Origin of the sequence: Citrobacter sp. U14242 (genome assembly GCF_046555775.1) — a bacterium.
In the GTDB taxonomy this organism is placed as follows: domain Bacteria; phylum Pseudomonadota; class Gammaproteobacteria; order Enterobacterales; family Enterobacteriaceae; genus Citrobacter.
This window is the reverse complement of record NZ_JBKGLW010000014.1, coordinates 1-115,343: the sequence shown is the minus strand read 5'-3', so window position 1 is coordinate 115,343 and position 115,343 is coordinate 1. Positions and strand designations below refer to the sequence as shown.

General features: G+C 52.2%; 103 protein-coding genes and 1 pseudogene (1 of these 104 running past the window's edge). 55 read left to right on the top strand and 49 right to left on the bottom strand.

Annotated elements, in window-relative coordinates:
- The 3 genes from argH to argC all read right to left on the bottom strand — a co-directional run.
- A protein-coding gene (argH, locus tag ACLJXE_RS21090; RefSeq protein ID WP_410751934.1) for an argininosuccinate lyase crosses the window boundary here: on the bottom strand, positions 1 to 984 show its 5' portion. 390 nt of this gene lie to the left of the window's left edge; the window shows 984 of its 1,374 coding nt (coding positions 1–984); it begins with the start codon at positions 982 to 984; its stop codon lies beyond the left edge, outside the window.
- A gap of 116 nt (positions 985 to 1,100) precedes the next feature.
- Positions 1,101 to 1,877, bottom strand: coding sequence for an acetylglutamate kinase (gene argB, locus ACLJXE_RS21085; protein ID WP_286631076.1), 777 nt, complete (start codon positions 1,875 to 1,877; stop codon positions 1,101 to 1,103).
- A gap of 7 nt (positions 1,878 to 1,884) precedes the next feature.
- Positions 1,885 to 2,889, bottom strand: a complete 1,005-nt coding sequence (gene argC, locus ACLJXE_RS21080; protein ID WP_410751933.1) for an N-acetyl-gamma-glutamyl-phosphate reductase — start codon at positions 2,887 to 2,889, stop codon at positions 1,885 to 1,887.
- Positions 2,890 to 3,044: 155 nt separating this feature from the next.
- Here argC and argE point away from each other — a divergent pair, with 155 nt between their 5' ends.
- The 4 genes from argE to ACLJXE_RS21060 all read left to right on the top strand — a co-directional run bounded on the left by argE (position 3,045) and on the right by ACLJXE_RS21060 (position 9,981).
- The gene (argE, locus tag ACLJXE_RS21075; RefSeq protein WP_410751932.1) at positions 3,045 to 4,196 is read left to right on the top strand and encodes an acetylornithine deacetylase; all 1,152 of its coding nucleotides are present in this window, start codon (positions 3,045 to 3,047) and stop codon (positions 4,194 to 4,196) included.
- Between the two features lie 244 nt (positions 4,197 to 4,440).
- Positions 4,441 to 7,092, top strand: coding sequence for a phosphoenolpyruvate carboxylase (ppc, locus tag ACLJXE_RS21070; RefSeq protein WP_286631073.1), 2,652 nt, complete (start codon positions 4,441 to 4,443; stop codon positions 7,090 to 7,092).
- A gap of 209 nt (positions 7,093 to 7,301) precedes the next feature.
- Complete coding sequence (locus ACLJXE_RS21065; RefSeq protein ID WP_410751931.1) at positions 7,302 to 9,035, top strand: phosphoethanolamine transferase CptA; 1,734 nt, start codon at positions 7,302 to 7,304, stop codon at positions 9,033 to 9,035.
- Between the two features lie 85 nt (positions 9,036 to 9,120).
- Positions 9,121 to 9,981: a helix-turn-helix transcriptional regulator gene (locus ACLJXE_RS21060; protein ID WP_410751930.1), complete on the top strand. Its 861-nt coding sequence runs from the start codon at positions 9,121 to 9,123 to the stop codon at positions 9,979 to 9,981.
- Here the strand turns inward: ACLJXE_RS21060 and ACLJXE_RS21055 are convergent.
- From ACLJXE_RS21055 to ACLJXE_RS21035, 5 genes are read right to left on the bottom strand one after another with little or no spacing between them, the layout of a single operon-like run.
- Positions 9,968 to 10,324: a PTS fructose-like transporter subunit IIB gene (locus ACLJXE_RS21055; RefSeq protein WP_286631070.1), complete on the bottom strand. Its 357-nt coding sequence runs from the start codon at positions 10,322 to 10,324 to the stop codon at positions 9,968 to 9,970. The genes ACLJXE_RS21060 and ACLJXE_RS21055 overlap by 14 nt on opposite strands.
- A gap of 1 nt (position 10,325) precedes the next feature.
- Positions 10,326 to 11,204, bottom strand: coding sequence for a [formate-C-acetyltransferase]-activating enzyme (locus ACLJXE_RS21050; protein ID WP_410751929.1), 879 nt, complete (start codon positions 11,202 to 11,204; stop codon positions 10,326 to 10,328).
- On the bottom strand, positions 11,170 to 13,467 hold the full coding sequence (locus ACLJXE_RS21045; RefSeq protein WP_410751928.1) for a formate C-acetyltransferase: 2,298 nt from the start codon (positions 13,465 to 13,467) through the stop codon (positions 11,170 to 11,172). The genes ACLJXE_RS21050 and ACLJXE_RS21045 overlap by 35 nt, the downstream gene beginning before the upstream one ends.
- Before the next feature lie 25 nt (positions 13,468 to 13,492).
- Positions 13,493 to 13,813 (bottom strand): PTS fructose-like transporter subunit IIB, encoded by a 321-nt coding sequence (locus ACLJXE_RS21040; RefSeq protein ID WP_410751927.1) that lies wholly within the window; start codon positions 13,811 to 13,813, stop codon positions 13,493 to 13,495.
- A gap of 14 nt (positions 13,814 to 13,827) precedes the next feature.
- Positions 13,828 to 14,907, bottom strand: coding sequence for a PTS fructose transporter subunit EIIC (locus ACLJXE_RS21035; protein ID WP_410751926.1), 1,080 nt, complete (start codon positions 14,905 to 14,907; stop codon positions 13,828 to 13,830).
- Between the two features lie 306 nt (positions 14,908 to 15,213).
- On the opposite strand from ACLJXE_RS21035, the gene ptsP reads away from it, so the two are divergent.
- The 3 genes from ptsP to ACLJXE_RS21020 are packed head-to-tail and all read left to right on the top strand — an operon-like array spanning position 15,214 to position 19,505.
- Positions 15,214 to 17,715, top strand: a complete 2,502-nt coding sequence (gene ptsP, locus ACLJXE_RS21030) for a phosphoenolpyruvate--protein phosphotransferase (protein WP_410751925.1) — start codon at positions 15,214 to 15,216, stop codon at positions 17,713 to 17,715.
- A 12-nt stretch (positions 17,716 to 17,727) separates the two neighbouring features.
- Entirely contained in the window at positions 17,728 to 18,390 is a 663-nt protein-coding gene (fsa, locus tag ACLJXE_RS21025; protein WP_410751924.1) for a fructose-6-phosphate aldolase, read from the top strand.
- Between the two features lie 11 nt (positions 18,391 to 18,401).
- The gene (locus tag ACLJXE_RS21020) at positions 18,402 to 19,505 is read left to right on the top strand and encodes a glycerol dehydrogenase (protein WP_410751923.1); all 1,104 of its coding nucleotides are present in this window, start codon (positions 18,402 to 18,404) and stop codon (positions 19,503 to 19,505) included.
- A gap of 85 nt (positions 19,506 to 19,590) precedes the next feature.
- Here ACLJXE_RS21020 and katG read toward each other — a convergent pair whose 3' ends face one another.
- From katG to ACLJXE_RS21005, 3 genes are all read right to left on the bottom strand, one after another.
- Positions 19,591 to 21,771: a catalase/peroxidase HPI gene (gene katG, locus ACLJXE_RS21015; protein ID WP_286631062.1), complete on the bottom strand. Its 2,181-nt coding sequence runs from the start codon at positions 21,769 to 21,771 to the stop codon at positions 19,591 to 19,593.
- A 169-nt stretch (positions 21,772 to 21,940) separates the two neighbouring features.
- Entirely contained in the window at positions 21,941 to 22,828 is an 888-nt protein-coding gene (gene metF, locus ACLJXE_RS21010) for a methylenetetrahydrofolate reductase (RefSeq protein WP_286631061.1), read from the bottom strand.
- Positions 22,829 to 22,985: 157 nt separating this feature from the next.
- On the bottom strand, positions 22,986 to 23,894 hold the full coding sequence (locus ACLJXE_RS21005; protein ID WP_410751922.1) for a LysR family transcriptional regulator: 909 nt from the start codon (positions 23,892 to 23,894) through the stop codon (positions 22,986 to 22,988).
- 89 nt (positions 23,895 to 23,983) lie between these two features.
- On the opposite strand from ACLJXE_RS21005, the gene ACLJXE_RS21000 reads away from it, so the two are divergent.
- A complete protein-coding gene (locus ACLJXE_RS21000; RefSeq protein WP_410751944.1) occupies positions 23,984 to 24,361 on the top strand; it encodes a carboxymuconolactone decarboxylase family protein in 378 nt (125 codons plus the stop codon).
- 38 nt (positions 24,362 to 24,399) lie between these two features.
- Here the strand turns inward: ACLJXE_RS21000 and ACLJXE_RS20995 are convergent, their stop codons facing one another.
- Entirely contained in the window at positions 24,400 to 25,956 is a 1,557-nt protein-coding gene (locus ACLJXE_RS20995) for a bifunctional metallophosphatase/5'-nucleotidase (protein WP_410751921.1), read from the bottom strand.
- Positions 25,957 to 26,089: 133 nt separating this feature from the next.
- On the opposite strand from ACLJXE_RS20995, the gene ACLJXE_RS20990 reads away from it, so the two are divergent.
- Positions 26,090 to 27,262, top strand: a complete 1,173-nt coding sequence (locus ACLJXE_RS20990; RefSeq protein ID WP_410751920.1) for a cytoplasmic protein — start codon at positions 26,090 to 26,092, stop codon at positions 27,260 to 27,262.
- Between the two features lie 25 nt (positions 27,263 to 27,287).
- Here the strand turns inward: ACLJXE_RS20990 and metL are convergent, their stop codons facing one another.
- Both metL and metB read right to left on the bottom strand, forming a co-directional pair.
- Positions 27,288 to 29,720 (bottom strand): bifunctional aspartate kinase/homoserine dehydrogenase II, encoded by a 2,433-nt coding sequence (metL, locus tag ACLJXE_RS20985; protein WP_410751919.1) that lies wholly within the window; start codon positions 29,718 to 29,720, stop codon positions 27,288 to 27,290.
- A gap of 2 nt (positions 29,721 to 29,722) precedes the next feature.
- Positions 29,723 to 30,883, bottom strand: a complete 1,161-nt coding sequence (gene metB / locus ACLJXE_RS20980) for a cystathionine gamma-synthase (RefSeq protein WP_410751918.1) — start codon at positions 30,881 to 30,883, stop codon at positions 29,723 to 29,725.
- A 265-nt stretch (positions 30,884 to 31,148) separates the two neighbouring features.
- Here metB and metJ point away from each other — a divergent pair, with 265 nt between their 5' ends.
- Positions 31,149 to 31,466, top strand: a complete 318-nt coding sequence (gene metJ / locus ACLJXE_RS20975; protein ID WP_048213988.1) for a met regulon transcriptional regulator MetJ — start codon at positions 31,149 to 31,151, stop codon at positions 31,464 to 31,466.
- 52 nt (positions 31,467 to 31,518) lie between these two features.
- Here the strand turns inward: metJ and rpmE are convergent, their stop codons facing one another.
- Positions 31,519 to 31,731, bottom strand: a complete 213-nt coding sequence (rpmE, locus tag ACLJXE_RS20970) for a 50S ribosomal protein L31 (RefSeq protein WP_038636025.1) — start codon at positions 31,729 to 31,731, stop codon at positions 31,519 to 31,521.
- A gap of 257 nt (positions 31,732 to 31,988) precedes the next feature.
- Between rpmE and priA the strand changes: the two genes are divergently transcribed.
- From priA to rraA, 7 genes are all read left to right on the top strand, one after another.
- Entirely contained in the window at positions 31,989 to 34,187 is a 2,199-nt protein-coding gene (priA, locus tag ACLJXE_RS20965) for a primosomal protein N' (RefSeq protein ID WP_410751917.1), read from the top strand.
- Positions 34,188 to 34,343: 156 nt separating this feature from the next.
- The gene (gene cytR, locus ACLJXE_RS20960; protein ID WP_410751916.1) at positions 34,344 to 35,369 is read left to right on the top strand and encodes a DNA-binding transcriptional regulator CytR; all 1,026 of its coding nucleotides are present in this window, start codon (positions 34,344 to 34,346) and stop codon (positions 35,367 to 35,369) included.
- A 93-nt stretch (positions 35,370 to 35,462) separates the two neighbouring features.
- A complete protein-coding gene (gene ftsN, locus ACLJXE_RS20955) occupies positions 35,463 to 36,440 on the top strand; it encodes a cell division protein FtsN (protein ID WP_410751915.1) in 978 nt (325 codons plus the stop codon).
- 92 nt (positions 36,441 to 36,532) lie between these two features.
- A complete protein-coding gene (gene hslV / locus ACLJXE_RS20950) occupies positions 36,533 to 37,063 on the top strand; it encodes an ATP-dependent protease subunit HslV (RefSeq protein WP_003028805.1) in 531 nt (176 codons plus the stop codon).
- 9 nt (positions 37,064 to 37,072) lie between these two features.
- Positions 37,073 to 38,404, top strand: coding sequence for an HslU--HslV peptidase ATPase subunit (hslU, locus tag ACLJXE_RS20945; RefSeq protein WP_003028803.1), 1,332 nt, complete (start codon positions 37,073 to 37,075; stop codon positions 38,402 to 38,404).
- A 67-nt stretch (positions 38,405 to 38,471) separates the two neighbouring features.
- Positions 38,472 to 39,401, top strand: coding sequence for a 1,4-dihydroxy-2-naphthoate polyprenyltransferase (menA, locus tag ACLJXE_RS20940; RefSeq protein ID WP_271442755.1), 930 nt, complete (start codon positions 38,472 to 38,474; stop codon positions 39,399 to 39,401).
- A gap of 92 nt (positions 39,402 to 39,493) precedes the next feature.
- Entirely contained in the window at positions 39,494 to 39,979 is a 486-nt protein-coding gene (gene rraA, locus ACLJXE_RS20935) for a ribonuclease E activity regulator RraA (RefSeq protein WP_003028798.1), read from the top strand.
- A gap of 217 nt (positions 39,980 to 40,196) precedes the next feature.
- Here the strand turns inward: rraA and zapB are convergent, their stop codons facing one another.
- Positions 40,197 to 40,442 carry a septal ring assembly protein ZapB gene (gene zapB / locus ACLJXE_RS20930; RefSeq protein WP_115259761.1) on the bottom strand — a complete coding sequence of 82 codons (246 nt, stop codon included), beginning with the start codon at positions 40,440 to 40,442 and terminating at the stop codon, positions 40,197 to 40,199.
- 426 nt (positions 40,443 to 40,868) lie between these two features.
- On the opposite strand from zapB, the gene ACLJXE_RS20925 reads away from it, so the two are divergent.
- The 4 genes from ACLJXE_RS20925 to fpr all read left to right on the top strand — a co-directional run bounded on the left by ACLJXE_RS20925 (position 40,869) and on the right by fpr (position 45,233).
- Positions 40,869 to 41,714 (top strand): MIP/aquaporin family protein, encoded by an 846-nt coding sequence (locus ACLJXE_RS20925; protein WP_032490558.1) that lies wholly within the window; start codon positions 40,869 to 40,871, stop codon positions 41,712 to 41,714.
- A gap of 24 nt (positions 41,715 to 41,738) precedes the next feature.
- Positions 41,739 to 43,247 (top strand): glycerol kinase GlpK, encoded by a 1,509-nt coding sequence (gene glpK, locus ACLJXE_RS20920; protein WP_271441490.1) that lies wholly within the window; start codon positions 41,739 to 41,741, stop codon positions 43,245 to 43,247.
- Between the two features lie 133 nt (positions 43,248 to 43,380).
- Complete coding sequence (glpX, locus tag ACLJXE_RS20915; protein ID WP_137381459.1) at positions 43,381 to 44,391, top strand: class II fructose-bisphosphatase; 1,011 nt, start codon at positions 43,381 to 43,383, stop codon at positions 44,389 to 44,391.
- Positions 44,392 to 44,486: 95 nt separating this feature from the next.
- Entirely contained in the window at positions 44,487 to 45,233 is a 747-nt protein-coding gene (fpr, locus tag ACLJXE_RS20910; protein WP_410751914.1) for a ferredoxin--NADP(+) reductase, read from the top strand.
- A 39-nt stretch (positions 45,234 to 45,272) separates the two neighbouring features.
- Here the strand turns inward: fpr and ACLJXE_RS20905 are convergent, their stop codons facing one another.
- Complete coding sequence (locus ACLJXE_RS20905) at positions 45,273 to 45,704, bottom strand: DUF805 domain-containing protein (protein WP_286631052.1); 432 nt, start codon at positions 45,702 to 45,704, stop codon at positions 45,273 to 45,275.
- 100 nt (positions 45,705 to 45,804) lie between these two features.
- On the opposite strand from ACLJXE_RS20905, the gene ACLJXE_RS20900 reads away from it, so the two are divergent.
- Both ACLJXE_RS20900 and tpiA read left to right on the top strand, forming a co-directional pair.
- Complete coding sequence (locus tag ACLJXE_RS20900) at positions 45,805 to 46,404, top strand: YiiQ family protein (RefSeq protein WP_410751913.1); 600 nt, start codon at positions 45,805 to 45,807, stop codon at positions 46,402 to 46,404.
- A 108-nt stretch (positions 46,405 to 46,512) separates the two neighbouring features.
- Positions 46,513 to 47,280 carry a triose-phosphate isomerase gene (tpiA, locus tag ACLJXE_RS20895; RefSeq protein WP_410751912.1) on the top strand — a complete coding sequence of 256 codons (768 nt, stop codon included), beginning with the start codon at positions 46,513 to 46,515 and terminating at the stop codon, positions 47,278 to 47,280.
- A 41-nt stretch (positions 47,281 to 47,321) separates the two neighbouring features.
- On the opposite strand, the gene ACLJXE_RS20890 is transcribed toward tpiA, so the two are convergent.
- From ACLJXE_RS20890 to cpxP, 7 genes are all read right to left on the bottom strand, one after another.
- Positions 47,322 to 48,782 carry a DASS family sodium-coupled anion symporter gene (locus ACLJXE_RS20890; RefSeq protein ID WP_410751911.1) on the bottom strand — a complete coding sequence of 487 codons (1,461 nt, stop codon included), beginning with the start codon at positions 48,780 to 48,782 and terminating at the stop codon, positions 47,322 to 47,324.
- A gap of 113 nt (positions 48,783 to 48,895) precedes the next feature.
- The gene (locus ACLJXE_RS20885) at positions 48,896 to 50,200 is read right to left on the bottom strand and encodes an SLC13 family permease (protein ID WP_410751910.1); all 1,305 of its coding nucleotides are present in this window, start codon (positions 50,198 to 50,200) and stop codon (positions 48,896 to 48,898) included.
- 73 nt (positions 50,201 to 50,273) lie between these two features.
- The gene (locus ACLJXE_RS20880) at positions 50,274 to 51,023 is read right to left on the bottom strand and encodes a CDP-diacylglycerol diphosphatase (RefSeq protein ID WP_410751909.1); all 750 of its coding nucleotides are present in this window, start codon (positions 51,021 to 51,023) and stop codon (positions 50,274 to 50,276) included.
- A gap of 104 nt (positions 51,024 to 51,127) precedes the next feature.
- Positions 51,128 to 52,117 carry a sulfate/thiosulfate ABC transporter substrate-binding protein Sbp gene (gene sbp / locus ACLJXE_RS20875; protein ID WP_410751908.1) on the bottom strand — a complete coding sequence of 330 codons (990 nt, stop codon included), beginning with the start codon at positions 52,115 to 52,117 and terminating at the stop codon, positions 51,128 to 51,130.
- 205 nt (positions 52,118 to 52,322) lie between these two features.
- Entirely contained in the window at positions 52,323 to 53,285 is a 963-nt protein-coding gene (pfkA, locus tag ACLJXE_RS20870; protein ID WP_003028778.1) for a 6-phosphofructokinase, read from the bottom strand.
- A 183-nt stretch (positions 53,286 to 53,468) separates the two neighbouring features.
- Positions 53,469 to 54,371 (bottom strand): CDF family cation-efflux transporter FieF, encoded by a 903-nt coding sequence (gene fieF / locus ACLJXE_RS20865; RefSeq protein ID WP_286631047.1) that lies wholly within the window; start codon positions 54,369 to 54,371, stop codon positions 53,469 to 53,471.
- A 147-nt stretch (positions 54,372 to 54,518) separates the two neighbouring features.
- Complete coding sequence (cpxP, locus tag ACLJXE_RS20860) at positions 54,519 to 55,019, bottom strand: cell-envelope stress modulator CpxP (RefSeq protein ID WP_137381452.1); 501 nt, start codon at positions 55,017 to 55,019, stop codon at positions 54,519 to 54,521.
- 150 nt (positions 55,020 to 55,169) lie between these two features.
- On the opposite strand from cpxP, the gene cpxR reads away from it, so the two are divergent.
- Positions 55,170 to 55,868: an envelope stress response regulator transcription factor CpxR gene (gene cpxR / locus ACLJXE_RS20855; RefSeq protein WP_048214010.1), complete on the top strand. Its 699-nt coding sequence runs from the start codon at positions 55,170 to 55,172 to the stop codon at positions 55,866 to 55,868.
- The gene (gene cpxA / locus ACLJXE_RS20850) at positions 55,865 to 57,238 is read left to right on the top strand and encodes an envelope stress sensor histidine kinase CpxA (RefSeq protein ID WP_286631046.1); all 1,374 of its coding nucleotides are present in this window, start codon (positions 55,865 to 55,867) and stop codon (positions 57,236 to 57,238) included. The genes cpxR and cpxA overlap by 4 nt, the downstream gene beginning before the upstream one ends.
- Positions 57,239 to 57,296: 58 nt before the next feature.
- Here the strand turns inward: cpxA and yiiM are convergent, their stop codons facing one another.
- Positions 57,297 to 57,971 (bottom strand): 6-hydroxyaminopurine reductase, encoded by a 675-nt coding sequence (yiiM, locus tag ACLJXE_RS20845; protein ID WP_410751907.1) that lies wholly within the window; start codon positions 57,969 to 57,971, stop codon positions 57,297 to 57,299.
- A 160-nt stretch (positions 57,972 to 58,131) separates the two neighbouring features.
- Between yiiM and ACLJXE_RS20840 the strand changes: the two genes are divergently transcribed.
- The gene (locus tag ACLJXE_RS20840) at positions 58,132 to 59,022 is read left to right on the top strand and encodes a dihydrodipicolinate synthase family protein (protein WP_410751906.1); all 891 of its coding nucleotides are present in this window, start codon (positions 58,132 to 58,134) and stop codon (positions 59,020 to 59,022) included.
- 83 nt (positions 59,023 to 59,105) lie between these two features.
- Here the strand turns inward: ACLJXE_RS20840 and kdgT are convergent, their stop codons facing one another.
- Positions 59,106 to 60,089 carry a 2-keto-3-deoxygluconate transporter gene (gene kdgT, locus ACLJXE_RS20835; RefSeq protein ID WP_003028743.1) on the bottom strand — a complete coding sequence of 328 codons (984 nt, stop codon included), beginning with the start codon at positions 60,087 to 60,089 and terminating at the stop codon, positions 59,106 to 59,108.
- Between the two features lie 236 nt (positions 60,090 to 60,325).
- Complete coding sequence (sodA, locus tag ACLJXE_RS20830; RefSeq protein ID WP_005121766.1) at positions 60,326 to 60,946, bottom strand: superoxide dismutase [Mn]; 621 nt, start codon at positions 60,944 to 60,946, stop codon at positions 60,326 to 60,328.
- 451 nt (positions 60,947 to 61,397) lie between these two features.
- Between sodA and ACLJXE_RS20825 the strand changes: the two genes are divergently transcribed.
- The 5 genes from ACLJXE_RS20825 to ACLJXE_RS20805 all read left to right on the top strand — a co-directional run bounded on the left by ACLJXE_RS20825 (position 61,398) and on the right by ACLJXE_RS20805 (position 67,888).
- Complete coding sequence (locus ACLJXE_RS20825; RefSeq protein WP_410751905.1) at positions 61,398 to 62,303, top strand: aminoimidazole riboside kinase; 906 nt, start codon at positions 61,398 to 61,400, stop codon at positions 62,301 to 62,303.
- A gap of 175 nt (positions 62,304 to 62,478) precedes the next feature.
- Positions 62,479 to 63,996, top strand: a complete 1,518-nt coding sequence (locus ACLJXE_RS20820; RefSeq protein ID WP_410751904.1) for a carbohydrate porin — start codon at positions 62,479 to 62,481, stop codon at positions 63,994 to 63,996.
- A 67-nt stretch (positions 63,997 to 64,063) separates the two neighbouring features.
- Positions 64,064 to 65,434, top strand: coding sequence for a sucrose-specific PTS transporter subunit IIBC (locus tag ACLJXE_RS20815; protein WP_410751903.1), 1,371 nt, complete (start codon positions 64,064 to 64,066; stop codon positions 65,432 to 65,434).
- Positions 65,434 to 66,843: a sucrose-6-phosphate hydrolase gene (locus ACLJXE_RS20810; protein WP_410751902.1), complete on the top strand. Its 1,410-nt coding sequence runs from the start codon at positions 65,434 to 65,436 to the stop codon at positions 66,841 to 66,843. The genes ACLJXE_RS20815 and ACLJXE_RS20810 overlap by 1 nt, the downstream gene beginning before the upstream one ends.
- Positions 66,844 to 66,871: 28 nt before the next feature.
- A complete protein-coding gene (locus ACLJXE_RS20805; RefSeq protein WP_410751901.1) occupies positions 66,872 to 67,888 on the top strand; it encodes a LacI family DNA-binding transcriptional regulator in 1,017 nt (338 codons plus the stop codon).
- A 277-nt stretch (positions 67,889 to 68,165) separates the two neighbouring features.
- On the opposite strand, the gene ACLJXE_RS20800 is transcribed toward ACLJXE_RS20805, so the two are convergent.
- Entirely contained in the window at positions 68,166 to 68,714 is a 549-nt protein-coding gene (locus tag ACLJXE_RS20800; RefSeq protein WP_410751900.1) for a helix-turn-helix domain-containing protein, read from the bottom strand.
- A gap of 101 nt (positions 68,715 to 68,815) precedes the next feature.
- Here ACLJXE_RS20800 and ACLJXE_RS20795 point away from each other — a divergent pair, with 101 nt between their 5' ends.
- Entirely contained in the window at positions 68,816 to 69,475 is a 660-nt protein-coding gene (locus ACLJXE_RS20795) for an AzlC family ABC transporter permease (RefSeq protein WP_286631039.1), read from the top strand.
- Complete coding sequence (locus tag ACLJXE_RS20790) at positions 69,475 to 69,798, top strand: AzlD domain-containing protein (protein WP_286631038.1); 324 nt, start codon at positions 69,475 to 69,477, stop codon at positions 69,796 to 69,798. The genes ACLJXE_RS20795 and ACLJXE_RS20790 overlap by 1 nt, the downstream gene beginning before the upstream one ends.
- 42 nt (positions 69,799 to 69,840) lie before the next feature.
- Here ACLJXE_RS20790 and ACLJXE_RS20785 read toward each other — a convergent pair whose 3' ends face one another.
- Together ACLJXE_RS20785 and fdhD are read right to left on the bottom strand one after the other, a co-directional pair.
- Positions 69,841 to 70,053, bottom strand: coding sequence for a DUF1471 domain-containing protein (locus tag ACLJXE_RS20785; RefSeq protein ID WP_003825262.1), 213 nt, complete (start codon positions 70,051 to 70,053; stop codon positions 69,841 to 69,843).
- 128 nt (positions 70,054 to 70,181) lie between these two features.
- Positions 70,182 to 71,018, bottom strand: coding sequence for a formate dehydrogenase accessory sulfurtransferase FdhD (gene fdhD, locus ACLJXE_RS20780; protein ID WP_410751899.1), 837 nt, complete (start codon positions 71,016 to 71,018; stop codon positions 70,182 to 70,184).
- 194 nt (positions 71,019 to 71,212) lie between these two features.
- Here fdhD and fdnG point away from each other — a divergent pair, with 194 nt between their 5' ends.
- Genes fdnG through fdhE form a run of 4 tightly spaced genes read left to right on the top strand, consistent with a single transcriptional unit; the run spans position 71,213 to position 76,736 of the window.
- A complete protein-coding gene (gene fdnG / locus ACLJXE_RS20775; RefSeq protein WP_286631036.1) occupies positions 71,213 to 74,263 on the top strand; it encodes a formate dehydrogenase-N subunit alpha in 3,051 nt (1,016 codons plus the stop codon).
- Between the two features lie 12 nt (positions 74,264 to 74,275).
- Positions 74,276 to 75,178: a formate dehydrogenase O subunit beta gene (fdoH, locus tag ACLJXE_RS20770; protein WP_202037268.1), complete on the top strand. Its 903-nt coding sequence runs from the start codon at positions 74,276 to 74,278 to the stop codon at positions 75,176 to 75,178.
- The gene (fdoI, locus tag ACLJXE_RS20765; protein WP_410751898.1) at positions 75,175 to 75,810 is read left to right on the top strand and encodes a formate dehydrogenase cytochrome b556 subunit; all 636 of its coding nucleotides are present in this window, start codon (positions 75,175 to 75,177) and stop codon (positions 75,808 to 75,810) included. Before fdoH ends, fdoI begins: the two co-directional genes overlap by 4 nt.
- Positions 75,807 to 76,736 (top strand): formate dehydrogenase accessory protein FdhE, encoded by a 930-nt coding sequence (gene fdhE / locus ACLJXE_RS20760; RefSeq protein ID WP_003028685.1) that lies wholly within the window; start codon positions 75,807 to 75,809, stop codon positions 76,734 to 76,736. The genes fdoI and fdhE overlap by 4 nt, the downstream gene beginning before the upstream one ends.
- Before the next feature lie 36 nt (positions 76,737 to 76,772).
- Here the strand turns inward: fdhE and ACLJXE_RS20755 are convergent, their stop codons facing one another.
- Together ACLJXE_RS20755 and ACLJXE_RS20750 are read right to left on the bottom strand one after the other, a co-directional pair.
- Entirely contained in the window at positions 76,773 to 77,147 is a 375-nt protein-coding gene (locus ACLJXE_RS20755) for a type II toxin-antitoxin system VapC family toxin (protein ID WP_410751897.1), read from the bottom strand.
- Positions 77,147 to 77,389, bottom strand: a complete 243-nt coding sequence (locus ACLJXE_RS20750) for a CopG family transcriptional regulator (protein ID WP_286631089.1) — start codon at positions 77,387 to 77,389, stop codon at positions 77,147 to 77,149. Before ACLJXE_RS20750 ends, ACLJXE_RS20755 begins: the two co-directional genes overlap by 1 nt.
- Before the next feature lie 205 nt (positions 77,390 to 77,594).
- Between ACLJXE_RS20750 and ACLJXE_RS20745 the strand changes: the two genes are divergently transcribed.
- The gene (locus tag ACLJXE_RS20745) at positions 77,595 to 78,509 is read left to right on the top strand and encodes an alpha/beta hydrolase (protein ID WP_410751896.1); all 915 of its coding nucleotides are present in this window, start codon (positions 77,595 to 77,597) and stop codon (positions 78,507 to 78,509) included.
- 38 nt (positions 78,510 to 78,547) lie between these two features.
- On the opposite strand, the gene fabY is transcribed toward ACLJXE_RS20745, so the two are convergent.
- From fabY to ACLJXE_RS20715, 6 genes are all read right to left on the bottom strand, one after another.
- Positions 78,548 to 79,489 carry a fatty acid biosynthesis protein FabY gene (fabY, locus tag ACLJXE_RS20740; protein ID WP_170974333.1) on the bottom strand — a complete coding sequence of 314 codons (942 nt, stop codon included), beginning with the start codon at positions 79,487 to 79,489 and terminating at the stop codon, positions 78,548 to 78,550.
- Positions 79,490 to 79,533: 44 nt separating this feature from the next.
- Positions 79,534 to 79,971, bottom strand: coding sequence for a D-aminoacyl-tRNA deacylase (gene dtd, locus ACLJXE_RS20735; protein WP_003028671.1), 438 nt, complete (start codon positions 79,969 to 79,971; stop codon positions 79,534 to 79,536).
- Positions 79,968 to 80,840 carry a virulence factor BrkB family protein gene (locus tag ACLJXE_RS20730; RefSeq protein ID WP_137381427.1) on the bottom strand — a complete coding sequence of 291 codons (873 nt, stop codon included), beginning with the start codon at positions 80,838 to 80,840 and terminating at the stop codon, positions 79,968 to 79,970. Before ACLJXE_RS20730 ends, dtd begins: the two co-directional genes overlap by 4 nt.
- Positions 80,834 to 81,433 (bottom strand): glucose-1-phosphatase, encoded by a 600-nt coding sequence (yihX, locus tag ACLJXE_RS20725; protein WP_410751895.1) that lies wholly within the window; start codon positions 81,431 to 81,433, stop codon positions 80,834 to 80,836. The genes ACLJXE_RS20730 and yihX overlap by 7 nt, the downstream gene beginning before the upstream one ends.
- Before the next feature lie 105 nt (positions 81,434 to 81,538).
- Positions 81,539 to 82,342: a DeoR/GlpR family DNA-binding transcription regulator gene (locus ACLJXE_RS20720; protein WP_410751894.1), complete on the bottom strand. Its 804-nt coding sequence runs from the start codon at positions 82,340 to 82,342 to the stop codon at positions 81,539 to 81,541.
- 33 nt (positions 82,343 to 82,375) lie between these two features.
- The gene (locus tag ACLJXE_RS20715; RefSeq protein ID WP_410751893.1) at positions 82,376 to 83,272 is read right to left on the bottom strand and encodes a sugar kinase; all 897 of its coding nucleotides are present in this window, start codon (positions 83,270 to 83,272) and stop codon (positions 82,376 to 82,378) included.
- A 167-nt stretch (positions 83,273 to 83,439) separates the two neighbouring features.
- On the opposite strand from ACLJXE_RS20715, the gene yihU reads away from it, so the two are divergent.
- The 9 genes from yihU (at position 83,440) to ompL (ending at position 94,321) form a co-directional block, all read left to right on the top strand.
- Positions 83,440 to 84,336: a sulfolactaldehyde 3-reductase gene (gene yihU / locus ACLJXE_RS20710; protein WP_410751892.1), complete on the top strand. Its 897-nt coding sequence runs from the start codon at positions 83,440 to 83,442 to the stop codon at positions 84,334 to 84,336.
- Positions 84,337 to 84,359: 23 nt separating this feature from the next.
- On the top strand, positions 84,360 to 85,238 hold the full coding sequence (gene yihT / locus ACLJXE_RS20705; protein ID WP_410751891.1) for a sulfofructosephosphate aldolase: 879 nt from the start codon (positions 84,360 to 84,362) through the stop codon (positions 85,236 to 85,238).
- Positions 85,239 to 85,253: 15 nt separating this feature from the next.
- The gene (gene yihS, locus ACLJXE_RS20700; protein ID WP_410751890.1) at positions 85,254 to 86,495 is read left to right on the top strand and encodes a sulfoquinovose isomerase; all 1,242 of its coding nucleotides are present in this window, start codon (positions 85,254 to 85,256) and stop codon (positions 86,493 to 86,495) included.
- Positions 86,496 to 86,562: 67 nt separating this feature from the next.
- Complete coding sequence (locus ACLJXE_RS20695; protein WP_410751889.1) at positions 86,563 to 87,465, top strand: aldose-1-epimerase; 903 nt, start codon at positions 86,563 to 86,565, stop codon at positions 87,463 to 87,465.
- A 60-nt stretch (positions 87,466 to 87,525) separates the two neighbouring features.
- Positions 87,526 to 88,401: a sulfite exporter TauE/SafE family protein gene (locus tag ACLJXE_RS20690; protein WP_410751888.1), complete on the top strand. Its 876-nt coding sequence runs from the start codon at positions 87,526 to 87,528 to the stop codon at positions 88,399 to 88,401.
- Positions 88,402 to 88,485: 84 nt separating this feature from the next.
- Positions 88,486 to 90,522 carry an alpha-glucosidase gene (locus tag ACLJXE_RS20685; protein WP_410751887.1) on the top strand — a complete coding sequence of 679 codons (2,037 nt, stop codon included), beginning with the start codon at positions 88,486 to 88,488 and terminating at the stop codon, positions 90,520 to 90,522.
- 45 nt (positions 90,523 to 90,567) lie between these two features.
- Complete coding sequence (locus tag ACLJXE_RS20680; RefSeq protein ID WP_410751886.1) at positions 90,568 to 91,953, top strand: MFS transporter; 1,386 nt, start codon at positions 90,568 to 90,570, stop codon at positions 91,951 to 91,953.
- 45 nt (positions 91,954 to 91,998) lie between these two features.
- A complete protein-coding gene (locus ACLJXE_RS20675) occupies positions 91,999 to 93,417 on the top strand; it encodes an MFS transporter (RefSeq protein ID WP_410751885.1) in 1,419 nt (472 codons plus the stop codon).
- Between the two features lie 211 nt (positions 93,418 to 93,628).
- The gene (ompL, locus tag ACLJXE_RS20670; RefSeq protein ID WP_410751884.1) at positions 93,629 to 94,321 is read left to right on the top strand and encodes a porin OmpL; all 693 of its coding nucleotides are present in this window, start codon (positions 93,629 to 93,631) and stop codon (positions 94,319 to 94,321) included.
- Positions 94,322 to 94,390: 69 nt separating this feature from the next.
- Here the strand turns inward: ompL and ACLJXE_RS20665 are convergent, their stop codons facing one another.
- The 4 genes from ACLJXE_RS20665 to typA all read right to left on the bottom strand — a co-directional run bounded on the left by ACLJXE_RS20665 (position 94,391) and on the right by typA (position 99,511).
- Complete coding sequence (locus ACLJXE_RS20665) at positions 94,391 to 95,656, bottom strand: MFS transporter (protein WP_410751883.1); 1,266 nt, start codon at positions 95,654 to 95,656, stop codon at positions 94,391 to 94,393.
- 103 nt (positions 95,657 to 95,759) lie between these two features.
- Positions 95,760 to 96,740 (bottom strand): sugar phosphate isomerase/epimerase family protein, encoded by a 981-nt coding sequence (locus ACLJXE_RS20660; protein WP_286631022.1) that lies wholly within the window; start codon positions 96,738 to 96,740, stop codon positions 95,760 to 95,762.
- 8 nt (positions 96,741 to 96,748) lie between these two features.
- Positions 96,749 to 97,459, bottom strand: a complete 711-nt coding sequence (locus ACLJXE_RS20655) for a GntR family transcriptional regulator (RefSeq protein WP_286631021.1) — start codon at positions 97,457 to 97,459, stop codon at positions 96,749 to 96,751.
- Positions 97,460 to 97,687: 228 nt separating this feature from the next.
- Positions 97,688 to 99,511, bottom strand: a complete 1,824-nt coding sequence (gene typA / locus ACLJXE_RS20650; protein WP_003028641.1) for a ribosome-dependent GTPase TypA — start codon at positions 99,509 to 99,511, stop codon at positions 97,688 to 97,690.
- Between the two features lie 379 nt (positions 99,512 to 99,890).
- Here typA and glnA point away from each other — a divergent pair, with 379 nt between their 5' ends.
- From glnA to ACLJXE_RS20630, 4 genes are all read left to right on the top strand, one after another.
- Positions 99,891 to 101,300, top strand: coding sequence for a glutamate--ammonia ligase (gene glnA / locus ACLJXE_RS20645; protein ID WP_137381412.1), 1,410 nt, complete (start codon positions 99,891 to 99,893; stop codon positions 101,298 to 101,300).
- Between the two features lie 282 nt (positions 101,301 to 101,582).
- Positions 101,583 to 102,632, top strand: coding sequence for a nitrogen regulation protein NR(II) (gene glnL / locus ACLJXE_RS20640; RefSeq protein WP_410751882.1), 1,050 nt, complete (start codon positions 101,583 to 101,585; stop codon positions 102,630 to 102,632).
- Positions 102,633 to 102,643: 11 nt separating this feature from the next.
- On the top strand, positions 102,644 to 104,053 hold the full coding sequence (glnG, locus tag ACLJXE_RS20635; protein ID WP_410751881.1) for a nitrogen regulation protein NR(I): 1,410 nt from the start codon (positions 102,644 to 102,646) through the stop codon (positions 104,051 to 104,053).
- A 112-nt stretch (positions 104,054 to 104,165) separates the two neighbouring features.
- Positions 104,166 to 104,276 (top strand): YshB family small membrane protein, encoded by a 111-nt coding sequence (locus ACLJXE_RS20630; protein ID WP_086523820.1) that lies wholly within the window; start codon positions 104,166 to 104,168, stop codon positions 104,274 to 104,276.
- Positions 104,277 to 104,365: 89 nt separating this feature from the next.
- Here the strand turns inward: ACLJXE_RS20630 and hemN are convergent, their stop codons facing one another.
- The 3 genes and pseudogenes from hemN to ACLJXE_RS20615 form a co-directional block, all read right to left on the bottom strand.
- Positions 104,366 to 105,739, bottom strand: coding sequence for an oxygen-independent coproporphyrinogen III oxidase (hemN, locus tag ACLJXE_RS20625; RefSeq protein ID WP_410751880.1), 1,374 nt, complete (start codon positions 105,737 to 105,739; stop codon positions 104,366 to 104,368).
- 188 nt (positions 105,740 to 105,927) lie between these two features.
- Positions 105,928 to 106,437 (bottom strand): Der GTPase-activating protein YihI, encoded by a 510-nt coding sequence (gene yihI / locus ACLJXE_RS20620; protein WP_271441489.1) that lies wholly within the window; start codon positions 106,435 to 106,437, stop codon positions 105,928 to 105,930.
- 113 nt (positions 106,438 to 106,550) lie between these two features.
- Positions 106,551 to 106,775: pseudogene (locus ACLJXE_RS20615) on the bottom strand (hypothetical protein).
- 227 nt (positions 106,776 to 107,002) lie between these two features.
- Here ACLJXE_RS20615 and yihA point away from each other — a divergent pair.
- A complete protein-coding gene (gene yihA / locus ACLJXE_RS20610) occupies positions 107,003 to 107,635 on the top strand; it encodes a ribosome biogenesis GTP-binding protein YihA/YsxC (RefSeq protein ID WP_103771976.1) in 633 nt (210 codons plus the stop codon).
- Between the two features lie 333 nt (positions 107,636 to 107,968).
- Here the strand turns inward: yihA and polA are convergent, their stop codons facing one another.
- Positions 107,969 to 110,755, bottom strand: coding sequence for a DNA polymerase I (gene polA, locus ACLJXE_RS20605; protein WP_410751879.1), 2,787 nt, complete (start codon positions 110,753 to 110,755; stop codon positions 107,969 to 107,971).
- Positions 110,756 to 111,119: 364 nt separating this feature from the next.
- On the opposite strand from polA, the gene ACLJXE_RS20600 reads away from it, so the two are divergent.
- Positions 111,120 to 112,055, top strand: a complete 936-nt coding sequence (locus ACLJXE_RS20600; RefSeq protein WP_271449543.1) for an acyltransferase — start codon at positions 111,120 to 111,122, stop codon at positions 112,053 to 112,055.
- A 13-nt stretch (positions 112,056 to 112,068) separates the two neighbouring features.
- On the opposite strand, the gene dsbA is transcribed toward ACLJXE_RS20600, so the two are convergent.
- The 3 genes from dsbA to ACLJXE_RS20585 all read right to left on the bottom strand — a co-directional run bounded on the left by dsbA (position 112,069) and on the right by ACLJXE_RS20585 (position 114,041).
- Positions 112,069 to 112,692: a thiol:disulfide interchange protein DsbA gene (gene dsbA / locus ACLJXE_RS20595; protein ID WP_410751878.1), complete on the bottom strand. Its 624-nt coding sequence runs from the start codon at positions 112,690 to 112,692 to the stop codon at positions 112,069 to 112,071.
- Between the two features lie 16 nt (positions 112,693 to 112,708).
- The gene (locus ACLJXE_RS20590) at positions 112,709 to 113,695 is read right to left on the bottom strand and encodes a serine/threonine protein kinase (RefSeq protein ID WP_410751877.1); all 987 of its coding nucleotides are present in this window, start codon (positions 113,693 to 113,695) and stop codon (positions 112,709 to 112,711) included.
- 76 nt (positions 113,696 to 113,771) lie between these two features.
- Positions 113,772 to 114,041 (bottom strand): YihD family protein, encoded by a 270-nt coding sequence (locus ACLJXE_RS20585; RefSeq protein WP_003028616.1) that lies wholly within the window; start codon positions 114,039 to 114,041, stop codon positions 113,772 to 113,774.
- Positions 114,042 to 114,110: 69 nt separating this feature from the next.
- On the opposite strand from ACLJXE_RS20585, the gene mobA reads away from it, so the two are divergent.
- Positions 114,111 to 114,695 (top strand): molybdenum cofactor guanylyltransferase MobA, encoded by a 585-nt coding sequence (gene mobA, locus ACLJXE_RS20580; RefSeq protein WP_410751876.1) that lies wholly within the window; start codon positions 114,111 to 114,113, stop codon positions 114,693 to 114,695.
- A complete protein-coding gene (mobB, locus tag ACLJXE_RS20575; protein ID WP_410751875.1) occupies positions 114,692 to 115,195 on the top strand; it encodes a molybdopterin-guanine dinucleotide biosynthesis protein MobB in 504 nt (167 codons plus the stop codon). Before mobA ends, mobB begins: the two co-directional genes overlap by 4 nt.
- Positions 115,196 to 115,343 lie beyond the last annotated feature (148 nt).

The window sequence follows — 115,343 nt, the reverse complement described above, 5'->3', positions numbered from 1 at the left end:
TATCCCTTCTTTGTCTTCCTGCATATCTTTGTTATACGCCAGCGGCAGACCTTTCAGCGTCATCATCATGCCAGTCAGCGCACCTTGTACGCGGCCACATTTGCCACGGATCAACTCTAATGCATCCGGGTTTTTCTTCTGTGGCATCAGAGATGAACCTGAAGTCACACGATCGGATAACTCAACAAAGCCTGCTTCGCCGGTGTTAAAGAAAATCAGATCTTCAGCAAAGCGCGACAGGTGCACCATGCCTATAGAGGCATCAGAGAGTAACTCCAGTACATGGTCACGATCAGAAACACTGTCCAGACTGTTGCGGGTTGCCGAGGCAAAGCCCAGCCAGCCAGCCAGTTGCTCACGATCGATTTCATACGCCGTACCGGCCAGCGCACCGCAGCCTAACGGGCTAACATCCAGACGCTTAAGCGCATCCTGCAGGCGGCTCTCATCACGCGCCAGCATTTCGACATAAGCCAGACACCAATGAGCAAACGTCACCGGCTGTGCACGCTGCAAGTGTGTGTAACCCGGCATGACGGCGTCCTGGTTATTTTGCGCGGTGTCGACTAACGCGCTTTGCAACTGACGATTGGCAGACAACAGTTCCATGACCGTGTCTTTACACCACAATTTAAGGTCAGTTGCGACCTGGTCATTACGGCTACGCCCGGTGTGCAGTTTTTTACCTAACTGCCCGACTTTATCAATCAGCTTGCCTTCCACCCAGCTGTGAATATCTTCCGCATCACTTTGCAGGATCTGCTGCGGGTCCAGGCGTACCTCTTCCAGCAGATTATTCAGCGCGTCTTCCAGTTGTAGTTGTTCATCAGCAGTCAGTACACCGACGGTTACCAGCGCTTTGGACCAGGCCACAGAGCCGACAATATCCTGCTCTGCCAGGCGGTAGTCAAAACGCAACGAGTCGTTGAACTGTTTGAACCGCTGATCTGCTGCCTGTGTAAAACGCCCACCCCAAAGTGCCATAACGAATTTCCTTAATTTCTTGAATGTCATTGCCAGATAGCGCTGCGCTCATCCGGCCTACAGGTTCGGTTCACGTAGGTCCGATAAGGCGTAACCGCCATCGGGCACAAAATAGTTTACGCCAGAATGCGCGTACCAATCGGCGTGCCGTTAAACAGCGCCGGGAGTTGCTCAGCATGACGCCAGGAAGCGATATCTACCGGGCGGCCCAGCGTACGCGCAGCATCCAGCGCCGCGTTGACCTTCACGATCATGCCATCGGTAATAATGCCCTGTTCAATCAGCTGTTCCGCTTTCGTCGCGGTCATTTCGGCAATACGCTGGCCTTTACCATCCAGAATACCGCTCACATCAGAGAGCAGGATCAGATCAGCGCCCAGCGTTGCCGCCAGCGCCGTCGCCGCCTGATCGGCATTGACGTTCATCAACAGCCCATCCTCAGTAACGCCAATGGAACTCACTACCGGCAAAAAACCGCCTTCCAGCAGCAAGTTAATCAGCTTAGGCGAACCCGGTTGCGCCAGTCCAACATGACCCAACTCTTTATTGAGCGGTGTCACTTTTACGCTGTCGCCATCGCCCAGATACAGCCCCACAGACGCAATTTGGTGTTTTTTTGCCCAGGCCAGTAAGGTTTTATTCGCTGTTCCTGCCAGAGCACCGGTGATGATGTCGATTTGGTCGGCTGGCGTCACGCGCAGACCATTTTTCTTTTTCACCGGCAGATTTAACTGTTTCATCAGTTCGTCGACGACGCAGCCGCCGCCGTGCACAATGACCAGCGGACGCTGGTGTGACTCGCGATAATTTACCAGCGCGGTAAACAGACGCTCCAGCGCCTCTTCGCTATCCAGTAAAACGCCGCCCAGCTTGATAATTAATGGATTCATCATTGCACCCTTAAATAAGAGACTGCGTCTCAGCAAAGCCGAAACGGATATTTGCGCACTGCATGGCCTGTGCTGCCGCGCCCTTCAATAAATTATCTTCAGTCGCTACCACAATCAGATGTTCGCCCTGCACAGCAAATCCGATATCACAGAACGGTAAGCCAACCACGTTTTTCAGTGCCGGAACGCCTTTTTCATACAGACGCACCAACGGTTTATCGCTATATGCCTGTTGCAGCGTTTGCGTTACCTGAACCTGAGTGACACCCGCATTCAGACGGCAGGTAATGGTTTCCAGGATCCCACGCGGAAAGTTGCCCAGATGCGGGGTGAAAATCACTTCAGCCCCCAAATGCGTGGCAATTTCCGGTTGATGGCGGTGGGTAAACACGCCATACGGCTGCAGGCTCACTTCACAGAAACTGTTCGAAATAGCGGCCTTACGGCCCGCACCGCTCACGCCACTGGTGGCGTTAATCACCGGCCACTGAGTAAGGTCCAGCAGCCCGGCATCAATAAGTGGTTTCAGCGACAATTGTGCCGCCGTCGGGTAACACCCCGGAACAGCAATCAAATTCGCGTCTTTCAGTCTGTCTGCACTCCACTCAGCCAGACCGTATACCGCCTGTTCCAGCAGTTCAGGATGCTGATGGGTAAAGCCATAGTATTTCTCATAGAAGGCACCGTCGTTTACGCGGAACGCGCCCGAGAGGTCAAACACCACACACCCGGCACGCAGAAACTGCGGAGCCAGATCATGACTGACCTCATGAGCCGTCGCGAGGAACACAACGTCCACCCCTGCGCTAAACTCGCTGATATCAGACATTGGCTGTAACGGCAAATCGACAATGCCTTTTAGCTGTGGATGTAAATCGGAGATTAATTTTCCTGCATCATTGCTTTGCGCTGAGACGGTCAAAGCGGTTATGGTCATATCAGGATGGCGATTTACATAGGTCACAAGCTCTGCACCAGCATAGCCACTGGCGCCCACAATCAGCGTATTCAACATCGGGGCTGTTCACCTTCTTAGATTCGGTTGCCAGGTATAAGCCTTTATCACCTCACCTTACACTTGGTGGGTTTTATTACGCTCAACATTATTGTATTTTTATTCACAAATACTGCATGAATATTGATACTATCATGACCCGAGGTGTGTCAACAATGAAAAACAATTTACCGCCATTTATCGAGATTTACCGCGCTCTGATTGCCACACCGTCGATTAGCGCCACCGAAGAAGCGCTCGATCAAAGCAATGCAGGTTTAATCACTCTGCTGGCGGACTGGTTCAAAGATTTGGGCTTCAGCGTTGAGGTACAACCGGTCCCCGGCACCCGCAATAAATTCAATATGCTGGCAAGCACTGGCACCGGCGCGGGTGGACTGCTGCTCGCCGGTCATACCGACACCGTGCCGTTTGACGATGGGCGTTGGACGCGCGATCCCTTCACCCTCACCGAGCACGACAATAAGCTCTACGGTCTGGGCACGGCGGATATGAAAGGCTTCTTCGCGTTTATTCTCGATGCGCTGCGGGATGTCGATGTGAAACAACTGAAGAAGCCGCTCTACATTCTGGCCACCGCCGATGAAGAGACCAGCATGGCGGGCGCACGCTACTTCTCTGAAAACACTGCGATTCGTCCAGATTGCGCAATCATCGGTGAGCCAACGTCCCTGCAGCCAATTCGCGCGCACAAAGGACATATCTCCACGGCGGTACGCGTGCTGGGTCAGTCTGGCCATTCCAGCGATCCGGCGCGTGGCGTGAATGCAATTGAACTGATGCATGATGCTATCGGCCATATCATGAAGCTGCGCGATGACCTGAAAAAACGCTATCACCACGATTCATTCACCGTACCTTACCCAACGCTAAACCTCGGCAGTTTGCACGGTGGCGATGCCTCCAACCGTATCTGCGCCTGCTGCGAGCTGCACATGGATATTCGTCCGCTACCCGGCATGACACTTAACGATCTGAATGGGTTACTCAACGATGCGCTGGCCCCGGTGAGCGAACGCTGGCCTGGCCGCCTGACGGTTTCCGAGCTGCATCCGCCGATCCCTGGTTACGAATGCCCACCGGATCACCAACTTGTCGAGGTGGTGGAAAAACTACTCGGCGAGAAAACCGACGTGGTGAACTACTGCACCGAAGCGCCGTTTATCCAGACACTTTGCCCGACGCTGGTGCTTGGACCGGGTTCCATTAATCAGGCACATCAGCCGGATGAATATCTGGAAACACGCTTTATTAAGCCAACCCGCGAATTAATTACCCAGGTTGTGCACCATTTCTGCTGGCATTAACCCGCCGTCGCCTCGCTAATCCTTTGGTGGTAAGCGGGGCGTTTTTTTTAACATTCACATAAGCAACGCTTATTTCGTTCGATGTGAATTAAATAACGTAAATTCCCGCCATTTTTTCGTTTGCTGAACCGATTTCGCCGCAATTGACGCCACGAGTTTTACGTGGCTTTATAAAAGACGGCCAAAAAAGTTAAGCCCGAAAGAGACAGGGCTAATAAATTTAAGATGGGGTGTCTGGGTTAATATGAACGAACAATATTCCGCGTTGCGTAGTAATGTCAGTATGCTCGGCAAAGTGCTGGGAGAGACCATCAAGGATGCGCTGGGAGAGAACATTCTTGAGCGCGTAGAAACAATCCGTAAGCTGTCCAAATCATCCCGCGCTGGCAATGAAGCGAACCGCCAGGAGCTGCTCACTACGCTGCAGAACCTGTCCAACGACGAGCTGCTGCCCGTTGCCCGCGCATTTAGTCAGTTCCTGAACCTGGCCAATACCGCCGAGCAGTACCACAGCATTTCGCCAAAAGGCGAAGCTGCCAGCAACCCGGAAGTGATTGCTCGTACCCTGCGCAAACTGAAAGACCAGCCCAACCTCGATGAAGCGACGATCAAAAAAGCCGTGGAATCGCTCTCTCTGGAGCTGGTACTGACCGCCCACCCGACCGAAATTACCCGTCGTACGTTGATCCATAAAATGGGCGAGGTCAACGCGTGTCTCAAACAACTGGATAACAAAGACATCGTCGATTACGAACGTCACCAGTTGATGCGCCGCCTACGCCAGTTAATCGCCCAGTCCTGGCATACGGATGAAATCCGTAAAATACGTCCCAGCCCGGTTGATGAAGCCAAATGGGGCTTCGCCGTGGTTGAAAACAGCCTGTGGGAAGGTGTACCGAACTATCTGCGTGAGCTGAACGAACAGCTGGAAGAGCATCTGAACTATAAGCTTCCCGTCGATTTCGTCCCGGTCCGATTCACCTCCTGGATGGGGGGTGACCGTGACGGCAACCCGAACGTAACGGCGGATATTACCCGTCATGTGCTGCTGCTCAGCCGCTGGAAAGCGACCGACCTGTTCCTGAAAGACATCCAGTTTCTGGTTTCTGAGCTATCAATGGTCGATGCCACGCCGGAACTGTTAGCGCTGGTGGGTGAAGAAGGTGCGGCAGAACCTTACCGTCACCTGATGAAGATGCTGCGTTCGCGTCTGATGACGACCCAGGCCTGGCTGGAAGCGCGTCTGAAAGGCGAAAAATTACCGAAACCTGCCGGTCTGTTGACGCAAAACGAGCAGCTATGGGAACCGCTATACGCGTGTTACCAGTCTCTGCAAGCTTGCGGTATGGGTATCATCGCCAATGGCGAACTGCTCGATACCCTGCGCCGGGTGAAATGTTTTGGCGTTCCGCTGGTGCGTATCGATATTCGTCAGGAAAGCACCCGTCATACCGAAGCGCTGGGCGAACTGACCCGCTATCTGGGAATTGGCGACTACGAAAGCTGGTCAGAAGCAGACAAACAGGCCTTCCTGATCCGCGAGCTGAATTCCAAACGTCCACTGCTGCCACGCAGCTGGGAACCGAGTAACGAAACCCGCGAAGTGCTCGACACTTGCCGGGTGATTGCCGAAGCGCCTTATGGCTCTATTGCCGCCTACGTTATCTCGATGGCGAAAACGCCGTCGGATGTGCTGGCCGTTCACCTGCTGCTGAAAGAAGCGGGCATTGGTTTTACCATGCCGGTCGCGCCGCTGTTTGAAACGCTGGACGACCTGAACAATGCTGACGATGTTATGACTCAGTTGTTGAATATCGACTGGTATCGCGGTCTGATTCAGGGCAAACAGATGGTCATGATTGGCTATTCTGACTCAGCAAAAGACGCCGGCGTGATGGCGGCTTCCTGGGCGCAATATCAGGCACAGGACGCGCTGATCAAAACCTGCGAAAAAGCCGGTATTGAACTGACACTGTTCCACGGTCGCGGCGGCTCTATTGGTCGTGGCGGCGCGCCAGCTCATGCGGCACTGCTCTCTCAACCGCCAGGTAGCCTTAAAGGCGGCCTGCGCGTGACAGAACAAGGCGAGATGATCCGCTTCAAATACGGCCTACCGGAAGTCACCATCAGCAGCCTGTCGCTGTACACTGCCGCAATTCTGGAAGCTAACCTGTTACCGCCGCCGGAACCAAAAGATGGCTGGCGTCATATCATGGATGAGCTTTCAGATATCTCCTGCGATCTCTATCGTGGGTATGTTCGTGAAAACAAAGACTTTGTACCTTACTTCCGTTCCGCAACACCCGAGCAGGAACTGGGCAAGTTACCGCTCGGCTCACGTCCGGCAAAACGTCGCCCGACCGGTGGCGTAGAGTCTCTGCGTGCTATTCCGTGGATCTTCGCCTGGACACAGAACCGCCTGATGCTTCCGGCCTGGCTGGGTGCAGGTACTGCGCTGCAAAAAGTGGTTGAAGACGGTAAGCAAAGCGAGCTTGAAGCAATGTGCCGTGACTGGCCATTCTTCTCCACGCGTCTTGGCATGCTGGAGATGGTGTTCTCAAAAGCTGACCTGTGGCTGGCGGAGTACTACGATCAGCGCCTGGTCAAAAAAGAGCTTTGGCCATTGGGTGAAGAACTGCGTCAGCGTCTGGAAGCTGATATCAATGTGGTGTTGGCAATTGCCAATGACTCACATTTGATGGCCGATCTACCGTGGATTGCCGAGTCTATTCAGTTAAGGAATATTTATACTGACCCACTGAACGTCTTACAGGCTGAATTATTATATCGTTCGCGCCTGGCAGAAGAGCAAGGTCATGCACCAGACCCACGCGTCGAACAGGCGCTAATGGTGACAATTGCTGGCGTTGCAGCCGGTATGCGTAACACCGGCTAACTTTTATGCCTGTCACCCTCGTGCTATTGTGCGAGGGTGACATAAAATACTGCTGTCATAACCACCTCATTTTTAATATATTCCTGTCTGCATTTTATACATCCAATGGACATTTGCTAGCAGAACGCGATATTCGACTCGCATTGCTTCAGATCCTCTTAAGGTTTAGCCGCTAACGTTGGCGCTACGATTAAAGACAGGCTCACACTATGCAATCCTTACAACTCCAGTCTAAACCCAAATTTAGCTGGAAAGCCCTGGGTTGGGCACTCCTCTATTTTTGGTTCTTCTCTACCTTACTCCAGGCCATTATTTATTTTACGGGCTATAGCGGAACTAACGGATTACGCGACTCAATACTGTTCAGCTCATTGTGGTTGATCCCGGTATTCTTATTCCCGAACCGTATTCGCATTATCGCCGCCGTTATTGGTGTGGCACTCTGGGCTGCTTCATTGGCCGCGCTGAGTTATTACGTTATTTACGGACAAGAATTCTCACAAAGCGTTCTGTTCGTCATGTTTGAAACCAACGCCAACGAAGCCCGCGAATATCTGAGCCAATATTTCAGTCTCAAGATCGTACTTATCGCACTGGCCTATACAGCAACCGCCATCCTGCTGTGGACACGTTTACGCCCGGTTCATATTCCGTCGCCATGGCGTTATCTGGTGTCATTTGCGCTGTTGTACGGTTTAATTCTGCACCCAATGACCGTCAATACGTTTATCAAGCATAAGCCTTTTGAGAAAACGCTGGGCGGCCTTGCATCGCGCATGGAGCCTGCCGCGCCATGGCAGTTTATCTCTGGTTATTATCAATACCGTCAACAATTGACCGCATTAAATAACCTGTTGAATGAGAACAACGCATTGCCACCACTGGCAAACTTTAAAGACAATTCTGGTGATGCTCCGCGTACGCTGGTGCTGGTGATTGGCGAGTCAACTCAACGTGGTCGCATGAGCCTGTACGGCTACCCACGTGAAACCACGCCGGAACTGGATGCGCTGCATAAATCCGATCCAAACTTCACCGTGTTCAATAATGTCGTGACCTCACGTCCGTACACGATTGAAATCCTGCAACAGGCGCTGACCTTCGCAAACGAGAAGAACCCGGATTTATATCTGACGCAGCCGTCGTTGATGAATATGATGAAGCAGGCGGGTTATAAAACTTTCTGGATCACCAACCAGCAAACAATGACCGCCCGTAACACCATGCTGACCGTATTTTCCCGGCAGACAGACAAGCAGTTCTATATGAACCAGCAGCGTACCCAAAGTGCGCGTGAATACGACAGCAACGTACTGGCACCGTTTAAAGAAGTCATGGCCGACCCGGCACCGAAAAAGTTCATCATCGTTCACTTGCTGGGTACGCACATTAAATACAAATTCCGCTATCCGGAAGGCCAGGGTAAGTTTGACGGTAATACCGAGAACGTACCTGCAGGTCTGAGCAGTGATGAACTGGAGTCATATAACGATTATGACAATGCCAACGTCTATAACGACCATATCATTGCCAGCCTGATCAAAGACTACAAAGCCACCGATCCGAACGGCTTCCTGCTCTACTTCTCTGACCATGGTGAAGAAGTGTATGACACGCCGCCACATAAAACGCAGGGCCGCAATGAGGATAGCCCAACGCGCCATATGTATACGGTACCGTTCCTGCTGTGGACGTCTGAAAAATGGCAGGCTGCGCACCCACGCGACTTCTCACAGGACGTTAATCGTAAGTACAGCAGCTCTGAACTTATCCATACCTGGTCAGATTTGGCTGGCTTTACGTACGACGGTTTCGATCCGACCCGTTCCATTACCAGCCCGGAGTTCAAAGAGACGACCCGCTGGATTGGTAATCCGTACAAGAAAAACGCCCTGATTGATTACGATACTCTGCCTTACGGCGATCAAATCGGGAATCAGTAACGTCCTCTCAGGCCACTCTTTAAGAGTGGCCTTTTTTTATGATGACGGTTACTGTTTCCCTGTCTGCTGCCTGCAAGGGATTAACATGTATCACGACGTCAGTCATCTGCTCTCTCGCCTGATTAACGGCCCCACACAGCTGCGCCAGGTTTACTTTGCCAGCACCAGCACCTCAACGCCTGAGCTGGCGTATCAGGTTGACTTCCCCCGGCTGGAGATTGTGCTGGAAGGTGAATTCACCGATAACGGCGTTGCAGGCGCACCCGCCATGTTAACGCCTTATGATGTTCTGTACGTCCCGGCAGGTGGCTGGAACTTCCCGCAATGGCAAGCACCAGTCGTCACACTCAGCATCCTGTTCGGTAAACAGCAATTAGGTTTCAGCATCGTTCGGTGGGATGGCAAGCAGTATCAAAACCTCACGAAGCAACATGTCGCACGGCGTGGACCGCGTATCGGCTCATTCCTGCTGCAAACACTCAATGAAATGCAGATGCAGCCTCAGGAGCAACAAACGGCAAGGTTGATTGTTGCCAGCCTGCTCAGCCATTGCCGCGACCTGCTGGGAAGTCAGATTCAGACGGCATCACGCAGCCAGGCACTTTTTGAAGCCATTCGTGACTATATTGACGAACGTTACGCCTCGCCGCTCACACGGGAATCCGTGGCTCAGGCGTTCTATATTTCGCCGAATTATCTCTCGCACCTATTTCAAAAAACAGGGACCATCGGCTTTAATGAATATCTGAATCATACGCGGCTGGAACACGCAAAGGCACTGCTGAAGGGCTACGACCTGAAGGTTAAAGAAGTGGCGCACACCTGCGGGTTTGTCGACAGCAATTATTTCTGCCGCCTGTTTCGTAAAAATACCGAGCGCTCCCCCTCAGAGTATCGTCGGCAATATCACAGCCAGTTAACGGAAAAGAAGGTCATTCCAGAATAAGATGAGTATGTTGCGGTGCCGAAAGCAGTTTACGCACGGCACTCATCACCCGCTGGGGTTCGCGTAAAAAAGCACTAATTCCCGACTGGACGTAACGGCTTTGAGCAAATCGCTCAGCGCCTGCCAGCTCGATATCGGTAATCAACAGCACCACATCAGCGCGGCTAATATCCTCTTCCGTCAGACGATTCTCTGTACCGAGTGCCCCTTGGGTTTCAATCTTGATATTCCACTTATCCTGCTGACACAGTTTTTCCAGCCGCTCAGCAGCCATATAGGTATGTGCGACGCCGCTGACGCAAGCGGTCACTGCAACCAGATATCGAACAGATGCGACTGCCATATCAACCTCCCACGGTTACCTGAAATCCGGCGTCTTCTGCCATCTTACGCAACGTCGCCACCTCTTGTGCTGACGGGGCGGACACATCCTTCATCGACCACTGCTGCCCAAGCAGGCGATATTTCGGCTCGCCATACTGGTGAAACGGTAGCAGATGTACTTGCTTTATATCTAATGATGACAATAACGTCAGCGCACGCTGCATGTTCTCCATGCTGAGCGTAAAGCCTGGAATCAGCGGTAGACGGGGGATCACATTGACGCCCTCACTGACTAATAGCTGTAAATTCGCCAGTACACGAGACAGATTCATATTTATCACCTCGCGAGCCTGACGCTCATCCAAAATTTTGAGATCGAAGAGAACTTCATCGCATAATTTTGCCAACGGCAGCAGGCGACTGGCTGGGGCGTCCCCTGCCGTTTCAATAGCACAATGAACACCGTTATGCCGCAGGCGCTGTAAAAATCGGATGGCAAAAGGTGCCTGCATCAGCACTTCACCGCCCGAAAGCGTCACCCCGCCGCCGGAGGTACGAAAGAAAATATCATCTTTCATCACCTCGCATTCCAGTGCATCGAGGGTGATCTCACGACCAATGCGCTCAAACGCGCCCGAAGGGCATTCATCAGCGTCACGCAGACACGTCGCACAGTGCAGGCATTTACTCTCCCGCCGCACCGTTTCAATACGCGGGGAGAGTGATTCAGGGTTGGCGCACCACGGACAGGTATGCGGGCAGCCTTTAAAAAAGACGACAGTGCGAATTCCCTGGCCGTCATTCAGCGAATAGCGCTGAATGTTGAAAATGCGCGCAACCTCTTCGCCGTGCGTCCCCACAACCTCACAGTTGATGCGCGGTGCGGCGAATAATGTCATCCTGAATCTCCTTCGACAGCTCGACAAAGAAGGCGCTGTAGCCCGCCACGCGAACCACCAGCCCGGCGAAGTCCTGCGGGCGCTGCTGCGCTTCCCGCAACGTCCCTGCGTTCACCACATTGAACTGGATATGCTGGAGCTTGAGCTGGGTAAATGCGCGCAGAAAATCGGCAAGCTTGCGCAAACCAGCCTCACCTTCCAGCGTGGCTGGCGTGAACTTCACGTTCAGTAACGTACCATTCGAAAGCAACGTGTTATCCAGCTTACTGACCGATTTCAGCACCGCCGTTGGTCCCTGCCTATCCTGGCCAGGCATCGGCGATAACCCCCCGTCCGCCAGTTGCTCCCCGGCAAAACGCCCATCCGGCGTGGCCCCAACCACCGCCCCCAGCGGTACGTGTGCAGATACGGTATATGAACCAGGCGTAAACTGCCCACCACGCGGGTTCCGGTATTTTTCCACCTCTTTACAGTAGTGGCGTAGCAGTTCAGCGCTGATGTTATCCACATCATCAATATCGTTGCCGTATTTCTCGAAGCGGTTAATCAGCCTGGCACGAATTTTCTCGCCTTCCGGTGTGGCGAAATTGCTCTTTAATACTGACAGCAGTTCGTCAAAATTTAAGCGCTGCTGAACGAATACCAGCCCGTTCAGCGCATGCAGCGAGTCGCTCAGGTTGGCGATACCAATCCCCTGTACACCGGAGAAGTTATAACGCGCGCCGCCGTCGGTAATATCACACCCTTTATCGAGACAATCACTGATAAACGAGGAGAGCAACGGCACCGGTGCCCAATCACGATGCCCGATATCGCAAATATTACTGCCCTCTACCATTAGGGTAATGTAGTGGCTGATTTTGGTGCGAATGTGCGCCAGTAAGCTTTCGTACGTCAGCTCGTGGTTGCCTTCGTTCTCATACAGGCTGATTTCCATCACTTTCAGCAGGTTAAACATGGCAATATCATGTAGACCGTAGGTTTTTCCCGGAATCGACAGCTCCACACACCCTACCACCGCGTAATCCCGTGCATCTTCCAGCGATACGCCCCGGTTCAGAAAAGCAGGGACCACCACTTCATCATTAAAGACTTGCGGAATGCCGGTTCCCAGGCGGATGGTTTCCGCCGTTTTCATCAGGAATGGCTTATCAATCAACGCATTGGTGCGAACACCAAGATTTGGCTGTGGTAGTTGCACGCTCTGGTAAGCGTCAAGACAGAGGAAAGAGAGCACGTTTACCGCACTGCGCCCGCTTTCCGTCAACCCACCGAGCAATGCGGTATACCCTGTCGGGAACCCTGCGAAGTAGCGAGCACTGCTGGTGGAACGCAGCAGCACGATGTCATTGCATTTCACCCATAGCGATTCGAGCAGCTCTTTTAAGAAGGCTGGATCTTCGCCCTGGGTCAGAGAAGCCTGGTAGAACGGCAGCATATACTGGTCAAAACGCCCCAGAGAGAGCGAACTGGCATTGGACTCATACTGCAGAATGATATTCATGTACCAGAACAACTGGCACGCCTGCCAGAAGGTTTGCGGCTTATGCTGCATGTTGTGACGAGAATTAGCGGCAATAGCGAGCAGTTCCTGGCGACGATGCGCATCCGGGCAGCTTTCCGCCATCTTCTCAGCCAGGGTGGCATAACGTTGAATGTGGCTTCGCGAAGCCTCAAGTAGCAACAACGCCGCCTGGTAAAAATGGTTATCCGGCTCTTGCTGACAGAGTGCCTGCATCTGCGACACCAGTTCACCCAATCCGTGGTTCAGCAGACGCGGATAATCAATAATGATATGCCCCTGCCCTTTGTCCGTCTGGTTTACGCTAAAAATCTGCGTGCTGACAGCTTCCTTTACCTCATCAGTCATTTGCCCATTAATGAAATCTTTCATCGACCGCTGTTCCCAGTACGGAAACAGGACGTCACGGTATATTCGTTTATCTTCTTCACTGATATTAAAACGGTCCTGCGGACGCGTCGGGAACTGATCCAGTTCTTTGAGCAGCCAGTAAGGATCCATCTCAGGCGAGATAATGCCCGCGCGCGGTTTGACGGTACGGTTTCCGGCAATCAATTCTTCATCACGAATCGAAATCTCAACATGCTCAAGGATATACGCGGTTGCTTTAGCCCGACGCAAAATAACCGGCTCCCCCTCCGTCTGTTGATGGCTGGCGGTATACAGCTGCGCACGCTCAAGTGAGATTTCACGGGGATGTTGAAACAGCGCTGTTTTGAGTCGTTGGATACGATTCGTCATGAGGCAGGCTCCCTGGGATATAACGTTACGCAGTTTGCGTCAGATGTGCGTCAATCTTGTTCATGATGGCATCAGCGCGTTTTACCGCATCGCTAATGTTGACGCGAACAATGGTTTTCCCCACAAAACGCTCCTCAAACTTGATGCCGATATCTTTAGTCAGAATCACCATATCTGCATCCGCCACATCCGCTGCGGTTAGTTCGTTTTCCAGACCAATTGAGCCCTGAGTCTCAACTTTTACTTCCCACCCCCTGGCCTTAGCTGCGCTCTCCAGCGCTTCGGCGGCCATATAGGTGTGTGCAACGCCAGAAGGACATGCTGTTACTGCGATAATCTTCGTCATGGCTCATTCCTCACTTAATTTATTTCAAAATCCAAATCCAGGTCGTCTTCTTTCTTGTCAACCGGAGACTCTTTCTTCCGTGCCAGGCTTTTCAGCACGTTAACGCAGACCGCCGTTACCACAGCCCCCACCGCAACTGCCACGATATACCCCAGTTTTCCTTCCACAACGGGCAGAACAATCAATCCACCCCAACCGGCGTAACACTGCGCACCGAACAGCGCAGCCGTTACCGCACCGCAAACTGAGCCCAACATAATGGATGGGATGACACGCAGTGGGTCAGCGGCTGCGAAAGGAATGGCGCCTTCAGTCACGCCAACACAACCCATTACCAGCGCCGCTTTACCGGCTTCACGTTCTTCGGAAGAATAGTTTTTGCGTCCAATCAGTGTCGCCAGCCCTAAGCCCAGCGGCGGAACGCAGATGCCCACAGCAGCAATCGCCACCACGGTATAAACCCCCTGTGCCACGCAAATCAGCATGAACGCATAGGCAACCTTGTTAATCGGCCCGCCCATATCAAAGGCCAGCATCAGACCCATAATGACCGCTAGCATCACGACACTGCCCTGCTGCATCCCCTGCAACCACTGGGTCAGACTGGCGGTTAACGCACCGACCGGTTCACCCAGTCCCCACATCATGACGCCCGCAGTAATAAAGGTGCCGACAATAGGAATAACAAAGATGGGCATTACCGAGCGCAACACTTTATGCACAGGGATCTTCTTCAGGTAATGCACCACAATACCGCCGATGATCCCGGCAATCAGCGCACCGAAGAATCCGGCACCAAAGCTGTTACCTACCCAGGCGCCAATTGCACAGGGTGCCAGCGCAGAGCGCTCAGCAATGGAATAGCCGATGTACGCAGCGAGAAAAGGCACCATCAGGGTCAACCCTGCAACACCGATATCAAAAAGCTTCTTGAGATTGGGATCGGTCGCAACATCCGGGACCGCCCCCTTGCCATACAGCATGACGGAGACCGCCAGTAAAATACCGCCCGCTACGACGAAGGGGATCATATGCGAAACACCGGTCATCAGATGCTGACGGGTGTTTTTCAGGATCTGCACCAACTCTTTCATAAGTCGCTCCCGGGCTGTTTGAAGCCCATATCCATAATGTTGTTGCGGAAACAATAGGCAATCCGACGCAGCACAGACAGTGGATAAAAAGGCCATTTACTGGATTTTTGTAATGTCAGAACAAAAATGCGATCCGCCTCATAACTTGCACAATGTCAGAATTTAATTGGTACATATCGACTTGTGAGACATGTCCCACTTTGATGCTTACATTACATTTGTCCAGCTTTTGGCAGATTTGTCACATGGCAGGATCAGGTATTGCCCTTTTATTCTGTAAGCAGAAATCGTTATGGGAGAGAGGCTATGGCCCTGATTGTGGAATTTACCTGTGAGCTACCCAATGGCGTACACGCCCGTCCGGCAAGCCACGTTGAAACGCTGTGTAACAGCTTTACCTCACACATTGAGTGGCATAATCTGCGCACTGCCCGTATGGGCAATGCCAAAAGCGCGCTGGCGCTAATTGGTACTGACACGCTGGCTGGTGACACCTGCCAACTGCGGATTTCTGGCGCAGATGAGCAGGCTGCTCACCAGCGTCTGAGCCAATGGTTGCGCGATGAATTTCCACACTGTGACGCCCCACTGGCGGAGGTCAAAAACAGTGAACTGGAGCCGCTTCCGGCTTCGCTAACGAATCTTAATCCCCAGTTTTTCCGCGCCAGAACGGTTTGCAGCGGCAGTGCGGGTGGCACTCTGACGCTTCTCTCTTCACTGGATCTCAATGCACTTGACGATCTCCCCGCAGCCAATGATGTGGAAGTCGAGCAATCTATGCTCGATAACGGCTTAACGTTGTTGATGAAAAATATCGAGTTCCGCCTGCTCGACAGTGATGGCACCACCAGTGCGATTCTGGAGGCTCACCGCTCACTGGCAGGTGACACCTCCCTGCGTCAACATTTGCTGACCGGTGTTTCACGTGGTTTAAGTTGTGCTCAGGCGATAGTCGAAAGCGCCAACCACTTCTGCGATCAGTTCACCCGCTCCAGCAGCAGTTATTTACAAGAACGCGCGCTGGACGTACGCGACGTCTGCTTCCAGCTCCTGCAGCAAATTTATGGTGAACAACGCTTCCCTGTGCCGGGCAAACTCACTCAACCTGCTATTTGCATGGCTGATGAACTTACCCCCAGCCAGTTCCTCGAACTGGATAAGACGTTCCTTAAAGGTTTGTTGCTAAAAAGCGGCGGCACCACTTCCCATACGGTTATCCTTGCCCGCTCATTCAACATTCCCACGCTGGTGGGCGTGAACATTGAAACCTTAACGCCGTGGCAACAACAAACAGCCTACATCGACGGCAACGCTGGCGCGATTGTCGTCGCACCGACTGAGCCCGTTGCCCGCTACTACCAACAGGAAGCCCGCGTACAGGACGCTTTGCGCAAACAACAGCGTATTTGGCTGACTCAGGAAGCCCGCACTGCGGATGGTATACGTATGGAGGTTGCCGCCAACATTGCCCATTCAGTGGAAGCACAGGCCGCTTTTGGCAACGGCGCAGAAGCTGTCGGTCTGTTCCGTACAGAAATGCTGTATATGGACCGCATCAGCGCCCCTGGTGAGCGCGAGCTATACAACATTTTTTGTCAGGCACTGGAGTCTGCGCAAGGGCGCAGCATTATTGTGCGAACCATGGACATCGGTGGTGATAAGCCCGTTGATTACCTGAATATTCCAGCCGAAGCGAACCCGTTTCTCGGTTATCGCGCAGTCCGTATTTATGAAGAGTACGCTTCGCTGTTTACTACGCAGCTCCGGGCAATCCTTCGTGCCTCCGCGCACGGCAGCCTGAAAATCATGATCCCAATGATCTCCTCAATGGAAGAGATCTTGTGGGTCAAAGAGAAACTGGCCGAAGCCAAACAGCAGCTACGTAATGAACACATCCCGTTTGATGAGAAGATCCAGCTCGGCATCATGCTGGAAGTACCGTCAGTCATGTTCATTATTGATCAGTGTTGCGAAGAGATTGATTTCTTCAGTATTGGTAGCAACGACCTGACCCAGTACCTGCTGGCGGTCGATCGCGACAACGCCAAAGTTACGCGTCACTACAACAGCCTAAACCCTGCGTTCCTGCGCGCACTCGATTTCGCGGTACAGGCCGTACATCGTCAGGGTAAGTGGATTGGTCTGTGTGGTGAGCTCGGTGCTAAAGGATCGGTACTGCCACTGCTGGCCGGCCTGGGATTAGATGAAATCAGCATGAGCGCGCCATCCATTCCCACCGCCAAAGCGAGGATGGCGCAACTCGACAGCCGCGCCTGCCGCCAGTTACTGAATCAGGCGATGGCTTGCCGCACCTCTCTGGAAGTGGAACATCTACTGGCTCAGTTCCGGATGGCTCAACAAGATGCTCCGCTGGTTACCGCACAATGCATCGCTCTGGATTGCGACTGGCGTAGCAAAGAAGAAGTCATCAAAGGGATGACCGACAACTTGCTGCTGGCAAACCGCTGCCGTTACCCGCGCAAACTGGAAGCCGATCTATGGGCACGCGAAGCGGTATTCTCTACCGGACTAGGCTTTAGCTTCGCCATTCCACACAGCAAATCTGAACACATTGAACAATCCACAATTAGCGTAGCGCGCCTGAAAGCACCGGTGCGCTGGGGTGATGACGATGCGCAATTCATCATCATGCTGACACTCAACAAACACGCCGCTGGCGACCAGCATATGCGTATTTTCTCTCGCCTGGCGCGCCGCATTATGCATGAAGCATTCCGTAGCGCACTGGTTAACGCTGAATCTGCCGATGCTATCGCCAGCCTGCTGCAACACGAGCTTGAACTTTAAGAGGGTATTTATATGGAACTGTATCTGGATACCGCCAACGTGACTGAAGTCGAACGTCTGGCACGCATCTTTCCTATTGCTGGCGTCACCACCAACCCGAGCATCGTGGCGGCAAGTAAAGAGCCCATCTGGGATGTGCTGCCGCGTCTGCAAAACGCTATCGGCAAAGACGGCATCCTGTTCGCTCAGACCATGAGTCGTGATGCGCAAGGCATGGTGGAAGAGGCTAAGCGCCTGAGCCACGCCGTGCCGGGTATCGTGGTCAAAATTCCGGTGACATCCGAAGGTCTGGCAGCGATCAAAATTCTGAAAAAAGAGGGCATTACCACTCTGGGAACCGCCGTATACAGTGCCTCTCAGGGGCTACTGGCCGCGCTGGCAGGAGCAAAATATGTCGCGCCTTATGTGAACCGCGTTGACGCCCAGGGCGGTGACGGTATCCGTACGGTACAGGAGTTGCAAACATTGCTGGAGCTGCATGCGCCAAACAGTAAGGTGCTGGCGGCGAGCTTTAAAACACCGCGCCAGGCGCTGGATTGCTTACTGGCTGGATGTGAAGCAATCACTCTGCCATTAGATGTAGCGCAACAAATGCTCAATACCCCTGCGGTAGAGTCAGCTATAGAGAAGTTTGAGCAAGACTGGAACAACGCATTTGGTCGTATCACTCTTTAAGGAGATAACGTATGGATCACATTATTCAATCACCGGGTAAATACATCCAGGGTGCCGATGTTATTACCCGTCTTGGCAGCTATCTCAAACCGCTGGCTGAACGCTGGCTGGTCGTTGGAGACAAATTTGTTTTAGGCTTTGCGCAACCCGCTCTGGAAAAAAGCTTCCAGGACGCAGGGTTGTCACTGGAAATCGCTCCGTTTGGCGGCGAATGTTCACAGAATGAAATCGACCGTCTGCGCGGCATGGCAGAAAAAGCGCAGTGCGGCGCGGTACTCGGTATTGGCGGCGGTAAAACGCTGGATACCGCCAAAGCGCTGGCTCACTTTATGGGTGTACCGGTCGCCATTGCGCCAACAATTGCCTCTACCGATGCCCCCTGCAGCGCGCTGTCGGTCATTTACACCGATGCGGGCGAATTTGACCGCTATCTGCTGCTGCCTAACAACCCGGACAGGGTCATTGTCGATACTAAAATCGTGGCAGGCGCTCCTGCGCGTCTGCTAGCTGCAGGCATCGGCGACGCACTGGCGACCTGGTTTGAAGCTCGCGCCTGTTCACGCAGCGGTGCAACCACCATGGCGGGAGGCCAATGTACTCAGGCTGCACTGGCATTGGCTGAGCTGTGCTACAACACGCTGCTTGAAGAGGGCGAGAAAGCCATGCTGGCCGCGGAGCAACATGTAGTCACTCCGGCGCTGGAGCGTATCATTGAAGCCAATACTTATTTGAGCGGTGTCGGTTTTGAGAGTGGCGGCCTGGCTGCAGCACACGCCATTCACAATGGTCTGACGGCAATCCCGGATGCACACCATTACTATCATGGTGAGAAAGTGGCGTTCGGTACGTTAACGCAGTTAGTACTGGAAAACGCGCCGGTAGAAGAACTTGAAACCGCCGCAGCTCTGTGTCATTCCGTTGGTCTGCCGATCACCCTTGCTCAACTGGACATCAAGCAGGACATTCCAGCCAAAATGCGCATTGTGGCCGAAGCAGCCTGTGCCGAAGGCGAAACTATTCATAATATGCCCGGTGGCGCCACGCCGGACCAGGTTTATGCCGCGCTGCTGGTCGCGGATCAGTACGGTCAACGTTACCTGCAAGAGTGGGAATAACCTGCCAATAAAAAATCCCCGCAATCGCGGGGATTTTTTATTCATACCATACCGGACGCGCACAAACGCCATCCGGCATTTTCTGTTACAACAGATCGAAACGGTCCAGGTTCATCACTTTCACCCATGCCGCGACAAAGTCCTTCACGAACTTCTCGTGAGCATCGCTGCAGGCATAAACTTCTGCCAGCGCTCGCAGCACTGAGTTAGAGCCAAACACCAGGTCGGCGCGGGTTGCGGTGTATTTCACTTCACCGTTCAGACGGTCACGACCTTCAAATACTTCTTTCGATTCGTCAGTCGCTTTCCATTCGTTACGCATATCCAGCAGGTTGACGAAGAAGTCATTGCTGAGCACGCCTGGGCGATCGGTAAAGACGCCATGCTGACTACCATCGAAGTTGGCGCCCAGTACGCGCATCCCACCTACCAGTACGGTCATTTCCGGTGCAGTGAGAGTCAACTGCTGCGCTTTATCGATCAGTAACGACTCGGTGGTCGACACGTCAGGACGGGCACGATAGTTACGGAAACCATCTGCAATTGGCTCCAGCAACTCAAACATCTCAATATCGGTTTGGTCCTGACGCGCATCTACGCGGCCCGGAACAAAAGGTACAGTGATGTTAACACCCGCCGCGCTTGCTGCTTTCTCAACACCGACCACACCGGCCAGCACGATAATGTCGGCCAACGAGGCGGTATGAGCAGATTTATAAATACCTTCCAGCACAGGCAGAACACGGGCCGCAGTCGCATTCACATCCCAGCCGCGTTGAGGTGCCAGCGCCAGGCGAGCACCGTTCGCGCCACCACGTTTGTCACCGCCACGGAAAGTCGATGCGGAAGCCCACGCCACCGATACCAACTCACTAACAGAAAGCCCGGAAGCTGCGATGGTCGCCTTCAGGTTAAGAATGTCTTCTTCGCTTGGGTTGAAGAACGCATGCGGCAGGGGGTCCTGCCAAATCAGATCTTCTTGCGGGACTTCCGGTCCGATGTAACGAGCTTTCGGCCCCATATCACGGTGCGTCAGTTTAAACCACGCACGGGCAAAGGCTTCGTTGAACGCTTGCGGATCGTTAAGGAAACGACGGGAGATCTTCTCGAACTCAGGATCAAAGCGCAAGGTCAGGTCGGTGACCAGCATTGTTGGCTTACGTTTTTTAGACGGATCAAACGGATCGGGGATAATCTCCGGTGCGTCAACCGCTTCAAATTGAATCGCGCCTGCCGGGCTGCGAGTCTGCACCCACTCATATTTGAACAGGTTCTCGAAGAAATAGTTGCTCCACTGGGTCGGAGTCTGCGTCCAGACGACTTCCAGGCCAGAGGTGATGGCATCTGCACCCGAGCCGCTGCCATAGCTGCTGGCCCAGCCCAGTCCCTGCGCTTCAATTGGTGCGGATTCCGGATCAGGACCAACATGGGATGCTGGTGCTGCACCGTGGGTTTTGCCCAACGTATGACCACCACCAATCAGCGCCACGGTTTCTTCGTCGTTCATCCCCATATTACCGAAGGTCGCACGAATAGCCGCTGCCGCAGAAAGCGGTTCACCACTGTGATCAGGACCTTCCGGGTTAACATAGATAAGACCCATCTCGGTTGCGCCAAGCGGGGCTTTTGCCAACTCTTCAGGATGGCGGTGAGTCAGCCAGGCTTTCTCATCACCCCAGTTTACGTCGAGATCAGGTTCCCAGACATCTTCACGCCCTGCACCAAAACCGAAGGTACGGAAGCCTGAGTTTTCCAGCGCCACGTTACCCGCGAGGATAAACAGGTCGGCCCAGGAAATTTTCTGACCATATTTCTGCTTGATTGGCCACAGCAGACGACGCGCCTTATCAAGGCTAACGTTGTCCGGCCAGGAGTTCAGTGGTGCAAAACGCTGCTGTCCGCGACCCGCGCCACCGCGTCCATCGATGGAGCGATAAGTCCCTGCACCGTGCCATGCCATACGGATGAATAAACCGGCATAGGTACCCCAGTCGGCAGGCCACCACGGTTGAGATTCGGACAGAAGGGCTCTGAGATCCCCTTTCAGGGCAGAATAGTCGAGTTTGCTAAATTCTTTGCGGTAGTTGAAGTCCTCGCCCAGCGGGTTCGAACGGTTGGAATGTTGGTTCAGCAAATCTACACGGAGTTGATTAGGCCACCAGTCGCGGTTGTTCGTTCCTGCTCCCGCGCTCTGATCGTGACCGCCCTGATGAAAAGGACACTTACCGGCAGTTGATGCGTTATGGCTATCGTCGGACATGCTCATCTATATGCTCCCTTTACAGTGTTCTGACTACGATATACACCACCAGAGATAAGATATAGTCGAAATAACCCACAGATTCGATAGCTAATTCCTTTTATATTTTACGTTACAGAGATGTAGATCAAAATGATCAATAAAAAGCCCTCCGTAGAGGGCTGGGGCATCTGTTTTAATTCGGTCTTACACCCAGTGTGTGACAAATAGCGTAGCTCATCTCAGCGCGGTTGAGCGTATAGAAGTGAAAATCTTTCACCCCTTCGCGACTGAGGATCTTCACCATGTCCATGGCGATATTCGCCCCTACCAGCTTGCGGGTTTCGGCATCATCGTCCAGGCCGTCAAACATTGTCGACATCCAGGAAGGGATACGAACATTGGTCATATCGGCAAATTTCTTCGCCTGCTTAAAGTTAGAGACCGGCAGGATACCCGGAATAATTTCCACATCGATGCCTGCTGATACGCAACGGTCGCGAAAACGCAGGTAGCTTTCCACATCAAAGAAGAACTGAGTGATCGCCCGGTTTGCGCCGGCATCAACCTTACGTTTCAGGTTAAGCAGGTCTGCCTGGGCACTCTTCGCTTCCGGATGAACTTCCGGATAAGCGGCAACAGAGATATCAAAATCTGCGACGTCTTTCAGTAGGCTCACCAGATCGGCAGCATACATATCTGGTTTACCTCCCCCCGGAGGCAGGTCACCACGCAGGGCAACAATATGACGAATACCGTTGTTCCAGTAGTCCTGGGCAATGGTACGCAGTTCATCGCGAGTGGCATCAATACAGGTCAGGTGCGGGGCCGCTTCAAGGCCGGTACGATCCTTAATACCTTTAATGATGCTGTGCGTGCGGTCGCGCTCACCCGAATTTGCCCCGTAAGTCACGGAAACAAACTTCGGCTTCAGGCTGCTCAGGCGATCGATGGAGTTCCACAGGGTTTGCTCCATTTCACTGGTGCGCGGCGGGAAAAACTCAAACGAAACGTTAATCTGACCGGCAACTTCTGCCAGGCTCTGATTCAGGGCTTCCCGCTGGTTGGCGTGAAAAAAGCTCATACCTTACCTCATCAATCTTTTGTCGTTATATGTTGTGTTGTGAACTGCTATACGTTTAGACGTCTAGATGTAAAAATGACGGAAAAGCGTGCTGGCGTCAACACAAAAATCATCGCCAAAGGTGAGGAATACTCAGCCAACGTGAAAAATATTCACATCAGCCTGAAATGATGAGGGATTGCATCACGACCGTCTGCAACCACGCTAATTTTGTTACGTTCTCAGGCAACATCAGCAACCCCATGCTAATACGCAATTCAGTATCGGTAAGCGGAAGGAATATCACCCCCTGACGCTGGATAGCGGAAAACGAGGCCGGAAGCAGACTCAGACCATCACCCTGCGCGATCCGCGCCAACAGCACATCATGCTCCAGCGGTTCTTCAAGACAGGCAGGAGAGTAACCAGCACGACAAAAAATGTGTCGGGTGTAATCAAAAAAAGCGGGGTTACGTTCGCGTTTGAACCAGAACAGTAGTCGGTGGTTCAGCGCCGTTAACGAGAGCGTCGGCAGTTCCGCCTCTGACCAGATCGCGGGTAAGGCGGCGATCATCGATTCTTGCCAACCGACAGACGTAACGCTAAGCCCCGTGGTCTCAAGCGGTAGCGCCACCAGCGCTGCATCAAGCTTTCCCCGACGCACCTGGCGCGCCAGTTCAGGCGAACTATGGCGGACAATATGTAGCTTCTGTACTCGCGTATTAAGCTGTGACTCAAGCGCAGCAAAAACACCCTGCTCAAACGCGGTAGTCAGGCCAAAGCGCAGCGACTGTGTACCGGTTTGTCCAAGCTTGCTCAATGCTGCATAAGTTTCATCCTGCTGCGCCAGCAGCGGGCGGATAATCTCCAGTACGCGCGCCCCTTCATCCGTGAGCGCCAGCCCTTTGGTATGACGGACAAAAAGCATCACCCCCAGGCGTTCTTCAAGCTGGCGAATGTGGCGACTCAGCGGTGGCTGCGACATAAACAAACGCTGCGCCGCTCGACTCATATTGTTCTCTTCCGCCACTACGGCAAAGTAACGCAGCAGACGAATATCCAGAGAGTGTAATGGCGATGTTGTCATACCGAAAAGGTATCACGGAAACGGTATTATCCCAATCATTCCGCGCGCTCTATCCTCAGGCCACAGACCACACAAATGAGGAAGAAATGATGCCTTCAGAACGCTTTATTACGGGTCAGGGGATGTTGCACAAAGTGGATGGTAAAGGGGGCGAGGCCGTCGTCGAGAGCCTGAAAGATATTGCACCTGACTTCGCCCGCTACCTGCTGGAATTTCCTTTTGGCGACATCTATTCAAGACCGGGGCTGGATTTACGCAATAGAGAAATAGCGACCGTCGCGGCATTAACTGCGCTGGGCAACGCCACACCACAGTTGAAAGTGCATATTGGCGCGGCATTACACGTTGGTTTAACGCAGGATGAGATCGTTGAAGTGATTATGCAAATGGCAGTATATGCAGGTTTTCCCGCGGCACTGAACGGGTTGTTCGCCGCAAAAGAGGTGTTTTCCTCCCACAAAGGCTAAAACAGCAGGCCAGCGGAATATCTGCTGGCCTGAGCCCACTACGGTTTCACATCTTCCACACGCATACCTTTGAGTTGCTCATCCGTCAGCGGATTTCCCGCTTTGAAATAATCAACGACCGCATTAGAGATGTAGTAGCCTCCGGATGTGTTACGCGCTTTACCTTCGGTAAAGGTTGTAAAACCATCACCACCGTCCGCCAGGAAGCTATTGGTGGCAATGTGATAGGTGGTGGCGTCCTCAATGGGTTTGCCGTTTAACGTCAATACAGTGACCCGCTGACCGACAGGTTTACTGCTGTCATACTTCATCTCCAGGCCTTTGGATACCTGCAAAACACCGTTACTTAAACTCGCGCCGTGCTCCATCAAACTACGCAACTGCTTACCGGTGAGATCCATGGTGGCCAGCTCGTTCGGGAACGGAAAGGTGCTAATGACCGCCCCCATGGTGATGGCACCTGCAGGGACTTCATTACGGATGCCGCCTGAGTTAGTGAGCGCTAACTGGGTATCTTTACCCGCTGCCACCAACAGCGCATCCGCCGCCAGGTTCCCCAGCGAAGAAGATTCACCGTAAGCACGCGTCAACTCAATTGGGGAGTTGGCGACCGTTTGCTGCACCACCTTATCAAGCTTCTTATTCCAGCCATCAATGACTTGTTTAGTCTGCGGATCTGGTTGCCATTCATCCGCAAAGATGGTCTTTAGCTCGAAATTTTTCACCGTAAATTGATGCGGTTTCTGCTGGTAATCCAGCACCAGTTTACCAACATCAATACCCCCGCTGTCGGTGGAAAGGATCAGGGTATTCCCGACTTTAATCGGCTCTGGCGTGCCCACATGCGCATGACCGGTTATCAGGATGTCCAGCCCCTTCACCTGGCCTGCGGTCTGGATGTCTTTATCCAACGCACGGCGCACATCGGTGCCTCCCAGACTGGACTGGCGCGCTGGCGTACCTTCATGGATCAGCGCCACGGTGAGATCGACTTTGCCTTTAAGCTCATCGATATAGCGTTGCAACCACTTCACTTCATCACGCGCTTCGATACCAACACGTGTCGCCGCAGAAACCGTATCATCAAAAGCAAACACGCCGTGCAGGCCAATCACGCCAATTTTCACGCCATCTTTCTCAATGATGGTGTAAGGCTTATCCCAGAACATTTTACTGCTGTTCTGATAAAAGATATTACCCTGCACAATCGGGAATTTCGCCTGGCTCAGCTGTAGCAGCGTGTTATCCCAGCCATGATCGAACTCATGATTACCCATGGTGACAGCGTCGAATGGCATGGTGTTCATGATATCGATAATCGCCTTGCCCTTGGTCAGGCTGCTGATATACGGCCCGGTAAAGTAGTCTCCGGCATCAAAGAACCAGGTGGCGCTATTTTTCGTTTTTTCCTGCTTCACCATCGTCGTGATATTAGCCCAGCCGCCAATATCACGCGTGCCATCCGCAATCCACGGCACTTTATAAGGTTCAGCGTGGGCATGGAGATCGTTGGTATAAATAATTGTGACATCTTTGGCAGATGCCCAAAGCGGCAGTGACACCAGAACAGCAACAGCCAACATTTTTAACTTCATAATCAATCCCTTTCAGTCATATAAAGAATCGCTACGTTACGTTCTGAAAGGTTTTTTTATGTGAGAAAAATCACATCCATCGGTGATAGTCACAAGGCAAAATCAACGACCATTAAAAATCGTTGGTAATACGATGGCGTCTCCGTTCACTATCAATTGCTGTAAGTCCTTTGGCTGCCAAAATCTGGGATTGGCAAGTTCACCAGATTACAACTGGCCAGAGTATCGGCTGGGTTATGCCGCACTGCACTGCCGGGCATGCGGCAGCTATCCCCCGCTGTTTAATGGGGAACAATTCCGTAGCTGGTTATCGGCCTGTTTAGCGCAGTTCGCTACCAATAGAGGAATTTTTTGCCCGAATTGTTACCAGCGAGAAACGATACGCTATGGCCGAAATCCCCAGGGCAGTCAGCGCGTTCAGTGCCGGGCGTGCAAAAAAGTCTGGACGCCAAAGCAGCAACCGCTCGTCGCCATCCAACCGCCCGAACAAATCGCGACAGTCCCTCTGATCGTACCTTTTCAGGGTGCCAGTGCAGATCAGCAACTCTATGTGTTGCTCAGTTTTGACGCTATTCGCGGAAATATTCTGCATATTTCCAGCAATTTTACACCTCATCATGCAGGGGCTTCATTGCGCTACCGCTGGCGTGGCAACGCTGAGCCAGTAGTGAGTCATGATGATATTGTGGAACGAGTCAGCCAGCGCGAAACGCAGTTTCTACACCGCAGCCAATTTGACGAAATTCAGTACGGCAGCGCGATGCTCAAACGTAACGCCAGCGGCGCGATTTTACGCCCGGTCATTACCGCGCATGGGCATTTCCGCGTCCTGAGCCATCTCTGGCCTGCGGTTAAAACGCACATCATCGCTCACGAGTGCTTTCTGCGCGGCGCAGTGATTACCGCATGGGCGGAACAATTTCGCGAACATCACGCCTCACTTTGGTTTGTGGATGAAGAAATCAGTGACGATCAACACACCAGGCCCTGGCAGTTACTGGGTAAAAGTTATCAGGGATGGTGGCAAAACCAGTGGCAAATTTGGCAACAAGGCGACACGCGTAAAATGGTGTGTTTGTTAACAGAGGGTCAGGTTGAAAAAGGAGCGTCAATAACACTGGCAGCCAGTCATCATTTTCTCACCTGGTTGCAGCAACAGACGGAATTTCAGCAAAGCCCACGTTGCTCTGCCCATTCTGTGTTTCAGACGATAAGGACGCTGACGGAAAAATACAACATCCTGGATTTGCCCGGTGGCGCTGCCGCTTACCGGGCCTACGGTTCGTGTCATAGCCAGACCGGATAAGCGTAGCGACATCCGGCAACGCAAACTACAGCAACTGTGCCAGCCGATTGATATCTGACTGAATAGCACCGGCGGTCACATCACGACCTGCGCCCGGCCCGCGGATCACCAACGGATTATCGCGATACCAACGGCTTTCAATGGCGAACACGTTATCGCACGGCAACAGCGCTGCCAGCGGGTGTTCAGCACGAACGGCTTCAACACCCACACGCGCTTTACCATTGGCATCGAAACGCGCCACATAACGCAGCACCAGCCCCATTTCACGCGCAGCTTCCAGACGCTGTACCATCTGCTCATTCAGTTCATCGCCATTCTCAAAGAAATGATCGATTGAACCTTCTTCACAGTGCACAGGCACCAGTGACTCCACACGAACCTGGTCCGGCTCAATATCGTAACCCGCTTCACGCGCCAGAATCACCAGTTTGCGCATCACATCTTTACCGGAAAGGTCAACACGCGGGTCCGGTTCAGTTAGCCCTTGCTGCCAGGCCTGATCCACCAGATCGGTGAACGGGACCGTGCCATCAAATTGCAGAAACAGCCAGGATAACGTGCCGGAGAAGATCCCGCTGATCGACAGAATCGTATCACCGCTATCAATCAGATCGCGCACAGTATGGTTGATCGGCAAACCTGCGCCCACGGTGGCGTTATACAGCCAGTGGCGGCCGGTTTTTTCGAAAGCATCATGAATTTGGCGATACTTATTACTGGTGCTTGCTCCTGCCAGTTTATTAGCGCTAATCACGTGAAAACCGTGGCTGGCAAAATCCAGATACTGATCCGCCAGTTGCTCGCTGGCGGTGACGTCCAGCACCACTAAATCATCATACGGGTGGGCGCGCATCCACAGAAACAGGGATTCTTCATCCTGCTCCACCGCTTCATCATCAAAGAAGGCCAGCGCGCGGCTGGCATCCAGCCCTTCGTAGTTCAACAGGCTACGGCGGCTATCCACCACGCCTGCCAGCACGAATTCAAACCCGGTACGCGCGGAAAGCGTTGTTTGTTCGCGGGCGAACAGTTCCAGCCAGCGTGAACCAATGTTCCCCTTGCCGAACAGCACCAGACCTATACGTTTTTCTGCACGGAAAATAGACTGATGCAGACCCTGAATCAGGCTTTCGGTCGGACCGGTACGCAGTACCGCAACCAGACTGATCCCCTCTTCCGACTGCCAGGTAAACTCGACTGGCTGGCCTTTTAACTGCTGCCAGAAACGGTGGCAATGCAGCGGATTGCGCGTTACACCAGCCCCAACCATCGCCACCAGTGCCAGCCCCTGGCGCAGACGCAGCTCGCCCGGCAAACCGGCTTCATCAAGAATTTTCAGTGCGCCATCAGCAACTTCGGAGGTATAGCAAAATTGCAGCAACTGACGGTCCGGATGCACGCCAACCGCCAGCGGACGCACCTGCGTGCGTTTTAAAATCTGGTCGATATCTTTGTAAGCCAGCTTAAAGTCCTGGCCGGTGGGAACCTGAAACTCAATCAGACAGACGTCGTCATGGCTGGTGACAATGCGCGCCCCGGTACCAGAAGCCAGTACACGCTCAATCCGCGTTGACCCCTGATCCGGCGTGTAGCTGCAGCGCAGCTGGAGGTCGATATCGCTACCCGAAACCGGCTGTAAGGTACGGGCATGCAGAACCGGAGCCGCAAGACGCGCCAGCTCGCTGGCTTCATCAAGACGCAGCAGCGGCAGCAAACAGGCATCTTTGACTTTACGCGGGTCCGCACTATAAACCCCAGCAACATCGCTCCAGATAGTCACGCGGGAAACGCCTGCCAGCGCACCAACCTGCGTAGCTGAATAGTCAGAGCCGTTACGCCCCAGCAGCACCGTTTCACCCGCATTGCTACGGCTGATAAACCCGGTAACCACCAGGCGCTTGCCAGGATGTTGGGCCAGCAGTTGTTGCAGCAACGGATAAGACAGACCTTCATCCACCTGCGGCTGGGCACCGCGTTCAGCACGTAAAAACTCACGCGCATCCAGCCAGGCCGATTCCAGCCCCTGCTGGTTAAGGACAGCAGACATCAAACGCGCCGACCACACTTCACCATGCCCCACCACTTCGGCGTAGACGGCTTCGTTCACACCGCTGTCGAGCAATCCAGCCAGACGCTCCAGATCGTGAATAAACGCACCGATTAGCCCATCAGCCACATCTGGTGGTAACAGGCCGCTAATCAGCTCACTCTGATAACGGCGTAACGCCTGCTGAACCTGATGCGCAGAAAGACGATCGGTCTGGCTTAGCTTAAGCCAGTTAATCAACTGGTTAGTGGTACTGCCCGCGGCGGAAACAACCATCATATCGTCAGGCTGCGAGTACTCCGCCATAATACCTGCGACACGCAAATAACATTTCACGTCTGCCAGACTACTACCACCAAATTTGTGCAGTTGACGACCCTTCGCCCCTGCCTGCGCAATCACACTCATGTTTACCCCTTGTTTGCAGCCCGGAAGCCATTTTCCAGGTCGGCAATTAAATCTTCGCCATCTTCAATACCGGTGGAGATACGCAGCAGCGTTTCAGAAATTCCGGCAGCAGCACGCGCTTCTGGCGCCATACCCGCGTGTGTCATGGTCGCGGCGTGGGAGATCAGACTTTCAACGCCCCCTAATGATTCCGCCAACGTAAACAATGACAACCCGCTCAGGAAGCGACGCAATGTTTGCTCGTCGCCATCCAGTTCAAAACTCAACATCGCGCCGAACCCTTTTTGCTGACGCGCGGCAATCTCATGCCCCTGATTATCCGGCAGTGACGGATGATACAGTTTCTTCACCAACGGCTGGGTTTGCAGGTAGTCCACAATTGCCTGAGCATTACGTTGTGCCACTTCCATACGCGGCGACAGAGTACGCAGGCCACGCAACAGCAGATAGCTATCAAATGCGCCGCCGGTCACGCCAATATTATTCGCCCACCATGCCAGCTCAGTGACCGTCTCCGGATCTTTCGCTATCACCACGCCAGCCACCACATCCGAGTGACCGTTTAAATATTTCGTGCATGAATGCAACACCAGATCGGCGCCCAATGCCAGTGGATTTTGCAGTGCAGGGCTTAAAAAAGTGTTGTCGACAACGCTGACCGCGCCAGCCTCACGTGCCTGTTGGCAGATTTTTGCAATATCGACCACGCGCAGCAGCGGGTTGCTTGGACTTTCGACCAGTACCAGCTTTGGTTTTTCCGCTAACGCCGCTTTCAGCGCCAGATCATCACCCTGATCGACAAACAGCACACGATAGCAGCCACGTTTTGCCAGACTGTCAAACAGGCGGTAGCTACCACCGTAACAGTCGTGCGGTGCGACCAGCAGATCGCCAGGCTTCAGGAACACCGTAGTCACCAGATGAATCGCTGACATGCCGGTATTGGTCAGCACTGCACCAGCGCCCCCCTCCAGCTCCGCCAGCGCACGCTGAACCACATCACGCGTCGGGTTGCCACGGCGTGAATAGTCATGAGCACGAGGCTCATTAAAACCGGTGAAATTATAGGTACTGGAGAGGTGAATTGGTGGGACAACGCAACCGTACTGCTCGTCGTCATTTAATCCGCTACGCACTGCAATGGTGGCCTGTTTACGCGTCATATTGAGGAGATCCTGGCTGAGTCGGTGAAAAGTCAGGCACCAGAGTAATCATTGTTACAATAGCCGTCAATACATCTGGACATCTAAACTTCTTTGCGTATAGATTGAGCAAAAAGGAAATAGCCGTTAAAATTATATGCATTAGCGTACATTTGCGTCGGCTAACTTCGTGTCAGGGCCGCGCCACTACGATAAACTACGCGCAATTATGGTCCGGGCTCAGGTTCTGGCCTCAATATTAATGACGAAGAGGATTAAGTATCTCATGGCTGAATGGAGCGGCGAATATATCAGCCCATACGCTGAGCACGGTAAGAAGAGTGAGCAAGTCAAAAAAATTACGGTTTCCATTCCTCTGAAGGTGTTAAAAATCCTTACCGATGAACGCACGCGTCGTCAGGTGAATAACCTACGCCACGCCACCAACAGCGAGTTGCTGTGTGAAGCGTTTCTGCACGCCTTTACCGGGCAACCGTTGCCAAACGACGAGGATCTGCGCAAAGAGCGCAGTGATGAGATCCCGGAAGAGGCGAAGATCATCATGCGTGAACTGGGGATCGACCCGGAGACGTGGGAGTACTGATTTACAGGTACAAAAAAAGCGCCGGAAGGCGCTTTTTTCTGACAGCATAAACTTATTTGCTGCCCGGGATGTTGAAACGCTTGTTGAAGCGGTCAACACGGCCACCGGTAGCAACATCACGCTGCTTGCCAGTATAGAACGGGTGGCACTTGCTGCACACGTCCAGGTTCAGATCGTGACCGACGGTAGAGCGGATTTTGATGACGTTACCGCAAGAGCAGTTTGCAGTAATTTCTTCGTATTTCGGGTGAATATCTTTTTTCATGGGAAAACCTCGGTTTAAGGCCGCGTCGCTCTTCCAGCCCTAACGCCAGACACCACGCGATGTTAATTATTTCCCGTCGCCTTTCACGCTGCATCAACAGCCTGAAACTCTCGGGTAATGGTCATTATTTGACGCAATCAATTTGCATCAAAGGCGGCGAATCATACAGAAATTAACCTGCTCATGCAAACTGATCCGCATTCTACCCTTCACTAATGTGTATACTAACCCGCCAGATTTCAAGTCAGGATGATTTAATGCCCGTTGCGCATGTTGCCTTACCCGTTCCGCTACCTCGTACCTTTGACTATCTCCTGCCGGAAGGTATGAGCGCCAAAGCCGGGTGTCGCGTACGCGTGCCCTTTGGCAAGCAACAGGAGCGCGTCGGTATCGTCCTGTCAGTCAGCGAGCAAAGCGAGTTGCCGCTCAACGAATTGAAAGCCGTTCGCGAGGTGTTGGACAGCGAACCGGTCTATTCGACCTCCGTCTGGCGTTTATTGCTGTGGGCTGCTGATTACTACCATCATCCCATTGGCGATGTGCTGTTCCATGCCCTGCCAATCCTGTTGCGCCAGGGCAGACCCGCCGCCAACACGCCCATGTGGTACTGGTTCGCCACCGAGGAAGGCCAGGTCATCGACCTCAACAGTCTGAAGCGCTCTCCAAAGCAGCAGCAGGCGCTGGCTGCGCTGCGTCAGGGAAAAATCTGGCGCGATCGGGTGGGCGAACTTGAATTTAACGATGCTGCATTACAGGCGCTACGTAAAAAAGGCCTGTGCTCCCTGGCGAGTGAAACGCCAGGTTTCAGCGACTGGCGTACCCACTACGCCGTCTCTGGTGAACGACTGCGCCTGAACACGGAACAGGCTACCGCCGTTGGGGCCATTCATAGCGCGTCGGACAGTTTTAGCGCCTGGTTGCTCGCAGGTGTGACGGGTTCCGGCAAAACAGAAGTCTATTTAAGCGTGCTGGAAAATGTTCTCGCCCAGGGCAAACAGGCACTGGTAATGGTGCCGGAGATTGGCCTGACGCCACAAACCATTGCCCGCTTTCGCGAACGCTTCAATGCCCCGGTCGAAGTCCTGCACTCGGGTTTAAATGACAGCGAACGTCTTTCAGCATGGCTGAAAGCCAAAAATGGCGAAGCGGCAATAGTCATCGGCACACGCTCATCGTTGTTTACCCCATTTAAAAACCTCGGCGTAATTGTCATCGATGAAGAGCATGACAGCTCCTACAAGCAACAGGAAGGCTGGCGCTACCATGCCCGCGATCTGGCGGTTTACCGCGCCCACAGCGAACAGATCCCGATTATTCTCGGTTCAGCAACCCCCGCGCTGGAAACGTTGTGCAACGTGCGGCAGAACAAATACCGCATGCTGCGCCTGACGCGTCGAGCCGGAAACGCGCGCCCTGCCACTCAGCACGTGCTGGATTTAAAGGGCCAGCAGGTGCAGGCCGGACTGGCTCCGGCGCTGATCGCCCGCATGCGTCAGCATTTGCAGGCAGATAATCAGGTAATTTTGTTTCTTAATCGTCGGGGTTTTGCACCTGCGCTGCTGTGTCACGACTGTGGCTGGATTGCCGAATGCCCACGCTGCGATCACTACTACACGCTGCATCAGGCGCAGCATCACCTGCGCTGCCACCATTGCGACAGCCAGCGCCCGATACCGCGCCAGTGCCCTTCCTGTGGCTCTACGCACATGGTGCCGGTAGGACTCGGCACCGAGCAACTGGAACAAGCTCTGGCGCCCTTTTTCCCCGGCGTGCCGATTTCGCGTATCGATCGCGACACCACCAGCCGTAAGGGATCGCTGGAGCAGCACCTGGCAGAAGTCCATCGCGGCGGCGCTCGCATTCTCATCGGCACACAAATGCTGGCGAAAGGCCACCACTTTCCGGATGTCACGCTGGTTGCACTACTGGATGTTGACGGGGCGCTATTCTCTGCCGATTTCCGTTCGGCTGAACGCTTCGCCCAACTTTATACCCAGGTTTCCGGACGCGCTGGGCGCGCCGGTAAACAAGGCGAAGTGGTGTTGCAAACGCACCATCCTGAACATCCGCTACTGCAAACCTTGTTGTATAAAGGTTATGACGCCTTTGCCGAACAGGCACTGGCCGAACGGCAAACGCTGCAGCTTCCGCCGTGGACCAGCCACGTGATCGTGCGGGCAGAAGATCATAACAATCAGCATGCGCCGATGTTCTTACAACAGCTGCGAAACCTGATTCAGGCCAGCCCGTTAGCTGATGACAAACTCTGGGTGTTAGGCCCGGTTCCCGCGCTGGCCCCCAAACGTGGCGGTCGCTATCGCTGGCAAATTTTGTTGCAACATCCGTCACGCATTCGCCTACAGCATATCGTCAGCGGAACGCTGGCGTTGATCAATACGCTACCCGATTCACGTAAGGTGAAATGGGTGTTGGATGTCGATCCCATCGAGGGATAACCCCTCATGATGCGAGGCGGATCGTAAAATTAAAGATCCATCACACTTTTTATGAAAATTCTGTAACTGCTTCTATTCACTATCTGATAAAAATGTTTCAGATGAAGGTTATCCAGGGACAGGTCTGTGCCAGCTGCACCCTGGCGAGGAGAAAGAGTGAAACCGAACAAGCAGGTTGCCGCCGCTACGATGAAAGATGTTGCTCTGAAGGCGAAAGTCTCAACGGCAACCGTATCCCGCGCATTAATGAACCCTGACAAAGTCTCTCAGTCCACCCGTAACCGGGTCGAACAGGCAGCTCTGGAAGTGGGATATTTACCCCAGTCAATGGGACGGAACGTTAAACGAAATGAATCACGTACCATTCTGGTGATTGTGCCGGATATCTGCGATCCCTTTTTTAGCGAAGTGATTCGTGGCATAGAAGTCACTGCCGCAGAACAAGGTTACCTGGTACTTATCGGCGATTGCGCGCACCAGAATCAGCAAGAAAAGACCTTTCTTAACCTCATTATTACCAAGCAGATAGATGGCATGGTCCTGCTCAGCTCACGCCTGCCATTTGATGCCAGCGTGGAAGAACAGCGCAATTTACCGCCGATGGTCATGTCCAACGAATTTGCGCCAGAGCTGGAACTGCCTACCGTTCACATTGATAACCTCACTGCTGCCTTTAACGCGATGAATTACCTGCTGGAGCTGGGGCATAAGCGCATTGGTTGCATTGCCGGGCCAGAGGATATGCCGCTGTGCCACTACCGCCTGCAAGGCTATGTTCAGGCACTACGCCGCAGTGGAATTACGGTCGATCCACACTTCATCGCGCGCGGTGATTTCACCTATGAAGCGGGCGCTAACGCGTTAAAACAGCTGCTTGCGCTACCGCAACCTCCGACCGCGGTCTTTTGTCACAGCGATGTGATGGCGCTTGGCGCGCTCTCTTACGCCAAGCGTCAGGGCTTAAAAGTACCGGATGATTTATCTATCATTGGCTTCGATAATATTTCACTGACGGAATTTTGTGATCCACCCCTGACAACCGTCGCACAGCCGCGTTTCGATATCGGACGCGAAGCTATGCTGTTACTGCTCGATCAGCTTCACGGGCAGAACGTCAGCAGTGGTTCACGTTTACTGGACTGTGAACTCATAATTCGGGGCACTACCCGGGCACTGACTTAAAGTAAGGTGCTTTCGGACTCCCCTGTCTGGTCAAAGGCCCGTCGCTTAAGTAACATGGCGGGCTGACGAACGAATAAATACAGCGAAACGATAGTGGCACAACGAGATTATGTACGTCGCGGCCAACCGGCACCTTCGCGGCGCAAAAAGAGCACATCACGGAAAAAGCAACGCAGTACGTCAGCGGTATCCCCCGCTATGGTCGCTATTGCTGCAGCCGTACTCGTGACCTTTATCGGTGGTCTGTACTTCATTACGCATCACAAGAAAGAAGAGTCCGAGACGCTGCAAAGCCAGAAAGTCACCGGAAATGGCATCCCGCCTAAACCGGAAGAACGCTGGCGCTATATCAAGGAGCTGGAAAGCCGTCAGCCAGGCGTGCGTGCACCTACCGAACCCTCTGCGGGTGGCGAAGTGCTTAACGCCGATCAGTTGACCAATGAGCAGCGCCAGTTACTGGCGCAAATGCAGGCCGATATGCGTCAACAGCCTACACAGCTCAACGAAGTACCGTGGAACGAACAAACACCTGAACAGCGCCAGCAAACGCTGCAGCGTCAGCGTCAGGTGCAACAACAACAGTGGAACAACGCGCAGCAGCAGGCTCGGCAGCAGCAAACGCGGGTAACGGAACAGCCTTACCAGCAGCCACAAACGCGTGCAGCGCAAACCGCACCGGTACAACAGCCGCGCCAGACGCAGCCAAAACCGGTGGCCCAGCAGCCGTACCAGGATCTGCTGCAGACGCCAGCGCACACCACTGCCGCACAGCCTAAAACGCAACCGGCCGCGCCAATAACGAATGAGACACAGCCGCCAAAACAGACGGCAGAGAAAAAAGATGAACGCCGCTGGATGGTTCAGTGCGGGTCATTCAAAGGGGCTGAGCAGGCAGAAACAGTACGTGCTCAACTGGCCTTTGAGGGCTTCAATTCCCGCATTACCACCAATAACGGTTGGAATCGCGTGGTGATTGGCCCGGTGAAAGGCAAGGAAAATGCCGACAACACCATCAGTCGCCTGAAAGTTGCCGGCCACACAAACTGCATTCGACTCGCCACTGGGGGTTGAAACCCCCAAAATCTCCCCCATCTATACTTGCATTACGCCCCGTACACCTGTGCGGGGCCTGTATTCTGCATTTGTAACCAAGGGGTCTGCTCGTGACAACAATAGTAAGCGTACGCCGTAACGGCCATGTGGTAATCGCCGGTGATGGTCAGGCCACACTGGGTAACACCGTAATGAAAGGCAACGTGAAAAAAGTCCGCCGTCTGTACAACGACAAAGTCATTGCGGGCTTTGCGGGCGGTACTGCGGATGCATTCACGCTGTTTGAACTGTTTGAACGCAAACTGGAAATGCACCAGGGTCACCTGGTTAAGGCCGCCGTTGAGCTGGCTAAAGACTGGCGAACCGACCGTATGCTGCGCAAACTCGAAGCGTTGCTGGCCGTTGCAGATGAAACAGCATCGCTCATCATCACGGGTAACGGTGACGTCATTCAGCCAGAAAACGATCTGATTGCCATCGGCTCCGGCGGTCCCTACGCCCAGGCTGCAGCACGCGCTCTGCTGGAAAACACCGAGCTTGGCGCACGCGAAATTGCTGAGAAAGCGTTGGATATTGCAGGGGATATCTGCATTTATACCAACCACTTCCATACCATCGAAGAATTGAACTCCAAAGCGTAAGGATCCCCCATGTCTGAAATGACCCCACGCGAAATTGTCAGCGAACTGAACAAGCACATCATCGGCCAGGACAATGCTAAGCGTTCCGTGGCGATAGCACTGCGTAACCGCTGGCGCCGCATGCAGCTCAACGAAGAGCTGCGCCATGAAGTCACACCGAAAAACATTCTGATGATTGGCCCAACCGGTGTCGGTAAAACTGAGATCGCCCGCCGTCTGGCAAAACTGGCCAATGCGCCATTCATCAAAGTTGAAGCAACGAAATTCACTGAAGTCGGCTATGTGGGTAAAGAAGTTGACTCCATCATCCGCGATCTGACCGATGCCGCCATCAAAATGGTTCGCGTTCAGGCGATTGAGAAAAACCGCTTCCGCGCAGAAGAAATGGCAGAAGAACGTATTCTCGATGTACTGATCCCGCCAGCCAAAAATAACTGGGGACAGTCAGAACAGCCTCAGGAACCTTCTGCTGCACGTCAGGCATTTCGTAAAAAACTGCGTGAAGGCCAACTGGACGACAAAGAGATTGAAATCGATCTCGCTGCCGCACCGATGGGCGTAGAAATTATGGCGCCTCCGGGAATGGAGGAGATGACCAGCCAGCTACAATCCATGTTCCAGAACCTGGGCGGTCAGAAACAAAAACCGCGTAAGCTGAAAATCAAAGACGCGATGAAGCTGCTGATTGAAGAAGAAGCGGCCAAACTGGTCAATCCGGAAGAGCTGAAACAGGAAGCAATCGACGCCGTTGAGCAGCACGGGATCGTGTTTATCGACGAAATCGACAAAATCTGTAAGCGTGGCGAATCCTCTGGCCCGGATGTTTCCCGTGAAGGCGTACAGCGCGACCTGCTGCCGCTGGTTGAAGGCTGCACCGTCTCTACCAAGCACGGTATGGTGAAAACCGATCACATTCTGTTTATCGCCTCCGGCGCATTCCAGGTGGCCAAACCGTCTGACCTGATCCCGGAACTGCAGGGCCGTTTGCCGATCCGTGTGGAGCTGCAAGCACTGACCACCAGCGATTTCGAGCGCATTCTGACCGAACCGAATGCCTCTATCACTGTGCAGTACAAAGCGCTGATGGCAACCGAAGGTGTGGACATCAACTTCACCGAATCGGGTATTAAACGCATTGCTGAAGCGGCCTGGCAGGTTAACGAAACCACCGAAAACATCGGTGCGCGTCGTCTGCATACCGTTCTCGAGCGTCTGATGGAAGATATTTCCTATGATGCGAGCGATTTGAACGGTCAAAGCATCACAATTGATGCCGAATATGTGAGCAAACATCTGGATGCGCTGGTCGCAGATGAAGATCTGAGCCGTTTTATCCTATAATCGCGTTCAATGCATTTTCATCACTGTTGATGGGGCTGATAAAGCCCCATTTTTATTGGCGCTAAATATGACTGAACAACAACAAATTAGCCGCTCACAAGCCTGGCTGGAAAGTTTACGACCTAAGACCTTACCGCTCGCCTTCGCGGCGATCATCGTCGGTACGGCATTAGCATGGTGGCAAGGATATTTCGATCCGCTGGTGGCTCTGCTGGCATTAATTACGGCAGGGCTACTGCAAATCCTGTCCAATCTCGCTAACGATTATGGCGATGCCGTCAAAGGTAGCGATAAACCCGACCGCATCGGACCGCTGCGTGGCATGCAAAAAGGCGTTATTACCCAGCAGGAGATGAAGCGTGCGCTGATCGTCACGGTGGTCTTAATCTGCCTGTCCGGTCTGGCACTGGTGGCGGTAGCATGTCACACACTGGCGGATTTTGTCGGCTTCCTGATTCTCGGTGGCCTGTCGATTATCGCTGCTATCACCTATACCGTCGGTAATCGTCCATACGGGTATATCGGTCTGGGTGATATTTCTGTGCTGGTCTTCTTCGGGTGGCTCAGCGTGATGGGGAGCTGGTACCTGCAGGCGCATACGCTAATTCCGGCGTTAATCCTGCCGGCAACCGCCTGCGGCCTGCTGGCAACTGCCGTACTCAACGTTAACAACCTGCGCGATATCAACAGCGACAGAGAGAACGGCAAAAACACGCTGGTGGTGCGCTTAGGCGCGGTTAATGCCCGCCGTTACCATGCCTGCCTGCTGATGGGCACGCTGGTCTGTCTGGCGCTCTTTAACCTGTTCTCGTTGCAAAGTTTATGGGGATGGCTCTTTATCCTCGCCGCACCGCTGCTGATTAAACAGGCGCGCTACGTGATGCGTGAAATGGATCCTACGGCAATGCGCCCAATGCTGGAACGCACCGTAAAAGCGGCACTGCTGACTAACCTGCTGTTTGTTGTTGGAATTTTCTTAAGTCAGTGGTCTGCATAACTGACAAATATCAATTAACAACTGATGATTTTGCCAACAGTACACATAGCGCGATATACTAAAAATTCTCGCAGCAACTGAACGTTAAGCCTATGAAATACGATACATCCGAGCTTTGTGACATCTATCAGGAAGATGTCAACGTCGTGGAACCGCTGTTCTCTAACTTTGGAGGACGGTCGTCGTTTGGCGGACAAATCATCACGGTAAAATGTTTCGAGGACAACGGGTTGCTGTACGATCTGCTCGAACAAAACGGCCGTGGTCGTATTCTGCTGGTCGATGGCGGCGGTTCTGTCCGTCGTGCGCTGGTCGATGCCGAACTGGCTCGTCTGGCAGTACAGAATGAATGGGAAGGTCTGGTCATCTACGGCTCAGTACGCCAGGTAGACGATCTGGAAGAGCTGGACATCGGCATTCAGGCGATTGCCGCTATTCCGGTGGGTGCTGCAGGTGAAGGCATTGGGGAAAGCGATGTACGCGTCAACTTCGGTGGCGTGACGTTCTTCTCCGGCGACCACTTGTACGCCGACAATACCGGAATAATTCTTTCCGAAGACCCTCTCGATATCGAGTAAGCATAAAAGGCACCGTAAGGTGCCTTTTTTATACGTTGTCGCCGATTGCCGGATGGCGGCTTACGCTTTATCCGGCCTACAAACAGGGGCGATTACGCGAAAGATTTCGTGTTGTAGCAAGACGGCAAGCGAAGGTATCCCCAGGAGCGTAGTAAACTACGTGACTGGGGTAACTGAGCGCGGCTAACGCAGCTACGGCGCGAAAGATAAAGCGTAATCAGACTTCTTCCATACGACCCAGCAGGGCATGCAGACGATCCTGCCAGCCACTCTGCTGTTCTTTCAGGCTGTTGTTCTCACGCTCCAGCTCTTCACGCTGCTGCTGTGCAGACTGAACTTCCTGCGACAGTGAGTTGTTCTTTTCTTTCAGCTCTTCGATTTCCATCTGCAACAGCGTGATGGTATCAATCGCCTGCTGTACTTTTGCTTCCAGTTTCTCAAACACTTCTAATGACATCGTCATACCTCTCCTGAATTGCAAGGCGTTGATGGATAAAAATCCTCGTCCCGATAACCGGCGACGCCTTAATAAAAACGAGCGCACACTACTTAACACCGATTGTATGAAGCCGCGTCATCCCTGTCCAGCGGCATCCCGCGCAGATTGCGGTTTGCGACACTTTTAATCTTTGTCCTGGTGACATAACTGTCATAACTCTTAAGTGTTAACAGGATGATCGGTGAAATGATTCAGCTCACACTATTTTTGTATAACAAATACAGCGCAATGGCGCGAAAACGCTCATTTTGTTGATGGAGTACACACATTTTAATTTCGATATTTCTCGTTTTTGAGCGTTAACGATAAATTAACAGTGTGCCTACCGGCTCCGGGGATGTCAGTGACCTTCTCGCATACAATAAACATTAAACTCTTCAGGATCCGATTATGAGTCAAACATCAACCTTGAAAGGCCAGTGCATTGCTGAATTCCTCGGTACCGGGTTGTTGATTTTCTTCGGTGTGGGATGTGTCGCTGCACTCAAAGTGGCTGGGGCTACTTTTGGGCAGTGGGAAATCAGTATCATCTGGGGTCTGGGGGTAGCCATGGCTATCTATCTGACGGCAGGCGTTTCTGGCGCACACCTGAATCCAGCAGTCACCATCGCACTATGGCTGTTCGCCTGTTTTGATAAACGCAAAGTTGTACCTTTTATTATTTCGCAAATTGCCGGCGCCTTTTGCGCAGCGGCATTGGTTTACGGGCTTTATTACAATCTTTTCATCGACTTTGAACAAACCAACCATATCGTGCGCGGCAGTACAGAGAGCCTGGGTCTGGCTGGCACTTTCTCCACCTATCCAAACCCGCATATCAATTTTGTGCAGGCCTTCGCGGTTGAAATGGTCATTACCGCTATTCTAATGGGGCTGATTCTGGCACTGACCGACGATGGTAACGGTGTACCGCGTGGTCCACTGGCACCGCTGCTGATCGGCTTACTGATTGCCGTTATTGGTGCATCCATGGGTCCACTGACCGGTTTTGCGATGAACCCGGCACGTGACTTCGGACCGAAACTCTTCGCCTGGATGGCAGGATGGGGCGAGATTGCCTTCACAGGTGGTCGTGATATCCCTTACTTCCTGGTCCCCGTGTTTGGTCCGATTACCGGCGCAATTCTGGGCGCATGGGCATATCGCAAACTGATTGGTCGCCATTTACCGTGCGATGTCTGCGCGATTGAAGAGAAAGACGCTGCGGCCAACACTCAACAAAAAGCTTCGCTGTAATGTGACTACGGGACAAAAAAAATCATGACTGAGAAAAAATATATCGTTGCGCTCGACCAGGGCACCACCAGCTCCCGCGCGGTCGTAATGGACCACGATGCGAACATCGTTAGCGTTTCGCAACGCGAATTCGAGCAAATCTATCCGAAAGCAGGCTGGGTAGAACATGACCCAATGGAAATTTGGGCGACCCAAAGCTCCACACTGGTAGAAGTGCTGGCGAAAGCCGATATCAGTTCCGATGAAATTGCAGCGATCGGTATTACCAACCAGCGTGAAACCACCATTGTCTGGGAACGTGAAACCGGTAAGCCAATCTATAACGCCATTGTGTGGCAGTGTCGTCGTACCGCAGATATCTGCGAGAAGCTCAAGCGCGACGGTATGGAAGAGTACATCCGTAACAACACCGGTCTGGTCATTGACCCGTATTTCTCCGGTACCAAAGTGAAGTGGATCCTCGACCACGTAGAAGGCTCGCGTGAGCGTGCCCGTCGCGGTGAGCTGCTGTTCGGTACCGTAGACACCTGGCTTATCTGGAAAATGACTCAGGGACGCGTACACGTCACGGATTACACCAACGCCTCACGTACCATGCTGTTCAACATCCATTCCCTGGATTGGGACGACAAGATGCTGGATGCGTTGGACATTCCGCGTGCAATGCTGCCGGAAGTTCGCCGTTCTTCTGAAGTCTATGGCCAGACCAACATTGGCGGTAAAGGCGGTACACGTATTCCTATCTCCGGTATCGCGGGTGACCAGCAGGCTGCACTATTCGGCCAGCTGTGCGTGAAGGAAGGGATGGCAAAGAACACCTACGGTACTGGCTGCTTCATGCTGATGAATACCGGCGAGAAAGCCGTTAAGTCAGAAAATGGACTGCTGACCACTATCGCTTGTGGCCCGACCGGAGAAGTGAACTACGCGCTGGAAGGTGCCGTGTTCATGGCGGGTGCATCCATCCAGTGGCTGCGTGATGAGATGAAACTCATCAGCGATGCATTCGACTCCGAATATTTCGCCACCAAAGTGAAGGACACCAACGGCGTGTATGTTGTTCCGGCATTCACCGGTTTGGGCGCACCCTACTGGGACCCGTATGCACGTGGCGCCATCTTCGGCCTGACCCGTGGCGTAAACTCCAACCACATCATCCGTGCAACGCTTGAGTCTATCGCTTACCAGACCCGCGACGTGCTGGAAGCAATGCAGGCGGACTCTGGTATTCGTCTGCATGCGCTGCGTGTCGATGGTGGCGCGGTTGCCAACAACTTCCTGATGCAGTTCCAGTCTGACATTCTTGGCACCCGCGTTGAGCGCCCGGAAGTTCGCGAAGTCACCGCGCTGGGCGCCGCATACCTGGCAGGTCTTGCCGTCGGTTTCTGGCAGAACCTGGATGAGCTTCAGGAAAAAGCGGTCATTGAGCGTGAATTCCGCCCTGGCATCGAAACCACCGAACGTAACTTCCGTTACAGCGGCTGGAAAAAAGCGGTTAAACGCGCCCTGGCGTGGGAAGACCACGAAGAGTAATGCTGAAATGCCGGATGGGGCTAACGCCTTATCCGGCAAAACTGTCTCAACCCTGCACACGCACATACATCAATAATCCCGCCCCCTCCCCTGTGCTACACTTCGCGCCATTCCTTTCTGCTACGAGTTTGCAATGAGACGAGAACTTGCCATTGAATTTTCACGCGTGACCGAAGCGGCTGCACTGGCTGGCTATAAATGGTTGGGTCGCGGCGATAAAAATACCGCTGACGGCGCGGCGGTGAACGCCATGCGTATTATGCTCAACCAGGTCAACATCGACGGTACCATCGTGATTGGCGAAGGTGAGATCGACGAAGCACCCATGTTGTTTATTGGTGAAAAAGTTGGAACCGGTCTCGGCGATGCTGTTGATATTGCAGTCGATCCCATCGAAGGTACACGCATGACAGCAATGGGTCAGGCGAATGCGCTGGCGGTCCTCGCGGTCGGTGACAAAGGCTGCTTCCTGAACGCACCGGACATGTACATGGAAAAGCTGATTGTCGGCCCTGGTGCCAAAGGTTCAATCGACCTGAACCTGTCGCTGGAGGCGAACCTGCGTAATGTCGCCAGCGCGCTCAACAAACCGCTGAGCGAACTGACCGTCACCATTCTGGCGAAACCACGCCACGATGAAACCATCGCCGAAATGCAGGCGCTGGGCGTTCGCGTATTCGCGATTCCCGACGGCGACGTGGCCGCGTCTATTCTGACCTGTATGCCAGACAGTGAAGTTGACGTGCTGTATGGCATTGGTGGCGCACCGGAAGGTGTCGTCTCTGCCGCCGTTATCCGCGCACTGGATGGCGACATGCAGGGCCGTCTGCTGGCGCGCCATGACGTCAAAGGTGACAGCGAAGAGAACCGTCGTATCGGCGAACAGGAGCTGGCTCGCTGCGCCGCAATGGGTATTGAGGCAGGTAAAGCGCTGCGTCTGGATGAAATGGCCCGCAGCGACAACGTTATCTTCTCCGCCACCGGCATCACCAAAGGCGATCTGCTGGAAGGGATTAGCCGCAAAGGTAATATCGCCACCACCGAAACACTGCTGATCCGTGGAAAATCACGTACGATCCGTCGTATTCAGTCCATCCACTACCTTGATCGCAAAGATCCGGATGTACAGACGCATATCCTGTAATTGATTTGATCAATAGAGCCTTCCAGCCCATCCGGGCTGGAAATCTTTCGTGCAACAAACGAAGATAAGGCAATCACAGCAGACAGGAGAACACCATGGCAGATTGGGTAACAGGCAAAGTCATTAAGGTACAAAACTGGACCGATGCCTTATTTAGTTTGACCGTGCGAGCTCCGGTTCTTCCCTTCACAGCCGGTCAGTTTACCAAGCTTGGCCTCGAAATTGACGGCGAGCGTGTCCAGCGCGCCTATTCCTACGTGAATGCGCCCGATAACCCCGATTTAGAGTTCTATCTGGTGACGGTTCCTGACGGAAAACTCAGCCCCCGTCTGGCCGCACTGAAACCTGGCGACGAAGTACAGGTAGTGAGCGAAGCAGCCGGTTTCTTTGTGCTGGATGAAATTCCCGATTGCGACACGCTGTGGATGCTGGCAACCGGTACGGCGATCGGCCCCTATTTATCGATTCTGCAGTTGGGCAAAGATCTGGACCGTTTTAACAATCTGGTGCTGGTCCACGCCGCCCGCTATGCCGCCGATTTAAGCTATCTGACGTTAATGCAGGACCTGGAAAAACGCTACGAAGGTAAATTACGTATCCAGACGGTTGTGAGCCGTGAAACCGCCGCAGGTTCATTAACCGGGCGAGTTCCGGCGTTGATTGAAAGCGGCGCGCTGGAAACTGCGGTTGGGCTACCTATGGATACAGCAACCAGTCATGTGATGCTCTGTGGTAACCCGCAAATGGTACGCGACACGCAGCAACTGCTGAAAGAAACCCGGCAGATGACCAAACATCTGCGCCGTCGACCAGGCCATATGACTGCTGAGCACTACTGGTGAGGGCTTGCCGGATGGCGCTTACGCCTATCCGGCCTACAATTACTGGCGCTCGGCTTTATATTTCACATCCAGCGTATCTTTACCAAATTTGTTTTCGCCCTGGGTGCCGACAAACGCGCCCAGATCGATAAGCATACCAACCAGAATCAGCGTCGGTACAAAGCGGCCCACCGCCCATTGCCAGACACCAGGCAATACCGCCCAGTTTCCGGCCAGCAGCATCCATGCAAGAATCATCAGGAACGCCCACGCGCCGGAGCGACCCCGATCATGCAGACGTTTTACTGTGACTGCAGCCGTCGGCCACAGCAGACAGACCAGACAAAATGCCGCCGTCTGGATATCGAGCAATTGTTTACTCGCCAGCGAAAACAAAACCAGCATCCCGACAATCCACAGACCTACCCAAATCCAGAAATCACGGCGTCCAAGACGCCCTTTAAATGAGAATAACCACTGCTGTATGGTCATGTAGGTTCCTTGATTATTACCTTCCAGAACAGTTTACCCTTTTGACAAGCCCGACAGTTATCGTTTTAATCGTGGTCAGTCATAATGAAAGGTACGATTGATGAAGCAAGGATTGACTCTGTTTTTATTATTGTTTTCAGCCCTGTCCGTAAGTACTACGGCACTGGCGCAAGAGCCCTCGACGGCAACCACGGCCCCTTACCTGCTGGCGGGCGCGCCGACCTTTGACCTGTCGATCAGCCAATTTCGTGAAAACTTTAATACGCAGAATCCGAAGCTTGCTCTGAATGAGTTCCGTGCCATCGACAGCAGCCGCGATCGGGCAAATCTCACCCGTGCCGCCAGTAAAATCAATGAAAACCTGTATGCGTCATCCGCCCTTGAGCGCGGTACCTTAAAAATCAAAAGTATGCAGATAACCTGGCTGCCGATTCAGGGGCCAGAACAAAAGGCAGCCAAAGCGAAAGCGCTGGAATACATGACTGCCGTTATTCGCACCGTGGCGCCCTTACTGACGAAAGAACAAAGCCAGAAAAAGCTGCAAAAATTGCTCACGGCAGGCAAAGGTAAGCACTACTATGCGGAAACCGAAGGCGCAATTCGCTATGTTGTGGCAGATAACGGCGAAAAGGGGCTGACCTTCGCTGTTGAACCGATTAAGCTGGCACTATCTGAAAACCTCGAAGGATCGAATAAGTGACAAAAAGCAAAGCCTTTCGGGGGATGAATCTCTATACTGTTTCACAGACCATGCTGCCCTGACGGGCGGCCATCTTCCTTAATTCGCTGACAAGCGTGGAGAAATGAAATGCGACATCCTTTAGTGATGGGTAACTGGAAACTGAACGGCAGCCGCCATATGGTAAACGAACTGGTTGCTAACCTGCGTAAAGAACTGGCTGGCGTTGCTGGCTGTGCAGTAGCAATCGCTCCGCCGGAAATGTATATCGACCTGGCGAAACACGCCGCTGCCGGTAGCCACATCATTCTGGGCGCGCAGAACGTTGACCTGAACCTGTCTGGCGCATTCACCGGTGAAACAAGCGCTGAAATGCTGAAAGATATCGGCGCGCAGTACATCATTATCGGTCACTCTGAGCGTCGTACTTACCACAAAGAGTCTGACGAGCTGATCGCGAAGAAATTCGCTGTGCTGAAAGAGCAGGGTCTGACGCCGGTTCTGTGCATCGGTGAAACCGAAGCAGAAAACGAAGCTGGCAAAACTGAAGAAGTGTGCGCGCGTCAGATCGATGCAGTACTGAAAACTCAGGGTGCGAGCGCATTCGAAGGCGTGGTTATCGCTTACGAACCTGTATGGGCTATCGGTACCGGCAAATCTGCCACTCCGGCACAGGCTCAGGCTGTCCACAAATTCATCCGTGACCACATTGCTAAAGCTGACGCGAAAATCGCTGAACAAGTGATCATCCAGTACGGCGGTTCCGTAAACGCAGCTAACGCCGCAGAACTGTTCGCTCAGCCGGACATCGACGGCGCGCTGGTTGGCGGTGCATCTCTGAAAGCAGACGCTTTCGCCGTGATCGTTAAAGCAGCTGAAGCCGCTAAACAGGCCTAAGTTGTTAAAAGGGGAGCATCGCTCCCCTTCTTATACCCGCTTTACCAGTATCCCAGCCAGTGCCACCAGAAGGCCCCCGTGACACCCCAGATGGTCAGGTTGACCACACTCATCACCAGTCCCGTTTTCCACCACTCCGCCAGTGTAACGTAACCCGAACCAAAGATGATCGGCGCAGTCCCTGTACCATAGTGCGTGAGCGACATCATCAACGAGGAGGAGAAGCCCAGCATCAGACCGAGCAGCGCCGGTGGAGCACCGAGACCTAATCCCGCGGCAAAGAACGCAGCGAACATCGCCGTAATATGCGCAGTCGTGCTGGCAAAAAAGTAGTGCGAATAGACGTAAAGCAGGATCAAAAGCAGCGTGGCAATACTCCAGTGCACGCCAAGATGGTCAATTGCACTACCAACACTCGTCGCCAGCCAGCCGACCAGACCCAGTTTGCTCAGGAAATCCGCCATCATAACCAGTGCGGCAAACCAGACTATCGTATCCCATGCGCCACGGCATTTAAGGATATCGTCCCAACTCAATACCCCTGTCACTAACAGTACAGATAAGCCAATGAGCGCCGCGCTGGTGGGGTTAACAGCCCAGGTACTGCCCATCAGCATGGCAGGAACACCTGCCCACAGGCACAGCAGCAAAGCGAAAACCGCGAGGGTGATTTTTTCAGCCAGCGACAACGGACCGAGTGCCCCCAGCTTTTCCCGGGCAAACTCTGGCGCATTCGGCGTGCGTGTAATAGCGGGCGGATAGAGCCACCAGATGACAATAGGCATCACGGCCAGTGAGACAACGGCAGGAAGAAGCGCCGCAATCGCCCACATTCCCCAGGTCATATCCAGTACCCCATCCGTCCCTTTGGTCAAAAAACTCACAATAAGCGGGTTTGGCGCGGTAGCGGTAATAAACATCGCCGAACTGATCGGGTTAATGTTGTAGTTCACCAGAGCCAGATAACGACCTGTCGCGCCGTTCTCCTTGTCTCCGGGTTGAGAGCCCAGACTTTCCGCAATCGCCCGCATCACCGGGTGGATAATACCGCCGCCGCGCGCGGTATTGCTCGGTGTAACGGGTGCGATCAGCGTTTCCGCCAGGGTTAACGCCCAGGCAATACCCAGCGTTCTTTTGCCAAACAGAGCAATAAACCCGTAGCCAATTCGCGCACCTAACCCCGTTTTCAACAGGCTTTGCGACAGCATGATGGAGATGCCGATCAGCCAGATCAGTTGGTTAGAAAAGCCACTCAGCGCTGCGGTAGGTTTACCAGGGTGCGTCACGCCGGTCATGGCTACCAGCATAATCGCCACAATCGCGATAGCACCAATGGGCATGGCTTTCCCGATGATCGCCGCGATAGTACCGATGAACAGCGCCAGCAGGTGCCACGCTTCGGGGGTTACGTCATTGGGACAAGGGATAACAAACCAGATGGTCAGCGTAATAACGATCGAAAAAATGGCGGGCCAACAGCGGATGGGGGTCAATCTGTCCATGAATCAATCCTTGAGTTTCCAGCACGCAAATCTGCGCCCGGATATTAACCGCTATCAGCCTACATAAAACAATTCATTATCTCACAAAACAAATAATTAACACCGCAATGAAACTATAATTTCCCCAACACGCTAAACCACAGATAATCCAGCGGCAGTAGCATCAGATACGTTGCCGCCGCCAGTGCGATACACAGCAGCATCCCGGCCCTTGCAGGCACTTTCCCGAGCGCCATTGCCACCACGATCGGCGAAGCCTGATACGGCAGTAGCGGCGTGGAATAGCCCAGCACCTGAATCATAATCACCGACAGCAGCGGAAACCCGGTCGCATCGGCAAAGCTCTGCGCCAGCGTGGTGTACAGCGCCGGAACGCCGTTAGCGGTCATAATAAAATTGAGTGCGGTAGTAATACCGGTTAACGCGAGGAAGCTGGTAAACGGTTTTTCAGCATCCAGCGGCATCACCTGCAGCAGCGCTTCGCCCACCGCGCTACCGATGCCGGTTTGCGTCACGGTAATCGCCAGCCCCAAAATCCCCGCGACGTAAATACAGGTACGGATATTCACCCCACTGGAAAATTCTTCGCCATTAATAAATCCTACGCGCGGCAACAGCGTAATCACCGCCGCCACCAGCCCGGTCCATGCCGGCCCCACACCATGCCAGCTTTCGCTGACCCACAGAAACAGCACCACCGCTAACATCCAGGCCAGACGTTTTTCATCACGACTCATTGGGTCAGGTGGCGTCAGATCGCGCGGCGCATGGGGTCGGCCAGGAAACAGCCAGCAGATAAGCACAATGAGCACCGCACCTTTTAGCCAACCCAACACGGGTGTATGTAGCAGCAAATAGGGAAGATAATTCAAGTGGATGCCCCAGGAACCTTCCGCTGCACCACTCATCACCAGGTTTGGTACGTTAGCAGGCAAGATCGTGGCGGAAAGCTGGAAGGTACCAAAACCCACGGCCAACGCCAGACCATACCAGGCGCGCGTGCCGTCGTTAATGCCAGCCCGTTTCGCCATCGCCGCCACAATCGGCATCAGCAACGCAATACGTCCCATGTTGGACGGCATGACGAACGCCAGTGCGTAACTCAGCAGCACCACGCTCGCGACCATTAATGGCCAGGAGTCTGTCAGCCTTGACGACAATGCCCTCGCCGCCCGGTCTGCCAGCCCCGTTTTACGAATCGCGATGCCCAGCACAAAACCACTGAAGACCAGCCAGAACGCCGATGAGGCAAAGCCGCCAAAGATCACATCCGGTGGCGCGATTTTGGCCACCATCGCCACGGCAAAGAAAAGCAGCGCCGTGATAAATTCCGGCAACAGCGATGTTGCCCAAAGCAAAATGGTGACGCCGACCACCAGAGAGGGAATAAACAGAGGGTGTGAAAGCCAGAGCGACATGCCTGTCTCCTGTTGTTTTTTTCAACAAGAATACGGGGACAGGCAAAGAGAGTAAACGCCAGATTAAGGGGGGTTAACGCAGAATATCACATTGATGATCCTGGATTTCCTCAGCGGAGGCGAGATTCAGCGACAGCAGGTCACGCTGGGTCGCCAGCAGGACAAAGGATTCGTCGCTTTGGCGTACCATCGCCAGCGCATAGCTCCCCATCCGCTCACGCGCATCCGGCACCTCTTCTGCCAGCATCATAAACGGGCTACGCTGCGCCAGTTCGTTTTCCGTTACACGACGCGCCAGATATTCATGTCCGCGCAATCCGCCGGGCAATGGCAACCAGCGGGAGCTGATTTTCGCCATATTGTCATCCAGTTTCGTTCTCACGTCGGGTCGCAGGCAGGAGATATGAATGTGAAAGTGATTTTGTGTACGCCCGGTACGTGAGTTAATTGTCAGCGATACCGCCTTATCAGGGATCTCCCGGCCGTATTTTTGACTCATAAAACTACGCGCCTGCCAGGCTAACCAGAAAAAGTTCGGCGTGCCTGATTGCAGCAGCAGCGGGCTTTCCGTGCCGTTGATGCGGTAAGTGGGCATCAACAAATATTGCAGCGGACCGTTTCGGTCTTTGAACACCACATATCCGGCATCGGGTTTAACTTCAGTACACGGCGCGGGATCGTGCTGCTGTAACTGATGTGGCAGGCATTGCTCAAGGACTATCTGGCGTAACGCGTCCGGGTTACCGCTAAATTTCCAGTACCCTATGCCCGCAGCAGCGGCAACCACAATAACCGCCAGTAAAAGATAACCTGCTTTTTTCATTACGCGTTCCCTGTATCCCATTGAGGCGCAAGAGTAACGCAAAACGATGACAAATAAAAAACCCGGTCGCGCTATGCCACCGGGTTCTGTCGTGACCTCAACCTTTAGCGTTTGCTGATCTGGTCAAAGGTACCGCCGTTAGAAAAATGCGTTTTCTGCGCTTTCGTCCAGCCGCCAAACTCTTCATCAATGGTGAACAGTTTCAGTTTCGGAAATACGCTTTCGTATTTCTTCGCGACGTCAGCATCACGCGGGCGATAGTAGTTTTTCGCCGCAATCTCCTGACCTTCCGGGGAATAGAGATACTTCAGGTAAGCTTCTGCCACCGCTTTGGTATCTTTCTTTTCCACGACTTTGTCGACAACGGAAACGGTCGGCTCAGCGAGGATAGACTCACTTGGGGTGACTATCTCGAATTTATCTTTGCCCAACTCATTCGTGGCCAGCAACGCTTCGTTTTCCCAGGCGATTAGCACATCGCCAATCCCTCGTTCAACAAACGTATTGGTTGAGCCCCGCGCGCCGGAATCCAGTACTTCAACGTTTTTAAACAGTGCCTTGACGAAGTCCTGCGCTTTGGCCTGATCGTTGTTGTTGTGATGCAAAGCGTAGCCCCATGCTGCCAGATAGTTCCAGCGTGCGCCGCCTGAGCTTTTCGGGTTTGGAGTAATCACTGACACACCCGGTTTAACCAGATCGTTCCAGTCATGAATTTGCTTTGGGTTGCCTTTGCGTACCAGGAAGACAATGGTGGAGGTGTAAGGCGCAGAATTGTCCGGCAAGCGTGTAATCCAGTTTTTATCGATACGGCCACGTTCAGCAATGGCATCCACATCGTAAGCCAGCGCCAGCGTCACGACATCGGCTTCGATACCGTTGATGACAGAGGTCGCCTGTTTACCAGAGCCGCCGTGTGACTGCCGGACAACGACGTTATCGCCTGTTTCCTGCTTCCAGTGTGCGCTGAATGCTTTGTTGTACTGTTCGTACAGTTCACGTGTTGGATCGTACGATACGTTAAGTAACTGAATATCCTTTGCCAGAACGCTGGTCGATGCCAGCAATAATGTTAACCCTACGCCCCATTTGTTCATCGCCCAGCTCTCTTATGTGGTGTTGTGATGAGCAAAGCGTGCCAGAAAGAGATCCAAACATTAAAGAATAAAAAAAGATTTGCTATAACTTTGGGGAATAAATATGAGGGATTGCCGGATGGCAGCTAGCGCCTTATCCGGCCTACAAGTCTCTGCAACCTTTAGGCCGGGTAAGTGTAGCGCCACCAGGCGCGCAAAAAGACAATCAGTACAGTTTTTTCGCGCAGTCCAGCCAGTCACCTTTGAACGGACGCTTCATGTTCTCGATAGCATCGATAATATCGTGGTGAACCAGTTGCTCGTTCTGAATACCGACGCAGCGACCGCCATGACCTGCCAGCAGCAGTTCAATAGCATATGCCCCCATACGGGACGCCAGAATACGATCGTAAGGAACCGGAGAACCACCACGCTGGATGTGACCCAGTACGGTAGAACGCGTTTCACGGCCCGTTTCTTTCTCAATGTAATGTGCCAGCTCATCAACGTCACACATGTGCTCAGTGATCGCTACGATGGCGTGTTTTTTACCTTTTGCGATACCGGCTTTGATTTCAGCAACCAGATCGTCGCGGCTAAATTCAACTTCCGGAACCACGACAAATTCACAGCCACCGGCAATTGCTGCAGCCAGGGTCAGGTCGCCACAGTAGCGGCCCATCACTTCAACGATGGAGATACGCTGGTGAGAAGATGAAGTATCACGCAGACGGTCAATCGCTTCGACGACGGTACCCAATGCGGTGAAGTAACCGATGGTGTAGTCGGTGCCTTTAATATCGTTGTCGATAGTGCCCGGCAAGCCGATGCACGGGAAGCCCATTTCAGTCAGGCGTTTTGCACCCATGTAAGAACCGTCACCACCGATAACAACCAGGGCGTCGATGCCACGTTTCTTCAGATTTTCGATAGCCACTGCACGCACATTTTCGTCGCGGAATTCCGGGAAGCGAGCAGAACCGAGGAAAGTACCACCACGGTTGATCATGTCGGACACGCTGTAGCGGTCAAGCTGGACCATACGGTCTTCGTACAAACCCAGGTAGCCATCATGGATCCCCATGACTTCCAGTCCTTCCGTTAACGCTGCACGTACAACACCACGGATTGCTGCGTTCATGCCCGGCGCATCACCGCCGCTTGTCAACACACCGATTTTCTTAATCATGACTACCTCTGAACTTTGGAATGCAAAATGAAATCTGCTGCCGGAAGTCGATTCCGCATATCGAAACGATCCAACGAATATGCAGATAGTATAACAATCACTTCCTGCTGAATTGATTCAGGTCAGGCCAAATGGTGGTAATTTATACACAAAATGCTGGCCCGGCTCACTTTTTACAACGAATTATGAAAGCTCAAACATCCTGCCTTCCTTGGGTACGACTGAACAGGGATCCTGGTGAATAATCACATCCGATCCCGGGAAACGCCGTAAAATTGCCTGCTCCACCTGCTCAGCCACTAAATGCGCCTGAACGAGCGGCAGATTATCTTCCATTTCCAAATGAATCTGAATAAAGCGGGTCGGCCCTGACTGCCGCGTGCGAAGATCGTGAGCGCCGCTGACACCTGGCCATGACGTCACTATATCAATAATTTCCTGACGTTCCTCATCGGGTAAGGCGCGATCCAGCAAGGATTGCACTGCCTCATACCCCATGCGTAATGCACTGTATAAAATATAGATGCCAATCCCGAGCGCAAACAAGGCATCCGCACGATGCCAACCGTACCAGGCCAGTCCAAGCGCAACGAGAATTGCACCGTTCATCATAACATCAGACTGATAATGAAGCATATCTGCCCGTACAGCCTGACTTTGCGTACGTTTCACCACCCAGCGCTGAAACGTGACCAGAATGATAGTACAAATTAACGCAATAACGGTGACAACGACCCCGACCCCCGGATCTTTCATCGGCGTCGGTTGGATGAGATGCTGAATCCCGGTCAGGAATAAAAACAACGCCGAACCGGAAATAAACATACTTTGCGCCAGCGCCGCCAGAGATTCCGCTTTCCCGTGCCCAAACGTGTGCTCATCATCTGCTGGCTGCAACGAATAACGTACGACCAACAAATTGGTTAGCGACGCAGCGATATCGACCAGGGAATCCACCAATGCCGCCAGAATACTGACCGATCCGGTGTACCACCACGCAAAAATTTTGATCAAAAGTAACAGAGAAGCCATCACGGTCGCAGCGATTGCCGCCCGACTGACCAGTCGCCCATAGGTTTGATTCATAAACACTCCTGCCAGGATATGCCGCTAGTATAACGGATGAAGTAAAACAGTCAGGCAATAACCGAGTGACAAATTTTGGGCAAAAAAAACCCCCACATCATGTGGGGGAAGACAGGGATGGTGTCTATGGCAAGGAAAACAGGGTTACTACTGGGAACGTGAGTTGCTACTACTCAATAAATTCAACGATGAGCTTTTTTGCCATTGCGTTACATCACGCAGTTGCTCCATTCGTTGTTCATGTTTCTCATTTAAAACCGCTTGCTGCTCGGGCGTTAACAGGCGATACATCTGGTTGCGGACCCTGGCTATTTCAACCTGGCGGGCAACCTGTTCTTGTGCCATTTTTTCTGCCTGAGCGCGCACAGCGCTTTCATCAAATTTCTCTGCTGTGACAAGACGATGCATTGTCTCCATTTCGCTAACATTAACAGGAGGCTGTTCGTGTCTTGCCTGCTGCATTAAATCTCGCATCTGTTGACGTTGATGTTCGGTTAAACTGATACCGTCAAACATGTGGCTCTGTACGCTGCGCTGCGATGAGCCTTCACCCAGGTGCCAGTGATCGCCTGTGACGACTTCAGCTGCATGGCTTAAAGTACTGAGTGCCAGCGTTGAGGCCATGACGGCAGCGGTAACTTTGCCCATCACTTGCTCCCAAAATCTTTTCTGTCGCGATTCAACGAGAGACAGTTTACGATTCGGGCTGCAAACATGCGTCAGGGGGTGTAAAACAACGTAAAGTCATAGATTAGCGACGCCTGATGACGTAATTTCTGCCTCGGAGGTACGTAAACAATGAATAAAATCCTGTTAGTTGATGATGACCGAGAGCTGACTTCCCTGTTAAAGGAGTTGCTCGAAATGGAAGGTTTCGATGTGCTGGTTGCCCATGATGGGGAGCAGGCACTTGAGCTTCTGGATGACAGCATCGATTTACTTTTGCTCGACGTCATGATGCCGAAGAAAAACGGCATCGATACACTGAAAGCGCTTCGCCAGACACACCAGACGCCCGTAATCATGCTGACCGCTCGCGGCAGCGAATTGGATCGCGTACTCGGCCTTGAGCTGGGCGCGGACGACTATTTACCCAAACCCTTTAACGACCGCGAACTGGTCGCGCGTATCCGCGCTATTCTGCGCCGCTCTCACTGGAGCGAACAACAGCAGACCAGCGATAATGGCTCGCCGACGCTGGAAGTGGATGCGTTAAGCCTGAATCCGGGTCGCCAGGAAGCCAGTTTTGATGGGCAAACCCTGGAGTTAACCGGCACCGAATTCACCCTGCTTTATTTACTGGCACAGCATCTCGGCCAGGTGGTTTCTCGTGAACACCTGAGTCAGGAAGTTCTGGGCAAACGCCTGACGCCGTTTGACCGCGCTATCGACATGCACATCTCGAACCTACGTCGTAAGCTGCCAGAGCGGAAAGACGGGCACCCGTGGTTTAAAACCTTGCGTGGTCGCGGCTACCTGATGGTCTCCGCTTCATGATAGGAAGCTTAACCGCACGCATCTTTGCCATCTTCTGGTTAACGCTGGCACTGGTGTTGATGTTGGTACTGATGCTGCCCAAGCTCGACTCACGCCAGATGACCGAGCTACTGGACAGCGAGCAGCGCCAGGGTCTGATGATCGAGCAACACGTTGAAGCGGAGCTGGCGAACGACCCACCCAACGATCTGATGTGGTGGCGTCGCTTGTTCCGTGCTATCGACAAGTGGGCGCCGCCAGGACAGCGGTTATTGCTTGTCACTACAGAAGGACGTGTGATCGGCGCAGAACGCAACGAAATGCAGATCATTCGTAACTTCATTGGTCAGGCTGATAACGCTGACCATCCGCAGAAGAAAAAATATGGTCGCGTTGAGATGGTCGGGCCCTTCTCCGTCAGAGATGGTGAAGATAACTACCAGCTGTATCTCATTCGACCAGCCAGCAGTTCACAGTCTGATTTCATCAACCTGTTGTTTGACCGGCCACTGTTGCTGCTGATCGTCACCATGCTCGTCAGCTCGCCGCTGCTGCTTTGGCTGGCATGGAGCCTGGCGAAACCAGCGCGTAAGCTGAAAAATGCGGCGGATGAGGTGGCACAGGGTAACTTGCGTCAGCATCCGGAACTGGAAGCCGGCCCGCAGGAATTTCTGGCGGCAGGTGCCAGTTTTAACCAGATGGTGACCGCGCTGGAACGCATGATGACCACGCAGCAACGCCTGCTGTCGGACATCTCTCACGAGTTGAGAACGCCACTAACACGTTTGCAACTGGGGACTGCGCTGCTGCGCCGTCGTAGTGGTGAGAGCAAAGAGCTGGAGCGCATTGAAACAGAAGCGCATCGGCTGGACAGTATGATCAACGACCTGCTGGTGATGTCGCGTAATCAGCAGAAGAACGCGCTGGTCAGTGAAACCATGAAGGCTAATCAGCTATGGGGCGACGTGTTGGATAACGCCGCCTTTGAAGCCGAGCAGATGGGCAAATCGCTTACAGTGAATTTCCCACCGGGACCGTGGCCGCTGTATGGCAACCCGAACGCACTGGAAAGTGCGCTGGAGAACATTGTTCGCAACGCCCTGCGTTACTCGCACACCAGGATTGAAGTGGGCTTCGCGGTGGATAAAGACGGGATCACCATCACCGTAGACGATGATGGTCCGGGCGTGAGTCCCGAAGACAGAGAGCAGATTTTCCGTCCGTTCTATCGCACCGATGAAGCGCGCGATCGTGAATCCGGTGGGACAGGTCTGGGTCTGGCGATTGTTGAAACCGCTATTCAGCAGCATCGGGGCTGGGTGAAGGCCGAGGACAGTCCGCTGGGAGGTCTGCGTCTGGTGCTCTGGTTGCCTCTGTATAAGCGTTCGTAGCTGTTTTTGTGCCGGGTGGCGGCTTCGCCTTGCCCGGCCTGCTTTTCCCGTGGGGGAACTAGTTCCCCCACAATCTCCGCGAATTATCTTCAATCCTGCCGCTTAAACGGCGTTTCTGCATCGTTCTGGTCCAACTTTTCGATAACCCCGCCGCCGACAGCAGGCGGTGATACTGGTCATCGTCAAACGGCATATGCCACGCAATGGCAATTGCCTCCCGCAGACTGACATCGCTCACACGCGACACCAGCTCCAGCGGCGCATCCGCCGACACTTGCCCCGGCGCGATAACACTGTACAGCCAGCCTATTTTCCCCGCAGCCTGCATCTGACTTGCCATGTCGCTAATGCCAAAATGGAAATTCAGCTTAAAACACGGTGAACGCGGCTGCGTGACCTGAATCAGCGCCTCGCCCCACTGGAAAATATCGCCGATACAGACATTCTCTTCTGTCAGCCCAAGCGTTGAAAGGTTCTCTCCAAAGGCAGGGGCAACAAATAACTCCGCTTGTTCGGGGAATTCTTGTATCCAGTGCTGATAGTGTTCACGCGGATAGTGGCACAGCGCGCGATCCGGCCCACCATGAATTTTAGTCTCCGCCTGTTCATCGCCCGTTAGCCCCAGATCGGTCAGCATCAACTCGCCATCAACCTGAACTTTAGCAATCGCGCTGGGACGACTTCCCGTGTAGTCCCGAATCTTGCCTGTAAAAACATCGACCGGATATCGCATCTGTTCCCTCTCCCGATAAGTTTCTCCCATTACACCATATTTATTTTACCCCAGTCGCTCAAAATGAGAGCACGGTTCACATGAAACGTAGGGACACATGCTATCAATGTAATCTTGTAATCTTGTTTTGAAACATCATTTCAATTAAGGAGTCGACTACGTGACTGGTCAATCACAATTTGCTGGCGTCTGGTGTCCTTCCATTACGCCAATGGACAATGATGGCAAGATCGATCTCAATGGTCTGAGCCAGCATCTCAAACGCCTTACTGAGGCAAAAATCGACGTTATTTTGTTGATGGGCAGCATTGGGGAATTTGCTTCCTTTACGCTCGAAGAAAGGCTGTTGCTGATCCGTGAAGCCCGTGCCATGAGCTCGCTGAAGATGGTCGCGAACGTCTCATCCACCTGCCAGAATGATGTTTTGCTGATGGCCCAGGAGGCGCATCGCACCGGATACGATGCCGTCATGATCCTGCCGCCATACTACTACGGTCAAACGTCGAAGCAGCTACTAAGCTACTTTCGCCAGTTGGGACAGAAGCTCAGCAGCAAATGGTTTGTCTATAACTTCCCGGCGCGAACTGGCTGCGATTTAACGCCTGAGCTGGTTGCCAAGCTGGCAGCTGAATTCCCGAACTTTGCTGGCATTAAAGATACCGTGGACTGCCAGTCCCACACCCGCAGCATGATCCAGAAAACCCGGGCCGTGCGGGAAGATTTTGCGGTGCTGTCTGGTTATGACGAATACTACATTCCTAACCTGCTGGCTGGCGGCGCGGGGATCATCTCGGGCCTCAACAACGTTATGCCTGAGCTGTTTGTCAGCGCACGCGAGGCGTTTAAACAGGGCGATCTGGCGGCGCTGCGTGAGATTCAGGATAAGATTGGCACCTACATGTCCATCTACGCGATCGGCGAGGATTTTGTCACTACCATCAAGACCGTTGTGTCACGGAAGTTTGGCTACTGCACCGGAGTATCACGAAACGCGGGTGGAGAGTTGAACGAGGACGAATGCAGAATAATTGATCAGACATTTGTTCTTTAGTTTTAAGCCCAATGCCCGGTGACGCGAACGCTCACCGGGCATAACCTGGCCGGATAAGCGCAGCGCCATCCGGCTATAGCTCGTTATTTTACTGTGCCGCGAAGATCAATTTCCGCCGCTCTGGCTTTGGCTCTTTTCGACCAGATGGAGGTGATAATCGGTACGAGGATCGAGGTTACAATCACTGAGGTCGCCACCAGGGAGGTGGCCGCAGGTGCCATTGGTTTAAACGCCGGGACCATTTCCGCAATCAGCACCGGAGTGGCGACCGCCGCCCCCGCAGAACTTGACGCCGCAATCCCCGCGGTACCATCCCCACCACCAATCAGTTTATCAGCGATAATCAACGGAATACCGGTAATGATAATCACCGCAACGCCCAGTAAGATCCCCAGTACACCAGTCTGAGCAATCACACTTAAATCAATAGTGTTACCCAATGCGAAGGCAAAGAAAGGGATGAGTGTTTGTACCGCTTTGCTGAAGAATTCCCGCAGCTCAGGGTCCAGATTACCCAGCGCAAAACCAATCAGGAACGGCAATACCGCCCCCACAAATACATGCGGTTCAAACGAAGCAATCCCGGCGGTTCCCAGAATCACCATGGTCATCAGCGGACCAGACTCCAGCGACATCAGGACAAACGCCCCAGCCTCTTCTTTGGTGCCATATTGCTGCATGATCGAGGCATACAGCCCGCCGTTAGTCATATCCATTGCGGCCACCAGCGCCAGCGTGGACAACCCGGCGAAGAACCCCACTTCCACGCCATGTTCAGGAAGAATACGTGATGCAATCGCCGCTACCACCCATGCGACCAGGATCTTGGTTATCACTAACGTGCCGGATTTACGCAGTACGGTTCCGGTAGCGCTCAGTTTAATCGACGCCCCCATGCAAAAGAACCAGACGGCCAGAATCGGCACCGTACCGGTGATCATACCGTTGGTAAATGAGCCGAAGTATTTCCCGGCGCCGGGTGAAAAGGTGTGACATAACGCGCCCAGAAAAAGTGGTACCAACATCATACCGCCTGGGATTTTCTCTATCGTACGTTTGATCTGCATTTCCATCACCTGTAGACATAAAAATGGGGCAATTTTTATGGGCGACTGCATCTTGCTTATGAGATGCGCCCGTCTTGATGAAAAGAAGATAGACATTCAGAGAAACTATAAAAGTGATCCCACTCGCATAATAAAACCTTGTTTCAATTTAAATGGATCATTGTTTTTATATTGATTTTGATCACAAAAAAGCCCCCACAAGCATCGCTTGCAGGGGCATCATTAAAACGTAGAACTTATTTTTTCGCGGCGAAACGCGCTGCAGCTTCGTCCCAGTTCACCACGTCCCAGAACGCTTTGATGTAGTCCGGGCGACGGTTCTGGAATTTCAGGTAGTAAGCGTGTTCCCAGACGTCCAGGCCCACAATTGGGAAGCCGGAAGCGCCAGAGATAGCTTCACCCATCAGCGGGGAATCCTGGTTAGCGGTGGAAACAACAGCCAGTTTGTCACCTTTCAGAACCAGCCACGCCCAGCCGGAACCGAAACGAGTTGCTGCTGCTTTTTCAAATTCAGCTTTGAAATTGTCAACGGAACCGAAGTCACGTTCGATAGCCGCTTTCAGGTCGCCCTGCAGCGTGGTACCGGTTTTCAGACCTTTCCAGAACAGGCTGTGGTTAGCGTGGCCGCCAGCGTTGTTACGCAGAACGGTTTTCTTATCCGCAGGCAGCTGATCCAGTTTGGTGATCAGCTCTTCAGCAGACAGGCTCGCAAATTCAGGCAGGCTTTCCAGCGCAGCATTAGCGTTGTTTACGTAAGCCTGGTGGTGTTTGGTATGGTGGATTTCCATCGTCTGCTTATCGAAGTGCGGTTCAAGGGCATCATAAGCGTACGGCAGGGATGGCAGTGTATAACTCATAATCATCTCCAGTATTGTCGGGCGGCCAGTGTTAACGCCGCGTAAGCAGTTGGGTCATTATAGTTAATTAAATGATATTGAAAATGATTATCAATGCCGTACTTTTTACATGGTTATAGCTTTTAGTTATCAAACAGGCGCCATATGGCAGAATGCCTATGAGAGGGGCGTGTATGCCCAGCCGATTTATCGTGTCATCACTGCTGAGAGGGTAGGAATAACGAATATATCCTTTACATTCCGACAGCATCACGCAGGTTCCGCCAGTAAGAAACATACACCTCATTCAACTCCTGCTGCAGAGTTGACAATATTCACTGGCCACAGGCTACGTGTTAACAGGGATGACCTTCGTTTCAACACACTATTTATGCCCTATATATTTTCCGTTCGCCAGGCCTGTGCTTAAATAGCTAAAACGGTTTAACTATAGTTTAGCTAAGAGGTGTACATGAAAAAGGTCTGGGTACTTGGCGATGCCGTCGTGGATTTATTACCGGATGGAGAGGGTAAATTACTGCAATGCCCAGGAGGGGCACCGGCAAACGTCGCGGTAGGTATCGCAAGGCTTGGCGGGGAAAGTGCGTTCATCGGCAGAGTTGGAGACGATCCCTTTGGCCGATTTATGCAAAAGACATTAGCGGCTGAAAAGGTGGATGTGCAATGGATGCGGCGCGATCCTCTTCATCGCACGTCAACGGTGGTGGTCGACCTCGACGAGCAAGGCGAGCGTTCGTTTACCTTCATGGTACGCCCAAGTGCCGATTTGTTCCTGGAACCTGCCAATATTCCCGCTTTTCAAGTGGGAGAATGGCTCCATGTCTGCTCCATCGCCCTGAGTGCAGAACCCAGCCGTAGCGCGACGTTTCAGGCGATGGATGCGGTAAAACGTGCAGGCGGCTATGTCAGTTTTGACCCTAATATTCGCCTCGATCTCTGGAATGATAACGATACGCTGCGCCAGTGCCTGGAACAGGCGATGAGCAAAGCGGATGTGGTGAAACTCTCCGTCGAGGAACTTCACTTTGTCAGCGGTTATCAGGCCGTAGAAGAAGGGCTGGTGGAGCTAATGCGGCATTGTCCCGCCAGACTGGTCCTGGTCACACAGGGTAAAGACGGGGTGATTGCCTGGCATGACGGAAATGCCGTGCTTTATCCGGCAGCACCTGTGGAGAGTGTTGATACAACCGGTGCGGGGGATGCATTTGTTGCAGGACTGCTCTACGGACTCGCCAACAACGGATTGTCTGCGGCCCAGGAACTCACTTCCATCATCGGTTTAGCACAACGCTGCGGAGCGCTGGCAACCACGGCAAAAGGTGCGATGACCGCGTTACCTTACCATCACGAACTGTAAATCTTCCCTTCACAGGCCGCTCTCTGGCGGCCTGAATTGTCGCCCTGGTCACAATTACTAAATCGGTTTAGCAAAAAACATTGCTCATCTAAAATTCACGGGTTTAGTATCATCAACCTAAACCGGTTTAGCAATTTAGCAACTATAAATAACTTCTTTTTAGGGATGCGACAAAATGTATAAAAAACGCAGAGTTGCCGTGATGATTGGCATGCTGGCCGGTAGTACCTCTGTTTTTGCCCAAACGGATATGACAAGTATCGAGACACGCCTTGCCGCGCTTGAACAACGTCTTCAGGACGCAGAAACCCGTGCCCAGGTTGCAGAAAAACGTGCGACGGTAGCCGAACAAAAAACACAGCAATTGGTGGCTGCCCAACAAAAAGCGCAGACAACAACTCAGGACGTCGTGCAGCGAACCGCCATGCTGGAGAAGAAAGCCGACCAGAGCAGTGGTTTCGAGTTCCACGGTTATGCGCGTTCCGGTCTGCTGATGAACGATGCCGCATCCAGCAGTAAAAGTGGTCCATACCTGACGCCAGCCGGTGAAACAGGGGGCGCAATTGGCCGTCTGGGTAATGAAGCGGACACCTACGTTGAGCTCAATGTTGAGCATAAACAGACGCTGGATAATGGCGCGACGACTCGCTTTAAAGCCATGCTGGCAGACGGGCAAAAGACATATAACGACTGGTCCGCCGATACCAGCGACCTCAATATTCGCCAGGCGTTTGCTGAGCTGGGCAATCTGCCTGATTTTACCGGCGCACTGAAGGGCAGTACGTTCTGGGCCGGTAAACGTTTTGACCGTGACAACTTTGACATCCACTGGCTGGATTCCGATGTGGTGTTCCTGGCCGGGACCGGTGGCGGTGTGTACGACGTGAAGTGGAATGACACACTGCGCAGCAACTTCTCGATTTATGGGCGCAACTTCGGCAGTGAAGAACAGATCGACAATAACGTTCAGAACTACATTCTGAGCATGAACCACTTCGCCGGGCCGTTCCAGTTGATGGTGAGCGGACTGCGCGCCAAAGATAACGATGACCGCAAAGATGCTAACGGCGACCTCATCAAAACAGATGCGGCAAACAACGGTGTTCATGCTCTGGTCGGCCTGCATAACGACAGCTTCTATGGCATGCGTGAAGGTTCCGCCAAAACGGCTCTGCTGTACGGCCACGGGCTGGGGGCGGAAGTAAAAAGTATCGGTTCCGACGGTGCACTGTTATCGGATGCTAATACCTGGCGCTTTGCCAGCTACGGTGTGACCCCGCTGGGTGGCGGCTGGCACATCGCTCCGGCAGTGCTGGCGCAAAGCAGTAAAGATCGTTATGTGAAAGGTGACAGTTACGAGTGGGTCACACTTAACACTCGTCTGATTAAGGAGGTCACGCAGAACTTTGCCCTGGCCTTTGAGGGAAGCTATCAGTACATGGATTTAAACCCGGAAGGGTATAAAGACCGTAACGCCGTGAACGGTAGCTTCTACAAACTCACCTTCGCCCCGACGCTGAAAGCGGGCAAGATCGGTGATTTCTTCAGCCGCCCTGAACTGCGCCTGTTCGCAACCTGGATGGACTGGAGCAGCAAATTGGATAACTACGCCAGCGATGATGCCTTTGGCAGCAGTGGTTTCAATGCCGGCGGGGAATGGAACTTTGGGGTACAGATGGAAACCTGGTTTTAACCCTTCACGCTCCCACACTGCGTGGGCGTGACTTACATCATAAAAATGAGGTCAGGCAGAGGTGTCTATGGATTTTGATAATATCGCCCGTGAGCTTATTCCGCTGCTCGGTGGCAAAGAGAACATCGCCAGTGCTGCGCACTGTGCTACGCGTCTTCGTCTGGTACTGGTCGACGATGCGCTTGCCGATCAGCAGGCCATCGGCAAGGTGGAGGGGGTAAAAGGGTGTTTTCGTAATGCCGGTCAGATGCAGGTGATTTTCGGTACGGGAGTGGTCAATAAAGTCTACGCCGCGTTTATTCATGCGGCAGGGATCAGTGAATCCAGTAAGTCGGAAGCGGCCGATATGGCGGCGCGTAAACTGAATCCGTTCCAGCAAATCGCGCGTCTGCTGTCGAACATCTTTGTTCCGATCATTCCGGCGATTGTGGCCTCCGGGTTGCTGATGGGCCTGCTGGGCATGGTGAAAACCTACGGCTGGGTCAATGCCGATAATGCGCTCTACATCATGCTAGATATGTGCAGCTCGGCCGCGTTTATTATTCTGCCGATCCTGATTGGTTTTACCGCCGCCCGTGAATTTGGCGGTAATCCTTATCTGGGGGCAACACTGGGCGGGATTTTGACTCACCCGGCACTGACCAACGCCTGGGGTGTGGCCTCCGGTTTCCACACCATGAACTTCTTTGGGTTAGACATCGCCATGATTGGCTATCAGGGAACGGTGTTCCCGGTGCTACTGGCGGTCTGGTTTATGAGTATTGTCGAGAAACAGCTGCGTCGCGTTATTCCTGATGCACTGGACCTGATTTTGACCCCGTTCCTGACGGTCATTATTTCCGGTTTTATTGCCTTGCTGATTATTGGCCCTGCGGGTCGTGCATTAGGGGACGGGATCTCATTCATTCTGAGTACGCTGATTGAACACGCGGGCTGGCTGGCCGGGCTGCTGTTTGGCGGTTTATATTCGGTGATTGTGATTACCGGCATTCACCACAGCTTCCACGCGATTGAAGCAGGTTTGTTAGGTAACCCGGCCATTGGCGTTAACTTCCTGCTACCGATCTGGGCGATGGCGAACGTTGCACAGGGCGGGGCATGTCTGGCCGTGTGGTTCAAAACCAAAGACGCAAAAATAAAGGCCATTACCTTACCGTCAGCCTTTTCTGCAATGCTTGGGATCACCGAGGCGGCGATTTTCGGTATTAACCTGCGTTTTATGAAACCTTTCATTGCAGCCCTGATTGGCGGTGCAGCAGGCGGGGCATGGGTTGTTTCTGTACATGTTTACATGACGGCGGTCGGGTTGACAGCAATCCCTGGAATGGCAATTGTACAGGCAAGCTCACTTCTGAATTATATTCTCGGCATGGTGATTGCCTTCATGGTGGCGTTTATCCTCTCGCTTCTGCTGAAGTACAAAACGGACGCTGAATAATGACCTTACCTTCACGCTGGCCTGCTGTATTGCAGGCCGTAATGAAAGGCCAGCCACGCGCACTGGCTGACAGCCATTATCCGCAATGGCATCCCGCGCCTGTCACAGGGCTGATGAACGATCCGAACGGCTTTATCTGGTTCGCCGGGCGTTACCATCTGTTTTACCAGTGGAACCCACTGGGATGTGACCACCGTTATAAGTGCTGGGGTCACTGGAGCTCTGTCGACCTGGTACACTGGCAACATGAGCCTATGGCGCTGATGCCGGATGAGGAGTACGACCGCAGCGGATGTTATTCCGGCAGCGCCGTCGATAACAACGGCGTACTGACTCTGTGCTACACCGGCAACGTGAAGTTTGACGACGGTAGCCGTACGGCCTGGCAGTGCCTGGCTGTACAAAAAGCGGATGGCAACGTTGAGAAACGTGGCCCCGTAATGGCCCTGCCGGAAGGGTATACCGGGCACGTGCGTGATCCAAAGGTGTGGCAGCACAATGGAGAGTGGTTCATGGTGCTGGGCGCACAGGATCTGCAAAAACGCGGCAAAGTCCTGCTTTTTAAATCACCGGATTTAAACACGTGGCATACCTGCGGTGAGATAGCCGGTCATGGTGTGAATGGCCTTTCCGATGCAGGTTATATGTGGGAGTGTCCGGATCTGTTTGCACTCGACGGCACACACATTCTGATCTGCTGTCCGCAAGGGCTGACGCGCGAAGCACATCGCTATCTCAATACCTATCCGGCAACCTGGATGAGTGGAGCGTTTGACTATGATCGTGCGACGTTTGATCACGGCGCACTGCACGAGCTGGACGCGGGCTTTGAGTTCTATGCGCCGCAAACCACGCTGGCCGCCGACGGACGACGTATTCTGATTGGCTGGATGGGCGTTCCTGACGGGGAAGAGATGTTACAGCCGACTCGCACGCAGGGCTGGATCCACCAGATGACCTGTCCACGTGAACTGCGGTATCGCGACGGAAAATTATGGCAAACCCCGATTCGTGAACTGGAGCAACTGCGTCAGGAGGAACAACGCTGGCAGGGCAACGCGTGTGATGCTCCGGATCTGGATGCGACAGGTCTGGAGTTTGAGCTAACGCCGTCGTCATCGGTCAGTGTGGATTTTGCACACACGCTGCGGTTAACGGTCGACAGTGACGGACTGCGTCTGGAACGAGCCAGTCTGCAAAACGGAGAAACGCTGACACGCTACTGGCTGGGTGATGTCCAGCATTTACAGGTTCTGTGTGACCGCTCCAGTGTTGAAATTTTCATCAATCATGGCGAAGGCGTGATGAGCAGCCGCTATTTTCCTGGCCATCCAGCACGGGTGAGCTTCGAAGGTGCGTCCGACATCACATTACGATACTGGTCGCTGCGCGGCTGCATGATAGAATAGAGGTTTTGGCAGCCGGATCTAGGTCGTTGTGAGAAAAACAAAACGCGTCACAATAAAAGACATCGCAGAACTGGCGGGGGTATCAAAAGCCACCGCCAGCCTGGTCCTGAACGGACGCAGTAAAGAGCTTCGTGTAGCGGAAGAAACCCGTGAACGCGTGCTGGCCATTGCGAAAGAGCACCACTATCAACCGAGCATTCATGCACGTTCTTTGCGTGATAACCGTAGCCACACCATCGGACTGGTCGTTCCCGAAATCACCAACTACGGTTTTGCAGTCTTTTCTCATGAACTGGAGACCTTGTGCCGTGAGGCGGGTGTTCAGTTGTTGATCTCCTGTAGTGATGAAAATCCGGGCCAGGAAACGGTGGTGGTCAACAATATGGTGGCGCGGCAGGTTGATGGTCTGATTGTCGCATCCAGTATGCTCAATGATACAGACTATCAAAAGCTGAGCGAACAACTGCCGGTTGTTCTGTTTGACCGTCACATGAACGACAGCTCTCTTCCTCTGGTTATCACGGACTCCATCAGGCCAACGGCTGAACTGGTGGCAGAGATTGCCCGTGAACATCCTGATGAAGTCTATTTCCTCGGTGGTCAGCCACGCCTTTCCCCTACACGCGATCGTCTTGAAGGGTTTAAGCAAGGTTTGCGCGATGCAAATGTTGAATTAAGGCCGGAATGGATCATTCATGGGAATTATCACCCCAGTTCCGGCTACGAAATGTTTGCTGAGCTGTGCGCGCGGTTAGGTCGTCCTCCTAAGGCACTATTCACGGCAGCGTGCGGATTACTAGAGGGGGTATTGCGCTATATGGGTCAGCACAATCTGCTGCAAAGCGAGATGAGGCTGGCCAGTTTTGACGATCACTATTTGTATGATTCCCTTACCATACCTATCGATACGGTTCGCCAGGATAACCGTCAATTGGCATGGCACTGCTTTGATTTGATTGGCAAATTGATCGAAGGGGAAACCCCGGAGCCATTGCAGCGTACATTGAATGCGACCTTACAGCGGCGATATAAAAAGGCAGAGTGAATCTGCCTTTTTGTTTATTGATTATCCGCCCCAACATCAATTAGCAGACGAAATCACAGCGTAAATGGTTAGCCGATAAATAGATAAGCTGCAGGCATTAAAAATCACACTCACGATGTGTAATCTCGGCATGACATACTGAAACACTTGTATATGCTTCGCCAATAACGCACTGTCTCAGCACGAAATTATAGCGTTAGCCGACCACTACACACTGAACTGAAAGAGGTATTTTCAACAGGGGCGTGCGCACGCGCTTAGGAGAAGCGACAACACACTAATTCTGTTCTGCCACCAGAATCGCCTGCGTATCAGGCTCCAGCGCTTTAAAGATATGTTCCTGATCGGCGGGATAACAAATATAGTCTCCCTCACCCAACTCTTCCGGTGCCTCAGTCAGCCCGACCAGCGCTTTGCCCTGCGTCACAATAATGTGCTCAATCGATCCCGGTGGGTGTGGCTGTGAAATACGGTCCGCACCAGGTTGCGTCAGCAGCAGGTAGATATCCCGCCTGGCGCCCGGTGGGCAAGCTGCCAATAAAATCGCCTGATAATGGGCCTGTTCCGCCACCACTTTTGTCCCTTCACCGCGACGAATCACCTGCGTTTTTTGCTCCAGCGGTTCCAGTAATCGGGCAAAAGGGATATCCAGCGCCACACACAGTGACCAGAGCGTTTCCAGGCTAGGATTTCCATTACCCGCTTCCAGCTGCGAAAGCGTAGATTTTGCAATCCCCGCACGCCGCGCAATCTCTGCGAGCGATAAACCGGTACGCTGACGTTCGCGCACCAGACTTTTGGCAATCATACTGATGGGTTGGGTCATATTCGACTCTGTGTTTTTTATATCGAACGAATCGTTCGACTTGTAAATAAAATCTGTTCCGTTCATTATAATGGAAATTCGTTCGATATGGCTAAAACAGCATGAAACATTATTTTTCCAGCCTCAAAGGCGACACGATAAAAGCAATATTTTTAGTGTGCCTGGCCGTCGGTGTGGTGGGCATGTCCTACGGTTCGCTGGCAATGGCTTACGGCTTCCCGATTTGGGTGCCCTTTGTACTCTCGATTACAGTGCTGGCCGGGGCTTCTGAATTTATGTTCATCGGTATTATCGCCAGCGGCGGAAATCCGTTGGCAGCAGCGGCAGCCGGTTTACTGGTGAATGCCCGACATGTGCCGTTTGGTGTTACGGTACGCGATCTGGTCGGCACTCGCGCCGCCAGCTTTCTCGGCTGCCATATTATGAACGATGAAAGTGTGGTGTTCGGCTTATCGCAAAAAACACCGGAACAACGTAAAGCCGCCTACTGGTTATGCGGTCTGGGCGTCGCCATTTTCTGGCCGATTGGCACACTGATCGGTGCTGGTGTCGGTAAGCTGCTCCCGGCACCTGAAACCATTGGGCTGGATGCCGTTTTCCCTGCCATTTTGTTGGCCTTAGTGGTTCCGGCCTTTAAAAACCGCACCACGCTCATCCGTGCCTGTAGCGGGGCCACTTTGTCACTCGCGTCCGTACCTTTCGCGCCGGTAGGCTTGCCGGTACTGCTCTCACTGTTTGGCTTACTGACGAGGAAAAAATAATGGGTAATATGACGCTGTTTATCGTCGGGATTGCCGTGTTGTCTTTGGGTACATATTTAATGCGCTTAGGGGGAGCAAAACTGGGAGGCCGTTTAGCCTTTTCTGAACGTTCACAGGCGTTGCTTTCTGATGCTGCAACGGTATTACTGTTCTCCGTCGCGCTGGCAACCACCTTTTATGAAGGTGAACACTTTGCTGGTATGGCGCGCGTACTCGGTGTGGGTTTTGCGGTCTTTCTCGCCTGGCGTAAGATGCCATTGATTGTGGTGATTATCGCTGCAGCAGTGGTAACTGCGCTGCTGAGAATGGCGGGTATAAGCTAAAAAAGCGCCCCGGGGGCGCTTTTTCTACCGTACTGAAATAACTTATTTCAGCAGTTCAGCAGTCATATGCACACGGTTACCCGTGTAAGCCTGAGTGATTTTATAATCGCTGGCGCCTGCACGTTCAGCCTGAGCGGCAATTTTTGCTTCAGCACTTTCCAGCGTAGAACCGGTTGCGGTAACTGTCTGAGCAGCGAAAGAACCGAAAGAAGTAGCGAGAGCGATAACTGCGACAAAAGTTTTGATGCTTTTCATGATATAAACCCTTTCACTTAGTTGTTTGAGTAAGGCACCGTGCCTTGATGTGATAAATAGTAGTCTTCATATCACACAACTAAAAGCGGAAGGATTTGCCCATCTTATTCAAATTAACTGAACACTTATTACTCAGCAATCAGCCGCTGCGGATGGGTATAGATAGTCGCCCTGCCCGGTTTGCAAAAACCCACCAGCGTCAGGTTACAACGTTCGGCAACGTCTACGGCAAGCGTCGTGGCGGCTGAGACAGCAAACAGGATCTCCACGCCACACATCGCCGACTTTTGCACCATCTCGTAGCTGGCGCGGCTGGAAACTAACACCGCGCCCTGTTGCCAGCTTTCCCCTTCCACTGCGCGTCGTCCCAGCAGTTTATCCAGCGCAACGTGGCGACCCACGTCTTCATGACCACCCATCAAATGGCCTGACGGCTGTACCCAGGCCGCAGCGTGCGTACAGCCTGTGAGCTGTCCCACGGGCTGATAATCGTGCAGATGTCGTAATGCGATATCGAGGTTCGCAAGGTTAAATGTCTGGGTAAACGGCAGAGGCTGGACCGGTTTGCCAATGTCATTGAGCTGCTCCACGCCACAAACGCCACAACCGGTACGTCCGGCCAGTGCACGACGTCGCTCCTTCAGCCCCATAAATCGACGACTGGAAAGCTCAACCTGCACTTCTAATCCGTTGCAGGAAGGAACCACTTCCATGCCAAAAATATCCTGAGGGCGCTCAATAATGCCTTCAGAAAGTGAAAAGCCCATCGCAAAGTGCTCAAGATCTTTCGGTGACGCCATCATCACCACGTGCGAAATCCCGTTGTAAACCAACGCAACCGGCACTTCTTCAGCGACGACATCCGGCTGAGGATGTTGCAAATCCTCGCGTTTCCAGAGGGTCAGCTGGCGCGATCCTGTCAAAGCCGTCACATTTTTGATGTTTTCTCGAATAATCTTATTCACTTTCTTTTAACCATATTGGAACACACATACCAACATTGTGGTATTCTTTACAAACCCCTCCTGGACGGAGGGAAATTCACCCAATTCTGGACCTTTGCGGTCCCGTCCGCAAAGAAAAATAACAACCACGTCCCTCACGCTCGAGTAACGGAAAAGTGAAGGGAACGTGACAATGTCGAAACAAGGAGCGAACCATGCAGGTCAGCAGAAGGCAGTTCTTTAAGATCTGCGCTGGCGGTATGGCAGGCACCACGGCAGCGGCACTGGGCTTTGCACCCGGCGTAGCGCTCGCGGAAACACGGCAATATAAACTGCTGCGTACCCGCGAAACCCGTAACACCTGCACTTACTGTTCCGTTGGCTGTGGACTGTTAATGTACAGTCTCGGTGACGGAGCAAAAAACGCCAAAGCATCCATCTTCCATATCGAAGGGGACCCGGATCACCCGGTGAACCGTGGCGCGCTGTGCCCGAAAGGGGCAGGACTTGTGGACTTCATCCATTCCGAAAGCCGCCTGAAATTCCCGGAATACCGCGCACCAGGTTCTGATAAGTGGCAACAAATTAGCTGGGATGAGGCATTTGACCGCATCGCGAAGCTAATGAAAGAAGACCGCGACGCTAACTACGTTGCGCAGAACGCCGAAGGCGTTACCGTTAACCGCTGGCTTTCCACCGGGATGCTGTGTGCTTCCGCGTCCAGTAATGAAACCGGCTATTTAACACAAAAATTCTCCCGCGCGCTGGGTATGCTCGCGGTCGACAACCAGGCGCGTGTCTGACACGGACCAACGGTAGCAAGTCTTGCTCCAACATTTGGTCGCGGTGCGATGACCAACCACTGGGTCGACATTAAAAACGCCAACCTCATTGTGGTGATGGGCGGTAACGCCGCTGAAGCTCACCCGGTCGGGTTCCGCTGGGCGATGGAAGCCAAAATTCACAACGGCGCGAAGCTGATTGTTATCGATCCACGCTTTACGCGAACCGCAGCGGTGGCTGATTTCTATGCCCCAATTCGTTCCGGTACTGACATTGCCTTCCTGTCAGGCGTCTTGCTGTACCTGCTGAATAACGAAAAATTCAACCGCGAATACACCGAGGCCTATACCAACGCCAGCCTGATCGTGCGTGAGGATTACGGTTTCGAAGATGGCCTGTTCACCGGCTACGACGCGGACAAACGCAAGTATGACAAAACCAGCTGGAACTACGAGCTGGATGAAAAAGGCTTCGCCAAACGCGATATTACGCTGCAACACCCACGCTGCGTGTGGAACCTGCTGAAACAGCACGTCTCCCGCTACACGCCGGACGTCGTAGAAAACATCTGCGGTACGCCGAAGGCTGATTTCCTGAAAGTCTGTGAGTACATTGCAGAAACCAGCGTAAAAGATAAAACCGCGTCGTTCCTCTACGCGTTGGGCTGGACACAGCACTCCATTGGCGCGCAGAACATCCGCACCATGGCGATGATCCAGTTACTGCTTGGCAATATGGGGATGGCTGGCGGCGGTGTTAACGCCCTGCGCGGTCACTCTAATATCCAGGGGCTGACTGACTTAGGCCTGCTGTCACAAAGCCTGCCAGGCTACATGACGCTGCCAAGCGAGAAACAAACCGACCTGCAAACCTACCTTGCTGCCAACACGCCAAAACCGTTGCTGGAAGGTCAGGTGAACTACTGGGGCAACTACCCGAAATTCTTCGTTTCGATGATGAAAGCCTTCTTTGGCGATAAGGCGACAGCGGAAAACAGCTGGGGCTTTGACTGGCTGCCGAAGTGGGATAAAGGGTACGACGTACTGCAATACTTCGAGATGATGAACCAGGGCAAAGTGAATGGCTATATCTGCCAGGGCTTTAACCCGGTCGCCTCATTCCCGAACAAAAACAAGGTTGTGGCTTCACTGTCTAAACTGAAGTTCCTGGTGACCATCGACCCACTCAACACTGAGACATCCACCTTCTGGCAAAACCACGGTGAGTCGAACGATGTGGATCCGTCGAAAATCCAGACTGAAGTGTTCCGTCTGCCATCCACCTGCTTTGCCGAAGAGAACGGTTCTATCGTGAACTCCGGTCGCTGGTTGCAGTGGCACTGGAAAGGCGCGGATGCCCCAGGGATTGCCGCTACCGATGGTGAGATCCTCGCCGGTATCTTCCTGCGTCTGCGTAAGATGTATGCCGAACAAGGTGGAGCGAACCCGGAACAGGTGCTGAGCATGACCTGGAACTACTCCACACCGCATGAGCCGGCTTCAGAAGAAGTGGCAATGGAGAGCAACGGTAAGGCGCTGGCCGATATTACCGACCCGGCAACCGGTGCGGTTATCGTGAAGAAAGGCCAACAGCTGAGCTCGTTCGCCCAACTGCGTGACGATGGTACCACCTCCAGCGGTTGCTGGATTTTCGCCGGTAGCTGGACGCCAGAAGGCAACCAGATGGCCCGTCGCGATAACGCCGACCCGTCAGGTCTTGGCAATACGCTGGGCTGGGCATGGGCATGGCCGCTCAACCGACGCATTCTGTATAACCGCGCCTCCGCTGACCCACAGGGGAATCCGTGGGATCCAAAACGTCAGATCCTGAAATGGGATGGCGCGAAATGGAGCGGGATGGATATTCCGGACTACAGTGCCGCCGCACCTGGCAGCAACGTTGGGCCATTCATCATGCAGCCTGAAGGGATGGGACGTCTGTTTGCTATCGATAAGATGGCGGAAGGGCCGTTCCCGGAACACTACGAGCCGTTTGAAACGCCGCTGGGCACTAACCCGCTGCACCCGAACGTTATCTCTAACCCTGCCGCCCGTATCTTTAAAGGCGACGAAGAAGCACTGGGTAAAGCGGATAAGTTCCCGTACGTCGGGACGACCTACCGTCTGACCGAACACTTCCACTACTGGACCAAACATGCGCTGCTTAACGCCATCGCCCAGCCGGAACAGTTTGTGGAAATTGGTGAGAAACTGGCGAACAAGCTCGGCATCTCCCACGGCGATACGGTCAAAGTCTCCTCTAACCGCGGCTACATTAAAGCCAAAGCAGTGGTGACCAAACGTATTCGCACGTTGAAGGCAAACGGTAAGGATATCGACACTATCGGTATTCCTATTCACTGGGGCTACGAAGGCGTAGCTAAAAAAGGCTTTATCGCCAACACGTTAACGCCATTCGTCGGTGATGCGAACACGCAAACACCGGAATTTAAGTCCTTCCTCGTGAACGTGGAAAAGGTGTAACGGAGACGACCTATGGCTTATCAATCGCAAGACATCATTCGTCGTTCCGCCACTAACGGTTTCACCCCCGCGCCTCAGGCGCGGGACCATCAGGAAGAGGTGGCGAAGCTTATCGACGTCACCACCTGTATCGGCTGTAAAGCGTGTCAGGTGGCGTGTTCGGAGTGGAACGACATCCGTGATGAGGTGGGTAACAACGTTGGGGTGTACGACAACCCGGCTGATTTGACCGCCAAATCCTGGACGGTGATGCGCTTCTCGGAAGTGGAGCAGGACGACAAACTCGAATGGCTGATCCGTAAGGATGGCTGTATGCACTGTGCCGATCCGGGCTGCCTGAAGGCGTGCCCGGCTGAAGGGGCAATCATTCAGTATGCCAACGGTATCGTCGACTTCCAGTCCGAACAGTGTATCGGCTGCGGTTATTGTATTGCAGGCTGCCCGTTCGACGTACCGCGCCTCAACCCGGAAGACAACCGCGTCTATAAATGTACGCTGTGTGTTGACCGCGTGGTGGTGGGCCAGGAACCGGCCTGTGTAAAAACGTGCCCAACCGGTGCAATTCATTTCGGCACCAAAGAGTCGATGAAAACGCTGGCGGGCGAGCGTGTAGCGGAGCTGAAAACACGTGGTTACGAAAATGCGGGTCTGTACGATCCGGCAGGCGTTGGCGGTACGCACGTGATGTATGTGCTGCACCATGCTGACAAGCCGAACCTGTATCACGGCTTGCCAGAGAACCCGGAAATCAGCGCCACCGTCAAATTCTGGAAAGGCATCTGGAAACCCCTCGCAGCGGTCGGCTTTGCAGCGACATTTGCGGCCAGTATCTTCCACTACGTCGGTGTAGGCCCAAACCGTGCGGAAGAGGAAGAAGACAATCTGCATGAAAAAGACGACGAGGTGCGCAAATGAAACGACGTGACACCATCGTGCGCTACACGGCGCCGGAACGCATCAACCACTGGATCACCGCCTTCTGCTTCATTCTGGCAGCGGTGAGCGGGATGGGCTTTCTCTTCCCGTCGTTTAACTGGCTAATGCAAATTATGGGCACTCCACAGCTGGCGCGAATTCTGCACCCGTTTGTCGGCGTGATCATGTTTGCCTCGTTTATCATCATGTTTTTCCGATACTGGCACCACAATCTAATCAATCGGGATGATATCTTTTGGGCGAAGAATATTCGTAAGATTGTCATCAACGAGGAAGTAGGTGACACGGGACGTTATAACTTCGGCCAGAAATGCGTATTCTGGGCGGCGATTACCTTCCTGGTCCTGTTGCTGGTGAGTGGAGTGGTCATCTGGCGTCCGTATTTTGCGCCTGCTTTCTCAATCCCGGTGATCCGATTCGCGTTAATGCTGCATTCATTTGCCGCAGTAGCGTTAATTGTGGTTATCATGGTGCACATTTACGCCGCCCTTTGGGTGAAAGGCACCATTACCGCGATGGTGGAAGGATGGGTCACCAGTGCATGGGCGAAGAAACATCACCCGCGCTGGTACCGTGAAGTCCGCAAGACAACGGAAAAGAAAACTGAATGAGTATTCGCATAATCCCGCAAGATGAGCTGGAGAAGAGCGAGAAACGCACGGCGGATATGATTCCGCCGTTATTATTCCCCAGACTCAAAAATTTGTATAACCGCCGCGCTGAACGCCTGCGCGAGCTGGCCGAGAACAACCCGCTGGGCGATTATCTGCGCTTCGCGGCGCTGATTGCCCACGCGCAGGAAGTGGTGTTGTATGACCATCCGTTACAGATGGATCTTACTGCGCGTATCAAAGAAGCAAACGATCAGGGCAAGCCGCCGCTGGATATCCACGTCCTGCCGCGCGATAAACACTGGCAAAAACTGCTGCAGTCGTTAATTGCTGAGCTGAAGCCAGAAATGAGCGGTCCCGCGTTAGCGGTGATCGAGAATCTGGAAAAAGCCTCAGAGCAGGAACTGGAGCTGATGGCCAGCGCGCTGTTTGCCTCCGATTTTGCCTCCGTCAGCAGCGACAAAGCACCGTTCATTTGGGCTGCTTTGTCGCTCTACTGGGCGCAGATGGCGAGCCTGATCCCCGGCAAAGCCCGTGCGGAATACGGTGAACAGCGTCAATACTGCCCGGTGTGTGGTTCAATGCCGGTTTCCAGCATGGTGCAAATCGGTACCACTCAGGGGCTGCGTTATCTGCACTGCAACCTGTGCGAAACCGAGTGGCACGTCGTGCGCGTGAAATGCAGCAACTGCGAACAGAGCCGTGATTTGAACTACTGGTCACTGGATAACGAGCAAGCGGCAATTAAAGCCGAAAGCTGCGGCGACTGCGGGACTTACCTGAAGATTCTATATCAGGAAAAAGACCCGAAAGTAGAAGCTGTTGCTGACGATCTCGCTTCACTGATGCTGGACGCACACATGGAGCAAGAGGGCTTTGCCCGCAGCTCCATCAACCCGTTCCTGTTCCCGGGTGAAGGGGAGTAAGTCTTTTGTTGTATCGGGCGGCGTAAGTCGCCCGGGTTACAATTCGTATGGCGTCACCACGCCCGGTATTCCGGCAAAGTCCTTTGTGTTACGCGTGACCAGTTCAAGGCGATGAACCTGCGCTGTCGCCAGAATAATGGCATCCGGAAATTTCATCCCATACTCCTGGCGCAGAGCAACACTTCGCTCGGCAATGTCCTGCGATACTCCGATAACGTTAAACGCGCTTATCGCAACGCGCGTGCGGTGCTCCTGATTATACTTTTTGGCACCCACCATCACTTCCATCCAGGTAATAAGGCTAATCGCATTCTGCGGCGGCCATGCATCTAACGCTTGTTTTGCTTCGCGCCGCCCACTGAATAAGTCGATTAAAATATTGGTATCAAATAGTGCCGACCCATTAGCCATTACCACTCCTCACGCAGTTTGCGCTGGTATTCCACACCGTCTTCTTCACAGCCCTGCCACAAACCAAGTGCGCCGGAAATCGTTGTTTCAGCCTGGTCTTGTCTTTCCAGGTATTGCTCAACAGCCTCTCGCAACAGCTCCGCACGGGGAAGGTTGCGTTGCACTTTGAGATCGTCCAGTCGTTTAATCATTTCATCTGATAAATCGAGTAAAATTCTGCCCATATCCAGCCCAGTCATCACGCTCATATATATCTCCAGTATATCACTCAAGATTAAAACACGAGCAATTTACACCCGGTAAATTCTAAAGAGAAGAGCGCTGCAGGTGGTTAATGTACTTTTGCGAGCCGCTTTCCAGAATCACAGTCCAGACAACATTCTCCATTTTCTTTTGCCAATATCCAGGCTATAACACTGTATGTTTATACAGACAAAGGATAGAGAAATGGCACTGGAGAGCGGGATTGCGCAGCTGGTTGAGGCATTTATCGCGGCGGGACGCCCTTCCTCCCGCGAACAGAATATTGATGACCGGAGAGCGGGCTACATCGCCAGCACAGCACTGGCAGGAGAAACTGAAACCCGCGTACAGGTTGAAGATATTGAACTCGATACCATGACGTTTCGCGTTGTTTCGCCACAGGGTGCCACGGGCAACCTACCCTGCGTGATTTATTACCACGGCGGCTGCTTTGTCAGCGGTGGGTTTGCGACGCACGATAACCAGCTAAAGCAGCTCGCCTGGCACAGTGGCTGTCGGGTGATTGCCGTGCAGTACCGCCTTGCACCAGAGCATACTTTCCCGGCAGCGCACGATGATGCGGAAAGCGGGGCCAATATCATCTGGAAATACGCAGAAGAACTGGGCGTAGACCGAGAGAATATCACGCTTGCTGGCGACAGCGCTGGCGGACATCTGGCGTTCGTTTGCGCCTTGCGCCTGAAAACCGCACAGCAATGGCAACCTGCACAGCTCGTGCTGATTTATCCCATGCTCGACGCAACCGCCGGATTTGAGAGCTACACCCGCAATGGGCAGGATTACATCATCACACGTGACACACTGTTGTCCGGTTACGAGATGTATATGCCACAGACTGACCTGTACCATCCGGAAGTCAGCCCGCTGTGGCGCGACGATTTCAACGGGTTACCGCCGACCCACATCATTACCGCTGAATTTGACCCACTGTGCGATGAAGGCGAAGCCCTGTATCACCAGCTTCAGAAGCACGCCGTGGACTGCACCTGCCAGCGCTATCTCGGCGTCATCCACGGATTTTTTCAGTTAGGAGGCGTAAGCCAGGCGGCGCGAAACGCAATGCGCGACGTGGCCTGGCGAGTTGCAACAGACGAGTAAAACGCGAATCGGGTCGCGTGAAGAGTAGGGGTTTCCCCCTACTCTTCTTCATTCCCACCTTCGACGTAAGGACCAAACGGCTTCGCTGGCAGTACGATATACGTGCCTTCAAACACCACGCCCGCCGTATCGTCACCAAAAAGCTCCACCTGCATCTGCACTCGTGCCTTGCGGCCTCTCGCCAGACGGTCAAGATCGCCGCTCAATGAGCCCAGATCGGCGATAGCAGTAGGCTTCCCGGTGATCGGCTTGCTGTAGCGGATATGTGCATCGGCGAGGATAATCGTTCCTCCCAGATGACGCTCACGCAACATCAGCCAGATAAGCCCCCAACCGGTAAGCGTCGCCAGCGAGAACAGGCTTCCGGCAAACAGGGTGTGGTGCGGATTCTGGTTCCCTGTCTCGGGCATCGTGGTAATAAATTTCTGCCCGGTATATTGCTGAATACGCACGCCCATTTTCTCGCTTAACGGAATATGTTCGTACCAGGCTTGCTGTAGCTGCCCACACCAGTCACCACGATGAAGAATATCGTCCAGCGTCGCAATGGGCTTAATCATCAGGAAGTGGCGGACCGGCGTGGTTTGCGGCGTGGTGATTTCTCCCTGGCTTACAAACCCCAGCTTGGCGAAAAATTCAACCGCATCCTCACGGGCGCTACAGGTGACGCGCTTCACCCCTTCCTGGCGAGCCACGGATTCAAGGGTCATCGCCATCAGCGTTCCGAGTCCCTTTTCTTGCACCGAGGGGTCTACAGCCATAAAGCGTATGGAAGCTTCGTTATCTGCATTGATATACAGACGCCCTACCGCGACCAGATTCCCCTCTTCGTCCACCACCATCTGGTGATGCGCCATGGCGTCCCAGGCATCCCGCTCTGAGCCTTTTGGCTGGTGCAGGGGTTTACGCAGCATTTCCCAGCGAAACTGGTAGTAACGCTCCAGTTCTTCTTCTGTTTGCGGTACTCGAAGGTGATACATAGTTGTATTCTCTCTTGTTACCCGCGACCACGCCGGAAGCTGGTTCATACTTGTAACCAGAACGTCACGGGGCCATCATTAACCAGCGAAACCTGCATATCAGCAGCGAATCGTCCGGTTTGCGTATTCATTTCCTGTTGGCGACAACGTTCAACAAAGTACTCGTATAACGCTTCTGCCCGCTCGGGCGCAGCACCCTTTGAGAACCCAGGACGCATACCGCGTTCGGTATCTGCCGCCAGTGTAAACTGTGAAACCACCAGCACGCTGCCACCTGACTGCTGCACATTCAGGTTCATTTTGCCTTCGGCATCGCTAAAGATTCGATAGCCGAGTACGCGTTCGCACAAGCGGTTTGCTTTCTGTTCGTCATCATCCCTTTCGACACCTAACAGGACCAAAAGTCCTGGGCCAATTTCACCCGTCACCTCGCCCTCCACGGTGACGCTGGCACGGGTTACGCGCTGAATTAATGCAATCATGGTTGCTCTGCTTCTTCTTGTTCTGCGGCTTGTTTAAGTTTGCGGTATTCCCCGAGAGTGACAGTTATTTCCGCGCCTAGCAAGACGATACACCACGTCCAGTAAACCCAGACAAATAAAATAGGGATCACCGCCAGGACACCGTAAATGAGCTGATAAGACGGGAACATCGTGATATAGAGCGCAAATCCTTTCTTTCCGGCTTCGAACAGCACAGCAGCGACAAAGGCACCGATTACCGCATCACGATTGGGTACTCGCGTGGTGGGTACAATGCTGTAAAGCAGCCAGAACGATAGCCAGGAAAGTACCAACGGGAAAATACGCAGTACGTTATCAATAACCGTGTTGAGATCGCTTGCCCAGCGCAACGACAGCAAATAAGAACTGATTGCCAGGCTGGCTCCCGCCAGCAGCGGTCCCAGCGTTAATATCATCCAGTAAACGGCAAAAGAGTACACTTTGGGCCGCGTGCGCTTACTCCGCCAGATGGTATTCAACGCGCTATCGATGGCATACATCAGCAATAGGGCGGTTACAATCAGCCCGCATGCCCCAACAGCAGTCATTTTGTTCGAGTTTGCGACAAACTGTTCGATATACCGCTGGATGACATCGCCGGTCGCCGGAATAAAGTTAGCGAAAATGAAATGACGGAGTTGAATGCTGACATCGGAAAACATCGGAAATGCAGCGAAAAGAGCAAAAACAACGGCGATAAGCGGCACTAACGAGAGCAATGAAACGTAGGCAAGATTTCCTGCCAGCGTTGTCATATGATCCTCATCAATGCGCTGCCATAATAGCTTCAGCCAGGCCCATACAGGACGCGTGTGATGCCTGGCTTTTTGATGCAAAAATTTTAGCATAACAACTTCGCGAAATAGTCAGGGATGGTCGTTTTATCGACGACCTGAATACTGGTGATCCCTAAATGGTTAGCCCCTTCAATATTATCGGCGTTGTCATCAAAAAAGACCGCATCGTGCGCAGAAAAACCTTCTGACTGCAGAACGTGCTGATAAATCCGAGCTTCCGGTTTACGCATGCCCAGTTCCTGAGAAAGATAAATGTGATCGGCTGCCTGACGGATTTCGGGATACTCATCTGGCCAAAACGTTGTGTGCAGGCGGTTTGTATTCGATAACACAACGACACGATGTCCTTGCTCGCGCAGCTTATGCATGATGTCGATAACTTCGGGGCGTAATGCGACAAAAACGGCCTGCCAACCGTGAGAGAACTGCTCATAACTCAAAGGCAACGCCATGTCATGACACAGCGCCTCGGCGAAGGCTTCATCGGTTATTTCGCCTCGCTCATGCTGGCGAAAAGCCTCCCCCATCGTGAAACTTTGCTTTAGTGAAGCCAACGGTACACGGCTCAAATCGCTCCATGTGCCTAACACGCGATTGAAGTCGATATCGACAATCACATTACCCAAATCAAAGATATAGAGCATGTCCTTCTCCTTTCTCGCCGTGGATGAATAACTGTAGCGGGAAAGGAGAAGTTTGACTATGAGCGCGTGATGACTTCGAACTTATCGCGCTATCACGAGATGGGATTACATTGCCAGAGCATCATCCTGAGAGGGACTCACCTGCACAATTTCTACCTGCTGCGCCTGGAGCAGGTTGTGCAATGCAGGGCCGGGATACTCATCAGTAAACAGCGCAGTCACCTGAGACACATTACCAATCTCTACCGCGGCGGAAGCCGAGTATTTCGTGTGATCGGCAGCCAACAGAATGTGCCTCGAATGGGCCATCATCGTTTTCACCACGCTGGCTTCGTTGACATCAAACTCCAGCAGCGCGCCATCATTTTCAATCGCCCCGACGCTGGTCACCAGATAATCGGCCCGGAAATCTGCCACAAATGCTGCCGCAGAAGGGCCAATAATACCGCTGTTATGCGGGCGCAGCGTTCCGCCAGGCACCATCACTTCAAAGCGGGGATTGTTATAAAGAATATGCGCCACGCGCAGGCTGTTGGTGATGATGCGCAAATGGTTATGGTTTAACAGCGCCCGCGCAACCTGCTCAACGGTAGTACCAATGGTAATGAACACGGTTGAGCCGTCGGGAATGTAATCCGCTACCGCTTCCGCGATGGCTTTTTTCTCTTCCGTCCACGAGACTTCACGCTGTTCGAACGCCGTATTGACCACGCTGGAGGCTCTGCCTGCTCCACCGTGATGACGCGTAATTAATCCCTGTTCGCTTAACTTACGAATATCACGACGCACGGTCTGGGTGGAAACATCCAGCAGACTGGCGAGTTCGTCAATATTCATATAACCGCGCTCGCTAATCAGCATCAGCAGTTGATCGTGTCGCGGGTTACCGGTCAGTTCGGTAAGACTCATGAAATTTCCTCGAAAAACCATTGCCCTGGCATTTTATACAAAAAGTGACAGAAAAGATCGGGTTTGATCACAGTCAGGGATCCCCGCACGTCCGCCCGGACGCGTACACTTCAGTGCAGCGACGCCACTGGCAAACCTGACGGCATCTTCCTGCGCGGTCCCACAGGCCAGACTAAATGCCAGCGCACCGTGAAAAACATCACCGGCACCGGTGGTGTCTACCACATCGACTGAAAATCCTGGCTGATGCTGCACTGCATTATCTTTTATCCAGTCACACCCCTCACTGCCACGCGTCACATAAACATGGCCATTTGTGAGCATTTGTGCTTTTTTCAGTCCAGAATCGGGCTCCGTTGTCCCTGTCAGTCGCGCCAGTCCCGGTTCAGAGAACGCAGCATGATCGCTCAATGCCACCAGTTCACTGATGTCCTGCGGCGTAACATCGCCATCCAGTACGGTCATCACCCCTGACTGACGCGCCAGCGTGAAGGCCTGTTTTGCCCCTTCGTGCCAGCGCACATCCGCCAACACTACATCCCACTGAGAAAAATCGATCTCACTCAACCAGTCGGCATCATGCAGTAAATCCGGGCTGGGATAGTTAACGATAATTCGCTCTCCCTTCGCGTCGACCATAATCGCCGACTGTGAAGATTTCGCCCCTGCATAGCGCCGGGTGTAACGCGTGTTTACCCCCAGGGATTCCAGCTCCACCAGCAGGCTGTTTCCGGTGTCGTCATCGCCCACACGGCCAATAAAGTCCACCTGTGCGCCCAGCTTTGCCGCAGCCACAGCCGCAGTCGCAGCAGGCCCACCGCCCACTTCGGTATACCGCTTCGCCACATATTTACCCCCTTCAGTCGGTAAACCTTCTACGTAATAGATGCGATCCATCACGGTAATACCCACACAAGCAACACGAATCATGGTCATTCCTTAGGCGTTTCAAGATGGGATCATTTTAATTTCACAAAATGTTTAAAAAGTGACGGCTGTCAATTTTTTGACCATAAATTACAAATACGATCAAAAACAGACAATAAAATCGCATCATAAATGACAAAAAGTGACACATCAGCATCCAGGAGAAGGATATGGCAGCAATCGCATTTATCGGCTTAGGGCAAATGGGTTCACCTATGGCGAGCAATTTACTCAAGCAGGGGCATCAGCTTCGCGTGTTCGATGTCAATTCAGAGGCCGTAAACCTCCTGGTCGACAAAGGTGCAACCCCCGCCACTAGCCCGGCGCAGGCCGTTAATGGCGCAGAATTTGTCATCACCATGTTGCCGAACGGCGATTTGGTGCGCAGCGTGCTGTTTGGTAAGAACGGTGTTTGCGAGGGTTTATCTGCCGATGCGCTGGTCATTGATATGTCAACGATCCACCCACTGCAAACCGATAAATTGATTGCTGATATGCAGGCTTCAGGCTTCAGCATGATGGATGTACCAGTAGGCCGTACTTCCGCTAACGCCATTACCGGCACCCTGCTGCTGCTGGCTGGCGGCACCACTGAACAGGTTGAACGTGCCACGCCGGTTCTCATGGCGATGGGAAGCGAACTGATCAACGCGGGCGGTCCCGGTATGGGTATCCGCGTCAAACTCATTAATAACTACATGAGCATCGCACTCAATGCACTGTCTGCCGAAGCCGCCGTGCTGTGCGAAGCCCTGCATCTTCCTTTCGATGTTGCCGTCAAGGTGATGAGCGGTACTGCCGCCGGAAAAGGTCACTTCACCACCACCTGGCCAAACAAAGTCCTCTGCGGGGATCTTTCTCCCGCCTTCATGATCGATCTCGCCCACAAGGATCTTGGTATCGCTCTCGATGTTGCCAACCAGTTGCATGTCCCGATGCCACTGGGCGCCGCTTCACGGGAGGTTTATAGCCAGGCACGCGCGGCGGGTCGCGGTCGTCAGGACTGGTCCGCCATTCTGGAGCAGGTCCGTGTCAGCGCCGGACTGACCGCCAACGTAAAAATGTAACGACTGGATAAAGGAATAAATGAATGAATAAGTACACCATCAACGACATTACGCGCGCATCCGGCGGTTTCGCCATGCTGGCAGTCGACCAACGCGAAGCCATGCGCATGATGTTTGCCGCAGCTGGCGCGAAATCACCGGTGACGGACAGCGTACTGACCGATTTCAAAGTGAATGCCGCAAAAACACTTTCGCCTTATGCCTCAGCCATTCTGATCGATCAGCAGTTCTGCTACCGCCAGGTGGTTGAACAAAAGGCGATTGCTAAAAGCTGCGCCATGATCGTTGCTGCCGATGAGTTTATTCCGGGTAATGGCATCCCGGTTGATAGCGTGGTGATTGACCGAAAAATCAACCCGCTACAGGTCAAACAAGACGGTGGTAAAGCCTTAAAACTATTAGTCCTCTGGCGTAGTGACGAAGACGCACAACAACGCCTGGATATGGTGAAAGAGTTCAACGAATTGTGCCACTCACAGGGTCTTATCAGCATCATTGAGCCAGTCGTTCGCCCGCCGCGTCGTGGCGATAAATTCGATCGTGAACAGGCGATCATTGAAGCAGCAATTGAGCTAGGCGACAGCGGCGCGGATCTCTACAAAGTAGAAATGCCACTTTACGGCAAAGGCCCGCAACAAGAGCTTCTCACCGCTTCACAACGTCTCAATGAACATATCAATATACCGTGGGTGATCCTCTCTTCTGGCGTGGACGAAAAACTGTTCCCACGTGCCGTGCGTGTCGCAATGACAGCGGGCGCATCCGGATTCCTGGCAGGCCGTGCGGTATGGGCATCGGTCGTCGGTTTGCCTGATAGCGAACTGATGCTGCGCGATATTTCTGCACCGAAACTACAACATCTGGGCGAAATCGTCGACGAAATGATGACTAAACGCCGCTAATACGAGGACAAAGGGATGAAATGGTTTAATACATTAAGTCATAACCGCTGGCTGGAACAGGAAACCGATCGCATCTTTGATTTTGGTAAAAATGCCGTAGTACCGACTGGCTTTGGCTGGCTAGGTAATAAAGGGCAAATCAAAGAAGAGATGGGTACGCATTTATGGATCACCGCCCGTATGCTTCACGTTTATTCTGTTGCTGCGGCGATGGGTCGTCCGGGTGCCTACTCGTTGGTTGATCACGGTATCAAGTCGATGAACGGCGCGCTGCGTGATGAAAAATATGGCGGCTGGTACGCCTGCGTGAATGACAAGGGCGTAGTGGATGCCTCCAAACAAGGTTATCAACACTTCTTTGCCTTGTTGGGTGCCGCCAGCGCCGTTACCACCGGCCATCCGGAAGCTCGCAAATTGCTCGATTACACCATTGAAATTATTGAGAAATATTTCTGGAGCGAAGAAGAGCAAATGTGTCTGGAATCCTGGGACGAAGCCTTTAGTGAAACCGAAGCGTACCGCGGCGGTAATGCCAACATGCATGCGGTGGAAGCCTTCTTGATTGTTTATGACGTCACACATGACAAAAAATGGTTGGATCGCGCGATTCGCGTGGCGTCTGTCATTATCCACGACGTAGCCAGAAATAATCATTATCGCGTTAACGAGCACTTCGATACCCAGTGGAATCCACTGCCGGATTACAACAAAGACAACCCGGCACACCGCTTCCGCGCGTTCGGCGGCACTCCAGGTCATTGGATCGAATGGGGTCGTTTGATGCTGCACATCCACGCCGCACTGGAAGCCCGTTGCGAACAACCACCGGCCTGGTTGTTAGAAGATGCAAAAGGCCTGTTCAATGCTACCGTTCGCGATGCCTGGGCGCCCGATGGTGCTGACGGAATTGTCTATACCGTTGACTGGGAAGGCAAACCCGTGGTCCGCGAACGCGTACGTTGGCCTATCGTCGAAGCAATGGGAACCGCTTATGCACTCTACACCGTGACCGGCGATCGCCAGTACGAAACCTGGTATCAGACATGGTGGGACTACTGCATTACGTACCTGATGGACTATGAAAATGGCTCATGGTGGCAAGAGTTAGATGCTGACAACAAAGTCACCACCAAAGTCTGGGATGGTAAACAAGATATTTACCACCTGCTGCACTGCCTGGTAATTCCACGCATCCCGTTAGCACCTGGTCTGGCTCCTGCTGTTGCCGCTGGCCTGTTGGATGTTAACGCCAAATAACTGACCTGAAAATACGGCGTATCAGCCTGCGTGCCGGATATGCCGTTCTTCCATAAAGGTGCCTCGTATGCGATTAACGAGTATGCATAGCAGTGGACAGACCGTTTCACTCACCGCCGGGGATTATCATGCGACCATCGTGACCGTCGGTGCGGGTCTGGCTGAATTAACCTTTCAGGACTGCCATTTAGTCATCCCCCACAAACCTGAAGAGATGCCGAGGGCGCACCTGGGTAAAGTGCTCATCCCATGGCCTAACCGTATTGCAAACGGCTGTTATCAGCATCAAGGACGTGAATATCAGTTACCAATTAATGAACACAACTCGCAGGCCTCTATTCACGGGCTGCTTGCCTGGCGTGACTGGCAAATCAGCAAACAGACGCCTCGCAGCGTCACCTTGACGGCTTTTTTGCCACCCAGCTACGGCTATCCATTTATGCTGGCTTCACAGGTTATTTATTCGCTCAATGCACAAAGTGGCCTGACTGTTGAGATCACCAGCCAGAATATTGGTAGCCAGCCAGCACCTTATGGTGTGGGTATTCACCCTTATTTAACCTGCAACTTAATGCCTGTCGATGAATATCTGTTACAGCTTCCGGCACTACAGGTTTATGCCGTCGATGAGCATATTAATCCGACAACACTCCATCACGTTGATGAGCTGGACTTAAATTTCAGTCAGACGAAAAAAGTGGCAGATACGCGAATCGACCACACATTCAAAACCGTTAACGACCAATGGGAAATGACCATTACCCATCCACAACAAGCGCTTTCAGTTAGCCTTTATTCCGATCAACCCTGGGTACAAGTATACAGCGGTGAAAAATTACAGCGTCAGGGGCTAGCAATAGAACCGATGAGTTGCCCGCCCAACGCGTTTAATTCCGGAACAGATTTACTATTGCTGGAATCGGGAAAAACACATCGCCTGTTTTTTAATATTCATGGGCAGCGGAATTAGTTTCATTAAAAAAAGAACAATATCGTTATTCAGGGTTGTATTAACGCAACAGGAATCATTATGGACTTCTTTAATTTATTTACATCGGATGGCGTGCTACTGGATACTAACGTGGTCTGCACCGTCATCGCGTTAATGTTTCTTTATACCTTTGTAGGAATATGCGCAGGGTTCGGCGGCGGGCTAACGACGATGCCTCTGGTTACACTGATGCTCCCGGTAAAAATGGCAACACCGCTGTCGGTGATTGTTGGCACTGCTACCGCTTTGTACGCCACCTGGCTGTCACGTAAAGAAACAGACTGGCGCTCGGCAATGGTACTGATTATTTTCTCGTTTCTGGGAATACCTGTCGGTTTATACGCACTGTCCTATTTACCCGACCATTTTATGAAAGTGGGCTTAGGCGGGTTCCTGATCCTCTATTCGTTCTACAGCATGTTTATTCCACGCCTGCCTGTTTATGACCGCAACTGGATTGCTGCGCCTATTGGTGCCGTTGCTGGCGCATTGGGCGCGGCGTTTTCGACCAATGGGCCGCCGATGGTGATCTACGGCATGTTACGTAACTTAGGTCCGGCGGCATTTCGCGGCACGCTGAACGCCTTCTTCACGGCGAACAACATTGCGGTTATCGGTGGACTGGCCACCAGCGGAATTTTAACTGTCTCAATTTTTAAGTTGGTGATCTTTTGTATTCCCACCATGATCCTCGGCTCGCTGGTTGGGCAATATGTGCATAAACGTATTTCAGTCAAAGTGTTCCGCGTGATGGTTTTTTTATTGCTGATAGCCTCTGGCTCCATGTTAATAAAAGGCGCGCTGGGTATTTCTGCGATAACCGCACTACTGCCACCTTTTACATTATTAGTGGTTTTACAGCTGCTATTTGGTAAAAAAATCTCGGTTATCCGGCAAGCACAGGAAAATAAATAACAGATAGCAATTCACTTATTTTTAGTTAAAACCTGTAACAACAGGACGGCAAGAATTTCATTTTCAACTCTGCGGAGAGTATTTATGGATACGCCACGCCAACAATTATTAGATATTCAGTTAGAACATTCTGAACAAGGTTTTACTCTACGTTACCAACAACGCCCTATTTTATCTCACTCAATAGATAAACCTTGTTTATGGGTTGGGTCTGGTATTGCTGATATCGATATGTTCCGCGGCAATTTCAGCATCAAAGATAAACTGCAGGAAAAGATTGCACTCACGGAGGCAACGGTCAGCACATTACCTGAAGGTTGGCGGGTGCATTTCAACCGCGGCGACACAATCCATGCCACGCTGCACATCTCCACCGATGAACAAGGCCGCCTGAAGCTGGATCTGCATAACGACGATCTCAGCCATAACCGCATCTGGCTACGCCTTGCTGCCCAACCAGACGATCATATCTACGGCTGCGGCGAACAGTTCTCTTACTTCGACTTACGCGGTAAACCGTTCCCGCTGTGGACCAGCGAACAGGGCGTGGGCCGTAATAAAAACAGCTATGTCACCTGGCAGGCTGACTGCAAAGAGAACGCCGGAGGAGACTACTACTGGACTTTCTTCCCGCAACCGACGTTTGTCAGTACACAAAAGTATTACTGCCACGTCGACAATAGCTGCTACATGAATTTCGACTTCAGCGCCCCGGAATATCACGAACTGGCACTGTGGGAAGACAAAACGACCCTACGCTTTGAGTGCGCCGAGACTTACATTTCGCTGCTGGAAAAATTAACAGCGCTATTGGGTCGCCAGCCTGAGCTGCCCGACTGGATTTATGACGGCGTTACGCTCGGCATTCAAGGTGGCACGGAAGTGTGTCAGCAAAAACTGGATACCATGCGCAATGCGGGCGTGAAGGTAAATGGTATTTGGGCACAAGACTGGTCCGGGATCCGCATGACCTCTTTTGGCAAACGCGTGATGTGGAACTGGAAATGGAACAGTGAAAACTACCCACAGTTAGATTCCCGCATTAAGCAATGGAACAAAGAAGGCGTGCAGTTCCTCTCCTACATCAACCCGTATGTCGCCAGCGATAAAGACCTCTGCGCCGAAGCGGCAAAACACGGTTATCTGGCTAAAGATGCCTCCGGCGATGACTATCTGGTTGAATTTGGTGAGTTTTATGGCGGTGTGGTCGATCTGACCAACCCGGAAGCCTACGACTGGTTCAAAGAGGTCATTAAAAAGAACATGATCGAACTGGGCTGCGGTGGCTGGATGGCAGATTTTGGCGAATACTTGCCAACCGATACATATCTGCACAACGGCGTCAGCGCCGAGATCATGCATAACGCCTGGCCCGCGCTGTGGGCGAAATGTAACTACGACGCACTGCAGGAAACCGGCAAGCTTGGCGAAATTCTGTTCTTTATGCGCGCGGGTTACACCGGTAGTCAGAAGTATTCCACCATGATGTGGGCTGGCGACCAAAACGTAGACTGGAGCCTCGACGATGGTCTGGCCTCAGTTGTTCCTGCCGCATTGTCGCTGGCCATGACCGGCCACGGCCTGCACCACAGCGATATTGGCGGTTACACCACGCTGTTTGACATGAAACGTAGCAAAGAGCTGCTGCTGCGCTGGTGTGATTTTAGCGCCTTCACCCCGATGATGCGTACCCACGAAGGCAACCGCCCCAGCGATAACTGGCAGTTTGATGGCGACAGCGAAACTATCGCCCACTTTGCCCGCATGACCACCGTGTTCACCACCCTGAAACCGTACCTCAAACAGGCCGTCGCACAAAACAGCGCTACCGGGCTACCGGTTATGCGCCCGTTGTTCCTGCACTACGAAAACGATGCACAAACCTACACCCTGAAATATCAGTACCTGCTGGGACAGGATCTGCTGGTCGCACCGGTTCATGAGCAGGGTAAGCACGACTGGACGCTGTATCTACCAGAGGATAACTGGGTCAACGTCTGGACAGGGGAAACTTATCAGGGCGGTGACATCACCGTGGATGCGCCAATTGGCAAGCCTCCGGTGTTTTATCGCGCGAAGAGTGAGTGGGCGTCACTGTTTGCCACGTTACGCAACATCTAATACGGCTCGCCCGCGGGGATACTCACGGGCAAATGGAGAATAACAATGAGTCAAAATACAGCCAATCCGGCAACCCTACGCTTGCCGTTTAAAGAAAAACTTGCCTATGGGATAGGTGATTTGGGCTCCAATATCCTGCTGGATATTGGTACGCTCTATTTACTCAAGTTTTATACTGATGTCCTTGGCTTACCGGGGACTTACGGCGGTATCATTTTCTTAATCGCCAAGTTTTTTACCGCGTTTACCGATATGGGCACCGGGATTATGCTCGATTCGCGACGCAAAATTGGTCCGAAGGGTAAATTCCGCCCATTCGTGCTCTATGCTGCCTTCCCCGTCACCTTGCTGGCAATTGCTAACTTTGTCGGCACACCGTTTGAAATAACCGGCAAAACGGTGATGGCAACAGCGCTGTTTATGCTGTACGGACTGTTCTTCAGCATGATGAACTGCTCTTACGGCGCGATGGTTCCTGCCATTACTAAAAACCCGGATGAGCGCGCTTCGCTGGCCGCCTGGCGGCAAGGTGGCGCAACCCTGGGTTTGTTACTGTGTACCGTCGGCTTTGTTCCAGTGATGAATCTGATCGAAGGTAACTCGCAGTTGGGTTATATCTTCGCCGCCACATTATTTTCCCTGTTCGGCCTGCTGTTTATGTGGCTGTGCTATGCCGGTGTGAAAGAACGCTATGTAGAAGTGAAATCCGTGGATGCGGCAGCGCAAAAACCGGGATTACTGCAATCCTTCCGCGCTATCGCCGGTAACCGCCCGCTGTTCATTTTGTGCATTGCCAACCTCTGCACCTTAGGTGCGTTTAACGTCAAACTCGCCATCCAGGTGTATTACACCCAATACGTGCTCAATGACCCCATCCTTTTGTCATATATGGGATTTTTCAGTATGGGCTGTATATTCATCGGCGTCTTTTTAATGCCGGGAATGGTCAGACGCTTTGGTAAGAAGAAGGTCTATATCGGCGGCCTGCTGATTTGGGTAGCGGGCGATCTGCTTAACTACTTCTTTGGCGGCGGTTCAGTCAGCTTTGTGGCGTTTTCTTGCCTGGCTTTCTTCGGTTCGGCATTTGTTAACAGCCTGAACTGGGCGCTGGTTTCCGACACAGTGGAATATGGCGAATGGCGTACTGGCGTGCGTTCTGAAGGCACGGTGTACACCGGTTTTACCTTCTTTCGCAAAGTGTCGCAGGCGCTGGCCGGCTTCTTCCCTGGCTGGATGCTGACGCAAATCGACTATGTGCCGAACGTCGCACAGGCAGACCACACCATCGAAGGCTTACGTCAGTTGATCTTCATCTACCCAAGTGCGTTGGCGGTCATCACCATTATTGCGATGGGGTGCTTTTACAGCCTGAACGAGAAGATGTACGTCCGCATTGTAGAAGAAATAGAAGCCCGTAAGCGCCCGGCTTAATAATGATTATAAACGACGCCCTGCGGGGCGTTATAAGGAGTGATTATGTCTGACCATAATCCTTTGACATTAAAACTGAATCTGCGGGAAAAACTCGCCTATGGCATGGGCGATGTTGGTTCGAATTTAATGCTTAGCATTGGTACTCTGTATCTCCTCAAATTTTATACCGATGAATTAGGGATGCCTGCTTACTATGGCGGGATTATCTTTCTGGTGGCGAAATTCTTTACCGCGTTTACCGATATGCTCACCGGATTTTTACTCGATTCGCGTAAGAATATCGGCCCCAAAGGAAAATTCAGGCCCTTTATTTTGTATGCGGCAGTGCCAGCGGCATTGATTGCAACATTACAATTTATTGCCACCACCTTTAGTTTACCTGTCAAAACGACGATTGCCACAGCATTATTTATGATGTTTGGGTTATCGTACAGTCTGATGAATTGCTCCTATGGCGCGATGATCCCGGCGATAACCAAAAACCCGAATGAACGTGCACAGCTCGCGGCTTATCGACAAGGTGGCGCAACCATCGGGTTATTAATTTGTACCGTAGCATTTATTCCACTCCAGTCGTTTTTCTCTGACTCGACGGTGGGTTATTCCTGCGCGGCATTGATATTCTCCGTTGGCGGTTTTATCTTTATGATGCTCTGCTATCAAGGCGTAAAAGAGCATTATGTTGATACATCACCTTCCAGACATAAAGTCAGCATTCTGAAGTCATTTTTCGCGATATTTCACAATCCGCCACTGTTGGTGTTATGCATTGCGAATCTCTGCACGCTGGCGGCATTTAATATCAAACTGGCTATTCAGGTGTATTACACTCAGTACGTACTGAACGATATCAATTTATTATCGTGGATGGGATTCTTCAGTATGGGATGTATCCTCATCGGCGTACTACTGGTGCCATTAACTGTAAAATGCTTTGGCAAAAAACAGGTTTATTTAGCCGGGATGATACTGTGGGCGGTGGGTGATATTTTGAATTATTGCTGGGGCAGTAGCTCGTTCTCCTTCATCATGTTCTCTTGTGTCGCCTTCTTCGGCACAGCCTTTGTGAATAGTCTGAACTGGGCACTGGTACCAGATACCGTCGACTACGGTGAATGGAAAACCGGTATCCGCGCTGAAGGTTCCGTTTATACTGGCTATACCTTTTTTCGCAAAATTTCTGCGGCGCTGGCCGGCTTCCTGCCCGGCATTATGCTGACGCAAATCGGTTATATCCCCAATATTGCCCAGAGTGATGCAACCTTGCTTGGTTTGCGCCAGCTTATTTTTCTCTGGCCCTGCGGACTGGCAATTATTGCGGCAATCACAATGGGATTCTTTTATAAACTCAACGAAGCCCGTTTTGCTTTTATCATTGAGGAAATCAGTCAACGGAAGAAAAATAACATTCAACCAGAACACATTAGCCATAAAAAGAAAACCTCTGCTGTGAACATATAAAAATTGCCGCTTAGAGCCTATCCCAGTAGGCGTTATTGGCGTAGACAGTTTGAACACGGCCAGCGCGGAAGAACCGGAGCGTACACGGAGTACGTGAGGGTTCTGAGCACTGCCCTGGTTCGAAATGGCAAGCAAAATAGCCCTAATGGGGCAGGCTCTTATTCCATCTGAATGGATGGCGGTCTCCCTACGCTTAAAAAATGGATTTATTATGAAAAAATTAAATACAATAATTCTCTTATCCTCTGTGGTATCCACCTCTGTTTTCGCCGGCGCTTATGTAGAGAACCGTGAAGCTTACAACCTGGCCTCCGATCAGATGGAGGTCATGCTGCGCGTCGGCTATAACTCCGATATGGGCGCGGGTATCATGCTCACCAACACCTACACCATGCAACGCAAAGATGAGTTAAAACACGGTTATAACGAAATTGAAGGCTGGTATCCGTTATTTAAACCGACAGATAAATTAACCATCCAGCCCGGCGGACTGATAAACGATAAGAGTATTGGTTCTGGCGGGGCGGTGTATCTGGATGTGAACTATAAGTTCACCCCTTGGTTTAACCTTACGGTACGTAACCGGTATAATCATAATAACTACAGTTCAACCGATTTGAATGGCGATCTGGATAACAACGATACCTATGAGATCGGCAACTACTGGAACTTCATTATTACCGATAAGTTTTCCTATACTTTTGAGCCACACTACTTTATGCGAGTAAATGACTTCAACAGTAGTAATGGTAAAGACCACCACTGGGAAATTACCAATACCTTTAAATATCGCATCAACGAGAATTGGCTACCCTATCTTGAATTACGCTGGTTAGATCGTAATGTGGAACCCTACCACCGGGAACAGAATCAAATTCGCATTGGGGCAAAATATTTCTTCTAAGCTTCCTTTGTTGATAAAAAAGCCGCTGAAAATCAGCGGCTTTTTCATTCTATCCGATAGAGAAGCGCATCACGCCTCTGCAGCTTGCAGCATTTTCTTTCTTTCGCTAATACGCTTAACCAGCATCACGGAGACAATCGCGCCACAGAAGGCGAAACTCGCCATAATGCCAAACACGATTTTATAGCCGATAAGACCTGGGTTTAAATCCAGAATATATCCGTACAGGCTGAAACAGAACATCGCGGGGGCGTATCCGATAAAGCTGCCCAAAGCCATTGCCGCACCCGTTTGGTTCTCAGCAATTTTGGCTTCACCAATCGGGGCAAAGAATACGGCACGCTGGGTAAATACGATGGCACCGAAGCCCAGCGTACACACCATCCCTAAATAAACCGGCATACTTTCATGCGGCAGAACCATCAGCAGAACCAGAGCCACCGTACTGATCATGAACGTATAGCATAAGTATTTACTGGGGGACTTCAGGATTTTATCCGAGATCATCCCACCAATCGGGCCACCAACCATTTTCAGGCAATACTGGTTAATGATCCCGTAAGCCCCCACCAGCGCGACCGGCAGCATGTAGATGTTTTTCAGGAACGGGATGAAGAACGTTAATCCGCAATACACGGCGTAAACAAAAAAGACGTTGAAGGCGATTAACCAGATGGTCTTATCCTTCAGTACCGATGACATACTCGGGTTTTTCGGCGCATCTTCGGCATCCTGCACTTTTGCCGCCGGCGCTTCTTCTTTATCGTTCAACACAAAGAAGATGATAACCCCCACCATAATCACGATGGCAGAGTAGAACCAGATACCTGCTTTAAATCCCAGTAGCCCACTACCAAACCAGGTGAAGACAGCCAGCGCGGAAAACGCAACAACCGTATCAACAATACCGCGTCCCGTCTCAAAGAAACCAAACAACCGCCCTTGCTGTTCGCTATTGCCCAGCCGGCTGACTGATTTTAGTAGCACGGGCCAGTTCATCATGTCACAGGTAACACCAAACAGCGCCCAGACAAAGAGGATCCCCCAATAGCCAGGCATCGTGGTCAAATAAACCCCCAGCAACCCCGTTGCAATCAGAGATAAAGACATGGTGTATTTACGCGGAAGTTTATCTGCAAAATAAATAGATAAGAAAAATCCCACGGTTGTCACAAATGAGTTCACTGACATCGCATTGCCAATCTGCCCATTGGTCAAATGGAAGTATTCCTGCATAGGAATATAGAAAGCATCTTTCAGTGAGGGTAATTTGTAAATTGTACCGCCACACAGTGTTAACAGGCTAAAAAGCGCCCATTTCTTTTTTGTGAGCATAGCATCCCCTAAATGATTATATAAATCATTTGTTTTGAATAATAAAAAGTCGTCCATTCACCAGGAATGGATTATGAATCCTAAAAAAATACGTTAGAGATTATTAATTATTTAGAATGTGATGCGCCTCATTTTTAATTTGCTGTAGCACGCTACGCACAAATTGTATTTGTTGGATGGCATCTTTTTTTTCTTTAATCAAACGAGCTTCGAGAAGGTCTGGTTCAGGCAGCGGCGTTTCACTCATCTGGCGCCATGGGATCCACGGATTGTCACCTTCATTGTCGAAACGAAATGCTGGCGCATAATAATCAACTTCTTCTTCCAGCCCGTAAGCCGTTACCTGCGGCTTCTCATCACCCAGGCAGATCAGTTTCGTCAGCAGTTCCTTAAACGGCATGTCCCCCTGACCCGAGGTACAGGCTTTATGGCCCAGTCCCGCGTTCTCATTAACAATTAACGCATCTTTAATATGTACCTGGGTAATATGCGGTGACATCGTATCTAGCGCCGTTAATGGATGCTCATTGGCATTGATCATATTGGCAAAATCAAACAGTAAAGAGAGCGATTCCATATCACTGTTCTGAATTAACGATACCAGTTCATGGCTCTTCAAATCTTCATGTTGTTCCAGGGTGAAAGTCAGACCGCTATCCTGATAGTGCTCGCGCAGGTAGTGGATATCCTGCGTAATCATCGCGAGTACTTCCTGAAGATTACCTTCGTAGCGTGGATAAAATCTAACGGAAGAGGCACCTGTTTTTAATGCGATAGCAACGGCCTGGTCAATGGCCTTTTTATCAGAAGAACTGGTCTCAATATGAAGATCAAGCTGTAGCTTACGCGCTTTATCACCAAATGCAGACAGCGCATTATCGTTCATATTTTCAAGAGAATAGCGTTCGCCATCAAGAACGTGGATTTTCACACCACGCAGATTATTTTCACTGGCAATATCTAATAAATCACTCGGTAATATGCGCTCAACACGCATATTCAAATGATAAGCATAGGCATGAAGATAAAGGGGGAGGCTATCTACACGCGCCAGAATTTTATGTGCATTATCTTTAGTGACCATAAACATACCTACAAGTTAATGAAGAGATCAACTGCTTCAAAGCGCCAATACTCAATATCTATTTGTACGATGTTGCCATCGCTGTCAGCCCGATGTTTTTCAATAAGAATGGCAGGCATCCCAGTAGAACCACCAATAAACTTACTAATATCGCCGGCCATTCTGACGGGTTTAAAAGCCAGTTTTTTGATTACGGTTTCTTTTTTATATTCATTTTCCCAAACGGAAGAAAATGACTGACTTTCAAGCTGTTCAATAAACCCCGGAGCAACCTTCGGGTTGATAAACGTTTCGTGGTAGAAAACTTTATGGCCTTCAAGCGCTCCCCAGCCCGTTATCCGATACAGTTCATCAGACGGCGTTACGGACACCAGTGGCGCGGCAACTTCCGGATATTGAGACACCCGACTTTTTTCAATAAACCCCCAGGACGGTTCTCTGCCCTGCTCAATTGCGGCGCGCTGAAAGCTGGCTGATAATTCCGGGCTGTAGTTAAAGCGCGCCTGGGTGACGAACCATCCCTTGCGATCTTTACGAAAGATTCTGGATTCAGATTCCAGGTTTAATAACGCCTGACGTAAGGTCATCCGTTTGATGCCCAGCAGCTCTCCCAACTCTCTTTCTGAAGGCAATTTGCCACCAGGCGTGGTGAGCCCTTCTTTTAACCAACGGTCTAACTTCTCTTTCGCATTCTCAACGGTCGACTGATTATTCGTCATTGTTTAATCCATTTGGTTTAAACCAGATGATTAATCATACGCTGACGTCGAAAACGAAAGCAAACCCCCTCCGCGAGCTTTAGAAATAATTGTGACAAAGCTCTCTTATGACGGGGTTCATACAGAAAAAGAGAGCACATGCGGTGGAGTTTGCCCAAAAATGAGGAACGACAGGCAAAAAAAAACCCCACCTCGTAAGGCGGGGTCTTGTCACGAGAAGAGCGTTAATTACTCTTCTTTCGCACCACGCATTGCACGGCGACGATCGTTTTCAGTCAGGTGACGTTTACGAATACGGATAGAAGTTGGTGTTACTTCTACCAGTTCGTCGTCATCGATGAATTCCAGAGCCTGCTCCAGAGTCATCTTAACCGGCGGAACCAGAACCGTTGCTTCGTCAGTACCGGACGCACGCATGTTGGTCAGTTTCTTACCGGTCAGGCAGTTTACAGTCAGGTCGTTAGAACGGCTGTGAATACCGATGATCTGGCCTTCGTAAACTTCAGCACCGTGACCCAGGAACAGCTTACCGCGGTCCTGCAGGCTGAACAGTGCGAACGCAACTGCTTTACCCTGGCCGTTGGAGATCAGTACGCCGTTCTGACGCTGACCCACATCACCCGCACGAACGTCGTCGTAGTGGCTGAAGGTGGAGTACAGCAGACCGGTACCGGAAGTCATGGTCATGAATTCTGAACGGAAGCCGATCAAACCACGGCTTGGGATCACGTAGTCAAGACGTACGCGGCCTTTGCCATCTGGATTCATGTTTTTCAGGTCGCCTTTACGCTCACCCAGAGCCTGCATCACAGAACCCTGATGCTGCTCTTCGACGTCCAGCGTTACGTTTTCGAACGGCTCTTGTTTACGGCCATCGATTTCGCGGAAGATTACTTTCGGACGGGAAACCGCCATTTCGAAACCTTCACGACGCATGTTTTCGATCAGAACTGACAGGTGCAGCTCACCACGACCGGATACACGGAATGCATCCGCATCTTCGGTTTCTTCAACGCGCAGCGCAACGTTGTGCACCAGTTCTTTGTTCAGGCGGTCAAGGATCTGACGAGAGGTAACATATTTACCTTCTTTACCACAGAACGGAGAGGTGTTTACGCAGAAGAACATGGTTACGGTCGGTTCATCAACGGACAGAGCTGGCAGCGCTTCGACGTTCTGCGGGTCGCAGATGGTGTCGGAGATGTTCAGTTCACCCAGACCGGTGATCGCGATGATATCGCCTGCTTCGGCAATATCACTCTCGATACGCTCCAGACCCAGATGGGTCAGAACTTTACCGACTTTACCGTTACGGGTTTTGCCTTCGCTATCAATGATAGTGATCTGCTGGTTCGGTTTAACTTTACCGCGTTTGATGCGGCCGATACCGATTACGCCAACGTAGTTGTTGTAGTCCAGCTGGGAGATTTGCATCTGCAGCGGGCCATCAAGGTCTACGTTCGGAGCCGGTACGCGATCAACGATGGTCTGATACAGCGGAGTCATGTCTTCAGCCATGTCTTCGTGATCCAGACCAGCGATACCGTTCAGCGCGGAAGCGTAAACGATCGGGAAGTCCAGCTGCTCATCGGTAGCGTCGAGGTTAACGAACAGGTCAAATACCTGGTCAACAACCCAGTCAGGGCGCGCGCCAGGACGGTCAACTTTGTTGATAACAACAATTGGCTTCAGGCCATGGGCAAAGGCTTTTTTGGTCACGAAGCGCGTCTGCGGCATCGGACCGTCCATTGCATCCACCACCAGCAGCACGGAGTCGACCATGGACATTACACGTTCAACTTCACCACCGAAGTCGGCGTGCCCTGGGGTATCAACGATGTTGATACGGTAGTCATTCCATTTGATAGCGGTGTTTTTAGCGAGGATGGTAATCCCACGCTCTTTCTCCAAATCGTTGGAGTCCATCACGCGCTCTTGGGTTTCAGCACGTGCATCGAACGTACCGGATTGTTGGAGCAGCTTGTCTACCAGGGTCGTTTTACCATGGTCTACGTGCGCGATGATGGCGATGTTACGCAAATTTTCGATCACAACTTTGCCTCAGGCATTTTAGAAATAGCGCGTTATTGTACACGGATTAATCGCAGTACAAAACAGGATCACAAACATCCTCCGCAAACAAGTATTGCAGAGTTTCTTTGTGATCACATTCACGGAGCGTTAAAAGGGGTAATCTGAGCTGCTTTGCACCAATATGGTGCTTAATGTTCACATTAAAGCACTATAATGGTGCAACACAACCTTCATGGTGCAGCCCCTTTGCACGATGGTGCGCATGATAACGCCTTTTAGGGGCAATTTAAAAGTTGGCACAGATTTCGCTTTATATTTTTTACGGCGACACGGCCAATTTTTGCAGAATTGAAGACTTCGTTACCACGACGACAATGACCAATCCGGGAGAGTAAGTATGTCCGCTGAACACGTTTTGACGATGCTGAACGAACACGAAGTGAAGTTTGTTGATTTGCGCTTCACCGACACTAAAGGTAAAGAACAGCACGTCACTATTCCTGCTCATCAGGTAAATGCCGAATTCTTTGAAGAAGGCAAAATGTTTGACGGCTCCTCAATCGGTGGCTGGAAAGGCATTAACGAATCAGACATGGTGCTGATGCCAGATGCTTCCACCGCGCTCATTGACCCGTTCTTTGAAGAGTCTACCCTGATCATCCGTTGCGATATCCTGGAACCAGGTACGCTGCAGGGCTACGACCGCGACCCGCGCTCCATCGCGAAACGCGCTGAAGAATACCTGCGCGCTACTGGCATCGCAGACACCGTTCTGTTCGGGCCAGAGCCAGAGTTCTTCCTGTTTGACGACATCCGTTTCGGCGCGTCTATTTCCGGTTCTCACGTCGCTATCGATGACATCGAAGGCGCATGGAACTCCTCCACCAAATACGAAGGTGGCAACAAAGGTCACCGTCCTGGCGTCAAAGGCGGTTACTTCCCGGTTCCTCCGGTAGATTCTTCTCAGGACATCCGTTCTACCATGTGTCTGATCATGGAAGAGATGGGTCTGGTTGTTGAAGCGCACCACCACGAAGTCGCGACCGCGGGTCAGAACGAAATCGCAACCCGCTTTAACACCATGACTAAAAAAGCGGACGAAATTCAGATCTACAAATATGTCGTTCACAACGTTGCGCACCGTTTCGGTAAAACGGCGACCTTTATGCCAAAACCGATGTTTGGCGATAACGGCTCCGGCATGCACTGCCACATGTCCCTGTCCAAGAACGGCGTAAACCTGTTCTCTGGTGACAAATATGCAGGTCTGTCTGAGCAGGCGCTGTACTACATCGGCGGCGTTATTAAGCACGCTAAAGCGATCAACGCCCTGGCGAACCCGACCACCAACTCTTACAAGCGTCTGGTCCCGGGTTATGAAGCACCGGTCATGTTGGCTTACTCTGCCCGTAACCGTTCTGCGTCCATTCGTATTCCAGTTGTTGCTTCTCCGAAAGCGCGTCGTATCGAAGTGCGCTTCCCGGACCCGGCAGCTAACCCGTACCTGTGCTTTGCTGCACTGCTGATGGCTGGCCTGGACGGTATTAAGAACAAGATCCACCCAGGCGAAGCAATGGACAAAAACCTGTATGACCTGCCGCCGGAAGAAGCGAAAGAGATCCCACAGGTTGCAGGCTCTCTGGAAGAAGCACTAAAAGAACTGGATCTGGACCGCGAGTTCCTGACCGCAGGCGGCGTGTTCACCAATGAAGCGATCGATGCGTACATTGCACTGCGTCGCGAAGAAGATGACCGCGTGCGCATGACTCCGCACCCGGTAGAGTTTGAGCTGTACTACAGCGTTTAATCGTTTGAGTTGCCGTGGAACTTTTAGCCTGCTCAGGCAGGCTTGAGATCGATGGCGAATGATAGGACGCCTGATGGCGCAAACTTATCAGGCCTGGCGGGTAACATTACCTTGCAGGCCGGATAAGGCAGAGCCGCCATCCGGCATCTACGTTTGCCAGTCATCTGTAGCCCATCTCTGGATGGGCTTTTTTCTCCACTAACAACCTGTTCTCTCGCGCTTTTTATGCATAAAAAGCTATAATGCACTAAATTGGTGCAACACTTTTCTGGAGACTGCTGAATGGCAACCGGCACGCTGCCCGATGCTGGGCAGATCCTCAATTCGTTAATCAACAGTATTTTACTCGTCGACGATGAGCTGGCGGTGCATTACGCCAACCCGGCGGCGCAACAACTGCTCGCGCAAAGTTCCCGCAAACTGTTTGGCACACCGCTGCCCGATCTACTGAGTTATTTCTCCCTGAACATTGGGCTGATGCGAGAAAGCCTGGAAGCGGGCCAGGGCTTCACGGATAACGAAGTGATGCTGGTGATAGACAGTCACTCACATATCCTCTCTGTGACCGCGCAGAGGCTGCCTGATGGCCTTATCCTGCTGGAGATGGCACCTATGGATAACCAGCGCCGTCTGAGTCAGGAGCAACTGCAGCATGCCCAGCAGATTGCTGCCCGCGATCTGGTGCGTGGTCTGGCGCACGAAATTAAAAATCCGTTGGGCGGCCTGCGCGGAGCAGCTCAGCTTCTTGGCAAAGCGCTTCCGGACCCGGCGCTGACGGAATATACCAAAGTCATTATTGAGCAGGCTGACCGCCTGCGTAATCTGGTTGATCGACTGTTGGGGCCGCAACAGCCAGGAATGCACATCACGGAAAGTATTCATAAAGTGGCAGAGCGCGTGGTGGCGCTGGTGTCGATGGAGCTCCCCGAAAACGTCACGCTGATTCGTGATTACGACCCGAGCCTGCCAGAACTGCTGCACGATCCGGATCAGATAGAACAAGTTCTGCTGAATATCGTGCGTAATGCTCTTCAGGCGCTGGGACCGGAAGGCGGAGAAATTATTCTGCGCACCCGCACCGCGTTTCAGCTTACGCTGCACGGTATGCGCTACCGTCTGGCGGCACGTATTGATGTCGAGGACAACGGTCCGGGCATTCCCTCGCATTTGCAGGATACACTGTTCTACCCAATGGTCAGCGGCCGCGAAGGCGGTACCGGACTTGGATTATCCATCGCCCGTAATTTGATCGATCAACATTCCGGCAAAATTGAATTTACCAGTTGGCCGGGTCATACCGAATTCTCGGTTTACCTGCCTATCAGGAAATAAAGGTGACGTTTATGCAACGAGGAATAGTCTGGGTAGTTGATGACGATAGTTCCATCCGTTGGGTGCTTGAACGTGCGCTCGCAGGGGCAGGACTAAGCTGCACCACATTTGAAAGTGGTAAAGAGGTGCTGGATGCGCTTGCCAGCAAAACGCCGGACGTGCTGTTGTCGGATATCCGCATGCCGGGGATGGACGGTCTGACGCTGTTAAAACAGATTAAGCAGCGTCACCAGATGCTTCCGGTCATCATAATGACTGCTCATTCCGATCTGGATGCCGCCGTGAGCGCTTACCAGCAAGGGGCGTTCGACTATCTGCCCAAACCTTTTGATATTGACGAAGCGGTAGCGCTGGTCGAGCGCGCCATAAGCCATTATCAGGAACAGCAGCAGCCGCGTAATATTCAGATCAACGGCCCGACCACCGATATCATCGGCGAAGCGCCCGCGATGCAGGATGTGTTCCGCATCATTGGCCGCCTCTCCCGCTCGTCAATCAGTGTGCTGATCAACGGAGAATCCGGGACGGGTAAAGAGCTGGTCGCCCACGCCCTGCACCGCCACAGCCCGCGCGTCAAAGCACCGTTTATCGCGCTTAACATGGCCGCCATTCCGAAGGATTTGATTGAGTCTGAACTATTTGGCCACGAAAAAGGGGCGTTTACCGGGGCGAATACCATTCGTCAGGGGCGTTTCGAACAGGCTGATGGCGGCACCCTCTTCCTTGATGAAATTGGCGATATGCCGCTGGACGTGCAGACACGTTTGTTGCGCGTATTAGCCGATGGACAGTTTTACCGCGTTGGCGGTTACGCCCCCGTAAAGGTAGATGTTCGGATTATCGCGGCCACCCACCAGAACCTGGAACTGCGCGTGCAGGAAGGCAAATTCCGTGAGGATTTATTCCACCGTCTGAACGTAATTCGCGTTCATTTGCCCCCGCTGCGTGAGCGTCGGGAAGATATCCCCCGTCTGGCACGTCATTTCCTGCAGGAAGCCGCCCGCGAGTTGGGTGTGGAAGCCAAGCAACTCCACCCAGAAACCGAAGCGGCACTTACGCGTCTGGCCTGGCCAGGTAACGTTCGTCAGCTTGAAAACACCTGTCGCTGGCTGACCGTAATGGCTGCCGGGCAGGAAGTGCTGATTCAGGACTTACCGGCCGAACTGTTTGAAGCCAGCGTGCCCGATGCGCCTTCGCATATGCAGCCGGACAGCTGGGCAACCCTGTTGGCACAATGGGCAGACCGGGCATTGCGATCCGGTCATCAAAACTTGCTGTCAGAGGCTCAACCGGAGATGGAGCGGACGCTGTTGACCACCGCACTGCGTCATACCCAGGGACACAAACAGGAAGCGGCACGCTTGCTCGGCTGGGGGCGTAATACCTTGACGCGCAAGTTAAAAGAACTCGGAATGGAGTGACGAAAAGTCACTGTGTAAAGATTGATAATTGAGCGCAAATTGCTGCTATTTTGCGCTTTACTGTTCCGATGAGTTAAGTATGATCGTGCCCGGCAAACGGGGGGAAGTCATCATGCTGGAATCAATCATTAATCTGCTATCGAGCGGCTCAGTCGACAGCCACACACCACAAACTGCGGTTGCCGCAGTGCTGTGTGCTGCGCTGGTTGGGCTGTTTAGCTGAAGGCGCGCCGGATGGCGCTAACGCTTATCCGGCCTACAGGTTATCGCGACGTGTAGGCCCGGTAAGCAAAGCGCCACCGGACAACGTCATTAAATCACCCGAGAGAACTGCTGCATCCGCGCTTTCTGGCGTAGATAAGCATCAAAGCACATGCAAATATTACGGATCAACAGGCGACCCTTCGGCGTAACCTGAATTCCCTTCTCATCCACATCCACCAGCCCATCTTTCGCCAGTGGCGCCAACAGCTTCAGATCTTCAGCAAAATAATCCGCAAAGTTCACATCCCATTGCTGTTCCACAGCGGCATAGTCGAGGCGGAAGTTGCAGATCAGCAGCTTAATAACATCCCGACGAATGCAGTCATCGCGGGTCAGCACAATACCGCGCCACAGTGCATTCCCTTGTTCATCCACCTGCTGATAATAGTGCTTCAGTTCTTTTTGGTTCTGCGCGTAGTTGTCGCCAATCATACTGATGGCGGATACGCCCATACCCAGCAAGTCGGTATCGCCCTGGGTGGTATAGCCCTGGAAATTCCGATGCAGAACACCTTCGCGCTGGGCAATTGCCAGCTCGTCGTCCGGGCGAGCGAAATGATCCATTCCAATGAACTGATAGCCCGTTTCGGTTAGTGAAGAGATGGTTTCCTGCAGGATATCCAGCTTTTGCTGTGCGCTGGGCAGGTCAGCATCTTTGATCTTGCGCTGGGCGGCGAAAAGCGTGGGCAGGTGCGCATAGTTAAAGACGCTCAGACGATCTGGATTCAACTCCGCCACCCGCTTCAGGGTGAAAGCAAAGCTTTCCGGCGTCTGTTTTGGCAGGCCGTAAATAAGGTCGATATTCGTCGAGGTGAAACCGATCTCACGCGCATGGTTAAGTAGCGCAAAGATAAATTCCTCGTCCTGCTCACGGTTCACCAGGCGCTGAACGTCTTTGTTGAAGTCCTGCACCCCCATGCTCAGGCGATTAAACCCTTCCGCTCGTAAATGATCGAGAACATCCAGCTCGATTTCACGCGGATCCACTTCGATCGAAATTTCGGCATCCGCGTTAAACTGAAAGTTAGCCCGCAGCAGCGTCATTAAACGGCTGATTTGCGCTTTATTTAAGTAAGTTGGCGTACCGCCGCCCCAGTGCAGCTGGCTGACATGCCGTCCAGAAAACAACGGTGCGCGGTGAATAATTTCTTGTTCCAGGGCATCGAGGTATTGATCGGCTTTATGCTGCTGACGGGTCACAATCTTATTGCAGCCACAGAAGTAACACAGTTTATGGCAGAACGGGATGTGAACGTATAACGAAAGTGGGCGCTCAGGGTAACGCGCCACAGCGTGTAAAAACGCGTCTGCACCGTAGTCTTCAGAGAACTCCAGCGCGGTCGGGTACGAGGTATATCGTGGCCCGGAATAGTTATATTTCTGGATCAGGGCCAGGTCCCAGTCTATTAGCTGTTCAGACATGCTCACTCCTTCCGATGGCGTCTCTGGCGGGTACGGCGTACCGGCTTAACCCCAGTGCGGGTGATAAGCCGGTTGCGCAGCCACTTCTGTCGCCGCGACAACCGCTGTAGTTTAACGAATAACCACACCAGATAACATATAACCGGAAGGGTTATAAGCAGGACGGGAAGACCCACGGTGTAAAACCGTTAGTTGCCACCTTTCAGCAGGCGCATCATATCTTCCTGCTTTTCTTCCTCATCCTCTTCTTCGTCATCCTCGTAAGAGAGACCCAGCTTTTGCATCAACTCGTCGATGCGATCCAGTTTGGCATCTACCCAGGCCTGATCTTCTGCGCTCAGGGTTTCTCCGGTTTCAAGACGTTCCAGCAGCGCATCCAGGCGCTCATCCGTTTCCAGTAAATCCAACTCAGCCTGTGGTGAAAGCATAGGTTTCTCACTTTTCGGTTTGTGCTGTTTGGTGACTTTTTCGGTCACACCCAATGGAATGGGGGTTTTACTGCCAATACGAGGATCTTTTTGTTTGTTTTGGTTTCCGCCACCTGATGCGCCATCACTACCGGACGCACGGCTACCCGCCGCATGACCACGGTGTTTTTTCTGACGCTTACGGTCGCGAGCTTCCTGGTTAATTTCTTCGCGTGTTTTACGACGCGCTTTTGCAGGACCTTTACCGCGTGGTGTAGAAGTTGGTTTCATCATGATTCGTCTTTGGCTGTTTTTATTCAGTATATATTTGCGCCGGAATCTAGCAGAAATAAAGAAAAAAGGCGACAGAGTAATCTGTCGCCTTTTTTCCTGACTCTCAACCCTCAGCGGGCTCTACAATCCCTGTCGGCTATCAACACACCCTGTTTTTCCCTTAGCCTGCAACATTCCGTGTTGTTTCCATTTCCTTTTACTCACGTCTCCGGACGTTTGTCTTCCTGACAATCCTGTGTCTTCGCCTCCTGGCGCTCCTGACCCTCATCCTGAGTCGTTTATCCTGTCAGCTTCCTCGCTATGGACGCTACTTTACCTTTTTCACGTAACGGCACAAGTAAGCTGGGTAACAGTTTCCATTAATCAGAATTCCAATAAAATATAATCATATGATTTATATACATTATATTGTTTTTCGCTCTGTCATCTCGCATAGATACTGTCGGCAATGTCTCACAAAGCTCGAGGTTTTTACTTACACTGGCCACACGTCGAAAAACCAGTCTTTTGCTGGTGTTCAGGTATAATCGCTGCAAAGCCTTGATTGATGGAGACGACCACGTTGACTAACTTGAATTATCAACAGACGCATTTTGTGATGAGTGCGCCTGATATTCGCCATTTACCTTCCGATACGGGAATCGAAGTGGCTTTTGCTGGCCGTTCCAACGCAGGCAAATCCAGTGCGCTAAATACCCTGACCAATCAAAAGAGTCTGGCGCGTACCTCTAAAACACCAGGCCGAACTCAGCTCATCAACTTGTTTGAAGTTGTGGATGGTAAACGCCTGGTCGACCTGCCAGGTTATGGTTATGCCGAAGTCCCGGAAGAGATGAAGCGTAAATGGCAGCGCGCGCTGGCTGAATACCTGGAAAAACGCCAGAGCCTGCAGGGTCTGGTGGTATTAATGGACATTCGTCACCCGCTAAAAGATCTCGACCAGCAGATGATCCTGTGGGCTGTTGAGAGCAACGTTCAGGTTCTGGTTCTACTGACTAAAGCAGATAAGCTGGCCAGTGGTGCCCGGAAAGCACAGCTGAACATGGTGCGTGAAGCGGTGCTGGCGTTTAATGGCGATGTGCAGGTAGAAGCGTTCTCATCGCTGAAAAAGCTGGGCGTGGATAAACTGCGTCAGAAACTGGATAGCTGGTTTAGTGAGCTGGCACCCGTTGAAGAGATGCAGGACGGGGAATAATCCACGGATATGCCGGATGGCGCCGCTGTGTGTCTTATCCGGCCTACAGCATGTGCAAAACCTTTCTTTCGCACAATAAAAAACGCCCCAGTCATTACTGACTGGGGCGGCTAAAATATTCAGCCAAATCCGATTACGTGAAGTAAAAGGTCTGAAAGATAGAACATCTTACCTCTGTACCCTACGCGAATAACTTTACTCTTTTTTGAGCAGCTCAGAAAGCACTTTTTGTAATTTTTTTTCATTCCCGCCATAGGGATTTCTAATGGACATCACAAAAAGCTCTATCTTATGTTGCTTAGTTACGAAAAAAGCGCGTTATTCAGTAAACCCTTAATGCGCCTGATCCCAGTTCTCACCACTACCAACTTCCACCAGCAATGGCACATCAATTTGCGTCTCGTTTTCCATCAGCTGATGGATCTTTTTCGACACGCTTTCCAGGTCATCTTTGTGCACTTCAAACACCAGTTCATCGTGTACCTGCATGATCATGCGCACGCGCGGCCGCTCTGTTTGCAGCCACCCGTCCACGGCAATCATGGCCCGCTTAATTATATCTGCGGCAGTACCCTGCATCGGAGCGTTAATTGCAGCACGTTCTGCACCGGCACGGCGAGCGCCATTACTGGATTTAATATCCGGTAAATAGAGGCGACGCCCTTCCAGCGTTTCAACGTAACCTTGCTCTTTTGCCTGTGCACGCGTCCGTTCCATATATTCCAGCACGCCAGGGTAGCGCTCGAAGTAGAGATCCATGTACTTCTGTGCCTCTTTACGCGGAATATTCAACTGACGAGCAAGACCGAAAGCACTCATGCCATAGATCAGACCAAAGTTAATGGCTTTTGCGCTACGACGCTGTTCGCTGGTCACTGAATCGAGCGGTAAACCAAAAACCTCTGCCGCCGTTGCACGGTGAATATCTTTTCCTTCGGCAAACGCAGTAAGCAGGCCTTTATCGCGCGAGAGATGGGCCATAATACGCAGCTCGATCTGCGAGTAGTCCGCAGAGACAATCACGTAGTCTTCTGGCGCGATAAAGGCCTGGCGAATACGACGACCTTCATCGTTACGTACCGGGATATTTTGCAGGTTAGGATCGGTTGAAGACAAACGTCCGGTAGCCGTGACAGCCTGGTGATATGAGGTATGCACGCGTCCGGTTTTTGGGTTGATCATCAATGGAAGCTTATCCGTATAGGTCGACTTCAGTTTTGCTAACCCACGATATTCCAGGATAACTTTCGGCAACGGATAATCCAGCGCTAACTCTTCCAGCACCTCTTCCGACGTTGACGGCGCACCACCCGGTGTTTTCTTCAGCGGCTTGATACCCTGTTTTTCAAACAGAATCGTTTGCAGTTGCTTGGTTGAAGAGAGGTTAAACGCTTCTCCGGCAATCTCGTGCGCTTTTTGCTCCAGCGCATTCAAACGCAACGTCAGCTCTTCTGAGTGTTTGTGCAATACAGCAGGATCGATTTTCACACCGTTGCGTTCAACGCGTGACAAAACCGGGACCAACGGCATATCAATATTTTCGAAAACGTTTAGCGGCCCTTTGTGCTTCTGCAGTTCTGGCCACATCTTCAGGTGCAACTGAAGCGTAACATCGGCATCCTCTGCGGCATAGCGCCCGGCCTCTTCCAGTGCTATCTGGTTAAAGGTCAGCTGGTTTTTACCTTTCCCGGCAATTTCTTCAAAGGTGATTGTTTTATGTTTCAGCCAGCGATCTGACAGGCTGTCCATATCGTGTCGGCCTGCGACGCTGTTAAGAATGTAGGATTCGAGCATGGTATCAAAGACGATGCCGCGCAGTTCAATCCCGTAATTTGCCAGGATACCGCGATCGTACTTCAGGTTTTGCCCAACTTTATGCGCCTTTTCATCTTCCAACAGTGGCTTCAGTAACGCCAGCGCGCGGTCACGAGAAATCTGATCGGGCGCATCCAGGTAATCATGGGCGACAGGAACATACGCAGCCACACCTGGCTCAATGGCAAAGGAGAGGCCAACCAGATTAGCGGAGATGTTATCCAGACTGTCAGTTTCTGTATCAAAGGCGAATACGGGGGCTTTTTTCAGCTTCGCAATCCACGCTTCAAGCGTTTCTTCGTCCAGAATCGTCACATAATTATCGTACGAGAGAACCGTGGCAGGTTCCTCAGGCGTTTCATCGACGACGATTGTTTCCTGCGGTTTAGCTGCCGGTTTCATCCCTTTCGCTTGTAGCCATTTACCGGCTTCAACGTCAGTAACCCAACGCTTGAATTCATACTGTTTAAACAGGCCAAGCAGTTCTTCTGCTGCTGGTTGGCGCACTTCCAGCTGCTCGCAGGTTAATTCCAGCTCAACATCCGTTTTGATGGTAGCCAGCTTATACGAGAGATACGCCACTTCTTTATTCTGCTCGAGTTTGCCTGCCATGGTTTTGGCACCACGGAAGGTCAGCCCTGCTATTTTATCTGATTCCGCATAGAGGGTATCCAGCCCACCCAAGCCCTGAAGCAGCGCCTGAGCCGTTTTTTCACCCACGCCAGGTACGCCAGGAATGTTATCGGAGGAGTCACCCATCAGCGCCAGGAAATCAATGATCAGTTCAGGCGGGACACCGTACTTATTCACAACTTCATCCGGACCAAGGATCGTATTAGTCATGGTGTTGATGAGGGTGATGTTCGGCGTCACCAACTGAGCCATATCTTTATCGCCGGTGCTAATCAGCACCGGACGCCCCACCTTCTCAGCCTCACGAGCCAGCGTACCGATGACATCATCCGCCTCCACGCCTGAAACAGCCAACAATGGCAGCCCCATCGCTTTTACCATCGCATGTAGAGGCTCAATCTGCGCGCGTAAATCGTCCGGCATTGGCGGGCGATGCGACTTGTAGTGTTCGAATAATTCATCACGGAAGGTTTTACCCTTAGCGTCGAATACCACCGCAGCATGTGTAGGCTGATATTGCAGAATCAGGCTACGCAACATGTTGAGGACACCGTACATCGCACCGGTAGGCTCTCCTGCGCTGTTAGTTAGCGGCGGAAACGCGTGGTATGCGCGATACAGGTAAGATGAACCGTCTACAAGGATAAGTGGGTTTTCTGGGATCTGAACCATAATGTCCGTGCCTGTTTATCAGATTATGGGTAAAGGATGCCACAGACGGGATGAAAACATGAGTTTTTCGCCGCATTTGTCGAAAAACTTTTGCAGATCTTCTGCGTTGCTCGCAAAGCGCGCTGTGGATAACTTTGTGAATAAATAATTTTCAGCCCTTTAACTCCTGCAATACAATTTATGCATCATAATAATTTATTATATTTTTCATTATGTTATGCTGATAAGTGGAATTTTATATCATTTTTTCAGCTTATATCTGGATGTGGATAGATATTACCTTTTTTTCTATTCAGCGAAGATCCATCATTTGGTTCGTTTTCTGATAAAATCAGCCCCTTGCGCCCCATTTAGCGCACTATCTATGGCTAACCTTTTGAATAATTTAATTATGACGAGAATACTCGCTGCGATAACGCTGTTGCTGAGTATCGTATTGACCATATTGGTCACGATTTTTTGTTCTGTGCCGATCATCCTTGCCGGGGTTGTAAAACTCCTTTTGCCTATTCCTGTCGTCTGGCGCAAGGTTTCTGTCTTCTGTAATTTCATGATGTATTGCTGGTGTGAAGGTCTGGCTCTACTGCTGCACCTTAATCCACGATTAAAGTGGGATATCGAAGGGCTGGAAGGTCTTAGCAAGAAAAACTGGTACCTGCTCATTTGTAATCATTACAGCTGGGCCGACATCGTTGTGCTTTGCGTTCTGTTCCGTAAACACATTCCGATGAATAAATATTTCCTCAAGCAGCAGTTGGCCTGGGTCCCTTTTATTGGTCTGGCATGTTGGGCTTTGGATATGCCGTTTATGAAACGCTATTCGCGTGGCTATCTGCTTCGTCATCCGGAACGACGCGGTAAAGATGTGGAAACAACGCGCCGTTCCTGCGAGAAATTTCGCGTACATCCGACAACCATTGTGAATTTTGTCGAAGGCTCACGTTTTACGGACGAGAAGCGTCAGCAAACCCGCTCCCCTTACAGCAATCTGCTCCCGCCCAAGGCGGCAGGCATTGCAATGGCGCTAAACGTTCTGGGGTCACAGTTCGATAAATTGCTGAACGTTACGCTGTGTTATCCAGAAAATAGCCGTCATCCTTTCTACGATATGCTCAGCGGCAAGCTGACACGAATTGTCGTGCGAGTGAATCTCGAGCCGATTAGCGAAGAATTGCATGGTGATTACGTTAACGATAAGGCCTTTAAACGTCGGTTCCAGCAGTGGCTGAACATGCTCTGGAGCGAAAAAGATACACAATTAAATGCGATTAAAGCCTCAAATAAAAAAGCCGGTCTGTGACCGGCTTTTTCTTTTACTTTTGACCAACCAGGAATTTCACGGTGTCAGCATACTGCTGTACAAAGATATCCATGCTGCTGGTATCCATACCCTGCGGGTTCACCTGATATTTGCCATTAACAAACATCGCCGGCACGCCCTGCAGCTGCAAGTCAGCTGCCGCTTTTTCCTGCTGGGCAACAAGTGATTTCACCACGAAGCTATTCCATGCCGCATCATAGTCTTCACCTTTAATACCTGCGTCGACGAAGACCTTACGGATATCAGCGACAGACTGAACAGTCTGCGTTTTCTGTACCCCTTCAAATAACGGCACAATAACCTGATCTTCAACGCCCAGTGCCATAGCAACAGCCCATGCCTGCGTCAGATCTTTACCTAAAGGCCCCAAAAACTCGACGTGATACTTAGTCATTTTGGTGCCTTCCGGCAGCTTTTTCTTCACGTTATCAGATACGTGAAGGACTTCTTCAAACTGGTAGCAATGTGGGCAGTAGAAGGAGAAAAACTCCAACACCTGCGGTTCGCCCGCAACAGGCTTTTCCAGTGTGATGTACTGCTTACCATCCTGGAACTGCGCTGCCGATGCGCTAAAAGCTAAAACCATACCAGCCAGCGCCAGCCATATTTTTTTCATGTTCAAGTTTCTCCGGTTAATACATTGGCGTTAATTGTAAGGGGGGCTCTTGCAGAATTTTTGCCTGCTCAATAAAAGTCGCGGTCTGACGCTGCCAGTAATCTTCCCCGGTTAACCATGGAAAATTTTTGGGGAAAGCGGGATCAGCCCAACGCCGAATCAGCCAGGCAAGATAATAAACTAAACGCATAGCGCGTAAAGGTTCTATCAGTCCGATTTCAGCGGTGTCAAATTCACTAAACTCTTCATAAGCTTCAATAATAGTTTCAAGCTGCATACGTTGCTCTGCTTTATCACCATTAAGAAGCATCCATAAATCCTGTATTGCAGGACCATTACGGGCATCATCCAAATCGACGAACATCGGGCCATCACGCCACAAAATATTACCTGCATGGCAATCACCGTGCAGGCGTAGCGACGCAAAACGCGTATGCCAGCGTTCGGTGACCACGGTAATCAGTGCGTCCGTTGCCTTCAGGAAGGCCGTCTTTTGTCCTGACGGAATGAGCGGTGCATGCTCAAAAAGCTTACGTGGCTCAGTCAGGTACTCTTCAAGACCTATAGTGGGGCGAAAGGTAAACGGTTGTTTGCACCCGGTCTGGTGAAGACGGCCCAGGTAGCGACCCACGGCCTCCATCTGATCGATGTTATCGGCTTCGAACTGACGGCCACCTACGCTTTGGAAGATCGCATAGTGAAAACCCTGATGACTCAACAGCGTTTGACCATTCAGAACCAGAGGTGCAGCGACCGGGACGTCATCACTCACCAGTTCCAGAGCAAATTGATGCTCTTCCTGAATCTGATCGACAGACCAACGCTCAGGGCGATAGAACTTCACGACAAAACGTCGGCGATCTTCATCCTGGAATTGATAAACACGGTTCTCATAGCTGTTTAGCGGGGTAAGACCAGAATCCACGCGGATGCCCTGTTCAAACAAGGCATCCATGATGGTATCCGGGTGTAGCGTCTGGAAAGTAAAAGCGTTGTCGTTCATCCCATCATCCAGAAATTACTACGAATGATTCAGGATATCATTTCACAGCGCTTTCGGTGGAGGCGCTTACAAGGTTTTACTCTTTAATTACGCCACGTGCGCGTAGAAGTGCAGTTTTAAAATCTTCTTCATAATCTTTTTGAATGCCAGGGATCACGGCGTCTTTCGCTGAGTCACGCATTTTCAGGTGATAGATCAGAATGTCATCAGTTAAATCCGCCAGTTCTCCGTCAAAACCTGACTCTTGCGCCAGTTTCTGTAAAAATTGCATCAGGTTAAGATCGGGTTCTTTCTGCCAGGCCGGCTGGAGGAGTTCAATAACTTCATTCAGACGTTTACATTTCATGGTTGTGCTCCTTACGCTCAATATAGATACGTTAGCAGGGTCAATCCCACATTAAAAGAGGCGATATCAGTGATTCTGGATAGTGCAATAACAGGGGTTGTCCTGGCCGGCGGTAAAGCCAGACGAATGGGTGGAGCAGATAAAGGCTTGCTTGAACTGGATGGGAAACCCCTTTGGCGATATGTGGCCGACACCCTCGCTTTGCAGGTCGAGACTGTTGTGGTTAACGCTAATCGCCACCAGGATATTTATCAGCAAAGCGGCCTGAAAGTCATCCCCGATGCCCTGGCTGATTATCCTGGCCCATTGGCCGGTATGCTGTCGGTTTTTCTACAGGCAGAAGGGAACTGGTTTCTGTTTTGCCCTTGTGATATGCCCTATATCCCCCACGATCTGGTCGCTCGTTTAACAGAACAACGCAAATCAGCCCCCGTTGTCTGGGTGCATGATGGTGAAAGAGATCACCCGACAATTGCACTGATGAACAGATCAATGCAGCCCCTGCTACAGGATTACCTGCAGTCTGGAGAACGACGCGTGATGGTCTTTATGCGCCAGGCAGGGGGACATTCCGTTGACTTTAGCGATCATAAAGATGCATTCGTGAATGTGAATACACCCGAAGAACTCGCCAGATGGCAGGATAAATCATGATCCCATTACTCGCCATTGCGGCCTGGAGCGGCACGGGGAAAACCACGCTGCTCAAAAAACTTATCCCGGAACTGTGCGCCAGAGGCATTCGTCCCGGATTGATTAAGCATACACACCACGATATGGATGTCGATAAACCTGGCAAGGATAGCTATGAGCTACGTAAAGCCGGAGCAGCACAAACGCTGGTTGCCAGCCAACAGCGTTGGGCGTTAATGGTTGAAACACCTGAAGAGCCCGAACTGGACCTGGCATATCTGGTTAGCCGGATGGATGCTTCAACATTAGATATGGTGCTTGTTGAAGGCTTTAAGCATGAACCTGTCGCGAAGATCCTGCTTTTTCGTGAAGGTTGCGGACATCGTGCAGAAGAGTTGGTTATAGACGAACATGTTGTCGCAGTTGCCAGTGATGTCCCGCTTACTATAGATGTCCCATTGTTAGATATCAATGACATACAGAAAATTGCAAATTTTGTAACGCAATGGGTAGGACGATAATCGTAGACCGGATAAGACGTTTACACCGCCACCCAGCTATAAATTCTCCAAAAAATACAGACGCAAAAAAGCCCATCCGTCAGGATGGGCTTCTTCACTTGTTTGATGCCTGGCAGTTCCCTACTCTCGCATGGGGAGACCCCACACT

Coding starts and splice junctions, on each gene's coding strand:
- glnG (WP_410751881.1), top strand. CDS start 102,644: ATGCAACGAGGAATAGTCTGGGTAGTTGATGACGATAGTTCCATCCGT.
- ACLJXE_RS20665 (WP_410751883.1), bottom strand. CDS start 95,656: ATGCTCACAAAAAAGAAATGGGCGCTTTTTAGCCTGTTAACACTGTGT.
- ACLJXE_RS20755 (WP_410751897.1), bottom strand. CDS start 77,147: ATGGCTAATGGGTCGGCACTATTTGATACCAATATTTTAATCGACTTA.
- ACLJXE_RS21050 (WP_410751929.1), bottom strand. CDS start 11,204: ATGACATTATTCGCCGCACCGCGCATCAACTGTGAGGTTGTGGGGACG.
- ACLJXE_RS20655 (WP_286631021.1), bottom strand. CDS start 97,459: ATGACGAATAATCAGTCGACCGTTGAGAATGCGAAAGAGAAGTTAGAC.
- ACLJXE_RS20800 (WP_410751900.1), bottom strand. CDS start 68,714: ATGACCCAACCCATCAGTATGATTGCCAAAAGTCTGGTGCGCGAACGT.
- fdhE (WP_003028685.1), top strand. CDS start 75,807: ATGAGTATTCGCATAATCCCGCAAGATGAGCTGGAGAAGAGCGAGAAA.
- argC (WP_410751933.1), bottom strand. CDS start 2,889: ATGTTGAATACGCTGATTGTGGGCGCCAGTGGCTATGCTGGTGCAGAG.
- ompL (WP_410751884.1), top strand. CDS start 93,629: ATGAAAAAATTAAATACAATAATTCTCTTATCCTCTGTGGTATCCACC.
- ACLJXE_RS20880 (WP_410751909.1), bottom strand. CDS start 51,023: ATGAAAAAAGCAGGTTATCTTTTACTGGCGGTTATTGTGGTTGCCGCT.
- yihS (WP_410751890.1), top strand. CDS start 85,254: ATGAAATGGTTTAATACATTAAGTCATAACCGCTGGCTGGAACAGGAA.
- ACLJXE_RS20905 (WP_286631052.1), bottom strand. CDS start 45,704: ATGACCATACAGCAGTGGTTATTCTCATTTAAAGGGCGTCTTGGACGC.
- fdoH (WP_202037268.1), top strand. CDS start 74,276: ATGGCTTATCAATCGCAAGACATCATTCGTCGTTCCGCCACTAACGGT.
- ACLJXE_RS20810 (WP_410751902.1), top strand. CDS start 65,434: ATGACCTTACCTTCACGCTGGCCTGCTGTATTGCAGGCCGTAATGAAA.
- ACLJXE_RS21055 (WP_286631070.1), bottom strand. CDS start 10,324: ATGGCAGTCGCATCTGTTCGATATCTGGTTGCAGTGACCGCTTGCGTC.
- ACLJXE_RS20660 (WP_286631022.1), bottom strand. CDS start 96,740: ATGGTCACTAAAGATAATGCACATAAAATTCTGGCGCGTGTAGATAGC.
- ACLJXE_RS20690 (WP_410751888.1), top strand. CDS start 87,526: ATGGACTTCTTTAATTTATTTACATCGGATGGCGTGCTACTGGATACT.
- ACLJXE_RS20680 (WP_410751886.1), top strand. CDS start 90,568: ATGAGTCAAAATACAGCCAATCCGGCAACCCTACGCTTGCCGTTTAAA.
- ACLJXE_RS20730 (WP_137381427.1), bottom strand. CDS start 80,840: ATGCTAAAATTTTTGCATCAAAAAGCCAGGCATCACACGCGTCCTGTA.
- tpiA (WP_410751912.1), top strand. CDS start 46,513: ATGCGACATCCTTTAGTGATGGGTAACTGGAAACTGAACGGCAGCCGC.
- ACLJXE_RS20790 (WP_286631038.1), top strand. CDS start 69,475: ATGGGTAATATGACGCTGTTTATCGTCGGGATTGCCGTGTTGTCTTTG.
- ACLJXE_RS21045 (WP_410751928.1), bottom strand. CDS start 13,467: ATGACGAATCGTATCCAACGACTCAAAACAGCGCTGTTTCAACATCCC.
- rraA (WP_003028798.1), top strand. CDS start 39,494: ATGAAATACGATACATCCGAGCTTTGTGACATCTATCAGGAAGATGTC.
- yihX (WP_410751895.1), bottom strand. CDS start 81,433: ATGCTCTATATCTTTGATTTGGGTAATGTGATTGTCGATATCGACTTC.
- sodA (WP_005121766.1), bottom strand. CDS start 60,946: ATGAGTTATACACTGCCATCCCTGCCGTACGCTTATGATGCCCTTGAA.
- ACLJXE_RS20825 (WP_410751905.1), top strand. CDS start 61,398: ATGAAAAAGGTCTGGGTACTTGGCGATGCCGTCGTGGATTTATTACCG.
- ACLJXE_RS20785 (WP_003825262.1), bottom strand. CDS start 70,053: ATGAAAAGCATCAAAACTTTTGTCGCAGTTATCGCTCTCGCTACTTCT.
- ACLJXE_RS20885 (WP_410751910.1), bottom strand. CDS start 50,200: ATGTCGCTCTGGCTTTCACACCCTCTGTTTATTCCCTCTCTGGTGGTC.
- dsbA (WP_410751878.1), bottom strand. CDS start 112,692: ATGAAAAAAATATGGCTGGCGCTGGCTGGTATGGTTTTAGCTTTTAGC.
- menA (WP_271442755.1), top strand. CDS start 38,472: ATGACTGAACAACAACAAATTAGCCGCTCACAAGCCTGGCTGGAAAGT.
- glnL (WP_410751882.1), top strand. CDS start 101,583: ATGGCAACCGGCACGCTGCCCGATGCTGGGCAGATCCTCAATTCGTTA.
- ACLJXE_RS20995 (WP_410751921.1), bottom strand. CDS start 25,956: ATGAAGTTAAAAATGTTGGCTGTTGCTGTTCTGGTGTCACTGCCGCTT.
- fieF (WP_286631047.1), bottom strand. CDS start 54,371: ATGAATCAAACCTATGGGCGACTGGTCAGTCGGGCGGCAATCGCTGCG.
- fabY (WP_170974333.1), bottom strand. CDS start 79,489: ATGTATCACCTTCGAGTACCGCAAACAGAAGAAGAACTGGAGCGTTAC.
- ACLJXE_RS20600 (WP_271449543.1), top strand. CDS start 111,120: ATGGCTAACCTTTTGAATAATTTAATTATGACGAGAATACTCGCTGCG.
- cpxA (WP_286631046.1), top strand. CDS start 55,865: ATGATAGGAAGCTTAACCGCACGCATCTTTGCCATCTTCTGGTTAACG.
- ACLJXE_RS20715 (WP_410751893.1), bottom strand. CDS start 83,272: ATGATTCGTGTTGCTTGTGTGGGTATTACCGTGATGGATCGCATCTAT.
- argB (WP_286631076.1), bottom strand. CDS start 1,877: ATGATGAATCCATTAATTATCAAGCTGGGCGGCGTTTTACTGGATAGC.
- fsa (WP_410751924.1), top strand. CDS start 17,728: ATGGAACTGTATCTGGATACCGCCAACGTGACTGAAGTCGAACGTCTG.
- ACLJXE_RS20795 (WP_286631039.1), top strand. CDS start 68,816: ATGAAACATTATTTTTCCAGCCTCAAAGGCGACACGATAAAAGCAATA.
- ptsP (WP_410751925.1), top strand. CDS start 15,214: ATGGCCCTGATTGTGGAATTTACCTGTGAGCTACCCAATGGCGTACAC.
- fpr (WP_410751914.1), top strand. CDS start 44,487: ATGGCAGATTGGGTAACAGGCAAAGTCATTAAGGTACAAAACTGGACC.
- ACLJXE_RS20675 (WP_410751885.1), top strand. CDS start 91,999: ATGTCTGACCATAATCCTTTGACATTAAAACTGAATCTGCGGGAAAAA.
- ACLJXE_RS20815 (WP_410751903.1), top strand. CDS start 64,064: ATGGATTTTGATAATATCGCCCGTGAGCTTATTCCGCTGCTCGGTGGC.
- rpmE (WP_038636025.1), bottom strand. CDS start 31,731: ATGAAAAAAGATATTCACCCGAAATACGAAGAAATTACTGCAAACTGC.
- ACLJXE_RS20925 (WP_032490558.1), top strand. CDS start 40,869: ATGAGTCAAACATCAACCTTGAAAGGCCAGTGCATTGCTGAATTCCTC.
- ACLJXE_RS20890 (WP_410751911.1), bottom strand. CDS start 48,782: ATGGACAGATTGACCCCCATCCGCTGTTGGCCCGCCATTTTTTCGATC.
- ACLJXE_RS20990 (WP_410751920.1), top strand. CDS start 26,090: ATGGCGTCTCCGTTCACTATCAATTGCTGTAAGTCCTTTGGCTGCCAA.
- hslU (WP_003028803.1), top strand. CDS start 37,073: ATGTCTGAAATGACCCCACGCGAAATTGTCAGCGAACTGAACAAGCAC.
- dtd (WP_003028671.1), bottom strand. CDS start 79,971: ATGATTGCATTAATTCAGCGCGTAACCCGTGCCAGCGTCACCGTGGAG.
- glpK (WP_271441490.1), top strand. CDS start 41,739: ATGACTGAGAAAAAATATATCGTTGCGCTCGACCAGGGCACCACCAGC.
- ACLJXE_RS20820 (WP_410751904.1), top strand. CDS start 62,479: ATGTATAAAAAACGCAGAGTTGCCGTGATGATTGGCATGCTGGCCGGT.
- metF (WP_286631061.1), bottom strand. CDS start 22,828: ATGAGCTTTTTTCACGCCAACCAGCGGGAAGCCCTGAATCAGAGCCTG.
- yihU (WP_410751892.1), top strand. CDS start 83,440: ATGGCAGCAATCGCATTTATCGGCTTAGGGCAAATGGGTTCACCTATG.
- glpX (WP_137381459.1), top strand. CDS start 43,381: ATGAGACGAGAACTTGCCATTGAATTTTCACGCGTGACCGAAGCGGCT.
- ACLJXE_RS21040 (WP_410751927.1), bottom strand. CDS start 13,813: ATGACGAAGATTATCGCAGTAACAGCATGTCCTTCTGGCGTTGCACAC.
- sbp (WP_410751908.1), bottom strand. CDS start 52,117: ATGAACAAATGGGGCGTAGGGTTAACATTATTGCTGGCATCGACCAGC.
- argE (WP_410751932.1), top strand. CDS start 3,045: ATGAAAAACAATTTACCGCCATTTATCGAGATTTACCGCGCTCTGATT.
- yihT (WP_410751891.1), top strand. CDS start 84,360: ATGAATAAGTACACCATCAACGACATTACGCGCGCATCCGGCGGTTTC.
- kdgT (WP_003028743.1), bottom strand. CDS start 60,089: ATGCAGATCAAACGTACGATAGAGAAAATCCCAGGCGGTATGATGTTG.
- ACLJXE_RS20695 (WP_410751889.1), top strand. CDS start 86,563: ATGCGATTAACGAGTATGCATAGCAGTGGACAGACCGTTTCACTCACC.
- pfkA (WP_003028778.1), bottom strand. CDS start 53,285: ATGATTAAGAAAATCGGTGTGTTGACAAGCGGCGGTGATGCGCCGGGC.
- fdoI (WP_410751898.1), top strand. CDS start 75,175: ATGAAACGACGTGACACCATCGTGCGCTACACGGCGCCGGAACGCATC.
- ACLJXE_RS20590 (WP_410751877.1), bottom strand. CDS start 113,695: ATGAACGACAACGCTTTTACTTTCCAGACGCTACACCCGGATACCATC.
- ACLJXE_RS21035 (WP_410751926.1), bottom strand. CDS start 14,907: ATGAAAGAGTTGGTGCAGATCCTGAAAAACACCCGTCAGCATCTGATG.
- cpxR (WP_048214010.1), top strand. CDS start 55,170: ATGAATAAAATCCTGTTAGTTGATGATGACCGAGAGCTGACTTCCCTG.
- ACLJXE_RS20720 (WP_410751894.1), bottom strand. CDS start 82,342: ATGAGTCTTACCGAACTGACCGGTAACCCGCGACACGATCAACTGCTG.
- metJ (WP_048213988.1), top strand. CDS start 31,149: ATGGCTGAATGGAGCGGCGAATATATCAGCCCATACGCTGAGCACGGT.
- ACLJXE_RS20630 (WP_086523820.1), top strand. CDS start 104,166: ATGCTGGAATCAATCATTAATCTGCTATCGAGCGGCTCAGTCGACAGC.
- cpxP (WP_137381452.1), bottom strand. CDS start 55,019: ATGGGCAAAGTTACCGCTGCCGTCATGGCCTCAACGCTGGCACTCAGT.
- hemN (WP_410751880.1), bottom strand. CDS start 105,739: ATGTCTGAACAGCTAATAGACTGGGACCTGGCCCTGATCCAGAAATAT.
- polA (WP_410751879.1), bottom strand. CDS start 110,755: ATGGTTCAGATCCCAGAAAACCCACTTATCCTTGTAGACGGTTCATCT.
- glnA (WP_137381412.1), top strand. CDS start 99,891: ATGTCCGCTGAACACGTTTTGACGATGCTGAACGAACACGAAGTGAAG.
- ACLJXE_RS21020 (WP_410751923.1), top strand. CDS start 18,402: ATGGATCACATTATTCAATCACCGGGTAAATACATCCAGGGTGCCGAT.
- ACLJXE_RS20585 (WP_003028616.1), bottom strand. CDS start 114,041: ATGAAATGTAAACGTCTGAATGAAGTTATTGAACTCCTCCAGCCGGCC.
- ACLJXE_RS20685 (WP_410751887.1), top strand. CDS start 88,486: ATGGATACGCCACGCCAACAATTATTAGATATTCAGTTAGAACATTCT.
- yihI (WP_271441489.1), bottom strand. CDS start 106,437: ATGAAACCAACTTCTACACCACGCGGTAAAGGTCCTGCAAAAGCGCGT.
- yiiM (WP_410751907.1), bottom strand. CDS start 57,971: ATGCGATATCCGGTCGATGTTTTTACAGGCAAGATTCGGGACTACACG.
- metB (WP_410751918.1), bottom strand. CDS start 30,883: ATGACGCGTAAACAGGCCACCATTGCAGTGCGTAGCGGATTAAATGAC.
- zapB (WP_115259761.1), bottom strand. CDS start 40,442: ATGACGATGTCATTAGAAGTGTTTGAGAAACTGGAAGCAAAAGTACAG.
- ACLJXE_RS21060 (WP_410751930.1), top strand. CDS start 9,121: ATGTATCACGACGTCAGTCATCTGCTCTCTCGCCTGATTAACGGCCCC.
- metL (WP_410751919.1), bottom strand. CDS start 29,720: ATGAGTGTGATTGCGCAGGCAGGGGCGAAGGGTCGTCAACTGCACAAA.
- ACLJXE_RS20900 (WP_410751913.1), top strand. CDS start 45,805: ATGAAGCAAGGATTGACTCTGTTTTTATTATTGTTTTCAGCCCTGTCC.
- ACLJXE_RS20745 (WP_410751896.1), top strand. CDS start 77,595: ATGGCACTGGAGAGCGGGATTGCGCAGCTGGTTGAGGCATTTATCGCG.
- ACLJXE_RS21005 (WP_410751922.1), bottom strand. CDS start 23,894: ATGACAACATCGCCATTACACTCTCTGGATATTCGTCTGCTGCGTTAC.
- ppc (WP_286631073.1), top strand. CDS start 4,441: ATGAACGAACAATATTCCGCGTTGCGTAGTAATGTCAGTATGCTCGGC.
- ACLJXE_RS21065 (WP_410751931.1), top strand. CDS start 7,302: ATGCAATCCTTACAACTCCAGTCTAAACCCAAATTTAGCTGGAAAGCC.
- ACLJXE_RS21000 (WP_410751944.1), top strand. CDS start 23,984: ATGCCTTCAGAACGCTTTATTACGGGTCAGGGGATGTTGCACAAAGTG.
- priA (WP_410751917.1), top strand. CDS start 31,989: ATGCCCGTTGCGCATGTTGCCTTACCCGTTCCGCTACCTCGTACCTTT.
- katG (WP_286631062.1), bottom strand. CDS start 21,771: ATGAGCATGTCCGACGATAGCCATAACGCATCAACTGCCGGTAAGTGT.
- mobB (WP_410751875.1), top strand. CDS start 114,692: ATGATCCCATTACTCGCCATTGCGGCCTGGAGCGGCACGGGGAAAACC.